This is a genomic window from Microbacterium sp. LWO12-1.2 (assembly GCF_040675875.1).
Lineage (GTDB): Bacteria > Actinomycetota > Actinomycetes > Actinomycetales > Microbacteriaceae > Microbacterium.
In genome coordinates, this window is sequence record NZ_JBEGII010000001.1 from 2029956 (window position 1) to 2139397 (window position 109442).

Here is a 109442-nt window from a genome sequence, read left to right on the forward strand (position 1 = left end):
CGGGGAACCACGAGTACTACCCCGGTCCCGAGCTGTCGAAGCACTGGGACGCGCAGTTCGAGTACCCGGCGAACGGTCCGGCGGGCGCAGACCTCGGCGAGACGGTGTACTCCGTCGACTACCAGGGCGTCCGCTTCATCACGCTCAACAGCACCCAGGCGTTCAACCCGGCCAGCCTGACGGCCCAGACGGAGTGGCTCGAGGCGCAGCTCGCCGAGAACCCGAACACCTGGACGGTCGTGGCCTTCCACCACCCGGTCTTCTCCGTGACCTCGGGGCGCGACAACGCGGTGCTGCGCGACGCGTGGATGCCGCTGTTCGAGAAGTACGGCGTCGACCTCGTGGTGCAGGGCCACGACCACGCGTACGGTCGCGGCAACCTGATCGCGAACGAGACCGGTCTCCCCGCCGGCGCCGACCCGAAGAAGAGCCACACCGGCCCCGTCTACCTGGTGTCCGTCGCGGGGCCGAAGATGTACGTGCCGGACCCCGCCGACGCCAACAACTGGACCGCGAACGACGCGAACCTCCGCGTGGTCGGCCGCGATGTGCAGCTGTTCCAGACGGTCGACGTCACCGACGACAAGTTCCACGTCGAAGCGCGAACGGTCGATGGCGCACTGTTCGACTCCTTCACGATCGCCAAGGCATCCGACGGCAGCAAGCTCGTGAGCGACGACAAGGCCTGGGCCACCGGCCCCGGATCCACACGATGGGGCTTCGACGACTCGGGCCCCGGCCCCGTGGACCCTGTGGACCCCGTCGATCCGGTCGACCCGGTGGACCCGGTGGACCCGGTCGACCCCGTGGATCCGACGGACGTTGCGATCACCCTCTCGACGGCGCAGGTCGCCCCCGGCGATGAGATCCAGCTGACCGCCACGGGTCTCGAGGCCGACGAGCGGGTGTCGATCGAGCTGCACTCGACACCCGTGCAGCTGGCCGTGACGTCGAGCGATGCCGATGGCGCCGTCGCGGCGACCGTGCGCATCCCCGCCGATACGGCACCGGGTGAGCACGAGATCGTCGTCACCGGACTCGGTTCCGACGCATCCGGCCGCATCGCGATCATCGTGACCCGCGTGACCGACGGCGGCTCGCTCGCCGCGACCGGCTGGGCAGGCGGCGGTATCGCCCTGTTCGGCATCCTCATCACCGCGGCCGGCATCGCCGTGATCCTCCGCTCTCGCACCCGCTCCCGCTCCGCCGCGTGACCGGCCCTCTCCTCGATTCTCGAAAGGCACTGATCTCGATGACCATCCCCTTCACGCGGCGCCGCACTCCCTGGCGGTTCACCGCCTGCGCCATCGCGGGAGCCGTGCTCCTCTCGGGGGGTGTCCTCGCCGCCCCTGCACCCGCAGCGCAGGCAGCCGAGGCAGCATCCTCCCGGTGGGAGCCCTCGGCGATCCCCGACCGGATCGTCCTGACGCCCGCCGCTGACGCTGCGACCCAGCAGACGGTGACCTGGCGCACGTCCGCGACGACCGACCGCGGACTCGTCCAGTACCGCACCATGACGGCCGCCCCCTATCCCGGGGGCGTGATGGAGGCCGAAGCCGCCCACACCGAGGTCACGACCGACATCGGCTATGCCCAGAACATGCACTCCGCGACCATCACGGGCCTCCAGCCCGGCGTCGAGTACATGTACCGGGTGGGCGACGGCACGAACTTCTCCGAATGGCAGGACTTCGCGACCGCGAGTGCGACCGACAAGACGACCTCGTTCATCTTCCTCGGCGACATCCAGAACGGCATCCTCAGTGACGGCTCGCGCGTGCTGCGCAACGCCTTCCGGGATCGCCCCAATGCGGACGTCGTGGTGCAGATCGGCGACCTGGTCAACGACGCGAACTCCGACGCGGAGTGGGGTGAGCTCTTCGACGCGTTCTCCTACTCGCTGGGTACGCAGAACCTGATCACGACGCCCGGCAATCACGAGTACGACGGCGGGCTGTCGCGCACCTGGCGCGCACAGCTCCCCTACCCGGCCAACGGCCCCACCGGTGAGGGAGAGGTGTACGACGAGCTCGCCGGCACCGTCTACTACACCGACCGTGAGGGCGTGCGGTTCGTCTCCCTCAACAGCAACATCTCCTCGGAGGAGGGCCTGCGGGTCCAGGCCGAATGGCTCGAGGGCGTGCTCGCCGAGAACACCAACGAGTGGACCGTGGTGCTGTTCCACCACCCCGTGTACTCGCTCGATGAGGGACGCAACAACCTCGGCATCCGCACCTACTGGGGTCCGATCCTCGAGAAGCACAACGTCGATCTCGTGCTGCAGGGCCACGACCATGCATACGGGCGTGGCAACACCTTCGCGGCGGAGCAGAACCTGCCAGCCGGTGCCGACCCTGAGAAGAGCGCGACCGGTCCCGTCTACGTGGGCTCGAGCGCGAGTGTGAAGCTGTACGAGTACGGTCCGCGCCTGTGGAGCGAGAACGGCGCGCACCTGCGCCGCCTCGACGGTGGCAAGCAGTTCTATCAGCTCGTCGACGTCACCGAGGGCACGCTCCGCTACGAGTCGCGTACGGCGGACGGCGAGTTCTTCGACGGCGTGACGATCACGAAGGACGAGAAGGGCAAGCTCGTCACCGACGGTGTCGAGCCGCAAGATATCCCGACCGGTCCCGTGCAGCCGTGCCTCGGCTGCGGCGGCAACCCCGACCCGGGTGAGGTCACCCCTGACGTCCCCACGGGCGAGGTCGACTACGAGGTCGTGAGCTCTCTGGCGTCGGTGGATCGTTCGAAGGCGAGCCTGCCGGCGGGTATGGCGTACTCGGAGTCGCGCGACGTGCTGTACCTGGGCGACCAGAACAGCCGGAAGATCTTCGAGATCGACCCCGACACCGACAAGGTGCTCGGCGAGATGACCCTGCCGGAGAACATCCGCGACATCGGCATCGACGACGAGAACAACCTCCTCTACGTCGGACAGCAGAACCGCAACTGGCTCGTCGTCTCGATCGCACCCGACACCTTCGGGCAGGTCGTACGCGGACCGTACCCGACGATCGAGTCCAACCGCTCGATCGACGTCGACCCCACCCTCGGACACGTGTACATCGCCGTCCCCTCCCGGGGCATCGAAGTACTCGACGCCGAAACCGGCGCCTCCCTCGGAGTCATCAACGGCACCGCAGACGCCTACTACGTCGCCGCCGACCCCACCACCGGCACCGTCGTCAGCACCAAGTTCCACGACCTCACCGACGTCGTGAACCTGGAGGCCTTCGACGCCAACAACGGGTTCAAGAAGCTGTGGGCCAAGGCGACACGTCCGAACCCTCGTCAGATCGACATCGACTCCACCAACGGTCTGCTCTACGTCGGCTACACCGGCACGAGCGCAGGATCGGGCGGATTCTCGGTGCACGACCTGAAGACCGGAAAGGCGCTCGGCGACTTCGACGATCCGTCCTACGGCAAGGACGGCTACGGCATCGCGGTCGATGAGGAGCACCAGCGGGTGTTCGTGTCGAACCGCGACTTCCGCCTCAACCCTCCAGGGCAGGAGCTCACCTCGGCGGCCGTCACGGTCAGCGAGCGCGTGCTTCCGGAGACGCTGACGTATGAGTCGGCAGGACACCTGGCGTCGGTGGATCGTTCGAAGGCGAATCTGCCGGCGGGTATGGCGTACTCGGAGTCGCGTGACGTGCTGTACCTGGGCGACCAGAACAGCCGGAAGATCTTCGAGATCGACCCCGACACCGACAAGGTCCTCGGCGAGATGACCCTGCCGGAGAACATCCGCGACATCGGCATCGACGACGAGAACAACCTCCTCTACGTCGGACAGCAGAACCGCAACTGGCTCGTCGTCTCGATCGCACCCGACACCTTCGGGCAGGTCGTACGCGGACCGTACCCGACGATCGAGTCCAACCGCTCGATCGACGTCGACCCCACCCTCGGACACGTCTACATCGCCGTCCCCTCCCGGGGCATCGAAGTACTCGACGCCGAAACCGGCGCCTCCCTCGGAGTCATCAACGGCACCGCAGACGCCTACTACGTCGCCGCCGACCCCACCACCGGCACCGTCATCAGCACCAAGTTCCACGACCTCACCGACGTGATCAACCTGGAAGCCTTCGACGCGACGGACGGGTTCACGAAGCTCTGGGAGCGCACGAGCAGGGCCAGCCCTCGTCAGGTCGACATCGACTCGACGAATGGCTTGCTCTACGTCGGCTATACGGGCACCACGCCCACGAGCGGCGGTTTCTCGGTGCACGACCTGGCCACAGGCGCGCTGCTCGGTGACTTCGCCGGTCCGAAGTACGGCAAGGACGGCTACGGCATCGCGGTCGATGAGGAGCACCAGCGGGTGTTCGTGTCGAACCGCGACTTCCGCCTCAACCCTCCAGGAGAGGAGCTCACCTCGGCGGCCGTCACCGTCAGCGTGCGTAAGACGACCGATCCGACCGACCCGACCGATCCCACGGACCCTACGGATCCGACGGACCCGACGGACCCGACCGATCCGACGGACCCGACGGACCCGGAGACCCCGGTGTTCACGGCGCGCTCGCTCACGGTGATCCCTTCGGCGACGGATGTCCCCGAATCGGACGACCGACCGGTCGGCTCGGTGGTGGACAGCCGCACCGGGAACCTCTTCGTCGGCAACGAGATGCGCCCCGCGCGCGTCTGGGAGATCGATCCGGCGACGGACACGCTCCTGCGCACGCTCGACGTGCCCGCGCCGACCGCAGCGGATGAGGGCGTACGCGATGTGGCGCTGGACGAGACGAAGGGCGAGCTGTACGTCGCCTACTCGAACCAGTGGCTCGTGATGGATGCCGCCAGCGGTGCCCTGAAGCGCGGTCCGTACGCGTTCACCGCGAACGTGCGCGGCATCGACATCGACCCCGAGGCGGGTCTGGTGTTCGGAGCCACGCGTGGCACGGGCGTCGAGATCATGGATGCGGAGACGGGAGCACCGGTCACGGTGACCCCGGCCGGTGCATCCGCCTGGCGCTCGCACGGCATCGCGTGGGACGGCGTGAACGACCGGCTCTACGTGGGCACGGCCGATGCCGACGGCTCGACCGACGGCGTGCGGGTCTTCGCCGGAGGCACGTGGGAGCTCGTCGGAACCATCCCGATGGCGAACGCCGACCTGCGCTCGCTCGCGGTCGACACCACCACTGGCAGGTTGATCGCGGGTCACCAGTCGACGACGTTCGACGCGAGCGGGGTGTCGGTGTACGCGACCGACGACCTCTCGCTGATCTCGCGACTGAGCGCTCATGCGTACGGCAACAAGGTCTACGGCGTCTCGGTGAACCCCACCGACGGCGAGATCTACGTGTCGGCGCGTGACCGCTACCCGTCGGGTCTGGTGGCGATCAGCTCACGCTGATCCTGTTCAGACACAGAGGGGGTGCGTCCATCGGGCGCACCCCCTCTGCGTGCGCAGGGGCCTGTCCGACCGGCCGGTCGTAGGCTGGGATCATGCCTGCACCACTCCTGCTGCCCCGCATCGCCTGGGGCTCTCCCTCGGCCTCTCGCCGTGCCCTTCTCGTGCACGGTCTCGGTTCTTCCGGTGCCCTGATGTGGCGTCTCGGCGATGCGCTGGCTGAGGCCGGATGGCACGCGACGGCCGTCGACCTGCGCGGACACGGTGACGCGCCCCGGTCGCTCGACTACTCGGTCGCGGCGTACGGGGCCGACCTGGCCGCGACCCGCCCGTCAGACGGCGGCAGCTGGGACGCGGTCATCGGACATTCGCTCGGCGGCGCGGCGAGCACGGTCGCCGCGGCATCCGATTCCGCCTGGACGCGCCGCCTCGTGCTCATCGATCCGGCCATCCACGTCGACGGGCGTGACGCCGGGATCGTGCGCCGGAGCCAAGAACGGGCGTTCGCCGACACTCGACTCGAAGTGGTGCAGGAGGAGCATCCGCACTGGCACCCGCAGGACCAGGAGCTGAAGGTGGATGCCGTGCTCCGCGCGAGCGCGTGGGCGGTGGAGCAGACCAGCGCCCAGAACCGGCCGTGGGATGTGCGCGCGGCCGCCGCGGCGCTGTCGGTTCCCACGCACGTGCTCGGCGCCGACCCCGCCGTCTACAGCATCTTCACCGGCGATCTCGCAGCAGAGGTGCTGTCGTCGAATCCGCTGATCACGATGTCGATCGTCGCAGGTGCAGGGCACTCCCTGCACCGCGACAAGCCGGAGGAATCCGTGCGACAGCTTCTGGAGGCCCTGAAGTGAGCGCTTTCGACCCCACCGTCTTCCTTCCCGACGAGCTGCTGGAGCGGATCCGCGAGCGTGCTCCCCTGCATGACCGCGAGAACACGTTCCCGCAGCAGGACCTCGACGAGCTGCGCGAGGCGGGGTACCTGTCGATCCTCGTGCCGACCGCGCGCGGCGGTGCCGGTCTGGGTCTCGCAGAGGCCGCCCTGCTGCAGCAGAGACTCGCGACGGCCGCCCCGGCCACGGCGTTGGCCATCAACATGCACCTGGTGTGGACGGGCGTCGCGAAGGTGTTCTCCGACCGCGGCGTGCCAGGGCTGGAGTTCGTGCAGGACGGTGCGGTCGCCGGCGAGGTCTTCGCGTTCGGGATCAGCGAGGGCGGCAACGACCTCGTGCTGTTCGGCAGCGACACGGATGCCTCGCCTCTCCCCGACGGCGGCTACTCCTTCACCGGTACCAAGATCTTCACCTCGCTGGCCCCGGTGTGGACGCGGCTCGGACTGCACGGGCTCGACACCACCAGTGCGGATGCGCCGAAGCTGGTCTTCGCCTTCATCGAGCGCACCGACGCGGTCACGACCTCCGAGGATTGGGACACGCTCGGCATGCGGGGCACGCAGAGCCGCACCACCCGTCTGAACGGCGCGACAGCGGATGCCGCGCACGTCGTCCGCCGCATCGACCCCGGTCCGAACCCCGACCCGATCGTGTTCGGGATCTTCAGCGTGTTCGAGATCCTGCTCGCCTCCGTCTACACCGGCATCGCGCGACGCGCGCTGGACCTGGCCGTGCAGACCGCGCACACCCGCCGCTCGAAGAAGACGGGTGCGGCCTACAGCCAGGATCCCGACATCCGCTGGCGCATCGCCGACATGGCCCTCGCCTACGACGCACTGCCTCCGCAGATCGCCGCACTCGCGCGCGACGTCGACGAGCGCGTCGACAACGGCGCGCGGTGGTTCAGCCTGCTCTCCGGGGTGAAGCACCGGGCGATCACGATGTCCAAGCACGTGGTCGATCAGGCGATGCTGGTCGCCGGCGGCGGCTCGTACTTCTCGTCGAACGAGCTCTCGCGCCTGTACCGCGATGTGCTGGCGGGGGCGTTCCACCCGTCAGACCCGGAGTCCGCGCACGCGACGGCGGCGAGCGCATGGCTGGGGCCGACCGAATCCTGACCCACTTCCTGCTGATTTGCACAGACACGGGCAAGTCAAAGCGCGAAATCGGTTGCTGATCGTCGTTGCGAGTGCGAAGATCGCAGCATGAGCCCCACGCGAAAGCACCCCACGCTGGATCAGGTCTCGAAGACGATCATCGAACTCCTCCAGGAGGACGGACGCCGCTCCTACTCCGACATCGGACGGGTCGTCGGCCTGAGCGAGGCGGCGGTGCGCCAGCGCGTGCAGCGGCTCACGGAGTCCGGCATCATGCAGATCGTCGCCGTGACCGATCCCATGCAGCTCGGCTTCCACCGCCAGGCCATGATCGGCATCCGCGTCTCCGGCGACGCACGCCGGGTCGCCGAGGCCGTCGCCGCGATCGAGGCGATCGACTACGTGGTCATCACGGTCGGCTCGTTCGACGTGCTCGCCGAGGTCGTCTGCGAGGACGACGAAGATCTCCTCGCGATGATCAACGATGTCATCCGCCCCATCGACGGGGTCCTCTCGACCGAAACCTTCATCTACGCCAAGCTGCAGAAGCAGCTCTACAACTGGGGGACCAGATGAGCACCACACGCAACGAAGCCGAACTCCAGGCGATGGCCAAAGACCATCTCTGGATGCATTTCACCCGACAGTCCACGATGGAGAAGTCCGGTGTGCCGATCATCGTCAAGGGTGACGGGCACCACATCTGGGACTCGAAGGGCAAGCAGTACTTCGATGGTCTCGCTGGTCTCTTCGTCGTCAACGCCGGACACGGTCGCCGTCGTCTCGCGGAGGCCGCGGCGAAGCAGGCGTCGGAGCTGGCCTTCTTCCCGCTGTGGTCGTATGCGCACCCCGCCGCGATCGAGCTCGCCGACCGCCTCGCCGATGAGGCACCGGGTGACCTGAACCGCGTCTTCTTCTCCACCGGAGGCGGCGAGGCCGTCGAGACCGCCTTCAAGCTCGCCAAGCACTACTGGAAGCTGATGGGCAAGCCCACCAAGCACAAGGTGATCTCGCGCTCGGTCGCCTATCACGGCACCCCGCAGGGCGCTCTCGCCATCACCGGCATCCCGGCGATGAAGTCGATGTTCGAGCCGGTCACCCCCGGCGGATTCCGCGTGCCGAACACCAACTTCTACCGCGCGGCGGAGATGGGTGGGCCGGCCGACGACCTCGAGGCCTTCGGCCGCTGGGCCGCCGATCGCATCGAGGAGATGATCCTCTTCGAAGGCGCCGACACGGTCGCCGCGGTCTTCCTCGAGCCGGTGCAGAACTCCGGCGGATGCTTCCCGCCCCCTCCCGGCTACTTCGCCCGCGTGCGCGAGATCTGCGACCGCCACGACGTGCTGTTGGTGTCCGACGAGGTCATCTGCGCGTTCGGCCGCCTCGGCCACACGTTCGCGTGCACGGGCCTCGGCTACGTGCCCGACATGATCACGTGCGCCAAGGGCATGACGAGCGGCTACTCCCCCATCGGGGCCACCATCGTCAGCGACCGCATCTACGAGCCCTTCTCGAAGGGCGACATGTCGTTCCCACACGGGTACACGTTCGGCGGCCACCCGGTTTCGGCGGCGGTCGCGCTCGAGAACCTCGCGATCTTCGACGAGGAGGGGCTGAACCAGCGCGTGCGCGAGAACTCGCCGCTGTTCCGCGCCGAGCTCGAGAAGCTGCTCGACATCCCGATCGTCGGCGACGTGCGCGGCGACGGCTACTTCTTCGGCATCGAGCTCGTGAAGGACAAGGCCACCAAGGAGACGTTCGACGACGCGGAGTCCGAGCGGCTGCTGCGCGGCTTCCTCTCCCCCGCCCTGTTCGAAGCGGGCCTCTACTGCCGAGCGGATGACCGGGGCGACCCCGTGATCCAGCTCGCGCCGCCGCTCACGGTCGGTCAGCCGGAGTTCCGCGAGATCGAACAGATCCTGCGCGACGTGCTCACCCGGGCTCAGTCGGTGCTCTGAGGCGCTCGCGCGCTACAGTCCCTCGTCCTCCGCCGCGGGGACGAGGGACTTCAGGATCGTCGCATGACGGACGAGGAACGCCCGTTCATCGAGCTTCTTGCGACGCAGCCACGACGTGACCTCGCTGTTGTTCTTGCTCGCGTTGCATGACGCGCACGCCGGCACCACGTTGTCCAGCGTGTACCGGCCGCCCCGAGAGACGGGCATGATGCAATCGCGCTGCAGGGCCGGCGCCGGGTTCTGGCAGTAGGCGCAGCCCTCCCACGCGTCCATCAGCGCCTGCCACTGGTCTGGGGTGAGATCGTTGTCCACCCGCGACAGTCGGTTCTGTCTGCGGCGGGCATAGCGCGTGCGGGCGGCAGGCGTGCGCGCGGAGGCGGGGACCTTGCGACGGGCGGGCATGCGCTTACGGTACCGCGGCGGTGGGGGGATCCTGTGGTGTGAATCGCCTCGACTCTGTTCTCTACCGGGCGCGGAGCGATGTCGTGCCGTCGCCGACGAATCCCCGCGCGCGCAGGCGTGGCATCACCTCATCGCACAGCAGCTCGACAGAGCGCCACGATCCCACCGGAAACGCGATGAAGCCGTCGATGGCCCGTGCTTCCGCGCGAGCGACGATGGACGCCACCGCATCCTCCGGGGTTCCTACGACCGACCAGTGGGGTCCCGCGCTTCGTCGTTGCCCGCTCGGCGGGTACGTCGCCCGCTCGATCGCGGCAGCCTCACCCCTCGTTCCGGCCAGCACCAGAGACAGTCCGGGGAGCAGCAAGGGCCGGTCGCGCCGCCCCGCGTCCTTCGCCGCGGCTCGGACGGCTGCGCGCTGCGACACCCCCGACTCGATTTCGATGGCCGAAGCGAACATCGCATCGGCGCGTCGTCCTGTCAGCGCGATCGTCGATTCCCCGCCTCCCGCGACCATGAGCGGGAGGGGCCGCGGCGTCGGCACCGGAAGCGGGAGCGGCCCGGCGACCCGGAAGTTCTCTCCCGCATGATTCGTGGGGCGCACCCGCTCGACGTCGACGAGCACACCGGAATCGCGGTCGACCTGCATCGCCGCCGCGGGGAATCCTGCACGCAGCGACTCGACGACGTCGATCAGCTCCTCGGCCCGCCGCCATCGTGCGACAGAGTCCGGAAGACGCTCGACCGAGAACTGCTCGTCGCCGGAACGCGACGTGACCACGTTCCACCCGATGCGCCCTGGTGCCAGATGCTCCAGGGACACGAGCTGCCTGGCGACCGGATACGGCTCAGAGAAGGTGGCCGACACCGTCACCACAAGCCCGATCCGTCGAGTGGCGCCGGCCAGCTGCGCCGCCTGCACGATCGGGTCCAGACCGAGGTGCGCGGGATCGCTCCCGATCGTGCCCAGGGGCAGCGTGAGCGCATCGGGACGGAAAGCCACGTCGAAGCCCGCACGCTCGGCGCGCACCACGGCATCGATGATCGGACCGCCCGACAGCAGCTCCTCCGCCCGTGAGTCCTCGCGCCGCCAGGCCTGGCCGCGCATCCAGGTCGGCGCGATCGAGAACCCCGCCACCAGCGTCATACGATCGCCTCGTCGTCTGCGGAGGAGAGAGGGGCGATGGGCACCACCATCGGCGTCCCCGTGACAGGATGCCGCTGCACCAGCGCCTCCAATCCGAACGCCTCGGCGACCAGACCGGCTGTCATCACCTGCTCCGGAGCGCCGGTCGCGAGCACACGCCCCTCCCGCATGACCACCAGATGGTCGGCGTAGCGGCATGCCTGGTCGAGGTCGTGCAGCACCAGCACCACCGTGCGTCCCTGCTCCCTGTTGAGCCGCCGGCAGAGCTCCAACACCTCGAGCTGGTGGGCGATGTCGAGGTATGTGGTCGGCTCGTCGAGCAGCATCACCGGAGTCTCCTGCGCCAGCAGCATCGCGATCCACGCGCGCTGCCGCTGCCCGCCGGAGAGCTCGTCCACCGGACGATCGCGCAGCACTGCCACCCCCGTCGAACGCATCGCCCGGTTCACGGCATCCGCATCCTCCGACGACCACTGCTGCAGCAGCCGCTGATGCGGATACCGTCCGCGCGCCACCAGCTCCGCCACCGTCACCCCTCCCGGGGCGGTCGCCGCCTGCGGCAGGAATCCCACCCGACGCGCGAGCGCTTTCGGCGCAAACGACCTGACGTCCTCACCACCGAGCATCACCCTGCCGGATGCGGGTGAGAGCAGCCGCGCGAGTCCCCGCAACAGTGTCGACTTCCCGCAGGCGTTCGCCCCGAGGATCACGGTGATCCTGCCTTCGGGGAGCGTCACGTCCAGATGGTCGACGATCGTCCGGTCGTCGTACCGCAGCGTCAGCCCCTCGGCCACCATCGAATCCGACATCAACGCCACCCCTTTCCCTCGGCCGCACCTCGGCTCGGCAACAGCAGCCACAACAGATACAGACCTCCCACGACACCGGTCATCCGGCCGACGGGCACCGCGAACGTCACCGGCAGCAGCTGGGTCACAAGGTCGGCGATCACGAGCAGCGCCGCTCCCATCGCCGCCGCGCCGATCACCGGCGGCGCATCCGCGCGCAGCAGCCGCCGCACCAGCTGCGGTGCGGCGAGCGCCACGAACGCGATCGGCCCGACCGCTGCTGTCGCCAGGGCGGCCAGCACCACGGCGCATCCCACCAGCACGAGTCGCGTGCGCTCCACCCTCACCCCCAGCTGCTCGGCGATGTCGTCGCCGAGCTCCATCAGACTCGCCCGCCGTGAGAGCAGCAGCACGACCGGGATCACGACAGCGACCCCGGCGAGCACGGGCAGCGTGTGGCTCCACTGACGAGCATCGGGCGAACCGGACAGCCACAGGTTCGCCTGGCTCGACGCATCGATGGTGCCGCGCACCAGGAGCAGACCGTTGACCGCTGCGGCGATCGCGCCCACGCCGATGCCGACGAGGATGAGCTGCCGCCCGGCGATGCCACCGCCGCGTCGTGCGAGCAGCATCACGATGCCGGCGGTGACCACACCGCCCGCGATGGTGCCGAGCGCGACCTGCGTGGGCTGCGCCCCGAACAGGACGATCTGCACCAGCGCCCCTGTCGCAGCGCCCGTGGTGAAGCCGATGACATCGGGGGATCCGAGCGCGTTGCGGGCAAGCGACTGGAAGATCGATCCCGACACCCCCAACGCCGCGCCGGCCCCGATCGCGGCGAGCACGCGAGGCAGTCGCACACCCTGCACCGCCCGGATCGTCGTCGGGTCGTCGGCGATGCCGAAGACGGCGCCTGGCACCGCGTGCAGAGGCACCGGCAGGCTTCCCACCGTCATCGCGATCGCCCCGGCGGCGAGCGCCACGATGGCGAGCACCGCCGTCACGATGATCGTCCGCGGTCGTACCAGCAGCGTGATCCGGCCGAACCGCAGCACACGACGGCCGCCAGGCGGCACCGTCGTGGTCAGCCCCGTCACAATGGAGCCAATCGTCGGCGACGCACCAGCGCCACGAAGAACGGTCCACCGAGGACCGCGACCATGATGCCGACGCCCACCTCGCCGGGGGGTGCGACCACGCGTCCCAGCACATCCGCGACGAGCACGAGCGCCGCGCCCAGTGCCATGGCAGTCGGCAGCATGCGGTGATGGTCGGAGCCGACCAGCATCCGCGCCACGTGCGGTGCGGTGAGGCCCACGAACGCGATGGGACCGGCCGCCGCGGTGGCGCCTCCCGCGAGCACGACGACGGCCAGCCCTGCGACCGTCCACACGACCGCGGGACGGGACCCCAGCGCGCGCGCTGCTTCGGGACCGAGTGAGGCCGCATCGAGCGCGCGCGACAGCATGAGGGCGAGCACGAGTCCGATCCCGATCAGCAGCGCGGCGGGTGGGAGCACGTCTCCGTCGCGCCCGGCGAGGGAACCGACCGCCCACGCGCGGTACCGGTCGAACACCATGTCGTCTCCGTTCACGATCACGATCTGTGCCAGCGCGCCGAGCACGACGGACAGGGCTGCGCCCGCGAGCACGAGACGCACCGGGTCCGAACCACGACGCACCCCGCCCAGCAGCATCACCAGAGCCCCGGCGGCGGCGGCGCCGACGAGAGCAGCTCCGAAGTACGCGATCGGGGCGATGGCTCCGGTGAGGGCGATGGCCAGCGCCACCGCCACCGCAGCACCCGCGTTCACGCCGAGGAGGCCGGGCTCCGCGATCGGGTTGCGCGTGAGCGACTGCATCACGACACCGGCTGCTCCCAGGGCCGCCCCCACGAGCAAGGCCAGAGCGGCGCGGGGCAGACGGCGGTTCATCAGCAACAGATGCGCGTCGTCGGAAGGGTCGAACGTCCACACCGCGTTCCACAGGTCGGCGGGTGCGAGCATCCGGGTCCCGACGATCGAGCTCAGCACGACGAGCGTGCCGATGAGGACGGTCGCGGTGACCAGTACGAGGACGAGACGACCGCGACTCACGCGTGGCGGAGCGGACGTCGCCTCTTCGGGCGGCAGGGCGGTGTCGATCATGGCGTTGCACGATCGACCGGCCGCTCTCCCGAGCGGCCGGTCGATCCATGTCAGGAGAACAGGTCCCTGACGTGCTCGACGATCTCGGTCGAGCTGTACAGATCCATGCGGAACGAGTTCAGGCCGAGGCCGTACACCTGACCGGCGGCCACCGACGGCACGTTCGCCAGCACGGGGTCGTCGGCGAAGCCCTTCGCCGACTCGTCGTCGGCCGACAGGATGAACGTCGTCTCGCTCGTCAGCTGCAGCAGGTTCTCGTAGGTCGCCCACACGAAATCGGCTCGCTCCTGCGCCTGGGTGTGCCAGGCCGGATCGGGATCCTCGACCGTGAAGCCGAGCGACTCGAGCAGGTCCGCGTGCGATCCGCCCGCACGGGCGATCGGGTTGTCCTGGCCGGGACCGTTGAAGGAGATGACATTGGCGGTGCCGTCCGGCACCGTGATGGTGTCGGCGGTCTCACTCACGAGGGCATCGAAGTCCGCAATCGTGTCCTCGGCCACGGCCTCCAGCCCCGTGGCCTCGCCCAGCTCGACCGCCAGGTCCTGCCAGGTCTGAGCGCCGTAATCGACCACGATCGTCGGCGCGATCGACTGCAGGTCGGCGACCTGGTCGGTCAGCGCATCGCGTCCGCTCGTGGCCACCACGATCAGATCCGGCTCGTTCGCCATCACCGCTTCGAGATCGAACTCGCCGACGCTCCACAGGTTGGCCACGTCGCGCTCGTCCGCGATGTCGGCCCACTGATCGAACCAGACGCCGCCCACCTGCGATCCGCTCGCCACGACGGGTGCGTCGATCGCGAGCAGCGTGCCGGTGACGGAGACGGCCGTCGACAGGATCCGCTCCGGCTGGGCCGGGATCTCGGTGGTGGTGCCGTCTGCATTCTCGAAGACGCGCGGCCACTCGGCGGCCGCAGCCGAGGTGTCCTCTTCGGAGGTCTGCTCCTCGGCGGTGGCGGCACAGCCGGCGAGGGCGAGTGCCCCCGCCAGCACGAGGCCGATCAGGGCCGCCGTGCGGCGGCGCGCGGATGCGTAGATGTTCATGATTCCTTCCCATGGCCCCCTGGCCGGAGGCCGGCGGGGCAGTCGTCCGCGGATGCGGGTGCGTACGTCGTCGTCGGCGTGGAGCTCGGGCGCTCCTTGATCGAGGTTAGGCTGGCCTTACTTCACCAGCTGCACCCGGATCGGCACAATCTTGTCCACACACCCCACCCCTGTCCTCCAGGCGATCCCTTCTGCCCCGACGCGCACGGCGATACGGCCGGGAGCACCCGCGCTGGTCTGGATCGCCGCGGGCTCCGCCGAAGCGACGCTCGAATCATCCCGGTGGTCGCTCGATGCCGGGCAGGCGCTCTGGGTACCCGCAGGCACCAAGGCAGTGGTGCGCGGGGCGGACGGTTGCTGCGTCGTGCCGATCCGCATCCGAGAGGCGGATCACCAGGCCGGTCCGCGCGCACCTTTCGTCGCCGCCGTCGCTCCGCACGCCGTGTCCGCGCTCCTGACCGCATTCACCCGCAGTCTCGGCGTGCTCCACGGCGGCGGCGTCCGCGCTGCCGACGTGCTCGGGTGGATCGGGCACCCGACCGCGGCGATCACGGCACCCGCCCTGCCGTCATCCCCGGATCTGCGTCGTATCGCCGGCGCGCTCCTCGCGGACCCGACGCGTTCCCCCGCGACCGTGGGCGCCGATCACGGGGTCGGTGCGAGCGTACTGGCCAGGCGGTTCCGCGCCGAGACCGGATGGACGCCGCTGCGCTGGCGCACCAGGCACGTGCTGGGACGCGCCGCCGAAGAGCTGCGACGCGGCCGTCGCGTGGCCCAGGTCGCCGCTGAGCACGGATACGGGAGCCCGCAGGCGTTCACTCGTGCGTTCCATCGGGAGTGGGGCGTCGCGCCCTCCGAGCTCGCCGAGCGGACCCGCGGAACCGTCGAGGCGCGACGGGGCGGCACCGAGCTCGGCCCGCAGTGCAACGGGTACCACATCGTGATCTGGGTCGCGGTCGGCAGCATCCAGCTGACCCTCGACGACCGCACAGCCCTCGTCCGCGCGGGCGACATCGCGTGCCTCCCCGCTGGCACGTCATGCGGCTTCCAGGCAGGCGCCGATGCCGCGGTCATCCCGCTCGGGTGGCTGCCCGGAGGCATCGACGTCGGCGCCGGACTCATCGCCCATACGGACGCGCACGCACCTCTCCTGCGTCTTGCCGCCTGGGCCTACGCGGGCGCCGAACCCGTCACGGGCGGCGACCCGAGGATCGTGCTGCAGACCCTCCTGCGTCTGGGCGAACCGAACGACATCCCGACGCCGATCGTCGATGCGACATACGCGCTCCTCGGACGCCTGGCGGAGCAGCCGGAAGACAGCCGGTCGGCCGCTGAGCTCGCCACACAGCTCGGCATGGCCCCCGCCCAGCTCCGCAACGCCGTCGAGGCCCTGACGGGCACGACGCTCGCGACGTGGCGCGCCCGCACGCGGATGTCGTGGGCGCGGCGGTTGCTGCGCGAGGGCCTGCATGCGTCGGAGGTCGCGGTCAGGGTCGGGTACGCCGATGCCGCCGCCTTCAGTCGCGCATTCCGTCGGGCGCACGGCTGCTCGCCCAGAGGATTCTCCACCGCGCACGCCCAGCGCTCTCACACATGACCAGGGTGTCCGCGAGGCCGAGACAGGATCCCGCTGTCATCCTCGCCCTCGACGGCCCTCCAGAAGAAGCGACGAAAGCCCCGGTGAGACCGGGGCTTTCGTGTTGTTCTGTGGACCTAAGGGGATTCGAACCCCTGACCTCCTCGATGCGAACGAGGCGCGCTACCAACTGCGCCATAGGCCCGTGAACACCTCTACGCTATCACGACGGAAGAGGGCTCTGCGTCACGCCGATCACCCGGCGGCACGTCGGGAGAGCAACTCCCTGACGTGGTCTTCGATCTCCGCGTCGTCCACGAAACCCATCCGGGCGTACGGAGATGAGGAGGCGGCCGGCAGGGTCACGGGGGCCTCCGGTGCCATCTCCTCGGCGCGCGCACGGAGCGCGGCGATGCGCGCGGCCTTGCGACGCTCTTCCTGCGCCTCGATCTCGGCCTGCGCGGCCTGAGCGCGCGATCCGGCGACCGACACCATGGGCTCGGGCAGCGGGCGCGGGGTCCAGGTGGCACGGCCCTGATCATGGAGCTCGGGGGCGACGCGCTCGGTCTTCGGCTGGGCGATCTGCTGCGGGCGTCGCGCAGATCGTGCGGCCACCGCTGCCATCCGTTGCAGCGCGAGACCGGCGACGAACACGAGCGCTCCACCGGCCCACAGCAGCAGCTGCGCCCCTGTCGCGACGAGCTGCCAGACGCCGAGGCCCGCGAGCGCGAGGCCGATGAGAACAGTCGTGGTGGCCGTCGCCCGCACGCGCCGGCGCGCTCGCGCCTGGCGCACCACCGGGTCAGCCCTGGTGGCGGCGAGTTCGTTGCGGAGTGCTTCCAGTGCGGCGGCCTCGCGCTCGGACTGCACGCGCTTGGCCAGCTTCTGCTGCGCCAGCGCGGTACGCGCATTCAACTCGAACCGCACCTCACCCGGGGTTTCGCTGGTCTCGGCGAGCACGCGGAGCGCCTGATTCAAGCGCACGGCGTTGCGTTCGGCAGCGTTGTACTGGAAGCGACCGCGCCAGGACGGCAGCAGGTAGAGCATCCAGAGGAGCACAGCGACGAGCACGATCACTCCCCCACTCAGCACCGGCCCGTCCATACCGATAAAGCTACGGGTTCAGCGGCCTTCCGAACGCGCAGTCGGCGCGTGTCGCGGCGAGTCGGCGTCGCATCAGAGCCTCAGACGGTCGGCGGGAGGCACCGTCGACACGTCGGGCGGCACCTGACCGTTCAACCATCGCGCCAGAACTCCCTGCGGAACGTCCTCCCGGGTCAGTGCGAAGGCGTAGTGGTCGCGCCAGTCTCCATCGATGTGGATGTACCGTCGCCGCAGCCCTTCGTACCGGAACCCGAGCTTCTGCACCACGCGCAGACTCGCCACGTTCTCGGGCCGGATGCAGATCTCCATCCGGTGCAATCCGTACTCGGTGAAGCAGGCATCGGTCGCGAGCGCGACAGCTGTCGGGGTGATCCCCCGTCCGGCGAACCGCTCGCTCACCCAGTAGCCGATGGTCGCCGAGCACAGCGACCCGCGGGCGACGCCCCAGACGTTCAGCTGACCGGCGACCTCGCCGTCGTACTCCATGACGAACGGATACCCGGCGCCGTCCTTGTACTGCTGAAGAAGCCTCCGGATGCTCAGCCGCATGTCGAACGACACACTGCCGTAGGGAACCGTCGCCTCCCACGGCTGCAGCCACGACCGGTTGGCCAGCAGCTCATGCTGCAGCGGACGTGCGTCCTTCGAGCGGACGAGCCGCAACTCGATCGCCCCGTGCCTGATCCCCGCCGTCAGATCCATCGCGTGCCCCGACGCCCGCAGAGTCGCCTAGAGGCGTTCCGCGAATTCCTTCAACCACGGCCGCAATTCGGGTCCGAGGTCGTCACGGTCGGAGGCGAGCTGCACGATCGCCTTGATGTAGTCCACGCGGTCGCCCGTGTCGTAGCGGCGCCCGCGGAAGATCACGCCGACGACACCGGGGCCGTCTGGGTCCGCCGCCATCTCCTGCAGCGCATCCGTGAGCTGGATCTCACCACCCTTGCCGGGCTCCGTGTGCTCGAGGATGTCGAACACCGAGGCGGGGAGGACGTAGCGTCCGATCACGGCCAGGTTGGAGGGAGCATCCTCCGGTGCCGGCTTCTCGACGAGTGCGGTCACACGCACCGACTCCGAGCCCTCGATCGGCTCGACGGCGGCGGCGCCGTACATGTGGATGTTGGCGGGATCGACCTCCATGAGGGCGATCACGGCCGCGCCGCTGCGCTCGTGCTCGGCGATCATGTGCGTCAGCAGCGGGTCCCGCTCGTCGATCAGATCGTCACCGAGCAGCACGGCGAAGGAGCTGTCGCCGACATGCGCTCGTGCACGCAGCACGGCGTGCCCGAGTCCCTTGGGCTCGCCCTGACGCACGAAGTGGATGTCGGCGATGTCGCTCGACTTCATCACCCGCTCCAGGCGACCCGTGTCGCCCTTCTCCATCAGCTTCACCTCGAGCTCGGGCACCGAGTCGAAGTGGTTGGAGATCGCGTTCTTGTTGCGGCCGATGATGACGAGGATGTCATCGATCCCCGCATCCGCCGCTTCTTCGACCACGTACTGGATGGCCGGCTTGTCGACGACCGGAAGCATCTCCTTCGGCATCGCCTTTGTAGCTGGCAGGAATCGTGTCCCCAGACCCGCGGCAGGAATGACGGCCTTCATCTTCTGCGTACCCATCTCCTCAGCCTAGTGGTGGGCACCCCCGTAGACTCGGAGGCATGTCGAATGACGTCGAGCATGCCAAACGCGCACTCCGCGCCGAACTGCGCGAACGCCGTGGACTGCTGTCGGAAGCACAGCGCGAATCGGCCGCGAAAGCGATCGGCGAACGTCTGGACGCCTTGATCGACGAACACGGCGCCCGTTCGATCTCCTGCTTCCTCTCCACCATCACCGAACCGGGCACGCGCGACTTCGTGACCAGGGCCGTGCGCCGCGGCATTCGCGTATTGCTTCCGATCACTCGCGCCGACGGCCTGCTGGACTGGGCCGTCGCGAGCGACGACGACGAGACGATCGAAGGTCTGCACGGCCTCCCCGAGCCCACCGGCGAAGTTCTGGGACCCATCGCCGTGAACGACGTCGACCTCATGATCGTGCCCGCGGCGGCCGTCGACCGTTCGGGTATGCGCATGGGCTGGGGTCGCGGATACTTCGACAAGACCATCGGTTCCATGGAGAAATGCCCTCCCGTCTACGCAGTCATCTATGATTCCGAGATACTCGACTCCCTGCCCCGGGAGGTGCACGACCAGCCGGTGAACGGCGTCGTCACCCCGTCGCAGACCCTGATCCTGTCGCCAACGCGACGCTGAACCTGAGGACGAAATGCCCACCTACGCCTATGCCTGCACATCATGCGGACACAAGTTCGACGCCGTGCAGAGCTTCTCAGACGATGCCCTCTCGGTCTGCCCCGAGTGCGGTGGCGCGCTGCGCAAGCAGTACGGCTCGATCGGAGTGACCTTCAACGGCTCTGGCTTCTATCGCACCGACTCGCGCGCCAAGAGTGGCGGATCGAAGGATGCTTCGGCATCATCGAAGTCGGAGTCGACGACGAGCGCCAAACCGGCGGCTGCATCGAGTTCCACCTCTTCCTGAGGTCCCGATCTGCAAGGGGTCCCCATGCTCAAAGGTTTCAAGGAGTTCATCCTCCGCGGCAATGTCATCGATCTGGCTGTCGCGGTCGTCATCGGCGGTGCGTTCACCACTATCGTGAACGCCGTCGTCGCCAGCATCATCAACCCGCTCGTCGCGGTGTTCTTCAAGGCGGATGCCGCGGGCAGTTTCGGGCCGCAGATCCCCACCCTCTACGGCGAAACGGTCACGTTCCCGATCGGCGATCTCGTCTCGGCCATCATCAGCTTCCTCGCGGTCGCCGTGGTCGTCTACTTCGTGTTCGTCGTGCCGATGAACCACTACAAGGCGCGCGTCGCCGCCAAGAAGGGCACTCCCGCTGAGGAGCCCGCAGCGGCCACCGAGGCCGAGCTCCTGCTCGAGATCCGCGACCTGCTCGCCAAGAACCAGCGCAGCTGACCACCACGTCTGCTCGCACGAGAAGCGCACGGCACCCCGATCGGGGCCGTGCGCTTCTTGCGTGTGCGGCAGGTCGCGCCTGCCGTCAGTAGTGCGGCGGGATGTCCTGGATCAGCTGATCGTCGTTGGGACCCTTCGGGCCGCGCACGACCCGGGCCTTCTTCTCCACGACTGCCGGACCCGACTCCGGATCCGGATCCGTGCCGGGCACGGGCGTCAGCCGGGCACGCCGGGAGCCGGGCACCCGCACGACGCGTTGCCGCGGCGTGTCAGGGCCGGCAGGCTGGTCAGCCATTCTCAGGGTCGACGATCTCGATCGGCTGCGTGTCGTTGTCGGCCCGCGGCGCCGAATCAGAGATGCCGAGCACCGCGGCGATCCGCGTGGCGACCGTCACCGGGTCGCTGTAGAGATCGAAGGCGTGCACGCGCACGTAGTGCCAGCCCAGGCGGCGGAGCACGTGCGGGCGCAGGCGCAGGGTCTCGCGCAACGACTCTCCGCGGGATTCGGGATCGGACTCGATCACCACGGCCTTGCCCTGATGCTGTGCGACCAGCGGAAGGCGCCCGCGGTAGTCGACGTCGACCGAGGCGCCCAGGCGCCGCAGTTCTCTCGCGAGGGCGAGGGTCAGCGGGTCGGCCAGATCTTCCAGGCGCGCGTCGCGGGCACGTGCGGCAAGTCCACCGAGGATCGACATCAACGTCGCGGCGCCGTGCTCGAGGCGCCCGTCGTCGAACGACGACGGGCGGATGGACGACACGATGACCATCGAGCGACGGGCCCTCGTCATCCCGACCGTGAGCAGACGCTCACCGTCGGGCGTGGAGAGATCGCCGAAGTCGCTCAGCACACGACCGTGCTTGGTGAGCCCGAAGCCGAGCGAGAAGATCACGCGGTCCCGGCTCTCCGCGACGGATTCCTCCAGAGTCAGCACGGAGAACGGCTCAGCGGTGTCACGGCCCACGAAGTCGGCGACGTCCGAACGACCGGCGAATGCCGACGTGACCGCGGCGCGCACGCGCTCGGCGTGCCGTGTGCTGGCGGTGACCACCATGAGCGATTCGGTCGGGCGGTGCACGGCGTGCTCGACCACGAGCGTGACCACGCGAGCGACCTCGGCATCCGGGCTCTCGACCGCGCCGGAGATCGGATCAGGTGCGCCGGTGCCACCCTCGACATAGTCGACCGTGAGGCTGCCCCGACCGAGATACGAACCTGCCCAGGGCAGCGAGACGATCTCGCCCCCGTAGAAGGCGTCGTTGATGAGCTCGGCGAGATCCTCGCCACCGGCGCGATAGCTGCGCGTGAGCGTCATCACCGGAAGCAGCTCGGAGAGCCGCTCGAAGACCGAGACGTCGTCGAAGGGAACCTCGGACTCCCAGGCATCGCCCGGATCGACGGCGATGTGGAACGGAGTCGGACGCTGCGTCACCGGATCGCCGAACGCGACGATCTGCCGCGCACGACGGATCGCCGGTGCGGCCTCGGCGAGGTTGATGGCTGCAGCGTCAACCAGGAGCACGGTGTCGAACTCGACCGAATCAGGGATCTCCGGCACGCGGTAGGGCGAGGAGATCCAGACGGGGGCGAGCACGTCGACCAGGCTCGGTGCGGCGCTGACGATCTCGGCCGTGCTGGTGCCGGGCTGCGTCAGCGCGCGACGAAGGTGCTGCGACTGCTGAGGCTCGTCGACGATCGCGATCTTCCACTGGCTCGCCAGCTGCCAGGCGAGCAGCGGTCCTGCCATCGCCGCGTGCGCTTCATCGACCAGACGGAAGTCCCGCTCGAGCCGGTCGACGACGGCGGTGTTCGCGCCCAGCAAGGCGCGGTTGTCCTGCAGCGCGCGCTCGAGGAGCGACTGCCACCAGGCGAACTCGAGCTCTTCGCCCACCTGCCCCTCGGACACGTGACGCACCGAGAGCTCGGCGAGCAGAGGCTCGAGGCCCCACAGCGCCAAGCGATCGCGCAGCTGCGCGCGCTCGACCAGGTTGTCGAAGACATCGGACTTCGCAGCGAGCCCCGCGAGCGTGCGCACCAGACGAGCGACCGGCAGCGACGCGAGCGGTTCGCGACGACCGAGCGCGGCATCCAGCTCCGCGAGTTCCGCGTGGGCACGCTGCCAGGCCGCGGACACGTCGGCGAGACCGAGCGGCACCTCGGGTGCCACTCCCGCCTCGACGAAGCGCTGCCACTGCGTGCGCTGCGCCTGGATGCGGAGCAGCGACTCGTGCATCTCGGTCACGTGCACGCCGGGCCGCACGTATTCCTTCGCCAGACGACGCAGACGGCGGCGGTTCGCTCCGGACATCCCCGGCGCATCGCGGCGCGAGCCGTGCGCTTGGATGAGCTCGCCGAGCGGTCGCTCGAACACCGTGGGGCTGAAGCGGTCGAGCGAATCGCGGATGCCCTGCAGCAGCCCGAGGTACTCGCCGAGTTCGTCGATCGTCGAGAAAGGACGCATGCGCGTCTGAGCGATCAACTCGTAGCCGCGCTCCAGGAGCGCAGGGATGCTGTTGGTGTGCAGTCGGGCGGCCAGCTCGTGCGCGGCTCGTGCCGCCTCCGTGCTCGAGAACGTGACGCCGTACCAGGGCGAGTCGTCCGGCCCGAACCGGAACTCGCCCAGTCGCGCGGCCTGTGCGAGCGCCGACGCGGCAGCAGACCTGTCGTCCGCCAGCCGGTGCAGCGCGTCGGTGCCGAGGCGCGCCGTCGTCGACGGCGGCACCGGCAGAGAGGCGAGACGGGTCAGGTGCCGGGTCGCGTCGAGAACAGAGGCGCCGGTGCCGCCGACAGGCGCGGTGAGGGCCTGCCGGTAGTCGCGCAGCACCGTGCGCAGGCGGACCAGCGCATCATCGACCTCGCCCACCTTGGGCGCGACCGCCTTCTCATTGCGTCCGATCGCACGTACGAGGTCGCGGCGCACGCTCGCTGGCGAGATCGCCAGGCTGTCCAGGCCGATCCCGGCGAGACGATGACGCACACCGTCAAGAGTGGATCGCCGCGCCGAGACGACGAGCACTCGTCGACCAGCGCGCACCAACTCCCCCAGAGCGTTGATCACGGTCTGCGTTCCGCCGGTACCCGGCAGCGTCGCGACGGTCAGCGAATGGCCGGCGGCGATGCGCGCGAGCACCGCTTCCTGCTCGGCGTCCGCATCCAGCAGGAGGTTGTCCGATGCGGGCGCGCGGTCATCGGGGCCCGTGTGGTGTGGCGTGGCGCGCGGCGCAGTGACCTGCTCCCGATCGCCGACGTGCCCGGCGAGCGCGTTCAGCACGACATGGTCGAGGTTCCGACCGTCGCGGACCATCGCCCCGCTGACATCGGCGAACGTGGAGACGACCAACCGAGGTTCGACCGAGAAGGTCTCGATCGAACGGGCGGTCGCACGCAGGCTGTCGATCACGGGCTGCGGCTTGAAGATGCCCCCGTCGTACGCGAGGGCGGCGAGGGCGGCGGCGTCGATCGAGATGCCGAAGTGCTCCCGGGCGATGCGCACGAGCTCCGGATTCACCTCGAAGGTGCCCTGCAGCTTGAGCTCGAAATCAGAGTGGTGCCGGCGGATGGCCAGCGGACGCAGCAGGACAGGGGCGGAGAACCCGACTCCGCCTATGCGCCAGTGCGCGACACCCACGGCGAGATGCACCGCCTCGATCCCGCGGACGGTGCGCAGCTCGGTGTTCTTGGCCGTGATGCGTTCGGCGGCGAGTCTGGCCGTGCGCAGGCCGACCTCGTCACGGAACAGGTTGGACAGCAGAGTCGATCGGCCGGTGATGAACTGCGGCAGACTGCCCGGATGCGCCTTGGAGATGTCGATCCCGGATTCGGGCCGGTCGCGGAAGTTGACCAGGGGCGATGCGCCACCCAGATCCGCTGCCTCCGCGCGCAATCTGGTGCGCTCCGCCTCGGCAGCGTGTGCGACATCGACGCCGGTCGCGGACTCGTGGAGCTCACCGAGAGTCACTGCGGCCTCCGCCACTGCGTCATCCGCAGACTTGTCATCACGTCGCCACACATTTCACACCCTAGGCGTGTCAGGGCCCGGCGTCCGGTATCCCTGGCGGGTTTCACCGTATTTATGCCCCTGAACGGGCCCGAGCACTCCTCCTGCACACCCTCGGAGCCTGATTGATTGTCCCCGAACAGCGACCCGTCGAGGGGACCGAGCGCTCGGGGTCGACGTGAGCGGACACTATGGAGGCATGACCTTCCGCTACGACTTCGCTCCGACACCGTTCGGCGATGCTCTCGCGGTGTTCTCCGACGAGGGCATCGTGAGGTTCGATCTCTCCGAATCCGAAGACCCCTCCGTACCGTGGCTGCTGGAGAGCGTCGCTCGCGAGCTCGGCGCCGTCCCCGAACCCGAACCGGGCGCCGCAGACGAACTGTCGCGGCTCCTCGGGGCCTACTTCGACGGCGAGCCCGTGCGCTTCGCGGATCATGTGGAGTTCGACTGGCGCCTCACCAACGGATTCTCGCTGACCGCACTGCAGACGATCAGCACGATCGAGTGGGGCGAGACGATGAGCTACGGCGAGGTCGCCGTGCTCGCGGGCCATCCGGGAGCCGCCCGTGCGGTCGGCACGGCATGCCGACTCACCCCTTTCTCGATCATCGTGCCCGTGCACCGAGTGGTTCGGTCTGACGGAACGCCCGGGCACTACGGCGCGCACCCCGAGCGGAAGCGCTTCCTGCTCGATCTCGAAGCGCGCTGAACTCGCGGCGCCGCGGTACGAGCGGGATCCCGACGTGTAGGCCGCCGGGGTCCCGCTGCCCTCCTCCCACCGGCGACGCGGCGATGCCCCGGTGGTAGGGTCGACGCTACGAAACGGGGCACGGCGTTGTCTCCCCGAGGTAGGAAATCATGAGCTCAACGGTGACGTGGGAATCCGAGACCGAGCTCGTCGCCAACGCGGTGAGCGAGCTGGCCAGGCGTACCCGCTTTCCCGTCGCGTTCGGCGGTCTGATCGAAGAGGGCGTCGTGAGCGTCACCAGCATCGTGGGCAACCGCACCCGCAGTCTCGACGGTCTGCGCGTCCGCCCGGAGCGAGGTCTCGGCGGCCGAGCGATGATGGAACTCCGGCCGAGGATGACGAGCGACTACGGCTCATCGCAGCAGATCACCCATGACTACGACATGTTCGTCCTCGGTGAAGGGCTTCGCACTCTCCTCGCCCTCCCCATCGTCGTACGTGGACGCTCCCGCGGTGTGCTGTACGCCGGCACCTGGGACGAGGAGCCGGTCGGCGGGATCACGACAGCACCGGCCATGCAGGTCGCGCAGTCCGTCGCCGACGAGTTGCGCATCCGTGACGAGGTCGAGCAGCGACTCCGGGCCCGGACGACGGACGAGGCCGTCGCGCCGCCCCAGCGCGAACAGTTGCGCGAGAGCTTCGCCGAACTCCGCAGCATCGCCGCCTCCATCGATGATGATTCGTTGCGGAGGCGGATCGCTCGAGTCGAACGACGGCTCGCTGTGATCGCCGGCGACGCGGTCCCCGTCGCGACAGGCCCGGTGCCCACCGTGCGACTTTCACCGCGCGAGATCGACGTGCTCGCATGCGCAGCGTTGGGGTCGACGAATGCGGAGATCGCCAGTCGTCTGGGACTGCGCGAGGGAACGGTGAAGGCGTACCTGGGCACGGCGATGTCAAAGCTCGACGCCTCCACTCGCCACTCCGCCGTGGCCAAGGCGCGGCGCGCGGGGCTGCTCCCCTGACCGTAGACTGCACAGGCCGTGCCCAGCGCGGTTGGTTATCATGGGGTTCAGCTGGCGAACACCGGCTCCGGACGAGGCAGACCAGTACCCGGTGAGCGAAAAGACTGGTCCGAAAGGACCATCATGTCGTGGATCGTTTTGATCGCATCCGGAATCCTCGAAGCCGTGTGGGCGACCGCACTGGGCAAATCCGACGGACTCACCAAGCTCTGGCCGAGCGTGACCTTCTTCGTCGCACTCGCGATCTCGATGTTCGGCCTCGCATTCGCGATGCGGGATATCTCCACCGGAACCGCGTACGCGGTATGGGTGGGAATCGGCGCATCACTCACAGTGATCTGGGCAATGATCACGGGAGACACCGAGATCTCCTGGCTGCGCATTCTGCTTCTGATGGGGCTCGTCGGCTGCATTGTGGGGCTCAAGCTCATCGACACCGGTCACGAATAATGTACTCGGTACGTAATTCTTGTTGTTGTGGTTATTCCACGCGAGTAGGGTGACTTCCATGGCGAGACGAATTGTGCACCAGCTGGTCGACGATATCGATGGCAGCGTCCTGGAGGTCGGCGAAGGCGAGACCGTTCATTTCTCTCTGAACGGCACCTCGTACGAGATCGACCTGAGCAGCGCTCACGCAGAGGAATTGCGTGCAGCGTTCGAACCGTACATCTCCGCAGGGCGTAGAGCAGGATCGGGTGGCGCTGTGCGCTCAGCCGCTCCTCGCAAGCGTCCGGGACGGAACCCTGAGGTCGCGGCCATCCGCACCTGGGCCAATGAGAACGGCTACACGCTTTCGGAGCGCGGACGCATTCCCGCGCCGATCGTCGACGCCTACAACGCAGCCCACTGACGAAGTTGAGGAATAGGCGCTTCTCCGGAAGCGCCTATTCCTCTTTTTCTTTCGCCCAGGCCTCATCGCGGAGAGTGATCTCGCTCGTCATATCCGTGAGGAATCCGATGACGACCTCGCGTTCCTCCGACGTCAGTCGAGCGGCCGAATAGAACCGCTTCGCCTGTTGTCTCCCCACCGTCTCCATAGCCGCGTGACGCGTCTCCGCCGAGATGGTGATCGCGAGAGCACGTCGATCCGTCGGGTGCGGAGCGCGATGAATATGCTTGCCCTTCTCCAGACGGTCGAGCAACTTGGTCGTCGCTGCCGTCGAAATGCCCAGATGCTGGGCGATACCACCCGGCGTGGCGATCGCATCGCGATTCGCACACACGATCAGATAATGCAGCGCGCGCATATCGGTCTCGTTCAACTTCATGTACCGACGCGAAGCCAGTGAAAGGCGCTGCTCCGCATCGCGCAGCTCGGCGATCGCCCCCATGAGGCGCGCGATCTGCCGCAGATCCTCTGGGGCTACGCCACTTCGGTCGATCAGGGCGCTGCGCGGGTCGCTCGCATCGACATCGTAGATGGCCGAATGACTCAGACCGTCCGGGCCTGGAACGTCCGCGCTCATCGCCGCGTCTCCCGACGCACCCGGAGCGAGGGTGGTGCGGGACTCGTTCTCCATGCGATCATGTTACACATCACGGGCTACATGCTAAGTTGATAACTCACTTAGTTAGCCAAATCGCCGAGAGGATGCCATGGACGATGTGACCCTCCTCGCCGAAGACGGGAGCGTGGTCGGCGTGCTCCCGAAGCGCGACGTGCACACGTCCGAGACTCCCCTGCATCTCGCGTTCTCGTGCCACATCCGTGACCACGACGGGCGCATCCTGGTGACCCGCCGCGCCCTGAGCAAGCAGACCTGGCCGGGCGTCTGGACCAACAGCTTCTGCGGCCACCCTCGCCCGGGCGAGGACATGGCGGCTGCCGTCACGCGCCGCGCCTTCGAAGAACTCGGCGTCACGCTCTCCGACATCCGCCTCGTCCTGCCGTCCTTCCGCTACCGCGCGGTCGATGCGAGCGGAATCGTCGAGAACGAGATCTGCCCCGTGCATGTCGCCGTCATCGACGGCGAACTGTCGGTGAACCCCGAAGAGGTCGCCGAATGGGCGTGGATCGAACCCGCCGACCTGGTGGAGGCCGTCGAAAGAGCACCGTTCGCCTTCAGCCCGTGGATCCGCGAGCAGCTGCCGCTGCTGCGCCAGATCGGCGAGGTCTGACGATGGGTGCGATGGCGACCGAGGAGGACCTCGGCACCCGCATCGAAGAGGCACTCCGCATCCGCTTCGCCGAGCGCAGCACGGCCGCGGAGGCGTACGGCCCCGAGTTCGCAGCCCTGTGGAAGGCAGCGGCGGAACACGCGCTGGGGGGCAAGTTGATCCGCCCTCGCCTCCTGCTCGATTTCCGCCTAGCGCTCTCAGCCGCGGGCCTCTCTCACGAAGAAGCCGCCTGCGCCGTGGACATCGCGGCGAACGTCGAGCTCCTCCACTACGCGTTCCTCCTGCATGACGATGTGATCGACGGCGACCTGATCCGACGACGACGCCCCAATCTGATCGGCTCCCTCGCTGAGCGGCGATCGGACGAACCCGACGACGCGGAACTCCACTGGGCACGGTCCAGCGCGATCCTGATGGGCGATCTGCTGCTGGCCTCCGCCGTACTGGGGTTCGCACGCGCCGATGTCTCGGCCGACACCCGAGACCGCCTGCTCGCCCTGATGGAGCAGACCATCCTCGAGACGGTCGCCGGGGAGCACACCGACATCGGCCTGAGCGACGGCATCATCCCGCCGGATCTGCGCACCATCCTCTCGATGAGCGCCTACAAGACCGCGACGTACTCCTTCGTCCTCCCCCTTCGCGCCGCCGCCGTGCTGGCCGGTGCCTCCCCGTCCGCCGAGGAGCAGCTCACGGCGATCGGCCGTCATCTCGGCCTCGCCTACCAGTTGCAGGACGACCTGCTGTCGGTGTTCGGCGAAGCGCAGGAGCACGGGAAGGATGCCTTCTCCGATCTTCGCGAGGGCAAGGAGACGGCCATCATCGCGTACGCCCGGATGACGGGCCACTGGCCGAGCATCGAGCTGTACTTCGGCGCGACGGATCTGAGCGCTCAGCAGTGTGCCGACATCCGCGACCGTCTGCGCGAATGCGGCGCAGAGGGCTTCGCGCGCAGCCTGGTCGAGGAGCAGCTCGGCGCCGTGTCCACCGTGCTCGCCGAGGCCGAGGCTGCCGGCACGATCTCCCCCGCCGCCGGACGCACCGTCCTCGCCCTCGCCTCACGCATCGAGAGCCGACGCGCATGACGGGGAGCCCTGCGAGTCCCGCCGGAGACGGCGCGCTCGACCGTTTCAGCCGCACCGCCGACATCGCGACGACGGACGTCATCCGCACCTACTCCACCTCGTTCGGGCTCGCCACGCGCCTGCTCGGACCTCGTCACCGTCAACACGTGCGCAACATCTACGCGATGGTGCGGATCGCCGACGAGATCGTCGACGGCGTCGCGGCCGAGGCCGGTCTCGATGCCGCGGCGCAGAGCGACGCCCTCGCGTCGTACGTCGCCGAGACGCACCGGTCGATGCGCACGGGGTACAGCAGCGACCTGATCCTGCACGCGTTCGCACGCACCGCGCGGGAGTGCGGCATCGGGGAGGATCTGACGCAGCCGTTCTTCGACTCGATGCGCGCCGACATCGCGAGTGACGCGGGTTTCACCGCATACGACGGCGATGCCCACGCCCGCTACGTGTACGGCTCGGCCGAGGTCGTCGGCCTCATGTGCACGCGCGTGTTCCTGCGCGGCGCCTCGCGCACTCCCGCCGAGGAGCAGACGATCGACCGCGGCGCCCGCCAGCTCGGCGCCGCCTTCCAGAACGTGAACTTCCTGCGCGACCTCGCCGACGACACGGACCGGCTGCATCGCGGTTACCTCGGCGGCGGCGAGCGTCTCACCGAGGCAGACCGTGATGCCTGGGTCGCGACGGTCATGCAGCAGCTCGACGACGCGCGCATCGCGATCCCCCTGCTGCCCAAGGACTCCCGCGCGGCCGTCCGCAGCGCGCACGCCCTGTTCTCGGCGTTGACACGGCGAGTGGCGAAGACCCCCGTCGACGTGCTGTACCGCAAGAGGGTGCGGGTTCCCGATCCGCTCAAGGCTCTCCTCGCCGCCCGCGCCGTGTTCGTCACTGCCCTGGAGCGGGACCGATGAGCCGCGTCGTGGTGATCGGCGCCGGCGTCGCCGGACTCGCCGTGGCCGGTCTCCTCGCCCGCGACGGGCACGATGTCACGATCCTCGAGAAGAACGACCGCGTCGGCGGACGCGCCGGCACCATCGAGCGCGACGGGTTCCGTTTCGACTCCGGCCCCTCCTGGTACCTGATGCCGGAGGTGTTCGACCACTTCTTCGCGATGATGGGCACGAGCGCCGAGGAGCAGCTCGACCTGACGCTGCTCGACCCCGGGTATCGGGTGTTCCGTCAGCCGCACACGACGACGGATGCAGCCGCATCCGTGACGGTGCCGGCCGGACACGAACGCGTGAGCCGGCTGTTCGACTCGCTCGAGCCGGGGTCCGCTCCCGCACTGGCGAAGTACCTGGACTCCGCGCACGACGCCAGCACGATGGCGGAGAAGTACTTCCTCTACAACCCGTTCACCCGCATCCGCTCTCTGCTCGCACCCGAGGTGCTGCGCGCGCTCCCCCGCCTGTTCACGCTGCTGGGCACGCGCCTGCAGGCATTCGCGGCTCGGCGGTTCCGCAACCCCGTGATCCGTCAGATCCTCGGCTACCCCGCGGTCTTCCTCGGTACCGACCCGCGCAGCGCTCCGGCGATGTACCACCTCATGAGCGCGCTGGACCTCGATCAGGGCGTCAGCTATCCCCAGGGCGGCTTCTGGCGGGTGGTGGAGCGCATCGAGGATCTCGCCCGAGGCGCGGGAGTGCGCATCGTCACGGATGCCGAGGTCACCGGCATCCGCACGCAGGACGGGCAGGACGGCACCCATGTCACCGGTGTCGGATGGCGCGATGGGACCGGCGCCGAGCACGTGGAGCGCGCCGACATCGTGGTCTCCGCCGCCGACCTGCATCACACCGAGACCGCGTTGCTGCCGGCCTCCCTGCAGAGCTATCCGGAATCCTGGTGGGCACGACGCACCAGCGGTCCCGGTGGGCTGCTCGTGATGCTCGGCGTGCGCGGCACCCTGCCCCAGCTCCCGCATCACTCGCTGTTCTTCACCGACGACTGGGATGCGAACTTCGATGCGATCTTCGGACGCGACCCCGAGATCCCGTCTCCCGCGTCGACGTACGTCTGCCGTCCGAGTGCGACAGACCCCGATGTCGCTCCCGCCGACCACGAGAACCTGTTCATCCTGGTGCCGATCCCCGCCGACGTCGACCTCGGTCATGGCGGATCGGACGGCAGCGGATCTCCGGCGATCGAACGTGCAGCCGACGCCGCCATCGACCTCGTCGCGCAGTGGGCCGATGTCCCCGATCTGCGCGAACGCATCGTCGTGAGGGAGACGAAGGGCCCGGCGGACTTCCGAGACGACTACCACTCGTGGCGCGGCGGGATGCTGGGGCCGGCGCACATCCTCTCGCAGAGCGCGATGTTCCGCGCGCAGAACGCCTCGAAGCGGGTGCGCGGCCTCTTCTACGCCGGCGGAACCACTGCTCCGGGCGTCGGCGTGCCGATGTGTCTGATCAGCGCGGAGATCGTGCTGAAGCGCATCCGTGGCGATCACTCCGGCGGTCCGCTCCCCGTACCGGTCCGCGACCCTTCTCGCACGGAGATCGACTGATGGGCGCGCTGTACCTGACTGCGCTGCTCGTGTCACTCGGATGCATGCTCCTGCTCGACTGGCGCTTCCGCCTGTTCTTCTGGCGCGACGCGGTCGCGGCGGCCACCGTGACCGTCATCGGCGTCGCGTTCTTCCTCGCCTGGGACGTCGCGGGAATCGCCGGAGGGATCTTCTTCCGCGGCGATGCGACGATCGCGACCGGGATCGTGTTCGCGCCGGAGCTGCCGATCGAGGAGCCCGTCTTCCTGCTGTTCCTCGTCGTGTGCACGATGGTCATCTACACCGGTGCCGTACGCGTCCTCACCGGCCTCCGCACCCGGCGTCGTGCCGAGGAGGTGCGGGGATGACCTACATCCAGCTCGCCGCATGGTTCCTCGCGGCAGCCGTCGCAGCCGCGCTGGTGCTGTCGCTGCTCGCGCGACGCCGCGGTGCCGCCCCTCACCTCGGAGCGATCGCGCTGACCGTGCTGGCGCTGTTCATCCTCACCGCCGTGTTCGACACGATCATGATCGGCACCGGACTGTTCCACTACTCGGGACAGCACCTCCTCGACATCCACATCGGCCTGGCTCCGATCGAGGACTTCGCCTACCCCCTCGCCGGCGCGCTGCTGTTGCCGAGCCTGTGGGCGGCGCTGAGGGCACGCCGCAGCGCCCGGAAACCCACCGCCGCGGATGAGTCGGAGGCAGACGCATGAGCGCCGTGACAGGGCGGCCGGCGCTCGGCCGCGACATCGCCCAGATCGTGCTCTCCTCCCGGCCGATCAGCTGGATCAACACCGCCTTCCCGTTCGCTGCCGCCTATCTGCTCAGCACGCGAGAGGTCGACGCGACGCTCGTCATCGGCACCCTGTACTTCCTCATCCCCTACAACCTCGCCATGTACGGGATCAACGACGTGTTCGACTACGCCTCCGACCTGGCGAACCCACGCAAGGGCGGGATCGAGGGCGCGCTGCTGGCACCCCGCATCCATCGGGCGACGCTCTGGGCTGCAGCCGTCACCAACGTCCCCTTCCTGGTCTATCTCGTGATCGTCGGCAACCCGGCATCCTGGATCTGGCTCGCCGTGAGCGTCTTCGCCGTGATCGCGTACTCGGCACCGGGCCTGCGCTTCAAGGAGCGCCCGTTCCTCGACTCGATCACCTCGAGCACGCACTTCGTCAGCCCCGCGATCGTCGGGCTCGCTCTGACCGGTGCTCCCGTGACGACCGGCACCGTGATCGTGCTCGTCGCCTTCTTCCTCTGGGGGATGGCGGCGCACGCGTTCGGCGCCGTGCAGGACGTCGGTCCGGACCGAGAGGCCGGGATCGGCTCCATCGCCACCGTCATCGGAGCCAGAGCGACCGTGCGGATGTCGGTCGTGCTCTGGACCGTGGCGGGAGCGAGCATGCTGCTGACGCCGTGGCCCGCCCCGCTCGCGGCCGTGCTCGCGGTCCCGTACATCGTCAACGCGCTGCCCTGGTGGAACGTGACGGACGAGGGCTCCGCGGCGACCAACCGCTCCTGGCGGCGCTTCATCGCTCTGAACTACATCGCGGGCTTCCTCGCGACCATGATCCTGATCCTCGCCTGGGTCTCCTGACCCCGCGCACCCTCCGGAAGGAACCCGATGTCCCGCCCCGCTCAGGCGCCCGCTCCGACGCCCCGCGAACGCACACGCCGCCACTCCTGGGCGCGCATCTTCATCCCCGTCGCGCTGATCCTCGTCTGGTTGGTGGGCGCTTCGCTGGGCGGACCGCTGTTCGGCAAGGTCGACGAGGTGTCGTCGAACGATCAGACCAGCTACCTTCCCTCGTCGTCCGACGCGACCCAGGTGCAGAAGATGCTCGGTGAGTTCAACGACAGCGAAGCCATCCCGGCGATCGCGCTGTTCACCTCAGAGCAGAAGCTGACGGACGCCGAGCTCGAGACGATCTCGGATGCCGTTGCCGATGCCCCCACGGTCGAGGGAGTCAGCGCGGATGTGTCCCCCGCCCTGCCCTCCGACGACGGCAAGGCCGTGCAGGCGTTCATCCCGATCGAGAGCGACGCCGAACTCGCCGATGCCACCGAGGCCCTCGGCACACAGCTGCGCGAGGCCGTGCCCGACGGCGTCTCCGTCTACATCACGGGACCTGCCGGCTTCAGCGCCGACCTCGTCGCGGGATTCGCGGGCATCGATGGGCTCCTGCTGGGCGTCGCCCTGCTGGCGGTGCTGGTGATCCTGGTGCTGGTCTATCGGTCGTTCCTGCTGCCGCTGGTGGTGCTGTCGACCAGCCTGTTCGCGCTGTGCGTGGCGCTGCTGGTGGTCTGGTGGCTCGCGAAGTTCGAGGTACTGCTGCTGAGCGGACAGACCCAGGGGATCCTGTTCATTCTCGTGATCGGTGCCGCCACCGACTACGCCCTGCTGTTCGTGGCGCGCTTCCGCGAAGAGCTGCGTGTGGCGCACGACAAGGGAACCGCGGTGCTCGCGGCATGGAAGGGCTCGTTCGAGCCGATCGTCGCATCGGGCGGCACCGTGATCGCCGGGCTCCTCTGCCTGCTTCTGAGCGACCTGAAGTCGAACAGCACGCTCGGGCCGGTCGCGGCGATCGGGATCGTGTTCGCGATGCTCGCTGCCCTCACACTGCTTCCCGCGCTGCTGCTGCTCTTCGGCCGTTCGGTGTTCTGGCCCCGTCGCCCGAAGTTCGAGCCCGAGGTCGTCGCGGCCGAGCACGGCATGCGCACGACCGGGCTGTGGGCGCGACTGGCCGGACTCATCAAGAAGCGGCCGCGCGTGATCTGGATCGTGACCACGCTCGTCCTGGTGGCGGGGGCCGCCGGCCTCACGCAGCTCAACGCGGTCGGAGTCCCGCAGTCCGAGCTGGTGCTCGGCGCCTCCGAGGCACGTGACGGGCAGGTCGCGCTGGGCGAGCACTTCCCCGGTGGCTCAGGAAGCCCTGTATACGTGATCGTCCCCGAGGATTCCCTGCAGGCGGCGGCCGACGTGCTGCTGGCGAACGAGGGGGTCGACGGGGTCGCGGTGACCGCATCCGACTCGCCGAGCGGCAGTGCCCCGGTCACGTCAGACGGCATCACCGCCGTGGGGGCGCCAGGCACGCCCGCCCCGGAGCCGACCGTTGTCGACGGCGACGTGCTGCTGCAGGGCACTCTGACGGATGCAGCCGATTCGGATGCCGCCGCGGCCACGGTGCGCGAGCTGCGCACCCAGCTCGATGATGTCGACGCGCTCGTCGGTGGCGTCACCGCGACGGCGATAGACACGAACGACGCATCGATCCACGACCGGAACCTGATCATCCCGCTGATCCTCGTCGTCATCATGTTCATCCTGATGCTGCTGCTGCGCTCGATCCTGGCGCCGGTGCTGCTGATCCTGACGACAGTGCTCTCGTTCGGCACCGCCCTGGGCGTCTCGGCGTTGGTGTTCAACGGCATCTTCGACTTCCCCGGAGCGGACCCCGCGGTGCCGCTCTACGGATTCGTCTTCCTGGTGGCGCTCGGCATCGACTACAACATCTTCCTGATGACGCGCGTGCGCGAGGAGTCCATCGAGCACGGCACCCGCGAGGGCGTGCTGCGAGGGCTCTCCATCACCGGCGGCGTGATCACCTCGGCCGGCCTCGTGCTCGCGGCGACTTTCGCCGCACTATCGGTCATCCCGATCCTGTTCCTCGTGCAGCTGGCCTTCATCGTGGCGTTCGGAGTGCTGCTCGACACGTTCGTCGTTCGGTCACTGCTGGTGCCGGCGCTCACCTACGACATCGGCAAGGCCATCTGGTGGCCGTCGAAGCTGTGGCGGCGCGGGCAGGACTGAGGCTCAGGCAGGGGCCAGCCCGGCGCGGCGACGGAGGGTAGGCGATGGCGCGGGCGTAGGCCGATCCGGCCAGAATCCGCCGACGCTCGCTGGTCCGCCTACGCTCGCGGTGGCCGAGGACCTCGAACGGTGCCGGAAATCGGATGCGTCTGCGCTCACACCAGGGCCGTCTTGAGCGCACCCAGGTGGTCGCGGCTCTCCGCGGCGGCCAGAGCCGGCTCACGGTCGATCACGGTCTGGGCCAGGCGCTCATGCCTGGCATGGTCTTCGGGCCCGCCATGGTCGGTGCGGATGCGCAGCATCTCGACCATCGCCTGACGCAAGCGCGGGGTCAGGGCATCGAACAGATCGAGCAGGATGCTGTTGTGCGACGCCACCACGATCGAACGGTGGAACGCGGTGTCGGCGTCGACGTGTTCCTCGATCCCCGGACCGGTCTGGGCGCGCGCGTCGAGGGCGCGACGGATCGCCCGCACATCGACGGCCGTACGACGACCCGCTGCGAGCGATGCCGCCTCGGATTCGATCGCGATCCTGGCCTCGATCACGCTCACGATGTCGGCGCGCCGGAGAACCGCATCCCAGTCCTCTGGCACGTCGAGCGCAGCCACGAACACGCCAGACCCCTGGCGGGTGGTGAGCACGCCGCGACCGGCGAGCTGCCGGATCGCCTCGCGCACCGTGGATCGTCCGACACCGAGCTGCGGGGCCAGTGTCGACTCTCCCGGCAGCTTCTGTCCGAGCGTCCACTCGCCCGCGCGGATGCGGTCGAGCAGGATCTCGGCAGCCTGATCGGCGAGCGGGGTTCGTTGGATCTGCGCCATGTGATGAGTCTAACTTGTCAACTTGTCTGAGGAGTTGCTAGATTGTGCTCGTGCGCATCGAACGACTTCTCCTTCTCCGCCACGACGGGGCCTGATCAGACCGGCTCCCCGTCGTGGGCAGTCTGCATGCCGGTCGGATCCCGCCGACCACTCGGAGAAGACCATGAACACGACGACGCCAGCCCCTTCGACCTTCCGCACCTTGTCCACACCGCGCGGCCCCGTACCGGCCGACGCCCCCGCCTGGAATCGCCAGCGCGCATCCCAGATGCCCTCGCACCGCTACGCCCCTGTGCGCGATCGCGTCGCTGTTCCGCTCACCGAGCGCAGCTGGCCCACCCGAGAGCTCACCATCGCCCCGCTGTGGGTGCCGGTCGATCTGCGCGACGGCAATCAGGCGCTCGCCGAGCCGATGGATCCTGCGCGCAAGCGGCGGTTCTTCGAGCTGATGGTCGCGATGGGATACAAGGAGATCGAGGTGGGCTACCCCTCGGCTTCGCAGACCGATTTCGACTTCGTGCGTCTGATCGCCGAGTCCGGACTCGCCCCCGACGACGTGACGATCGTCGTGTTCACGGCCGCGCGCCGCGACCTGATCGAGCGGACCGTCGACTCGGTCCGCGGCATCCGGAATCCGGTCGTGATCCACGTGTACACCGCGACGGCTCCGACCTGGCGCGAGCTCGTCCTCGGACGCGACCGCGCCGACCTCAAGGAGCTCATCCTGTCAGCAGGGCGTGACGTGCTCGATCTCACCGCAGACCTCCCGAACGTGCGGTTCCAGTTCTCTCCCGAGGTGTTCAACCTGACGGAGCCCGACTACGTACTCGACATCTGCGACAGCATCACGACCCTGTGGGACGCGTCGCCCGAGCGTCCCGTCATCCTGAACCTTCCCGCGACCGTCGAGATCGCCACACCGAACGTGTACGCGGACCAGATCGAGTACATGCATCGCAATCTCGCCCGTCGCGACGGCGTGATCCTCTCGGTGCACCCGCACAACGATCGCGGCACCGGAATCGCCTGCGCCGAGCTCGCCGTCCTCGCTGGCGCGCAGCGTGTCGAGGGCTGCATCTTCGGCAACGGGGAGCGCACCGGCAACGTCGACATCGCGACGCTCGCGCTGAACCTGCACGCACAGGGCGTGGACCCGATGATCGACTTCTCCGACATCGACGAGATCCGCCGCACGGTCGAATACTGCAACCGCATCGAGGTGCACCCCCGGCATCCGTACGTCGGCGACCTGGTGCACACCGCATTCAGCGGGACGCATCAGGATGCGATCCGGAAGGGTCTCGCGGCCCACAGGGCGAAGGCGCTGGCCACCGGCGTCGACGCCGGGAAGCTGGACTGGCGCGTGCCGTACCTGCCGATCGACCCTGCAGACATCGGCCGCGGCTACGACGCCGTGATCCGAGTGAACTCGCAGTCCGGCAAGGGTGGGATCGCCCATCTGCTCGAGACCGAGTTCGGCATCGAACTGCCCCGCCGGCTGCAGATCGACTTCGCACGGCACGTGCAGCAGCAGGCGGATGCGAGCGGAGACGAGCTCTCGGCGCACGCATTGTGGGAGCTGTTCACTGCGCGCTACCTTCCCGAGAACTCCGGCCAGGTCGCGCTCACCGACTATCGGGTGGACCGCGGATCCACCGAGGTGCGACTGGTCATCTCCGGGGCGACCTCCTCCTCGGTGCATACGGGGATCGGTCCCGTGGAAGCTCTGACACAGGCGCTCCTGGCGGCCGGCATCCGCATCGAGATCCTGGCATTGCATCAGACCAGTGCGGACGCGGGGAATGCCAGCGACGCGATCACACTGCTCGAGTACCGTGACGAGTCCGGCGTGCGCTGGACCGCTGGTCGTGCCGCGTCCGTGATCGACGCGAGCTTCGACGCGGTGATCCGGGCCGCAGACCTAGCGATCGCTGCCAGGGACTCCGCTGCGACCCACGCCGTCGCTTAGACTGGATCGCACGCCCCCGTAGCTCAGCAGGATAGAGCAGCCCTCTCCTAAAGGGCAGGTCGCAGGTTCGAATCCTGTCGAGGGCACATCCGGACCGCTACCGCCCGCCCTAGGCCGCCAGCTCCAGGTACGGTTCCCATCGCGGATCGCTACGCTCGGTTCCTCGCACGGTCCATGCCGTGCCGTGCGGCGGCCGGGGTGTGAAGCGCAGCTCCCACCGCATCTCCTGCGGAGTCCTGTCGCTCTTCACGTTGTTGCAGCGCAGGCAGCACGCCACCAGGTTCTCCCAGGAGTCGGCCCCTCCTCGCGAGCGCGGAAGCACATGATCGATCGTCGACGCAGCTTTGCCGCAGTACCCGCAGCGGTGGTTGTCTCGTCTGAGCACGCCCCGCCGCGTCACAGGAACGCGTCTGCTGTTCGGAACACGCACATACCGCGCCAGGATGATGACCGCCGGCCGGTCGTAGACTCCGTGGCTCCCCCAGACGGGGTCGTCTTCCACGCGCTCGATCACCGTCGCCTTGTCGTTCATCACGAGCACGAGGGCTCTCTTGAACGACACGATCGCAAGCGGCTCGTATCCGGCATTCAGGACTAATGTGCGCATTCGGAATCCTCTCGATCCGCCGGGACGGCTTCCCGGCACTCTCGAATCACGAGGTCGCGCAGATGGCAGAGCGTTCGCAGGAACCAGAAAAGGCGCCGTCTAAAGACAGCGCCTTTCGTACACGGCAGTACCGTGCAGTCCCTGCGGGCGATGCAGAAGGACGTGACGACCGAGTCCATCCATGGTTCGGATGTTCGGTATTCGCGCCATCAGCCTCTCCCGTCTGTGCGACAACGGGATCAGGCTAACCCATTCCCCTGAGAGCGGGGCGAAACTTCAGATGAACGATCGGGGCGTGTCCACATCCGGCTCTGCCGGCACGAGCCACCCGGCTCAGCCGGCGTTGGCGGCGAGCCAGGAGTACGGCTCGACGAGCCCGCCGTTGATCCAGACCTCGAAGTGGAGGTGGTTCGCGGTGGAACGACCGGTGCTGCCGACGAAACCGATCAACTGGCCGGCGGCGACCGTCTGCCCCGCCTGCACCTGACGCGTGCCGTAGGTCATGTGACCGTAAGTGGTCTGCACGCGCTGGCCGCCCACGACGCTGTCGATCATGACGCACACGCCGTATCCGCCGATGCTCTCCGCGGAAGCACGGACGACACCGGCAGCCGCAGCGTAGATCGGGGTCATCGCCGGTGCGAGCATGTCCGCACCGTTGTGTCCGCCGCCGATGGTGCGTCCCTGGTTGTACGAGCCGCCGGGAAGTGGATAGCGCACCTCGCCCGAACCGGGAGAGACGAGCGCGTAACCGGCGGTGCTGAAGTTCGAGGCCGCGGCCGAGGACTTCGCTGCCGCAGCGGCACGAGCGGCCGCTGCCTCCTCGGCTTTCTTCTTCTCGATCTCCTCCGGCGTCGTCGCCGTGAACGTTCCACGGGCGAGCGGAGCGGCGGTCGCCTGAGAGGCGACGACGAGGGACTGCGCATCGACCGCGGCGAGCTGCTGCACGGTGGTGGCGGCCTCGGCCGGCTTGGAGTACGCGTACGCCGGCAACGCGATACCGGCCACCAGCGCACCGACGGCGCCGAAGATGGCGACAGAACGGAGCGGCTTCACGGACTTTCGAGCGCTGACTCGCGCGCCGGTTCGGCGTGCGGGTACTCGATCTTCAGATGCCTTCGCGGGCGGTTCGATGTCTGCGACCAAAACTTAGTCCTCCTGCGCCTGTGCGCTTTCGGGTAGCGCTGGCTCGTCGGCACTCTGCTTCTCGGGGCACGAATGTATCTCGGGTACTTTGTGCATTCATACCGTGAAGATGACGAGCCGAAAGGCGATCTTCGCGGTTTCGCCGTCAGCGGGCTTCTTCGCTGACGACCTGACCGAGGCTACCGGAAGATAACGATCGTGTCACCCTGTGAACCTGGCAATCCTCGGGGAGGGGGTGTAAAACCCCGGAATATCAGGCCGGTTCGCCCACGAGGAAGATGTGGGACGCAAGCTCGACAGGCAGCTCCAGCCCGTCTTCCTTGCCGTCCATCTGGATGAGGACGTAGCCCTCGCTGAAGCGGAAGTCGCCGTGTGCACCGGGAACGACGCCCGCGTCACGCAGCTGCTCGAGGAGTTCGGGGTCGACCTGCGCGGGCTCGGCCAGACGACGCACGGTGCCGTCGATCGGCTCGCCGGCGGCGTTCAGCTTCTGCACGAGGCCGATGACGCCCTCGTCGAAGGTGCGTGCCGGCAGATCGCCGAGCTGGTCGAGACCGGGGATCGGGTTGCCGTACGGCGATTCCGTGGGGTGACCGAGCAACTCGACGAGCCGTCGTTCGACCTGCTCGCTCATGACGTGCTCCCAGCGGCAGGCCTCTTCATGGACGAACGCCCAGTCGAGTCCGATGACGTCGGACAGCAGACGCTCGGCGAGCCGATGCTTGCGCATCACGTTGACGGCCTTATTACGGCCGGAGTCCGTGAGTTCGAGAGTGCGGTCCTCGGAGACGACGACGAGTCCGTCGCGCTCCATACGGCCGACGGTCTGCGAGACGGTCGGCCCCGAGTGACCGAGGCGCTCGGAGATGCGCGCACGCAGCGGCACGATGTTCTCCTCCTCGAGCTCGAGGATGGTGCGGAGGTACATCTCCGTGGTGTCGATCAGATCCGTCATGTGCAGGCCCTCCGAGGTTCTTAGGCAAGCCTACATTCCCGCGGGGACATCGGCCTCGCCCCGGTGATCGAGTCACGTCCGCGCCCCCTAGAATCGACCCATGGCGATCGAGATTCCCCGAGACCTCCTACCCGTCGACGGCCGTTTCGGCTGTGGTCCGTCGAAGGTGCGCCCTGCGCAGCTCGACGCACTGCTCGCTTCGGGGGCCACGATCCTGGGGACCTCGCACCGCCAGGCCCCGGTGAAGAACCTCGTGGGCAGCGTGCGCGAGCAGCTCGCCTCGCTGTTCCGCATCCCCGAGGGCTACGAGATCCTCGTCGGCAACGGCGGATCGACCGCATTCTGGGATGCTGCCGCGTTCGGGCTCATCGAGCGCCGGAGCCAGAACCTGGTGTTCGGGGAGTTCGGCGGGAAGTTCGCAGGAGCTGCAGCCGCCCCGTGGCTCGAGGCACCGGACGTACGCAAGGCGGAGCCCGGATCCCGCACCACTGCCGAGATCGTGGAGGGCGTCGACGTGTACGCCTGGCCGCACAACGAGACCTCCACCGGCGTCGCGGCGCCGGTCGAGCGCATCGCGGCCGAGGGCGCCCTGACGGTGATCGACGCGACCAGCGCCGCCGGCGGCATCGACTTCGACGCGTCCCAGGCCGACGTCTACTACTTCGCGCCGCAGAAGAACCTCGGCTCGGACGGCGGCCTGTGGTTCGCCGTCGCGTCCCCCGCCGCGATCGAGCGCATCGAGCGCATCGCCGCCTCCGACCGCTACATCCCCGAGTTTCTGAGCCTGAAGAACGCCGTGGACAATTCACGGCTCAACCAGACCTTGAACACCCCCGCACTGACCACCCTGCACCTGCTCGACAGCCAGCTGCGCTGGATCCTCGACAACGGGGGCCTGGGCTGGGCCGGTGCGCGCACCGCGGAGTCCTCCTCCGTGCTGTACGACTGGGCAGAGGCCTCAGCGGTCGCCACCCCGTTCGTCGCGGATGCGGCTCACCGCTCCCCCGTGGTCGTCACGATCGACTTCGACGAGAGCATCGACGCGGCCGCGATCGCGAAGACGCTGCGCGCCAACGGCATCGTCGACACCGAGCCCTACCGCAAGCTCGGACGCAACCAGCTCCGCGTCGCCACCTTCGTCTCGATCGAACCGGATGACGTGCGCCAGCTCACGCGGGCACTCGACTACGTGCTGGAGAACCTCGGCGCCTGAGCGCCGGGGGTCACTCCTCCTCGTCGACCTCGTCGGCGTCGACATCCTCGTCGGCGTCGACGTCTTCGTCTTCGTCTTCGTCGTCTTCGATCACGTCGTCGCCGGTCGCTTCATCGAGCTCGTCGATGTCGACACCGTCGAGGTCACCCGCGTGCAGGATGTCGGCCTCGTGGTCGTCGTCCTCATCCAGCTCGTCGTCCTCGTCGAGGTCATCCTCGTCGAGCTCGGAGTCGGCATCGATGTCGCCGGAGGCGTCCTCCGCAGCCGCCGCCGCCTGCTCGGCGAGCTCGGCCTGGTGCGAGCGGTACTCGGCGAGGCGTTCGACCCACGGCACCCACTCCGGCGCGAGAAGCGCGCCGTCTCCGGGGAGGAGCTCGACCTCGAGCACGGTCGGATCCTCATCCTCGACGCGCGCGACGGTCACCGTCCAATACCAGCCGGGGTAGCCGGGGAGCCTGTTCTCGAAGCGCAACGACACGGAGCCGTCGTCTTCGACCAGGTACCCGGCAGCGGGGCCGATGGTCGCCGCAGGAGTGATCTCGCGCAGCGCCTGCAGCGCGAGATCGTGAGCGTCGAGGAGACGCGCGTCGGCGTCAGGCTTCGAGGTCATCGGCGACCTTGCGCAGGACGGCCGCGATCTTGCGGCCGTGGCTCGATGACGGGTAGCGGCCACGCCGCAGGTCCCCGCCGATGCTGTCGAGGAGCTTCACGAGATCCTCGACGATGATCGCCATGTCGTCGGCGGACTTGCGCTTCGCCTTCGCGAGGCTCGGCGGCGCTTCGAGAACGCGGACCGAGAGCGCCTGAAGACCGCGCTTGCCGTCGGCCACACCGAACTCGACGCGAGCGCCCGCCTTCATCGCCGTGCCTGCCGGCATGGCGGAAGCGTGCAGGAAGACATCCTGGCCGTCATCGCTGGCGATGAAGCCGAAGCCTTTGTCTTCGTCGTAGAACCTGACCTTGCCGGTGGGCATGGGAGAACCTCGCTGAGTCGGTGTGTAAAAGAAGGCGCGCTCACACGCGTCCACCTCCAGTCTACCGGTCGGAGACAGGGGAACTCGAAGGTCCCGGTGAGAGTAGGGTGAGAGGGATGAGTGCACAGAATTCCGAACCGGAGATCTCCATCCGGCGCCTGGATCGCTTCCTGGCATTCGGCGCGCTCGGAATCGCCGCCGCATCCGTGATCTGCTTCTTCGCGATCATCATCGGCACGGCAGTGGGCATGGACCAGGCCGCTTTCGGTGAGGGTGTCTGGCCGCTCGTCGCCGCCATCCCCTTCTGGGGGCTGCCGGTGGCATTCGTCATGATCATCGTCCTCCTGGTGATGAGCTTCATCCGAAAAGGGCGCGCGGCATCGCGGCCCTGAGGTCTTCGGCATGACCGCGCACGCACGCCCACTGGCCGACTGGCTGGCTGCGGCGAGCGATGCGGAACTTCTGCATCTCTTCACAGAACGCCGCGTTCGTGCCGACGTCGGCTGGCACGACTTCTTCGATGCCGCCGAAGCACTGCTCGACCCGGCTTCACTGGCGAAGGTGCTCCCGGCACTCACGGGCCCCGAGGCGTCCGCCCTGTTGCGCGCGGCAGCCGGCGAGGACGCCGGAGCAGAACGCCCCGCTCTGACCGCGCTCGCGCTGCTCCGCCCGGACGGGACTCCCCCGGCACCGGTGATCGCCGCGCTCAATGGCCGCACTGCACCGCCAGAGACGACCTCGACCTCCGCACCGACAGCACCTGACGACCTGGCCGCGCATGCCGCAGAGCGCGCCTTCACGACAGTGTCGATCCTGGCCGACCTGCTGCTCGTCGCACGGGACTCCCCGTTCGCCCTGCTCGCCGGGGGCAGCGTCAGCGCCGGTGAGAAACGCCAGCTGAGCGAGACCGGGCTGCCGATCGATGTCATCGACGCACTGCTCGCGATCGCCGTCGATGCCCGTCTGGCCGTCATCGACGGACGGCGCCTGCGCACCAGCACCTCGGCGGAGGACTGGCTCCGCTCGTCAGCCCCTGAACGGTGGAGCGTCCTCGCGACGGCCTTCCGCGATGCACTGCCCCGCGGCGTCCGATCGGCAGACGGCGGATGGATCGCCCCTGCGGACTGGCCGCACGCGCATCCCTGGGACCCCACGTGGCCGGAACGCAGTCGCATGCTGCTCCAGGCAGCCACGCTGCTCGGAGTCATCGCCGAGGGCGGCACCGAGCCCGTCTGGTCGGTCCCCCTGCGGAACGGACGCGCCGCCGACGCGACCGAACTCGCTCGGCTCCTGCCGGCCGAAGTCGACAAGATCTTCCTCCAGAACGACCTCACCGCGATCGCGCCTGGTCCCCTCGCGCCCCCGCTCGACGTGCGGCTCCGCACGATCGCGACCCGCGAGTCGGCCGCGCAGGCCTCGTCGTACCGGTTCACGACCGAGTCGATCGCCCGCGCGTTCGGTTCGGGGGAGAGCGCGCAGTCGATCCTGGACTTCCTTGCCGAGATCTCCCTCACCGGCATTCCGCAGCCCCTGAGCTACCTGGTGGCTCAGACGGCGCAGCGGCACGGACTGGTGCGGGTGTCGACCGACGACGAGACCGGACGCACCCGGATCGAGAGCACCGACCCGCACCTGATCGAGGCGATGGCGATCGATCAGAGCCTCCGCCCACTGGCACTGACGAAGCACGTCGACTCCTTGACGACGCGCGTGGGGCGCGACACCGTCTACTGGGCACTCACGGACGCTCGCTATCCGGCGACTCTCGTCGGTGCGGACGGCGCGGCGCTCGTCCGCGAACGGCATCCGGCTGCTCCGACCGAGGCCCCCGCGACGTCGTCGAGCGACCTGCTCCCGCTGATCCTCCGCCTGCGCTCTCAGCAGGGCCCCGACGCGGATGCCGCATGGCTCGACCGCGAACTCGAGGCCGCCGTGCGCGCCAGAGCGGTGCTGCGCGTCACCGTCGGCATGCCCGACGGCTCGACCAGGGAACTGCTGCTCGAAGCGACCGGGCTCGGCGGAGGACGCCTGCGCGGACGCGATCGTGCGGCCGACGTCGAGCGCACTCTGCCCGTGTCGAGCATCCGCGCGGCCAGCGTCGTCGCCTCATAGGGCCCTGGCCTCCCGGCACCCGGTAAACTGGACAGCTATGTCTGATGGCCCCCTGATCGTCCAGAGCGATCGCACCGTACTGCTCGAGGTCGCGCACGCCGATGCGGAGAGCGCTCGTCACGAGCTGGCGATCTTCGCCGAGCTGGAACGCGCGCCCGAGCACATCCACACCTACCGGATCACCCGCCTGGGACTGTGGAACGCCCGCGCCGCCGGCCACACCGCCGAGGACATGCTCGAGACCCTCGACCGCTGGTCCCGCTTCCCCGTTCCCCCGTCGGTCGCCGTCGACCTGCGCGAGACCGTCAACCGTTACGGCCGTCTGGTGATCGAGCGCGACGACGAGGGCACCCTGATCCTGCGCTCCTCCGACCCCGCGGTCCTGACCCAGGTCGCGAACAACAAGCGCATCCAGCCGCTGCTGATCGGCCACCCGTCGCCGACGACCTTCGTGGTCGATGCGTGGGCGCGCGGACAGATCAAGCAGGAGCTGCTCAAGATCGGTTGGCCGGCGGAGGATCTCGCCGGCTACACCCCCGGCACCCCGCACGAGATCGATCTGGCCGAGGACGGTTGGCAGATCCGCCCCTATCAGCAGGATGCCGTCGATGCCTTCTCGAAGGACGGTTCCGGTGTGGTGGTGCTCCCCTGCGGCGCCGGCAAGACCATCGTCGGCGCCGGTGCGATGGCCGCCACGAAGACGACCACGCTGATCCTGGTGACCAACACCGTGTCGGCGCGCCAGTGGCGTGACGAGCTCCTCAAGCGCACGAGCCTGACACCCGAGGAGATCGGCGAGTACTCCGGGCAGGCCAAGGAGGTCAAGCCGGTCACGATCGCGACCTATCAGATCCTCACGGCGAAGCGGAAGGGCGAGTACGCCCACCTCGCCCTACTCGATGCACTCGATTGGGGCCTGATCGTGTACGACGAGGTCCACCTGCTCCCGGCACCCGTGTTCAAGCTCACGGCCGACCTCCAGGCGCGCCGCCGCATCGGTCTGACCGCCACCCTGGTGCGGGAGGACGGACGTGAGGGTGATGTGTTCAGCCTGATCGGCCCCAAGAGGTTCGACGCCCCGTGGAAGCAGATCGAAGCGCAGGGCTTCATCTCTCCCGCCGCCTGCTACGAAGTGCGCGTCGACCTCCCGCCGGACGACCGGCTGGAGTACGCCGCCGCGACCGACGACGAGCGGTACCGCCTCGCGGCGTCCGCGCCGGCGAAGATCGACACCGTGAAGGAACTCATCGCGAAGCATCCGGATGAGCGGATCCTCGTGATCGGGCAATACCTCGACCAGCTCGAGACGCTGTCACAGGCGCTGAACGCGCCCCAGATCACCGGAGCAACCCCTGTGGATGAGCGCGAGGAGCTCTACCGCCAGTTCCGCGAGGGAGAGATCTCCCTGCTCGTGGTGTCGAAGGTCGCGAACTTCTCGATCGATCTGCCGGAAGCATCCGTGGCGATCCAGGTGTCCGGCTCGTTCGGTTCCCGGCAGGAGGAGGCGCAGCGCCTCGGCCGCCTGCTGCGCCCGAAGCAGTCGGGGCACACCGCGAGCTTCTACACGCTGATCGCCCGCGACACCATCGACCAGGACTACGCGCAGAACCGTCAGCGCTTCCTCGCCGAGCAGGGATACAGCTACACGATCCTCGACGCCGACGCACTCGCCGCCTGAACGCGCCGATGCCGCGGACTCAGCCCCGCAGCACTGGTTCCAGGTGATGTGTTCCGCTGGGGGGAGGTGCGGCGGCGAGGGTGCGAGCGGTGCGGGTGCGAACGACGCCGATCCGACGCGCCCACCGGTCGGCCAGCAGCGCGAAGACGACCATCGCCACGGCCGAGGCGATCAGATCCACCGGCGTGCCCGACGTGGCGTTCGCGTCGACGACCGCAACGGACCCCAGAAGGAAGATCAGCACGTTGTTGACGATGTGCAGCGAGATCGCGGCTTCGAGTCCCCCCGTGCGCCACGTGAGCCAGGCAGCCACGACAGCGAACACCCCTACACTCGCCGCGCCCCACACGTCGTAGCCGTGCCCCAGAATGAACAACGGCACCGGCAGCAGGATGGCGAACGCCGGGTGACGCAACCAGCTCCCCACCAGCTGCATCAGATAGCCCCGGAAGACGTACTCCTCAGCAGCCGCCTGGAGCGGGATCAGCAGCAGCACGAGTGCGACCATCGCCCAGAGGCCCGGAGAGGTGAAGTCCGGCGACACGGCCTCCCCTATCGCCGCGGACCATCCCAGCATCACGGCGAAATACACGACGAACACCGCGAGCGCGAGCACGAGGCTCCTGCCCAGCCACCCCAGACGCAACCGTCCGACCACCGACGAGAGGAGTCCGACGCCGCGCCCCTGCACGATACGTGAGGCGGCGAACAGCGCAGGGATCATCAGGATCAACGGGAGCACCAGGGCGACCAGCAACCAGGGCCGCTCCAGATCGAAGTACTGCACCGTCGTGAACAGCGCGTCCAGCTCGGCGCCCCACGCGGGCACGATCATTGCGGCGATCGCGAGCGGCACGACGAACAGCAGGATGATGATCAGGTAGAAGGCGATGCCCAGGACTCCGGTCAACAGCAGCGACCACCAGCGATACCTCTGGCGCTCGCGCGCGAGACGGTGGAACGGGATCTGCGCGGGGTCGGGGGCCGCGTCACGCGCGATGCCGGATGCGGGGGCAGGGACGGCGTCCTCGGGCGAACTCATGAATCGATCCTCTCGGATCAGGCCAGTGCATCCGTTATCCGCGGCGCGATCCCCCATAACTAGCCCCGATCCCGGGCTCGTTGCATGGTCAACACCGCGCCATTCCGAGCGATGATCAGCATCATCATCGACGAAGTCACCATAATGGGGTCATGACTGCTGCGCGCATCCTGGTCGTCGACGACGAACCCAACATCCGTGACCTGCTCTCGACCGGTCTCAGCTTCGCCGGGTTCCAGGTGAAGACGGTCGCCAACGGCGCCGCGACCATCTCCGCCGTCCTGGAGGAGGAGCCCGACCTCATCATCCTCGACGTGATGCTGCCCGACATGAACGGGTTCAGCGTCACCAAGCGCCTCCGCGGTGCAGGTTTCACCGCCCCGATCCTCTTCCTCACGGCGAAGGACGGCACGGAGGACAAGATCGAGGGCCTGAACGCCGGCGGCGACGACTACGTCACCAAGCCGTTCAGCCTCGACGAGATCGTCGCCAGAGCCCAGGCGATCCTCCGCCGCACGATGCAGGCCGACGAGGAGTCGATCATCCGCGCCGGTGAACTGGCGATGGATCAGGACACGCACGACGTGCATGTCGGCAAGGAGCCGATCGAGCTGAGCCCGACCGAGTTCAAGCTGCTGCGCTACCTGATGCTCAACCCGAACCGGGTGCTGTCGAAGGCGCAGATCCTCGACCACGTGTGGGAGTACGACTTCAACGGCGACGCGGGCATCGTCGAGAGCTACATCTCCTACCTGCGACGCAAGATCGACCCGCACACCGAGGAATCGCTCATCCAGACCAAGCGCGGCTTCGGCTACATGCTGAAGGTCGGCAAGTCGGCCTGACCGCCGCCTGCACCGCACGACGCCGAACCGGGAGGACCGCATGGCGCACAAGCCGGATGCGGTCACCAGCTGGTGGCGACGCATCAGCCTTCGCGCGAAGGTCACGGGAGTCACGGTCGGCGTGCTCGCGCTGGGGCTGCTGATCGCGGGCCTCGGCACCGTCCCGATCCTCCGCACCGCGCTGGTCGCGAACATCGAGTCGCAGCTGCCGGCGCTCGTGTCGAGCGACCTCGTCAACCGCTACTTCGACACGACCCCGGTCGACGGGGAACCCGTCTACACGCGCAAGGACGAGCAGCCGCGCGACCTCTTCGTCGCGATCTACGATGCGGAAGGCGTGCTGCAGGCGACCGCGGGAAACACCTCCGCAGAGGCACCGCAGTTCCGCCAATCTTTCCCGCTGGCCGAGGCGAAGAGCAGCGAGGACACCGTGATGCCTCTGGTGGGCGAAGACGGCGCGCTGTTCAGCTCGTCGGTCGCCGTGCTGCCGTCGGAGGGCGGCTCGCTGCGCACCCAGGTCGTGGCGGTCCCACTCGCGCCGGCTGACCGGATCATCGGGCAGTACTTCAGCATCTACATCACGATCGCCTTCATCACGATCTTCATCGCCGCCCTCCTCACGCGCTTCCTGGTGACGCTGACCTTCCGTCGCCTGGGCCAGGTGGAGTCGACTGCGATGTCCATCGCTGCCGGCGACTTCAGCCAGCGCCTGACGGACCTCGAGCCCACGACCGAGGTCGGCCGCCTGAACTCCGCCATCAACACCATGCTCGACCGCGTCGACGGCTCGCTCGCGCAGCGTGATCGCACTGTGCAGCACATGCGACGCTTCATCGGCGACGCCAGCCACGAGCTGCGCACTCCCCTGGTCAGCGTGCGCGGCTACGCCGAGCTCTATCGCATGGGCGCGATCACGGGCGAGGAGGACACCGCCAGGGCCATGGAGCGCATCGAGAAGGAAGCGATCCGGATGGGCGTGCTCGTCGAGGACCTGCTCGCCCTCGCCCGGCTGGACGAGGAGCGCGAGCCGGAGATCGTCGCACTCGACCTGCGCCCGATCGCCCGCGATGCCGCCCTCGACGTGCGCGCCGCAGCGCCCGGTCGCACCGTGACGATGATCGATCTCACGATCGAGAGCGTCACCGCACCCACCCGCAGCATCCCGAAGCAGGAACCGGAGCAGCCGGCGCCGCGCGGTCTCTCACGCGCCGCACTCTCCCGTCTGCGGCGCCGCCCCCGTGTCACCGCGGAGGAGTCGACGCCCGCGTTCGACTTCTCCGAAGCCCCGGACACCCCGGTGCGCACCCCTCCGATCGTGCTCGGCGAGGAGAACAAGGTCCGCCAGGTGGTGACGAACCTGCTCGGCAACGCACGACGGTTCTCGTCCGAAGACAGTCCCATCGAGATCGTGGTCGACTCCGACCGCGTGCGCGGCACCGGCAGCATCGCGATCGTCGACCATGGTGAAGGCATCCCTCCGCAGATCCGCGAGCAGATCTTCGAGCGGTTCTGGCGGGCCGACACATCCCGCGCACGAGAGACCGGCGGATCGGGACTCGGCCTGGCGATCGTGTCGTCGATCCTCAAGGCCCTGCACGGCTCGGTCGCCGTCTCCGAGACACCCGGCGGTGGCGCGACGTTCACCGTCACACTCCCCTTGGCGCCGTCACGAGCGACTCCTGCGCACCTGCTCGAGGAGACGCAGCCACTCGAGCCTCTCGACCTCTGAGGAGCATCCCTGCACCGCGCACCGGTTCGTCCCCTTCTGCACACGCGTCGGGACCGGGAGCGTTGCCGCACTCGGCCCGCGCCCGAGCCCTCCTAGCCTCGGAACTCCACCAACGAAGGAGTTCCCATGTCCGTCTTCACCGTCGACACCGAAGCCGTCCACGCCGCTCACGGGGCGGCCCGCGCCACCATGGAGAGGCTGCAGAGCGAGTCCGCGGCACTCACCGCGCAACTGACGCAGCTGCAGTCCTCCTGGGTCGGTACCGCATCGAGCGCCTTCCAGAGCTGCGCCGAACAGTGGCGCGGCGCGCAGCTGCACGTCGAACAGGCGCTCGAATCGATCGGCACGGCCCTCGGCTCGGCCGCCACCCAGTACGCGGATGCCGATCAGTACTCGGCGAGCCTGTTCCGCTGAGTTGCCGCTCAGCTCCCCGTAACACGGAAACGCCCCGGCCGAAGCCGGGGCGTTTCTGTTCAGCGTGTGGTGTGGATCAGAAGTCCATGCCACCAGACGGGTCACCCATCGGAGCCGAAGCCTTCTCAGGCTTGTCGGCGACGACGACCTCGGTCGTGAGGAAGAGAGCCGCGATCGAAGCTGCATTCTGCAGCGCCGACCGGGTCACCTTGGCCGGGTCGATGATGCCGGCCGCGAACATGTCGACGTACTCGCCCGTGGCTGCGTTCAGGCCCTGGCCCGAAGGAAGCTCGGAGACCTTGTTCGCGACGACACCCGGCTCGAGACCGGCGTTCAGCGCGATCTGCTTGAGCGGAGCCTCGATAGCGACGCGGACGATGTTCGCTCCGGTCGCCTCGTCACCCGTCAGGTTGAGGGCGTCGAGAGCCTTCGTGCCCGACTGGATCAGCGCGACGCCACCACCGGGGACGATGCCCTCCTCGACGGCTGCCTTCGCGTTGCGGACGGCGTCCTCGATGCGGTGCTTGCGCTCCTTGAGCTCGACCTCGGTCGCGGCGCCCGCCTTGATGACGGCGACGCCACCGGCCAGCTTGGCCAGGCGCTCCTGCAGCTTCTCGCGGTCGTAGTCGCTGTCGGTGTTCTCGATCTCGCGACGGATCTGGGTCACGCGACCGTCGATCTGGTCTGCCTCGCCGGCACCCTCGACGATCGTGGTCTCGTCCTTGGTGACGATGACCTTGCGGGCACGACCCAGCAGGTCGAGCGTGGCGTTCTCCAGCTTGAGACCGACCTCTTCGGTGATGACCTGACCACCGGTGAGGATCGCGATGTCCTGCAGCTGCGCCTTGCGGCGGTCGCCGAAGCCGGGAGCCTTGACGGCGACCGACTTGAAGATGCCCTTGAGCTTGTTGAGCACGAGCGTCGCGAGAGCTTCGCCCTCGACGTCCTCGGCGATGATGACGAGCTCCTTGCCGTCCTGGATCACCTTGTCGACGATGGGCAGAAGGTCCTTGATGTTGGAGATCTTCTGGTTCGCGATCAGGATGTAGGCGTCCTCGAAGACGGCTTCCTGGCGGTCGGGGTCCGTGACGAAGTACGGGTTCAGGTAGCCCTTGTCGAAGCGCATGCCCTCGGTGAGCTCGAGCTCGGTGCCGAAGGTCTGGGACTCCTCGACGGTGACCACACCCTCCTTGCCGACCTTGTCGATCGCCTCGGCGATGAGCTCGCCGATCGCGGGGTCAGCGGCCGAGATGGAAGCGGTCGCGGCGATCTGCTCCTTGGAGTCGATCTCCTTGGCGCTGGCGAGCAGCTCCTCGGTGATAGCCGCGACGGCCTTCTCGATGCCGCGCTTCAGCGAGATCGGGTCAGCGCCGGCTGCGACGTTGCGCAGGCCCTCGCGGACGAGCGCCTGAGCCAGGACCGTGGCGGTCGTGGTGCCGTCACCGGCGACGTCGTCAGTCTTCTTGGCGACCTCCTTGACGAGCTCCGCACCGATCTTCTCGTACGGGTCGTCGAGCTCGATCTCCTTGGCGATGGAGACACCGTCGTTCGTGATCGTGGGGGCGCCCCACTTCTTCTCGAGAACGACGTTGCGGCCGCGCGGGCCGAGGGTCACCTTGACCGCGTCGGCGAGGATGTTGAGGCCGCGCTCGAGGCCGCGGCGGGCCTCCTCATCGAAAGCAATGATCTTTGCCATGAGTTTTTTCGTCCCTCCTGGACGTAGACGTTGGGTTTAGCACTCAGAGTGTGAGAGTGCTAACGCCATTCTGGCACTCGACCCCTCCGAGTGCAAGCCGCCGGAGCCCGGTGCCGGTCGGGCGTCAGGAGGCGGGATCTCCGGTGGGTGTCGCCGGAGCCGTGGTGGAGCGATCAAGGCCGATCACGACGGTGAGCTGCTCCCCGTCCGTGCGGTTGAGGCCGGCGTAGACATCGCTCTGCTGCACGTCGGCACCACCGATCAGGTTCGCCAGGCCGATGGCCGCGAGCTCATCGTCGTCCTCGACGTAGTAGACGGTCGTCGTCGCGAAGTCCGTGCTGTCGCTGTCGCTCGCGTAGACCGTGTCAGCCGCCCAGCCCTCGTTGATCAGGAGGGTGCGCACCTGCTCGTCGAGACCCTCCTCCGGCGTCGCGTTGAGGATCATCACCGAGAAGGCCGTGTCGACCACGCCGGTCTCCTCCGGCGTCGGCACGGCGCTCGGCGCCGCTTCGGGGAACAGGTCGATGCGCCCCATGACCACGAGCGATCCGAAGATGCCGGCGATGATCAGCACGAGCGCGGCGACGAAGGACCACAGCAGCACCACCCAGCCGTTCATCCCGGGGGCTTCTGCGCGGTGCGCCCCGACGCGGCCGGAGGTGCGAGGGACATCATCGAAGCGATCGCGGGTGGGCTTTGACACCCCTCGATGCTAGCGGCACGCGCCTGGCAATCCGCATCCGCATCCGCAGATGAGTGGAACGGGTGCGCTCTCAGCCCACGAAACCGGGCGTGCGCATGGCGCGATGTGAGGCACGTGAGTCCCGGAGCCGGCGCAGGCGCCGCACCAGCATGGGATCGTATTCGAGTGCCGCCTCTGACTCGACCAGGCGTCCGAGCACCTGGTAGTACCGAGCGGCGCTCATCCCGAGCTGGGCACGGATGATCTCTTCCTTCGCCCCACTGTGACGCGGCCAGGCCGCCTCCAGATGGAGGACAGCGCGATCGCGCTCCGTGAGGTCTCCGAGCATGGCTCCAGGTTAGGACTCCTGCGTCGCAGAAGCGGTGCGCCACTCCCACCAACGCCCGAGCGGATCCGCCGCTGCACGTACCCGCCCGTCAAGCGCGACGACGAATCCCGGCCAGGCCGCCGGGTCGATCGGAGGCGTCCAGACATCGAGCAGGCCGGGAGGATCGATCGTGATCCATCGGGCGGACATCTGGCTGATCCGTTCGATCAACGCCAGGCGATGCGCACGCGGGATATGCACGAGCACCCCCGGCGTGGTGACGACGAGCGTCGCGTCTCGGGGCGCTCGGGCGGCGAGCGCATCCAGCTGCGCCAACGCATCACCGGCGATGAGGAGCGGCGGGTCGGCTGCGGCGATGGTCGCGGCGGCCTCGATGCGTTCCTCGCGTCCGGCCTCCCCCGGCCAGACGAGTCCGCGCAGCCAGCGCCGGTCACGCTCCTCCGCGACGTCCAGGGGCGCGAGGTCGATACCAGCGCGCCAGACCACCTCCGGCATCCGCAACGACGGAAGGGGCCCGGTCACCCGGCTCGTCAGGACGACCGGAGACTCCCCTGACGACGGATCGAGCGCCGCTCTTACGCGCCCGTCGTCCCCGACGAATCGATAGGAGTACCGATCGGGGTACAGACACAGCCCGGCCGCCGCACCGAGTTCGAGCAGCGCGACAGGGCCGTCGATCTCCGACAGCACCGCCAGCAGGGCCGCGAGTCGCAGCGGCTCATTGGTCTGGAGCGAGCGGACCGTGCACTCGGCGACGATGTCGTCCGCGTGGCGGAGCACGAAGTCACGCCAGCGCGGGTATCCCCCGAGCGGCGCACCGAGCAGGCGGGTCACGGCGAACACCAACGGAGGCTGGCGGCGGTTCTCCGGGATGCGTGAAAGGACCGCCTGGACGGCAGCGTCTCCGGCGACACCGCGCGCCCACTCCTCGTACAGGGCGCTGCGGCCGGGGGCCTCCTCTGCGGCGAAGCGGGCGTAGCGCAGCTGTACGGCATCCGTCATACGCCCATTGTCGCCCGGCGCAGCCGTCCGCCCGTCGGAGGAGGGAGAATGGAGAAGACCCAGGAGGACGCATGGCCTACAGCGTGGACAAGACCGAAGACGAATGGCGCGAGGAACTCGGCGCGGAGCAATACGCCGTGCTGCGCCAGGCGGCGACCGAGCGCGCCTGGACCGGCGAGCTGCTCGACGAGGGCCGTGCGGGCCTCTACACCTGCGGTGCCTGCGGGGCGGAGCTGTTCCAGAGCGGCACCAAGTTCGACTCCGGATGCGGATGGCCGAGCTTCTACGAGTCGATCCGTCCCGAAGCCGTGCAGCTCATCGAGGACACGACCCTGGGCATGGTGCGCACCGAGGTGCGCTGCGCGAACTGCGGTTCGCACCTCGGCCATGTCTTCCCCGACGGCTTCGGCACGCCGACCGGCGACCGGTACTGCATGAACTCGATCGCGCTGAACTTCACCCCCGAAGCGTCGTGACCGCGCTCGACGCCGTCCGCGCTCGTCAGTCCTGGTCGAAGGTCGACGACACCGCACCCTCGCACGATGAGCTGCTGACGCTCGTCGCCGCGGCGGGAAGAGTCGCCGACCATTCGTCGTTGCGTCCGTGGCGTCTGATCGAGCTGCGCGGATCCGACCGCCAGCTCCTCGGCGCCGCGATCTCGAAGGCCCAGGGAGACAAGTCGCCGTCGACCAAGCCGTTGCGGGCCCCGCTGCTGATCGCCGTGGTCGCCAGCTACCGCAAGAGCGACAAGGTGCCCCGGTGGGAGCAGGAGGCCGTCGCCTCGGGCGTCGCGCACATGCTCAGTCTGCTGCTCGATGACGCCGGGTGGGGAGTGCTCTGGCGCACAGGGCACTACACGCGGGCGAAGGCCGTGGCCAAGGCGCATGGGCTGGACAAGAACGAGGAGCTCCTCGGCTGGCTCTACGTCGGCGGCAAGCCCGCCGGCAAGAAGCCGGGACGCCGCAAGGCCGTCGATGCCCGCAAGCTCGTCAGCCGGATGCCGAAGGCGAAGAAGAAGTAGTCGTTCAGTCCCTGCGACGGCGGCGCGGTAGAGCCACGGCGACGGACGCCGCAGCCACGACCACCATTCCGATGATCTGCCAGGGGGCGGGACCGGACACCGGGGGCCACAGCAGATCGATCACGACTGAGGTCGTGAGCTGTCCCAGCACGGAGCCGAGCCCCATCAGCAGCACGCCGGTCTGGCCGACGATGAATGCGCCCAGCAGGATGTAGGCGAAGCCGAGGAAGCCGCCGAGATACAGCCAGGGTTCACTCGGGAGGGCGTCCGGGGCACCGCGCAGGGCGATACTCACCCCGGCTGCGAGCAGCAGCACGATCGTCCCGGCGATGAAGCTCATGAGTGTGGCGATGATCGGGGATTGCACCCGCTGCGCGAGACGACCGTTGGTCGCGGCCTGCCAGGCGATTCCGACTCCCGCCGCGAACGGTAGCAGCAGCATCCACAGCGGCGCCGTCGCCAGCACGTCTCCACTGAGCGAGATGGCGACCGCGGCGAGCGCGAGCAGCCCGCCGAGCACACGTCCAGGCGTGACCGCGACCACTCCGGCCGGACCGAAGCCGATCCGATCGAGCACCAGCCCGTGCAGCGTCTGCCCCGCGACCACCCCGACCGTGAAGAGCGAGACGCCCAGTATCCCGGCGGTGAGGCCCTGGGTCGAGACGGTGAGTGCGCCACAGGCCCCACCCAGCAGCATCCACAGCGGGATCGTGCGAGCGCGCACGCCCCGCCACAGCCGCCCGACTCCTCGGCGGCCGGAAGGAAGCGCGGCGACCACGACCACGAGAGCGAGCAACCCGACGCTGAAAGACACGAAGCCCGCGGCGATGCCGTCATCGAGACGGACTCCGAGGACGCCGTTGATGCGCGCCTGGACGGCTGTCATCACACCGATCGCGACCGCTCCCCCGAGCGCGACCGGGGCGGGGAGCACACGGGTCTGGGTCACCTGTCGAGCCTACCCGCGCGGAGGGCGCGACCCGCGTCTGCCCGGATGTCGGCGACCGCGGCTACGCTGACGGCATGTGCGCGAGCTATGGACTCGATCCCCGTTTCTCCGATGCGGAGCTCCTCGCCGCGGCCGATGAGTCCGTGCTCGAGGGGCTTCGTCTGTGGGCGCAGGAGAATGCGGGCGAGACCGTGCGTCCCACCGGCAAGAACCTGCGCAATCTGAACCCGATCGTGGTGCAGCCCGACGACGCGCCGACGCTCGAGCCGGCCTGGTGGGGGTTCCTGGTCGGAGGGGAACCGGCGAAGTTCCCCTCGATCAACACCCGTTCCGAGCGTCTGCAGGAGCGACCGGGCAGTCTGCGCTCCCGCGCTCTCGTTCCCGCCACCAGCTGGTACGAGATGCAGAAGCCGTCTCGCCAGTGGCACCAGTTCCTCGTCGACGACGGAGCACTGTTCGGCATGGCGGCCATCACGCAGCGCGGCAAGACCAGCGACGGCACCTGGTTCACCTGCTATTCGATCGTCATGCGACCCGCGCCCGCGCATCTCGCCGGTGTCCACGACCGCATGCCGGTGCTCATCCCCACCGCATTCGCCCAGGAGTGGCTGACCGCTGAGGGAACCCGCGACGTGATCGACGACGCCCTCCTCGCCGCCGCGAGCCTCGATGATCGCGTCGCCGCGGTACCCCGGGGCGACGACAAGAACGCGGATCGGCTGTTCTGACGCATGAACTCGAAAGAACTGACCTCGGCGGCGGCGGCGCGCGCCGAGGAGCTGCCAGGCTCCGAACGTGAGAACCCGTTCGGCCCGGAGTGGGACGTCTACAAGGTGCGCGGTCGCGTGTTCCTGCTGCTGCCGATCGACGGCACCGGTCGCGTCACGCTCAAGTCGCACCCCGACGACGCGGTCGCGCTGCGCGAGACGTTCGCCGACATCGTCCCCGGCTATCACATGAACAAGAAGCACTGGATCACGCTCACCCCCGGCCCCTCACTCGAAGAGGGCCTGGTCACCGAGCTCGTCACCGAGTCGTACCTGCTGGTGGTCGAGAAGCTCCCGCGGGCCCAGCGCCCCGTCGATCCCGCGCTGTTCGGTCAGCGGGAGGACTGAGCCCGGCATCGGACAGGCGACGAGCGACGTCTGCCGACCGCTCAGATCCAGCCCTTGTCCCGCGCCGCTCGCGCCGCCTGCGCACGGTTCTCGGTCGCGGTCTTGCCGATCGCCGACGACAGATGGTTGCGCACCGTCCCCGCCGACAGGAAGACCTCCGCCGCGATCCGGGAGATCGAGCGCCCGTCGGCTGACAGCCGGAGCACCTGCTGCTCCCGCTCGCTCAAGGGATTCGCACCTTCGAAGAGCGACGCCTCGGCGAGTGCAGGATCGACCACGCGCAGCCCCTGGTGCACACGGCGCACGGCATGCGCGAGATCGGTGGCGGGGGTGTCCTTGGCGATGAAGCCGCTCGCGCCCGCATCCAAGGCCTGCCGCAGGTATCCCGGCCGGGCGAACGTCGTCACGACGAGCACCCGGGTCTCGGGGCTCACCTCGCGCACGAGACGCGTCGCGGCGATCCCGTCGACTCCGGGCATCTGGATGTCCATGAGACAGACATCGGGGCGCTCCTCGCGTGCGCGTTCCGCGGCCTGCGCACCGTCACCGGCCTCGGCGACGACCGTGAGATCGCGCTCGAGTTCGAGCAGCGCGCCCATGGCACCGCGCACCAGCGCCTGATCATCGACGAGCAGCAGCCGGATCGGATCCGTCACCAGGTCACACTGACTCTCGTGCCGCCATTCGACGTATCCTCCACGACCAGAACGGCACCCGCCGCGGCTGCCCGCTCCGACATCCCTCGGAGGCCGCTGCCTGCCGGCCCCCGCACACCGCGCCCGTCGTCTTCGATCGCGACCTCGCCCGGCACCATCGTGATGCGCACATGCTGAGCGCTGGCATGCCGCAGGATGTTCGTGGTCGACTCCCGCACGATCCACCCGGCAGGTAGCGACTGTGCAGGCGACAGCGCCGTCGGGTCGCCCTCGATCCTCACCCGGAGACCGGCCGATTCCAGGGCGACGGTGCTCGCCTGGATCTGCTCCGACAGCGCGGCTGCTCGGATGCCGGTCACGGTGCTGCGCACTCCGGCGATCGCCTCGCCCGTGAGGTGCACGATCTGTGCGAGCTCGGCCTTCGCTCGCTCCGGGTCGTCATCGACCAGTCGCTCGGCGAGTTCCGCCTTCAGCTTCACAGCGGTGAGCGTGTGCCCGAGCAGGTCGTGGACATCGCGGGCGATCGACGCGCGCTCGTCGCTGGTGGCGAGTTCCATGCGCACCTTGTCCGCGTCGACCGAACGACTGATGAGCCACGTGTTCACCGTGTTGACGACGGCGATCAGCACCACCACGATCAACAGTTGGAGATGCCCCTCCAGGCGCCCGCTGAACAGGGCGACGCCGGCGGCCAGCGCGATGCCGCTGATGGTGGTCACCCAATGCCACATCCCGCGCAGCCCGTAGCTGGCGTATGACATCAGGTACGGAAGGAAGCTGAGCGCCTGCGTCTCGATCGCCGGGATCGTCGCGATGGCGCACGCGATCTGCACCCAGAACAGCGTGCGGACCAGAGGGGGCGGCTTCCCCCAGGACGAACGCATCCCGACCACGAACCCGATGACGTAGACGACCGCGAACGAGATCAGAGCCGTCCAGCCGAGCACTACCCACCCGAGCGCGGCATCCGACCGCAGCAGCGACAGCACCGGGTACACCAGGAAGACCATCCACACGACGGCCATCAGCCATCCCCAGCGCTCCCAGGGGCCCGTGTGCTCGTCGGCCTCCGGCCGCTCGGTCGTCATCCGTTCAGCCTAACGACGCCGACGTGAGCGCATCACGCCGAGGCGGACGAGAGCGGCGAACAGGATCGCCCAGACGACGACGTTCAAGAGCACGGCCCAGAGCGGATCCGCACCGCCGGCGACGAGCGTCCCGTCCGTGGCCGGCCATCGCACGAGGGCGACGTAGCCGTACATCGGAGTCCACTTCGCGATGTCGAGCATCACGCCGTCGAGCGGGATGAAGACGTTGCCGAAGAATCCGAAGAACGTGATCGAGATCGACGCGAGCGCGGCAGCGGAATCCGAGTTGAAGGCCAGCCCGACGCCGAGGCCGAACAGGCCGAAGACGAGGCCGAGCCCGAGCGTGATACCGGCGGCGGCGAACCAGCGCCAGGCGTCCTCCGCCTCGGCACCGGTGGCGATCCCCGCCACGTAGACGAACACCACGGCGAGCGCAGCGAACGACACCGCCGCGAGCACCTTGGTCACCGCATACCCCAGGGTCGTGAGCGGCGTGAGGGCGAGCTGCCTCCCCCATCCCTGGCCGACCTCGGACGCGGCGAGAGAGCAGAGCGAGCTCATCGCGGTCGCGGTGCCGAACGCCCCCATCGAGACCATGACGTAGAACGAGACGTTCGCGTGACCGACGCTCTGCGTCGCGTACGACATGCTCGCCCCGAACAGCAGGTACATGGCCACCGGCATCGCGAGAGTGAACGCGAGCGTGTAGGGGTTGCGGATCTGGCGCACGAGCTCCGTACGGTACAGCGCCGGGGCGACGAGCGTAGTCATGACTGGTCCTCCGTGAGTGAGGTGAAAGCGGATTCGAGGGTCGGAGCGACGATCTCCAGATCGGTCGCGCCGAGAGACAGGAGCCGTCCGGCGAGCACATCGGAGGCCGCGGTGCGCACCGTGAGCCGGTCGGCATCTGCCGATACCTCTCCGACCGCAGGATCCGCGCGGAGTTCGCCGATGAGCACGGCGATGTCCGCGGGAGGCATCGTCGCCGACACGGTGCGTCCGCCGAGCGAGGCGCGCAGACGAGCGGTGGCACCATCGGCCACCACTCGCCCGTGGTTCATCACGACCGTGCGCCTGGCGAACTGCTCCGCCTCCTCGAGGTAATGCGTGGCGAAGAGGATCGTGCGACCGGCGTCGGCATCTGCGCGCATCGCCTCCCAGAATCGGCGGCGTGCCGTGACGTCCATCCCCGCCGTCGGCTCATCGAGCACGAGCACGTCGGGGTCCGGCAGCAGGGCGAGCGCGAACTTCACGCGCTGCTTCTCGCCGCCCGAGCACTTCCCGACCCGGCGGCGAGCGATCGCACCGAGGTCGGCGCGCTCGATCACCTCGGCGATCCGACCGCTCGCACCGTGCAGCCCCGCCACGACCGACACGGTCTCGCGCACCGTGAGGTCGGAGAGCAGACCGCCCGTCTGGAGCACGGCGGCCAGTCGCCCGGCGGCGACCGCATGACGCGGATCCGTTCCCAGCACCCGTGCGGTTCCCTCATCGGGTTCGGAGAGGCCGAGCAGCACGTCGATCGTGGTCGTCTTTCCCGCGCCGTTCGGGCCGAGCAGCGCGACGACCTCTCCCCGATCGATACGCAGGTCGACCCGGTCGACGGCGACGACGCGATTACCGCCATGCCCGAACCTGCGGACGATGCCGGTCAGTTCGACGGCGGGGGCTCCGGTCTGTGGACGGTCGTTGGCGACGACGGCGGGTTGACTCATGCGTCCAGCCAACCCTGAGCTCACGACCGGCGCCGGAGGCGGATGTCACACCCTCGGGATGACATCCGTCATGTCCCCCGCCGCGGTCGTCGTGGTCCGTCGGCAGGATGACGTCGCGGCCAACGGAACGGTACCTCAGGAGGACGCGGAGAAACCACCCTGCTCCGTAGCGTGGTTCACATGATCACAGCAGAGGGCCTCACGAAGAGGTTTGGAGACAAGACAGCCGTCCAGGACGTGTCGTTCACGATCCAGCCGGGAACCGTCACCGGATTCCTCGGACCGAACGGCGCCGGGAAGTCCACCACGATGCGGATGATCGTCGGGCTCGACCGGCCGACGTCGGGCCGCGCGACCATCGCTGGCCAGGAGTACCGCAAGCTGCGCGCGCCGCTCAGCGAGGTCGGCGTGCTGCTCGACGCCAAGGCCGTGCACACCGGTCGCACCGCCCGCAACCACCTGCGCGCCATGGCAGCGACCCACGGCATCCCGGCGTCCCGCGTCGACGAGGTCATCGATCTCGCAGGGATCAGCTCGGTGGCACGCAAACGCGCGGGCAAGTTCTCGCTCGGCATGGGCCAGCGCCTCGGGATCGCCTCGGCACTGCTCGGCGACCCGCACACGCTGATCCTCGACGAGCCGGTCAACGGCCTCGACCCTGAGGGCGTGCGCTGGGTGCGCCAGTTCGTGCGCCACGCCGCCTCGGAGGGTCGCACGGTGCTGCTCTCCAGCCATCTCATGAGCGAGATGGCGCAGACCGCCGATCACGTGATCGTGATGGGCCGCGGCCAGGTGCTGGCGGATGCCCCTCTCGACGAACTCGTGCGGGCGTGGACCCGAAACACCGTGCGGGTGCGCACTCCCCGCGCTGCCGACCTCGCTGCGGCCGTCGGAGGCCCCGAGGTCGAGATCGTGAGCGCCGCCCCCGATCTCCTCGACATCGTGGGCCTGCCGGCCGCTCGCATCGGTGACCTCGCCGCCGACCGCGGCATCCCGCTGCACGAACTCACCCCGACCACCGGTTCCCTCGAAGACGCGTATCTCGCGCTCACGGGCGACTCCGTCGAGTACCGGACCAAGGAGATCTCATGACCACCCAGGCCCCGCCTCTCACGCGCGCCCGCGTCGACTCTTCGCAGCGCCTCACGTTCATCCGCGCCGTGCGCAGCGAGTGGATCAAGCTCGCCACCGTCCGTTCCACCTGGTGGTCGATCGGCATCACCGCTCTGCTGACGATCGGCATCGCGGTGCTCATCGCCCAGGCGGTCGACATGCCCGGGTTCGAGCCGATCCAGGCGGTCGTCTCCCCGATCCAGTTCACGATGCTCCTCGCCGGCATCCTCGGCGCGATCGCCGTCACCGGTGAGTACTCGACCGGCATGATCCGTTCCACGCTCGCCGCCGACCCGGTGCGCGGTTCCGTTCTCACAGCCAAGGCGCTCGTGCTGGCCGTGTTCATGTTCGTCTCGTCTCTGGTGATCTTCTTCAGTGCCGCACTCGCGGTGTCGCTGGTGGTCGCCGGGCGCGATCAGAGCATCGACTGGTCCGATCCCGCCGCTTCCTTCCTCCCGATCATCGTGGCGTCGTTCACGATGGCCGTCTTCGCCATCATCGGCGTCGCATTCGGTTTCATCCTGCGCTCCGGCGCGGGAGCGATCGCGGCGACAGTCGGCCTGTTGTTCGTGCTGCCGATCATGACCAACTTCTTCTCCTTCGCCGGGGAGAGCTGGAAGTGGGTCGTCGAAATGGCCTCCTACCTGCCGTCCTCCGCCGCGCAGAGCATCATCCTGCCCAGCGATGGCGGGGTCATCGATGGGCCCACCGGTTACCTCACGCTCGGATGCTGGGCTGTGGGCACCCTGCTCGCGGCGTGGGCCGTGCTGCGCACGCGCGACGCGTAAAGTCAGCCAGGTGAGCAGAACGCGAAGCCGCAGCACCTCGGTCCGTGAGGACGAGGAGCTGCGGCTTCCGCGTCCCCCCGGGGTGCTACGACGCTTCTGGGCACGGCATCCACGCGTCGCGGACGTGCTGATCGCACTCTTGTGCCTGCTGCTGTCGCTCACTCCCGCGATGCGGATCAACCCTGGGCTTCCCGCAGCGTTCTCTATGCTCATGGCCGTGCTGCTGCCCGCCGCCGTGGTCGGCGCGTGCGTGACGCTGTTCTGGCGGCGGCGCGCACCGCTCGTTCCCTTCGTGGCCTCCTTCGCGGTCGAGGCCGCGTTCCTCTTCATCGACATGCCGGTCGGCACGCCGCTCGTCCTCGCCACCTGCTACGCCCTCGCCGTATACCGATCGACCGCGTTCGCGTGGAAGGGCTTCGCGATCGCGCTGGCCGCGCTGACCGTGTTCGCCGGGCTCCTCACCCTGACCGGCGTCATCAGCCTGCAGATCGCCGCCAACTCGGTTGTCAGCTCGCTCGCGCTGGGCCTGATCGGCACCCTGATCGGCGTCAACATCGGCGGGCGTAAACGGTACCTGGCCGCTGTGATCGACCGCTCCCGACAGTTGCTGGTCGAGCGGGACCAGCAGGCGCAGCTCGCGGCAGCCGCCGAGCGCGCACGCATCGCCAGGGAGATGCACGACATAGTGTCGCACTCCCTCACGGTGATCGTCGCCCTGTCCGAAGGCGCCGCCGCCACCTCCGACCCGGCGCAAGCGCGCGCCGCATCGACCGCGGCCGCCGAGACCGCGCGCAGTGCCCTCACGGAGATGCGATCCATGCTCGGCGTGCTCCGCGCCGACGACGACTCGCTCCCGCTCACCCCTCTGGAGGCGCCATCGCCTCACGAGACCGTCGCGACCGCGCAGCGTGCGGGCTACCCGGTATCGCTCACGGTGACGGGGACCGCGGATCTCCCGCTGGCCGTCACCCATGCCGTCTCGAGGATCGTGCAGGAGGGTGTGACGAACGCGATGCGCCATGCGCCCGCGCTCACCACCATCGTCGTCCGGCTCGTCTATGACACCGGCGGCGTGACCGTGGAAGTGACCAACGACGGGGCGTCCGCGACGACGGAGACCCCCGGGTTCGGTCTGCGCGGACTCTCGGAGCGCGTCGCGCACGTGAACGGGAGGATCACCTCCGGGCCGTCCGAGGGCGGACACTGGGTGCTCCATGCCGAGATCCCGACCGAAGAGAAGATGGACAGATGATGACGACCGAACCGATACGAGTACTCCTCGTGGACGACCAACAGCTCATCCGCCTGGGCTTCCGCATGGTCCTCGAAGCGGAGGACGACATCGTCGTGATCGGCGAGGCGTCGGACGGCCGTGAGGCCATCGCCCAAGCCGCAGCTCTACACCCCGACCTGGTGCTGATGGACATCCGGATGCCGGGGCTGGACGGCATCGCCGCCACCGAGTCGATCGTGCGCGAGCATCCGCAGACCCGCGTGCTGGTCCTGACGACCTTCGACCTGGACGAGTACGCCTTCGGAGCGATCCGCGCCGGAGCCAGCGGCTTCCTGTTGAAAGACGTGCAGCGCCACGAGATGATCTCCGCACTGCGCGCCGTGCATCGGGGCGACGCGGCGCTGTCGCCTCGGATCACGCGCATGCTGCTGGAGCATGTGACACCGTCGCTGCCATCCTCGGAACCACCCGCTCACCCCGATCTCGCGGCGGAGCTGACCGATCGCGAACGCGACGTGTTCCTGGCGATCGGTCGAGGCCTCACGAACTCCGAGATCGCGCAGAGCCTGTTCGTGAGCGAGTCGACCGTGAAGACCCACGTGGGCAGGGTGCTCGCGAAGCTCGGCGCACGCGACCGCATCCACGCCGTGATCCTCGCGCACCGCCTGGGCTACACCTCCGATGGGGAGCCGTTGCCGTCGGAGGCCTAGTCGGTCACCGAAGTCCTCGACCCGCGGTCATCCGTTCGCGCCCGCGCGCCGCCGTCGATTAGCCTGCATCAGCACGCTGCAATGACCGGAGGGGGCCACAGTGACGAGCCAGGACCAGGAGAACCGTGACGCCGCGGTGGGAGATTCGGCAGCGGACGGAACGGCGAAGAGATGAGCTACCAGCGACCGGGTACTGCGCAGGGAACGAGCGGTCTGTCCATCGCGTCCCTCTTCCTGGCGGTGCTGATACCGCTGGTGGGCTTCGTGCTCGGACTCGTGGCGCGGGCGCAGGCGAAGCGCGCCGGCAGTCCGACGGCGATCGCCACCGTCGCCGTGGTCGTCGGTGCCATCCTCAGCGTGATCTGGTCGATCTGCATCGCACTGATCGTGTGGGGAGGCGTGACGCTCTTCACTCAGGAGGCTCCCTCCGGCGAGGCTGTCGAGATTCCCGTGCCGGACTCCGCGAAGTCCGTCGTGCTGGAGGTGACCGCCGAGGACGACCTGGACGCCGAGACCCTCGCCGCGGCGCGGACACTGGTGGAACGCCATGCGACGCAGGCGGGCATGAACGTCCTGGCGGTCACCGAGTCGGACGGGAACTCGCTCCTCGTCTCGTTCGATGAGGACACCGCGGACGCGCTCATCACACAGTTCGGGCAGTCCCTCTCGTCGCCACCCGCGAACGGGTTCTCGCAGGTCTTCGCGGTCGTGCCCGCAAGCGGCGGACAGGTCGACGGTTCCGAGGAGTCGTCACCGACCTGCGCGGATCTGCCGTTCGGCAGCACCCAGTGGAACGACCTCACAGTGGTGTGCGATGACGCCGACACGGCGCAGTACCTCTTCGACGAGGGACCGCGGGTGCCGGGCTCCGCCATCGCCGAGATCACGGTCTCGGGCGACATCGTGGCTGTCACCCTCAGCCCGGATGCGGCGGCGGAGTTCGAGGAGTGGACGGGGCAGCTCGCCGCAGAAGCGGATGGGGGCCGGATCGCCATCGTGGACGCGAACGGTGTGCTGAGCGCACCGGTCGTGCAGGCCGCCATCGCCGGGGGCGAGTTCCAGATCTCCGGAGGAGGTCCGGATTTCGATGTCCAGGAGACCGCAGACCGACTCCGGGTGCTCAGCGCCGGTGTGACATTCAGCGTGGCGGGCGCGAAGGTGGGCTGAGCCCCGCCGCCAAGGGAAACGGGCTGAGCCCGGCGTGATGCCGCAGCCCAACCCGCTCGTGCTCAGTCCTGAGCGGGGGTCCACTCCGAGACGCGGTTCAGCACCTGCACCTCTTCGGCCGTCAGCTCGAGCCGTGCGCCGGCGAGCAGATCCGGCACCTGCTCCACGGTGCGCGCGCTCGCGATCGGTGCGGCGACGGTGGGCTGCGCGCGAAGCCAGGCCAGCGACGTCGCGGCGATCGAGGCGCCGTGGGCCTCTCCGATCTCCTCCAGCGTGTCGATGATGCGGAGTCCGGCGTCCGTCGCGTACTTCGCGGCGCCCTGCGCGCGGGGCGAAGACTGCCCCTCGGCGTCCGTGGAGCGGTACTTGCCCGTCAGGAAGCCGCTCGCCAACGAGTAGTAAGGAACGAGCCCGAGACCGAACTCCTCCGCGACGGGGATGATCGTCTCCTCGACCTCGTTGCGGTGCACGAGGTTGTAGTGCGGCTGCACGGCGATCGGCAGCGCCACCCCGGTCCGCCGTGCGATCTCGATCCACTCGCGGATGCGCGCGGCCGAATAGTTCGACACGGCGACGTGGCGCACGAGCCCGTCGGCAACGAGCTGTCCGAACGCCGCGACGGTCTCTTCGAGCGGAACCGCCTCGTCGTCGAAGTGCGCGTAGTACAGGTCGATCGCGTCGACGCCCAGGCGTCCGAGCGAGGCCTCCGCAGCCTTGCGCACGTTCGCGCCGGCGAGCCCGCGGAACTCCGGGTGCTGGCTCACCTTGGTCGCGACGACGACGTTCTGGGGCTTGCGCGAGGCCAGCCACTCCCCGATGATCGTCTCGCTCTCGCCACCGGAGTTCCCCGGCACCCACGCACTGTACGAGTCGGCGGTGTCGACGAAATCGCCTCCTCCTGCCACGAAGGCGTCGAGGACGGCGAAGGAGGTGTCGCGGTCGGCCGTCCAACCGAACACGTTGCCGCCGAGCGAGAGCGGGAAGACGTCAAGATCACTGGTTCCGATACGAGTCATGATCGTGACAACGGGGAGCCGCGAGGCAGCATTCCCCGATGACCGCATGTTGCAGGAGATCCCTAGAGCTTCCAGAGCGAGAGCATCTGCCAACCCTCAGGCACCTTGGCCTCGAGCGCGGCCATGTCGTCGGCCTGGATCTCGGTGACCCCGTCGCGCCGCGCGAACTTGCCCTCGACGATGCGGATGCCGCCGGGCTTCATCTCGACGTGGGCGGAGACCATGTCCCACCCCTCGGGGACCTGGGCCATGAGCTCGGCGCGGAGTTCCGGGATCTCGATCCCCTCGACGGTCGCCGTTCGAGATTCAACAGGACGGATCAGAGCAGCGAGCATGACCCCAGCCTAGGAGGGTTCTTCCGCTGACGGGGCCACTGACGGGTGAGCCTGTCATGGCGGTGACGTGAGTGCCGACTACAGGACTCGAACCTGCAACCCCCGTATTACAAGTACGGTGCGCTACCAATTGCGCCAAGTCGGCGGGTGCCACCAGCTTAGCGATGGTGGCGGGACTGCTCGAATCCCCTACTTCGCGGGAGTCTCGGTCGGCGTGGCTGTGGGCGCAGGGGTCGGCGTGGCCGTCTCCTGGTAGTACGCGTCGCTGGCGACCGTGAGCACGAACTGCGAGAACTCGGACGGGTCGTCGAGCGCTCCGACGTAGGCCTCACCGTTCGCGACGATCATCGGCGCAGACGTGAGAACGAGGTCGTCGGAACCGGCGAGCGGTCCATCGAGTGCACGGGTCGTGGCTTCCTTGGCCCAGGTCACGAAGTCCGCATCCTCGATGCAGGAACGCACGGCCTTGGTGTTGTCCACACCGACGGCTCCGGCGACATCCGCCAGCTCGACGTCCGAGAGGCCGTCGCTGCCGACCTTGGGCTGGTCGTCGAGGAGGTCGTGGTTGAACGCGTAGAACTGGTCCGGCGAGTGGGTCGCGACGCACGCGGCGGCAGCGGCGGCCCGCAGGGAGTACTTGGTGCCGTTGGAGCTGGCGGTGAGCAGCGCGACCGGGTGGTAGCTGACGGTCACGGCGCCCTCGGTGATCCAGTTCGCGAGCTGGCGCGCGTTCGCACGCTCGAATTCGCCGGCATCCGGTGACAGGTAGTCCACGTAGATGTGGATGTCGACGCGCTCGGAGGCGGTGGGCTCCGGCGACGGGGTCTCTTCCGCACCGGCGTCCGTGGGATCCGGAGTCGGCGTCGCGAGCGTGTCGCCCGTCGCGGCGCTGGGAACGAGGTTGGTGACGATCACGCCGTCGCCGTCCATGCCGGTGGGCGAGAGCTGGGGCTTGGACACCTGGGCCGAGACCGCGAGGGTCACAGCCGTGCCGATGGCGCCCACGGCGACCACAGCGATCGCCCCGATGATGATCCGTCGCATGAGACGCGCCCTCGACTGCTGGGCGTGCACCTGCTGTGCCTTCTCCCGCACGGCCTCGCGCGAATTGCGAGGCGTGGGGACGTTCGGCGTTTCGTCGCTCGACATCGTTCCTCTTGAGTCTCAGGGGGGCAGGGTGGCCCCGACCATCGCTGCGACGACGATCGCCGCATCAAGCGGCCGTGTTCGATGTTAACCAGTGAGGCTGAGAAATACCCAGGTGCCGCTGTTCGTGTCATACTGATTCCGACCCAGAGTCGGGTCACGGCGGGTCAATCCGCCGCTTCCATCACAACGGATCGTCCGGCACGTACCTGCCGGTGAAGGAGAAACACCATGGCATCTGTCACTTTCGATGACGCCACTCGTCTGTACCCCGGCGGAACCCGCCCGGCCGTCGACAAGCTGAACCTCGAGGTCGGAGATGGCGAGTTCCTCGTCCTCGTCGGTCCCTCCGGTTGCGGTAAGTCCACGTCGCTCCGCATGCTCGCCGGTCTCGAAGAGGTCAACGCCGGACGCATCCTCATCGGTGATCGCGACGTCACCGACGTTCCCCCGAAGGATCGCGACATCGCGATGGTCTTCCAGAACTACGCGCTCTACCCGCACATGACCGTCGCCGAGAACATGGGCTTCGCACTCAAGATCGCCGGTGTCGGCAAGGAGGAGCGCGCCGCTCGCGTTCTCGAGGCAGCAAAGCTCCTCGACCTCGAGCCCTACCTGACCCGCAAGCCGAAGGCCCTCTCGGGTGGTCAGCGTCAGCGTGTCGCCATGGGCCGCGCGATCGTGCGTCAGCCGCAGGTGTTCCTCATGGACGAGCCGCTGTCGAACCTCGACGCCAAGCTCCGCGTCCAGACCCGTACGCAGATCGCATCGCTGCAGCGTCGTCTCGGCGTCACCACGGTCTACGTGACCCACGACCAGACCGAGGCTCTGACCATGGGTGACCGCATCGCGGTGCTCAAGGACGGTCTGCTCCAGCAGGTCGGCTCCCCGCGCGACCTGTACGAGAAGCCGAACAACGTGTTCGTCGCCGGCTTCATCGGTTCGCCCGCCATGAACCTGTTCCCCGCTGACCTCACCGATGGCGGCGTGCAGTTCGGCACCGAGGTCGTCCCGCTCGACCGCGACACGGTCGGCCGCGCCAACGGCAGCCAGGTCACGGTCGGCGTGCGCCCCGAGGACATCACGGTCGGACCGGCCGACGGCAAGGGCCTCGCGGTCGTCGTCGACCTCGTCGAGGAGCTCGGCGCCGACGGTTACCTCTACGGTCACACCGAGGTCAACGGCAAGCGCAGCGACATCGTCGCCCGCGTCGACGGCCGCAGCCACCCGAACGCCGGCGAGACGGTCACGCTCGCCGCGAACCCGGGCCACGTGCACGCGTTCGACATCGAGTCCGGTGCGCGCCTGAACGACAAGCCGGTCGTCTCCGCCTGATCGGCACCACAGACGCGGCGCAGGCTGACTTCGGTCACCTGCGCCGCGTCTCTTTTTCGCCCACTCACTCTCCGGGAGCACCATGCAGGATTCGCTGCGGATCACCGCCAGCAAGATCGACCCCGGGCTGCTCTCCCTCCCCTGGTCAACGACGCTCGCGAAGTGGCCTTCCGAGCACATCGTGTCGCTCCCCAAGGGTCTCTCCCGCCATCTCGTGCGGTTCGCCGATCTCTCCGGTCGCGTGATCGCCGTGAAGGAGACCACCGCCGAGATGGCTCAGCGCGAGTACGACATGCTCGGAAACCTCGCCCGCCTCGACGTGCCCTGTGTGGACCGGGTCGCGGTGATCGCCGGACGCACGGACGCCGATGGCGAAGCCCTCCCCGCTGCTCTGGTCACGGCGCACCTGCGCTTCTCGATGCCCTACCGCGCCCTGTTCACCCGCGTGCTGCGCCCCGACACCGCCAACCGGCTCGTCGACGCCCTCGCCCTGCTGCTGGTGCGGCTGCACAACGTCGGCTTCTACTGGGGCGACGTGTCGCTGTCGAACACGCTGTTCCGTCGTGATGCGGGCGCTTTCGCCGCCTACCTGGTGGACGCCGAGACCGGGGAACTGCACGAGGAGGGGCTGACCGACGGCCAGCGCGCCTACGATCTCGACCTCGCCCGCACGAACATCGCCGGAGAGATCATGGACCTCGCCGCGGGTGGACGACTGGAGCATGGTGTCGACGCGATCGCGATCGCCGACGGCATCGTCTCGTCGTACCGCTCCCTGTGGGCAGAGCTCACCGCCCAGGAGTCGTTCTCGTCGGCCGAGACCTGGCGGATCACCGAGCGAGTGGAGCGGCTCAACGCCCTCGGTTTCGACATCGACGAGATGTCGATGTCGACCACCGCAGACGGCACGGTCGTCGAGATCCAGCCCAAGGTCGTGGACGCCGGACATCACCAGCGACGCCTCATCCGCCTGACGGGACTGGATGTCGAGGAGAACCAGGCACGGCGGCTGCTGAACGATCTCGACGAGTTCCGCGCGCGCTCCACCAAGCAGTGGGCCGACGAGGAGATGTACGCCCACGAGTGGCTGACGCGCGTGTTCGAGCCGGTCGTCCGCGCCATCCCCTACGAGCTGCGCGCGAAGCTGGAGCCGGCCGAGGTGTTCCACCAGGTGCTGGAGCACCGCTGGTACCTGTCACAGGCCCACGGGCGCTCCGTGCCGCTCGCAGAAGTGCTCACGAGCTACATCAACGAGGTCCTGCGCCACCGCCGCGATGAAGCGACCATCATGGGACCGCCGACCGAGACCATGAGCCTTCCCGTGATCACCGGGGCGACGCCGGTCGCCGACGACGACGAAGAGATCGACTGGCGCGACCTCGTCTGAGCCCTTCGACAGGCCCAGAAACCCCGCGGGTCAGTAGCCGACGGTGAAACGCTCGCGGTGGTGGTTGCCCTGCTCGATCTCGTCGACGACCGCGACCGCGAAGTCCGCGCCCGAGATGTACGACTTGCCCTCGTCGTCACGCACGAGCACGTCGCCTCCGTCGCGATAGTGCCCTGTGCGCTCTCCCTCGGCCCACGGACCGAACACCTCGGCCGGGTGCACGAAGAACCAGTCGAGACCGGTATCCGTGCCCTCGAGCAGAGCGAGCGAGTCGATTCCGACCTGCGCCTCGTGCTTGTACTCCTCGGGGAAGTTCTGATCGAACAGCCGAGGGCCGCCCGGGGCGACGAGACTGCCGCCGGCGCCGCCGATCACGCCGAGGCGCGTCTCGGTGCCGGTGAGCCGGGCAGCGAGGTTGCCCAGCGCCTCCAGCACGCTGTTCTCCATGTCACCACGGGGCGACATCGCGGAGACGACAGCATCCGCACCCTCGAACGCCGGCGCGAGGGAGTCGAGATCCAGCGCCGAGCCCTGCAGATAGGCGGCCCCGGCGACCGGATCCTTCGGTTCGGAGCGAGAGAGGGCGATCACCCCATGGCCACGCGACACCGCCTCGGAGACGATGTGACGACCGGCGTAGCCGGTTCCTCCGAGGACGACGATGCGAGCCATGCGGTTCTCCCCTGTTCAGACGTGCAGTAGTTCAGACGTGTGCGCGTTACTTCGCGGCGCGGAGCGTCGCGACCTGGTACAACGCGACGGAGGTCGCGATACCGGCGTTGAGCGACTCGGTGGCCGCGGAGATCGGGATCGAGACGATCTGGTCGCAGGTCTCAGCGACCAGACGGGACAGTCCCTTGCCCTCAGAGCCCACCACGATCACGACCGGTCGATCGGCCAGCTGGAGCGCGGGCAGCGAGACATCGCCGTCGCCGTCGAGGCCGAGCACGAAGACACCTTGCTTCTTGAACTCCTTGAGCTGCGTGGTGAGGTTGGTCGCGAGGGCCACGGGCGTGCGCGCGACGGCTCCGGCGCTGGTCTTCCACGCGGCGGAGTTCACTCCGGCCGAACGACGCTGCGGCAGGATGATGCCGTGCCCGCCGAACGCCGCGGTGGAGCGGATGATCGCGCCGAGGTTGCGAGGGTCGGTGATGCCGTCGAGTGCCACGAACAGCGGCACCTGGCCGCGGTCGATGACCTGCTCGAGCAGGTCCTGCGGGTGCGCGTACTCGTACGGCGGCACCTTGATCGCGACACCCTGGTGCACGCCGTCGAATCCGGCCATGCGGTCGAGTTCCGGACGAGTGACCTCCATCACGGGGATACCGCGATGCGTGGCGATCGAGAGCATCTCCTTCACGCGGTCATCCATCTCGACGCGCTGCGCGATGTAGAACGCCGTCGCCGGGATCTTCGCGCGCAGGGCTTCGAGCACCGAGTTACGACCGGTGACGTTCTCGGTGTCATCTCCCGCCTTGGCCTTCGGAGCACGGTTCCCGCCGCCGCCGGAGCCCGGCCTGCTGCCACCGGGGCGGCCTTTGCCGCCCGTCGCGGCGGCATAGCGCTCGGCCGCAGCCTTGCGCTTGCCTGCAGGGTGCCAGGCGCGGTCCTCCGCCTTCGGGGTCGGGCCGCGGCCTTCGAGCGCCTTGCGTCCGAGTCCGCCGGTGCCCTTGGTAGGGCCCTTCTTCTTGCCGTTGCTTGCGCCGGGGCGCCCTGGCTTAACCATCAATACTCCAATGAGTTCCGTCTGCGGTGTCTTCGAGGACGATGCCGGCCGCCGCGATGGCATCGCGGATCCGATCGGCGGTCGTCCAGTCCTTGTCGGCTCGCGCTTGCGCGCGCTGGCCGATCATCGTCTGGACGAGAGCGTCCAGGGTCCTGTGTTCGGCGAGATCTCCGCCGCTGCTCATGAGCGCATCGAGGCCGAGAACACGCACCATCGCGTCCACCTCGACGAACGCGGCCCATGCCTGTTCCTGATCACCGGCGTCGATCGCCGAGTTGCCACGACGCACGGTCTCGTGCACGACGGCGAGCGCCTGCGGCACGCCGAGATCGTCATCCATCGCGGTGGCGAAGGCCTCAGGGACCACGCCGATCCCCTGCTCCTCCGGCGCGCCGGGAAGGGATCGGCGCACGCGCGCGATGAACGTGCCGATGCGGCCGAGTGCGGCATCCGCCTCGTCCCACGACGACGCGGTCAGGTCGAGGCTGGAGCGGTAGTGCGCGGCCGCGAGGGCGTAGCGGACCACGAGGGGGTCGCGCTCGGAGAGCACGTCGGCGGCGAGGGTGAAGTTGCCGAGCGACTTCGACATCTTCTGCCCGTCCACCGTCACGAGGCCGTTGTGCACCCAGTACTGGGCGAATCCGTCGCCGGCGGCGGTCGACTGTGCGAGTTCGTTCTCATGGTGCGGGAAGCGCAGATCGAGCCCTCCCCCGTGGATGTCGAACTCGTTGCCGAGGTAGCGCTTCGCCATCGCCGAGCACTCGATGTGCCAGCCGGGGCGACCGGCGCCCCACGGAGACGACCAGGTGGCGTCGGCCGGCTCGTCGGCCTTCGCGCCCTTCCAGAGGGCGAAGTCCTGCGGGTTCCGCTTGCCTCGAGGATCCGCGTCTTCTGCCGCTTCCATGGCGTCGACCGACTGGTGCGTGAGCGCGCCGTACTCGCTCCACGAGCGGACGTCGAAGTAGACGTCGCCCGATCCGTCGGCGGCGGGATACGCGTGGCCGCGCTCGATGAGTGCGCCGATCAGCTCCTGCATCTGCGGGATCGATGCCGTCGCACGGGGTTCGTAGGTCGGCGAGAGGATCCCGATGGCGGCATACGCCGCGGTGAACTCCTGCTCGATCCGGTACGCCAGCGCCCACCACGGCTCGGTCGCGGTGGCGTTCGCGAGCACCTTGTCATCGATGTCGGTCACGTTGCGCACGAAGGTGACGCGACCGTAGCGATACTCGAGCCAGCGGCGCAGCAGATCGAAGCTCAACGCCGCCCTGACATGTCCGATGTGCGGACCCGACTGCACGGTCGGACCGCAGACGTACATGGTGACGTTCTCGGGGTCGAGCGGCACGAAGTCGCGCAGTTGCTGCGCGCGGGTGTCGTGGAGGCGGAGTGTCACCGCTCAAGCTTACTGGGGGACGGCTGAGCAGCAGCCGTCAGGCGACGAATCACGGACCGTGTGACGTTTCACGGACCGATCGGGGGAAAAGTTCCGCGATTCGTCACACTCTCCGCGATCTGTCCGGCACCACCATGGCGATCGCCGTGACGGAGATCCCCTCGCCGCGTCCGGGGAAGCCGAGGCCGTCGGTGGTGGTGGCCGTCAGCGAGACCGGAGCTCCGCCGAGCGCCGCGGACAGCACCCGTTCCGCCTCGGCCCGTCGCGCGCTGAACCGCGGACGATTGCCCTGGAACTGCGCCGACACGTTGCCGATCACGAAGCCCGCCTCCGAGAGCAGCTGCCGGGTGCGCGCGAGGAACACCTCGGCGTGGGCTCCTGCGTACTCCGGATGTGCGGTGCCGAAGTGCTGGCCGATGTCGCCGAGTCCTGCAGCGCCCAGCAGAGCATCGACGATCGCGTGCGCGACGGCATCGCCGTCGGAGTGTCCGGAGAGCGGCGGCTCCCCCGGCCATTCGAGGCCGGCCAGCCAGAGGTTCCCCTCACCGCCGAACGCATGCACGTCGGTGCCGATACCGACCCGCGGCAGTCCGACGCGCGCGTGATGGGTTGGAGCGGAGTGCACCTCGCCTGCCTCCGCCAGCAGGTGGCGGGCACGCTCGAGGTCGGAGGGGGTCGTGATCTTGAACGCGCGAGCAGAGCCCTCGATGTGACGTACGACGTGACCGGCGGCAGCGAACAGGGCCGCATCATCGGTGTACTCGACGCCGGATGCCAGGGCCGACGCGTACGCGGATTCGAGGAGCGCCCGTGGGAACCCCTGCGGAGTCTGCGCCGCAGCGAGCTCGGACCGATCGACGGCACCGGCCACGGCGCCGCCCTCGACCCGCTTCAGCGTGTCGACCACGGGGAGCACGGGGATGACGCCGACTGCGGCGGCGACAGCCTCGGCGACCGCGTCGATCTGCGACGGTGGTGTGAGTGCGCGTGCCGCATCGTGCACGAGGACCGTGGTGACGTCTCCCCACAGCGCGGCGAGTCCCGCCGAGACGGACTGCTGACGAGTCGCTCCGCCGGTCACGACGCGCACGAGGTCGCTGCGATCGCCGGCGGCCTCGCGTGCTTCCGTCTCGGCATCGCCTTCGAAGCCGGCGGGGGCGACGACGATCACCTGGGCCGGAGCAGCGGCGAAGACGCCGTCGAGGGCGTGCCGCAGTATCGAACGGCTGTCGATGCCGACGAGGGCCTTGGGTGCACCGGCATCCAGGCGGGTGCCGGAGCCTGCGGCGACGACGATGATCGCGGTGTCCGGGACGGGGAGCATGGTCACAGACTCACGCTACCGTCTCGCAGACACGACGAAGGGGCGGATGCGAGCTGCATCCGCCCCTTCGTCACGACCCGTCATTCATCACGACATGAGGCCGAAAACAGATTCAGGACGCGAGAACCTCGTCGAGCAGAGCGCCCGCCTTGTCCTCGTCGGTCTTCTCAGCGAGCGCGAGCTCGGAGATCAGGATCTGGCGCGCCTTGGCCAGCATCCGCTTCTCACCTGCAGAAAGACCGCGGTCCTGATCACGACGCCACAGGTCGCGGACGACCTCGCTGACCTTGATGACATCGCCGGAGGCGAGCTTCTCAAGGTTCGCCTTGTAACGACGAGACCAGTTGGTGGGCTCCTCCGTGAACGGCGCGCGCAGCACCTCGAACACGTGGTCGAGGCCCTCCTTGCCGATCACGTCGCGAACGCCGACCAGGTCGACATTCTCAGCAGGGACCTCGATGATCAGATCACCCTGGGTGACGTTGAGCTTCAGGTACTTCTTCGCCTCACCCTTGATGATGCGCTCCTTGACCTCAATGATGGTCGCGGCGCCATGGTGCGGATAGACGACTGTTTCGCCAACCTCAAAAAGCATAAAAACGTGTCCTTTCGGCAACCTCAAGGATACCACAGGCAAGATGCGCTAAGGTTCGCGCCCCCACGTCTCCGATGCGTCACGCGCATACCCGTAGAATGGATGCCGATACCCCGTCGGACCTCAGGAGGACCCGTGAAATCGCGCCTTGTTGCGTCTGCCGCCATCAGCGCCCTCGTTCTTCTCGGCGCGACCGGTTGCACCTTCATCACGCCGCAGTCGACCAAGGTCGAGTACTCCGGATCGGACGGCGTCAACATCTCGGATGAGAACGGCCCCCTCGCGGTGCGCAACGCGTTCATCGTCGCGAACGAGGACGGTTCGGTCGGCAACTTCATCGGCGCTGTCGTCAACCCCACCCAGGAGAAGGCGACCTTGACCATCGCCGTCGAGGGGAACGACTTCACCGTCACCGTCCCTGCAGGCGACCGTGTGAGCTTCGGCGCAGACGCCGAACCCCTGCGCATCGTCGACCTGAACGCGAAGCCCGGCGCCACGGTCGAGATGCACTTCCAGTCGGGCGACTCCCTCGGGGTCAAGACTCAGGTGCCCGTGCTCGACGGCGCACTGCCCTACTACGCCGATCTGGTCCCCTCCGGAGACTGATCCGCACCACGACGAACGGCTGAGGCCGGGCATCCCCTCGGGTGCCCGGCCTCAGCCGTTCGTGTCACAGAGTTCAGCCCTCGAACCGGTATCCCAGCCCGCGCACGGTCACGAGCATCACCGGCTCTCCCGGGTTCTCCTCGATCCGCGAGCGGATGCGCTTGATGTGCACGTCGAGCGTCTTGGTGTCACCGAAGTAGTCACTGCCCCAGACCCGGTCGATCAGCTGACCGCGTGTCAGCACACGGCCCGAGTTACGCATCAGCACCTCGAGGAGCTCGAATTCCTTCAGCGGCATGTTGATCACCGATCCGGCGACCGAGACCGTGTGGCGATCGATGTCGAGCGACACTCGTCCGCCGTCCAGCACCCGCTCGTCGAGCTCGCTGTCGGCCTGCACGACCCGTCGTAGCACAGCCCGCATCCGGGCGAGCAGCTCACGTGACGAGTAGGGCTTGGTGATGTAGTCGTCGGCGCCCAGCTCGAGCCCCACGACGATGTCGACCTCGGAGTCCTTGGCCGTGAGCATGATGATCGGCACGGCGGAGGTCGAGCGGATCTGCCGGCACACCTCGGTACCGGGCATCCCCGGCAGCATCAGGTCGAGGAGCACGATGTCGGCTCCGCGCTCGCGGAACGCCGTGAGCGCCCCCGGCCCGTCCTCGGCGATCTCCACCTCGTACCCCTCACGGCGCAGCAGATACGCCAGCGGGTCGGCGAGATCGGGCTCGTCTTCGACGAGAAGGATGCGGGTCATGCTTTTTCTCCGTTTCGCACGCGCGCACCAGCGGACTTCTCCGCCTTGCGCGCGCGTTTCTTCTTTCGCTTCTTGCCCGTGTCTTCGATCAACGGGGCATCGATCTGCGGGAGGCGGACCGTGAAGGTGGATCCGCGGCCGGGCCGCGACCAGAGCCGCACCTCGCCGCCGTGGCGCTGGGTGGCGTGCTTGACGATCGAGAGGCCGAGCCCGGTACCACCCGTGCGACGCGATCGCGCCTCATCGGCCCGGTAGAACCGCTCGAAGATGCGCTCGCGATCGGACTCGGAGATCCCGATGCCCTGATCGGAGACCGCGATCTCGACCACACCGCCGTCCACTCTCACGCCGACGCCGACACGCGAGCCGCGCGGAGAGTAGACGATCGCGTTCGCGATGAGGTTGCCGATGGCTTCGATCAGGATCTGCGCGTCGCCGCGCACCCAGGCTCCGCGGTCCCCGCCGCGCGTCAGGTCGACGCCGGCCGAGTCGGCCTGCACGACGTGAGCCTCGATGGATGCCGCGATGACCTCGTCGATCGACACGGGATCGACGTCCGTCAGCCCGTCGTCGGCCTGGAGTCGCGACAGGCTCATGATGCGTCCGGTGAGCTGGCCGAGGCGCCCGGCCTCCGCAGAGATACGGGCAGCGAAGATCCGCACCTGGGCAGGATCGTCGGCGGCGGATTCGATGGCCTCAGCGAGGAGGCTCACCGCGCCGACCGGCGTCTTGAGCTCGTGGCTCGTGTTCGCGACGAAGTCACGGCGCATCTGATCGAGGCGCTCCTGCTCGGTGATGTCGCGGATGATGACGAGCGCCATCCGCGCACCGATCACGCTCGCGCGCGCCGAGACCAGGCGGGGATCGAGGCTGAGCCCGCCCCTTGTGATGCGCAGCGTCTCGGTCTTCGTGCCGCCCACCGCTCTGACGCTGCGCACCAGCTGACGAAGTTCGGGGTTGTCGAGCGTCGCCCCGACCTCGATGCCGAAACGCGTCGCCGCGTGCGATCCGGCCAGCACGAGCCCGGAGGAATCCACGACACAGGCGGCATCGTCCATGCTGTCCAGCACGTCGGTCATACCGCCGGGGACGACCGTCGACGTCTCCAGTTCGACCTTCGCCCGTGCACGGTAGGCCCAGACGATCAGCAGCGAGAGCCCCACCCCGATCAGCACGCCGATGGCGAGTGCGATCAGCGCGATCTGCGGCAGGGTCATGAGTCCAGCGTAGAGTGCGTTCACCCGCGCTCCGGCGGGTTTCCCCGTCACCGCGGCCAGGAGAGAAGTACTATTCACGTGCTGGGCACCGTTCGTTAACCTTCGGAGCACACAATCGCATCGGGCCTGTGCGGGAGTACAGACCTGCTCTCGTGCGGACGACCCGCCGTCTCGCGCTGACACACAGTCGAGATTCGAATGAAAGGTTGCGCCCCAACATGCGCGAAGTCTTCCACCAGTCCCTCGAGGACCTGCAGAACCGTCTCGTGGAGATCGCCGACCTCGTCACGGTCTCGATCGACAAGGCCACCCGCGCCTTCGCCACGAGCGATGTCGCGCTGGCCGAAGAGGTGATCGCCGACGACGCGAAGATCGACGAGTTGGCTGTCGCACTCGACGAGCAGGCCATCGAGATCCTCGCCCGCCAGCAGCCGGTCGCCCGTGATCTGCGCATCGTCGTCAGCGCGCTGCGTGTGAGCGCGTCGCTCGAGCGCATGGGCGACATGTCCGAGCACATCGCGCAGCTCGCACGTCTCCGCTTCCCCGAGCGCGCCATCCCCAAGGGCCTCAAGAGCACCTTCAAGCGCATGGGCGAGCTGGACGTCGAGATCGCCCGCACGCTCAGCGAACTGCTGCGCACACAGGATCTGCGCCTTGCGGACGCCATCCGCAACTCCGATGACGACGTCGACGAGCTGCACGTGAACGTCTTCGACAAGGTGCTCAGCGACAACTGGAAGGGCGAGGCGACCGCAACCGTCGACGCGACCCTCGCCAGCCGCTACCACGAGCGGTTCGCCGACCACGCAGTCGCCGTCGCCAAGAAGGTCGTGTACCTCGCGACCGGCGACTGGCAGGTCGACGAGGAGGACATCGCCCTCGCCGTCGAGCAGCAGCAGGAGCTCGGGCACGCCTGACCGCTCCTCCGCTCACGCCGAGGCCCCCTCTGCGCAACGAAGCCCCTCCTGATCCGCGCGGATCAGGAGGGGCTTCGACGATGAGCGGGGGCGTCGGCGCTGGTTACTTCTTGCCCTGTGCGGCGACCGCAGCGGCGCCGGCAGCGGCGGCCTCGGGGTCGAGGTAGCGGCCGGGACCGGTGGGCACGTTGTTCTCGTCCAGCTCGTAGACGAGCGGGATGCCGGTGGGGATGTTCAGCTCGGCGATGTCGTCATCGCTGATGCCCTCGAGGTGCTTCACGAGGCCACGCAGCGAGTTGCCGTGAGCGGTGACGAGTACGGTCTTGCCGGCCTCGAGGTCGGGCACGATCGCGCTGTCCCAGTACGGAAGGAGACGGTCGATGACCAGCTTGAGGGACTCGGTGCGCGGCACCTCGCCGTCGATGTCGGCGTAGCGGACGTCGCCGACCTGGCTGAACTCGCTGTCGTCGTCGAGCAGGGGCGGCGGCACGTCGAACGAGCGGCGCCACAGCTGGAACTGCTCCGGGCCGAACTCCTCGAGCGTCTGTGCCTTGTCCTTGCCCTGCAGGGCGCCGTAGTGGCGCTCGTTCAGGCGCCACGAGCGCGTCACGGGGATCCACAGCCGGTCCGCCGCGTCGAGCGCGATGTTCGCGGTCTGGATCGCACGGCTGAGCAGCGAGGTGTGCAGCACGTCGGGCAGGATGCCGGCCTCGGCCAGCAGCTCGCCGCCACGACGGGCCTCGTCCCTGCCCTGCTCGTTGAGGCGGACATCCACCCAGCCGGTGAAGAGGTTCAGTTCGTTCCACTCGCTCCGGCCGTGGCGGAGCAGGATGAGGGTGCGCGTCGCAGTCATGCCGCCAGTTTATCCGGGGCGGTCCCCCGCTCGCTCGCGTGCTGGAAGGATTGACGCATGGCGTCATCTCCCCTGGGTCGTCCCACACGCGGCACGACCGGGACCAACCGGCTGCGGCGCAACGATCGGTGGATCGCCGCGAGCGAGGCATTCCGACGCGCCACCGACCCGTTGGTGATCGATCTCGGCTATGGCGCCAGCGGTGTCACCGCGTTCGAACTGGCCACCAGACTGCGCGCCGTCCGGCCCGATGCCGAGGTGCGTGGGCTCGAGATCGACCCGGCCCGCGTCGCCACGGCAACTGCACAGTTGGAGGAGGTGCGCGCCGGCCGCACGCCGTTCGCCCCCGACCTGCCCGTCTCGTTCGCACGCGGCGGGTTCGAGGTCCCGCTGCCGGCCGGTCGTCAGGCGGCCGTCATCCGCGCAATGAACGTGCTGCGCCAGTACGACGAAGCGGATGTGGCCGGCGCCTGGCGGACGGTCGCGGCACGTCTGGCACCGAGCGGCCTGCTCATCGAAGGCACCTGCGACGAGATCGGCCGGGTCTCGAGCTGGGTCGATGTGCGACCGGACGGCAGCCCTGTGCGCTTCACGCTGTCCCTGCGTCTCGCCGAGCTCGAACAGCCGAGCATCGTCGCCGAACGCCTGCCCAAGGCGCTGATCCATCGCAACGTCGCCGGAGAGCGCGTCCACGCACTGCTCGTCGACCTCGACCGCGAATGGGACCGCGCGGCGTCACTGTCGACGTTCGGAGCGACGCAGCGGTTCCTCGCCACGGTGACAGCGCTGCGCGCACAGGGATGGCCGATCCTCGGTGGCCGCACACGATGGCGCCTGGGCGAGCTCACGCTGCCCTGGGACGCGGTGGCCCCTCTCCCCTGACGGAGCGGAACCGCTCAGCGGCCGCCGCTCGTGCTGCGAGGGTCGGGCGCAGCGGGGCGCCGCGAGAGCCGGGTGAGCCGCGGGATGTCGGCGGTGGCGCCGGCGTCGGCGGGCACGATGACCTGTTGAGCCGCCGCGATGTCGATGCCGTCCGCCCGCACGGTCAGGTCACCCACCGGTGTGCGGCGCGACAGGATCGCCAGCGCGATCGGACCGTCTTCGTGGTGACGCGCCGCTGACGTGATGTGTCCGACCTCGTCATCGCCCGCGAACACCGGCGATCCGGCCGGCGGCAGCACCGCGTCGCTGCCGTCGAGCTGCAGAGCGGCGAGTCGGCGAGGAGGATGGCCGAGGTTGTGCACCTTGGCGACCGTCTCCTGCCCCCGGTAGCAGCCCTTGTTCAGGTGCACCGCACTGCGGAGCCAGTCGGATTCGTGCGGCAACGACCGCTCATCGACCTCGGCGGCCCACCGTGGACGCCAGGCCGCGATGCGCAGCGCTTCGGCGGCGAGCAGCCCGGCCGCTGCATCTGGTTCGAGCGAGTCCGCGAGCGCGGCTGCGGCGTCGTCCGTGAGGATGCCGACGCGCCAGGCGAGTGCGGCTCCCGGATGTTCGGAGATCTCGGCGTACTGATGGCCGCCGGCTGTGACGTGCTGCCACGGATCGGCCCAGATGAGCGGCACGCCGTTCGATGCGAGCGCGGCCGCCACGACGGTCGCCGCCGCCGACGCTCCGTCGACGAACCCGATCAGTGCGAGATCGGTGCGCCGTTCGACCGTCGCCTGCGTGCGGAACTTCATGCGCGTCAACCAGGCGGCCAGTGCGTCGGCGTCCCCGGCGTCGGCGATCAACCAGGTCGATGATCCGTCGTCCACCACTCCGGCGGCATGCTCCACCCGGCCCTGGGGATCGAGAACGAGAAGCTCAGTGCTCTCACCTGGGGTGAGGCGGCCCACCGATTGCGAGGTGATGGAGTCGAGCCAGCTCAACCGCTCCGGGCCGGCGACCTCGATCACCGCGCGGTCGTCGAGCGGCGCGATCGCCGTGCCGGCGGCGAGGCGGCGCTGCTCGCGGAACGGATCTCCGAAGTGCGAGATGCCCGCGTCGTCCGAGACAGCGCCGGGAATGCCGGAGAAGACGCTCATGTCAGACCTTGGCCAGGCGTGCCGACGCGTGCGAGCGCAGAGGGGTTCCCAGTGCGGCGATGTCCCACGCCCACAAAAGATGACCGTCGACGAGACCGTAGAGCCGGGTGGCGGCGCCGTAGTCCTTCCCGCCGGCACCGCGCACGATCGCATCGGAGGCCATGTCGATGCGCGGCCCCTTGATCTCACCCAGGTACAGCTCCAGCATCCCGTCGGAATGCGCGAGCGAGACCTCGATGGGGAAGGCGCCGTTGTCGCCACGCAGTTCCTCGACATCGTCGACCGTGCGAGGAGCCGCGACGGCCTGCGGTGGAAGCAATGCGGGCCCCGCGTCGCTGTCGTCCGCGGGACGAGAGAGACGCCAGAACCCGATCTCGGAGACCAGAGGCAGCGACTGCTCGCCGTCATCGCGGAGGAGCGTGGCGGTGCTGGAGTAGTTCAGGAAAGGACCACCGTCATGGCTGAAGCTCACGCGATGTGCGAACTCACCCTGCAACCGCTCGTCGCCGACGGGGAAGTCGATGACGCCGGTTCCCTCCCACACGCCGATCAGCCACGAGAGCGGGGCGAGGTCCGCGGGGAGGTCGGTCGGCAGCTCGAGCACGATGCGATCAGCGCTGGCCGCGGAAGAGGTTGCGCAGAACCACGGCTGAGACGAAGACGATCGCGAGGCTCGCCAGGCCCAACAGGCCGATGAAGAAGAATTCGAGCGCGATGAGGTCCATGACCTCCACATTACCGCTCTCCGGCGATGATGTCAGCGGAGCGGCGATGTCAGGCGGGGATCAGCGCCGCGATACCGAAACCGACCGAGATCAGGCCCATCAGGACGAGTGCCCCGATGACGCTGCCCGCCACCCGGAAGATGAACCCCTGCGTGCGTCCGTACCAGAGCTGCACGGCGAAGGAGACGAGCACGACTCCACCGAATGCGACCAGCATCCAGGGGACGCGCCACTCCTCCGAGACGAAGATCCCGACCGCGACGGCCGCGAGGAAGGCCGCGATCCACACCCCGACCACGCCGATGAGCGCATTGCGCGGTGCGAGTGCTGGTTCCGACATGACTCCATTGTTGCGCATCCGCTCCCGGTATCATGGCGGCACGGCGTCAACCCGGTGCCGGTGAGGAGTGCGCGTGGCCCAGGTCCTGGTTCTGACGAACGCTCCCGTATCAGAGCAGGTTCTCCCTGCGCTCGAGCTGCTCAGCCACCGCGTGCGCCAGATCCCCGCCGAGCCGTCGCAGCTGGTGAGCGCCCCGGAGTACGACCTCGTGATCGTCGACGGTCGACACGATCTGGTCGGCGCGAAGTCGCTCTGCCGCCTGCTGCGCGTCGCCGGGCAGGATGCTCCGCTGCTCCTCGTGGTCACGGAGGGCGGCATGAGCGCCCTCTCCGGGGACTGGGAGATCGACGACGTCCTGCTGTCCACCGCGGGGCCGGCCGAGACCGACGCCCGCGTCCGTCTCGCTCTCGCGCGGCGCGACGAGGTCGCAGAGCCGACCCGCGTGCAGGCCTCCGGGGTGACGATCGACGAACAGTCCTACTCCGCGAAGCTGCGCGGCAAGCCGCTCGATCTGACCTACAAGGAATTCCAGCTGCTGCACTTCCTCGCCACGCACCCTTCGCGCGTCTTCACCCGCGAGCAGCTGCTCAGCGAGGTGTGGGGCTACGACTACTTCGGCGGTACCAGGACGGTGGACGTGCACGTGCGGCGCCTGCGGGCGAAGCTCGGCGATCAGGAGCAGATCATCGGCACCGTGCGCAACGTGGGCTACCGCTTCAACGTCTACGACGAGGATTCGATCGTCGCCGCGGGGTAACGGAACGGCTCCGTTCACACGCGCGTCACTTCGCGGTGATTAGATGTACCCCATGATCGATCCCGCACTCGCCGACGCTGGACTCGGCGACGCCGAAGACGACGACTTCGACGCGAATGAGTCGCCCGACGCCCTGCTGCCCGACCACCGCTACTTCGATCGGGAGCTGAGCTGGCTGGCGTTCAACCAGCGTGTGCTCGAACTCGCGGAAGATCCGTCGCTGCCCGAGCTGGAACGTGCGAACTTCCTGGCGATCTTCGCGAGCAACCTCGACGAGTTCTTCATGGTGCGCGTTGCCGGCCTCAAGCGCCGCATCGTGACGGGTCTCGCCGTGCCGACGAACATCGGCCGCTCCCCCGTCGACGCGCTCGCGGACATCTCGCGCGAAGCGCACGCACTGCAGCTGCGCCACGCCGCGGCGTGGACTTCGCAGGTGCGCCCCGCACTCGCCGACGCCGGGATCGAGATGAGCACCTGGTCGGAGCTCACCGACTCCGAGCGATCGGCGCTGTCGGAGTACTTCCAGCTCCAGGTCTTCCCCGTCCTGATGCCGCTGGCCGTCGACCCCGCCCACCCGTTCCCGTACATCTCGGGCCTCTCGCTGAACCTCGCGATCCGCATCCGCAACGCCCGCACCGGTCGCCAGGAGTTCGCGCGCCTCAAGGTGCCGCCGATGCTCCCCCGCTTCGTCGAAGTGCCGGGCGCCAGCGAGATCACGCGGTACCTGAGCCTGGAAGAGCTGATCGCGAACCACCTCGGCGACCTCTTCCCCGGCATGGAGGTGCTCGACCACCACGCGTTCCGCCTGACCCGCAACGAAGACGTCGCGATCGAGGAGGATGAGAGCGAGAACCTCATCCAGGCACTCGAGGCCGAGCTGCTGCGCCGACGGTTCGGCCCGCCGATCCGTCTCGAGATCACGGATGACATGGACGCGGTGACGCTGGAGCTGCTCGTGAAGGAGCTCGACATCACCGACCAGGAGGTCTACCGCCTCCCCAGCCCGCTCGATCTGCGGGGCCTGTTCGGACTGTCGCGCATCGATCGACCCGATCTGCGCTACCCGCCGCATCTGCCGACCACCGCCGTGGCGTTCCAGCCCGGCGACAGCAACACCCGCGCCGACATGTTCAAGGCCATCCGCAAGTCCGACGTGCTCGTGCACCATCCGTACGAGTCGTTCACGACGAGCGTGCAGGCATTCCTCGAACAGGCCGCCCGCGACCCTCACGTGCTGGCGATCAAGCAGACGCTCTACCGCACCTCGGGTGACAGCCCGATCGTGCAGGCCCTGATCGATGCGGCCGAGGCGGGCAAGCAGGTGCTCGCACTGGTCGAGGTCAAGGCACGCTTCGACGAGGCCAACAACATCGTCTGGGCACGCAAGCTCGAGAAGGCGGGCGTACACGTGGTCTACGGCCTGGTCGGCCTCAAGACGCACTGCAAGCTGGCACTCGTCATCCGTGAGGAAGAGGGCACGCTGCGCCACTACTCCCACGTGGGCACCGGCAACTACAACCCCAAGACCAGCCGCATCTACGAGGACTTCGGCCTGTTCACCGCCGACGCCCAGGTCGGCAAGGACCTGACCCGCCTGTTCAACGAACTCAGCGGCTACGCGATCGAGAAGAAGTTCAAGCGCCTGCTCGTCGCGCCTCTGCACCTGCGCAAGGGCCTGGTGCGACAGATCGACGGGGAACGCAAGAACGCGGAAGCGGGGAAGCCGGCGAGCATCCGCATCAAGGTGAACTCGCTCGTCGACGAGGAGATCATCGACTCCCTCTACCGTGCCAGCGTCGCGGGAGTGAAGATCGAGGTCTGGGTGCGCGGCATCTGCAGCCTGCGCACCGATCTCGACGGCATCAGCGACAACATCACCGTGCGCAGCATCCTCGGCCGCTACCTGGAGCACTCGCGCATCTTCGCGTTCGAGAACGACGGAGACCCGCAGGTGTACATCGGCAGCGCCGACATGATGCACCGCAACCTCGACCGCCGCGTGGAGGCGCTGGTGCGAGTCACCGAGCCTGCGCACCTCAAGGAGCTGCTCGCGTTCTTCGACCTCGCGATGGATCCGGGCACGACCTCCTGGCACCTCGGTGCGGGGGGCGTCTGGCAGCGCCACGCCGTGGATGCCGACGGCAAGCCCTTGATCGACCTGCAGGATAAGACCATGGGGTTGATCCAGCGGCGCCGTCGCGCCCGGTCGGTGCGATGACACTTCGACAGACGCAGGAAGCGCCCAGCGCGAAGTGGACCGACAAGGCGGTCTACGCCGCCGGCGCCGTGGTCTGGCGCCTGGTCGACGGCAAACTGCGCATCCTGTTGATCCATCGCACCAAGTACCGCGACGTCACCCTGCCCAAGGGCAAGGTCGACCCCGGCGAGATGCTCGCCGAGACCGCGGTGCGCGAAGTGCATGAAGAGACGGGCATCAGAGTGTCGCTCGGCGTCCCCGTCGGCGTGAGCCGCTACGTGATGGCCTCACGCAAGCAGAAGGTCGTGCACTACTGGGCAGCCGAGGCGACGGAGGATGCGATCCGGGCCTCGGCCTTCGTGCCCAACCGCGAGATCGCCGCGCTCGAATGGGTGAGCGTCAAGAAGGCCAGGACACGGCTCAGCTACCCGGTCGACCTCGAGATCCTCGACTTCTTCGCCACCCTCATCGACGACGGGGTGCTGCGCACCTTCCCCGTGATCGCGCTGCGACACGCGAAAGCACTCCCACGGTCGGAGTGGGACGGCACGGACGCCTCCCGCCCGCTGACCGAGCGCGGCCGCACCCAGGCGAAGTCCATCGTCGGGCCGCTCCGCGCGTTCGGCGTGCGCAAGATCATCACCAGCGACGCCGAGCGGTGCGTGCGCACCGTGGCGCCTCTCGCCAAGGCGCTGGGTCGCAAGCCCGTGCAGACGGAGAAGATCAGTCAGGATGCCTGGGAGGAGGGCACCGACGACCTCCGCTCGGTGGTCGGACGTCGTGTGCGCGCGGGCAAGCCCGCCGTGCTGTGCAGCCACGGGCCGGTTCTCCCCGGACTCCTCTCCGAGATCTCGCTGGCGACCGGGACCATCCAGGGCTCCTATCTCAGCAGCGCGTCGGATCTCGAACCGGCCGCGTTCTCGGTCGTGCACCTCTCGGCGACCAACCCCGGCTCCGGCATCATCGCTATCGAGACGCACATCCCGAAAGTCTGACCGCTCGCGTCAGAGGATGACCTGTCGGCGCCTGGGCGCCTGGCGGTTCCGGCGACCCTACGGGCGACAAGGCGGCACCCCAGAGAGTCGCCCGTCGTTCACCTGCTGTTCACCTGTGCGGGAGAGTCTCGTTAACCGCCACACATAGCGTCACTGTGTGCCCTGCACCGGGCCTCAACCCAACCACGATCGAACGGATCCACAGTGAAGATCTCCCGAATCGCTCGCATCGGCGCCATCGGCGCCGTCGCCGCCCTCGCTCTCGCCGGCTGTGCCGCGAACGAAGGCACCACCGGCGGCTCGTCCGAAGCACCCTCCGCCTCGACGCTCGAAGGCACGCTCAAGGCCACCGGGTCTTCGGCACAGACCGCCGCCCAGGAAGCCTGGGTCGCCGCATTCCAGACGGCCAACTCCGGCGTCACCGTCAACTACGAGCCCACCGGGTCAGGAACGGGACGCGAGAACTTCCTCGCCGGCGCCAGCGACTTCATCGGCTCCGACCGCGCCTTCGACGACGAGGAGGAGGCCGCCGGCGGATTCGGCACCTGCGCGTCTGACGCCATCGTCGAGGTGCCCCTCTACATCGCACCCGTCGCTGTCGCGTTCAACCTCGACGGCATCGACACCCTGAACCTCGATGCCGCGAGCATCGCGGGCATCTTCGCCGGCACGATCACCAACTGGAACGACGCCGCCATCGCCGACCAGAACGAGGGCGTCAAGCTTCCCGATCTGGCGATCTCGCCGGTGCACCGCTCGGACGACTCCGGTACGACGGAGACCTTCACGCACTACCTCTCCGCCACGGCGCCTGACGTGTGGACGTTCGAGGCCGACGGCGAATGGCCGATCCAGGGCGGCGAAGCGGCACAGGGAACCTCGGGAGTCGTCCAGGCGATCACCGCGGGCAACGGCACCATCGGCTACGCGGATGCCTCGCAGACGACGAAGCTCGGACAGGTCCACGTCGGCGTCGCCGGCGAGTACGTGGCGTTCTCCGCCGAGGCTTCCGCCGCACTCGTGGAGAGCTCTCCGCTCGTCGAAGGCCGCGGCCCCGGCGACCTCGTCTTCGACATCGACCCGGCAGCAGCACCCGCCGGCGCCTACCCGATCGCGCTCGTGAGCTACCTGATCGCGTGCGAGGAGTACGAGGACAAGAACACGGCTTCCCTCGTCAAGGCGTACTTCGAGTACATCGCGAGCGCTGAAGGCCAGGACGCCGCTGCAGAGAACGCCGGCAGCGCACCGATCTCGGACGGTCTGCGCGAGAAGGTGCTCGCCGCCATCGACACGATCAAGGTCGACTGACACATCGACTGACTCCGATACCCTCGCGTCTGCTCGGCGCGAGGGTATCGGACAGTCCGCCACCACACGCCCACTCCAGCCCGAAAACAGGAGACCATGAGCACGACGACTTCGCAGGCGCCGTCCGTCCCGCCTGCCCCGATCAAGGCCAAACAACGGCTCGGCGATCGCGTCTTCTCCGGCACGGCGCTGGGCGCGGGGATCATCATCCTCGTCGTGCTCGCGGCTGTGGCCACGTTCCTCATCATCCAGAGTGTCCCCGCGTTCGAGCCGGACACGAGCGGCAACCACATCCTCAAGGGAAGATCGTTCTGGGAGTACGTCGGCCCCCTGGTCTTCGGTACCCTGTGGGCCGCGTTCATGGCGCTGGTCATCGCCGCGCCGATCTCCATCGGCATCGCGCTCTTCATCTCGCACTACGCCCACCGCCGGCTGGCCGCATTTCTCGGCTACGTCATCGACCTCCTGGCCGCCGTGCCGTCGGTCGTCTTCGGTCTCTGGGGCGGCCTGGTGCTCGCGCCGCTCCTTCAGCCCATCTACGTCTGGTTGAACACGAATGCTTCGTGGGTGCCGTTCTTCGGCGGCCAGGTGTCGGCGACGGGAAAGACGATCCTCACCGCAGCGCTCGTTCTCGCGGTGATGTGCATCCCGATCATGACCGCGATCTGCCGCGAGGTGTTCCTGCAGACTCCGAAGCTGCACGAAGAAGCAGCCCTCGCTCTGGGCTCCACCCGCTGGGAGATGGTGCGTATGGCGGTTCTCCCGTTCGCCCGCGGCGGCATGGTCTCGGCGGCGATGCTCGCACTCGGGCGTGCACTCGGCGAGACGATGGCCGTGACCATGGTCCTCTCGCCCTCCGCGGTCGTGAGCTTCCTCGTGCTCACCGCTACCAACCCTACGCCGATCCCCGCGAACATCGCCCTGGCCTTCCCTGAGGCGCACGACACGGGTGTGAACACGCTCATCGCGACCGGCCTCATCCTCTTCGTCGTGACCTTCGCGGTCAATGCGCTGGCGCGATGGATCGTCGCCCGCCGCGCCGAGTTTTCGGGAGCGAACTGACATGACCACCCTCACCGCCTCTCCCGCTGTCGCCACCTCGTCATCCCTCACGTCCGGAAAGCTTCCGAAGTGGGCGCCATGGGCGCTGCTCGGGGTGTCCCTCCTGATCTCCTTCGCTGTCTTCGCGGTCGCCGGCCTCGGCGGGGACCTCGCGGACTTCAACATCGCCGGTGCGTCGGTCCTCGGCCTCGTCCTGTACATGGTCATCATCACGGTGATCTCCTCGATCGTGGAGAGCCGCCGGAAGGCAACCGATCGGCTGATGACGGCGCTGGTCGCCACGGCGTTCCTGATCGCCCTGCTTCCGCTGATCTCCCTGCTCTGGACCGTCGTCGCCAACGGTCTCGAACGGTTCGATGCGGAGTTCTTCAGTTCGTCGATGCGCAACGTCGTCGGCGATGGCGGCGGCATCGCGCACGCGATCTGGGGCACCGTGCTGATCACGCTCACCGCGACGGTCATCGCGGTCCCGGTAGGACTCATGACATCGATCTACCTCGTCGAGTACGGTCGCGGGAAGATCGCGAAAGCGATCACGTTCTTGGTCGATGTGATGACAGGGATCCCGTCGATCGTCGCGGGTCTGTTCATCTACGCGGTGTTCGCTCTGCTGATCGGCCCCGGCATCTCGATGGGCTTCATGGGCGCGCTTGCGCTCGCGGTGCTGATGACTCCGGTCGTCGTCCGCGGCAGCGAGGAGTTGCTGAAGATCGTTCCGAACGAGCTCCGCGAAGCGTCCTACGCGCTCGGGGTCCCGAAGTGGCTGACGATCCTCAAGGTGGTGCTGCCGACCTCCATCGCCGGCATCACGACCTCGATCATGCTGGCCATCTCACGAGTCATCGGCGAGACAGCACCGCTGCTCCTGACGGCCGGCTTCACGCAGAGCCTCAACACGAACCTCTTCAGCGGTCAGATGATGACCCTGCCGGTGTTCGCCTACAACCAGTACATGAACCAGGGCACCAACCCCGACGCGGCCGTGGCACGCGCCTGGGCCGCAGCCTTGACACTCATCCTCATCGTCATGGTGCTGAATCTGCTTGCGCGACTGATCGCGAAGTGGTTCTCCCCGAAGACCTCCGGCCGCTGAGCGCCCGACCACTCAGAACAGGAACCCACGTGTCCAAGAGCATCGAAGTCAACGACCTCAACGTCTACTACAGCAGCTTCCTCGCCGTCGAAGGTGTCTCTCTCGAGATCCAGCCGCGCAGTGTGACGGCGTTCATCGGCCCCTCCGGCTGCGGCAAATCGACCTTCCTGCGCACGCTCAACCGCATGCACGAGGTGATCCCCGGCGCCCGCGTCGAGGGAGAGGTGCTGCTCGACGGCAGCGACCTCTACGGGCCCGGCGTCGACCCGGTGCTCGTGCGCCGCGAGGTGGGCATGGTGTTCCAGCGCCCGAACCCCTTCCCCACGATGTCCATCAAGGAGAACGTGCTCGCCGGCGTCAAGCTCAACAACAACCGCATGTCGAAGAGCGACCAGGAAGCGCTGGTCGAGAAGTCGCTGACGGGTGCGAACCTGTGGAACGAGGTCAAGGATCGCCTCGACCGTCCGGGCTCCGGTCTCTCCGGCGGTCAGCAGCAGCGTCTCTGCATCGCCCGCGCGATCGCCGTCTCCCCGCAGGTGCTGCTGATGGACGAGCCCTGCTCGGCCCTCGACCCGATCTCCACCTACGCGATCGAGGAGCTGATCGGTGAGCTCAAGAACGAGTTCACCATCGTCATCGTGACGCACAACATGCAGCAGGCGAGCCGCGTCTCCGACAAGACCGCGTTCTTCAACATCGCCGGTACCGGCAAGCCCGGCAAGCTGATCGAGTACGACGACACGACGTCGATCTTCACCTCCCCGTCTGTGCAGGCGACCGAGGACTACGTCTCCGGCCGCTTCGGATGATCGCGGGCTCGTGATCGCACGGGGCTCAGGTGCTGCGGCATCCGAGCCCCTTCTGTGTCGCCGTGACAAAACCCAGAGCATCTGTTTCACTCACGGTGCGGCGGCGGACGACTCGCCACCCCGAGGTGTGATGGTCTGGTTTTCGTGGCGCGCGACTATTCCTGCACCGCTGTCGGACGAGGTGCGCTCTCCACAGTCCACGGCTGCGCGGATGAAGTGCTGATCAGGCTTCGTTCATGCTCTACGCATGTCCTTCATCCGCGCCGACGCCGCACTGCGCGGGATCGGTCGAATGGCACGAACGGCGGAGCTTCAGAGACGAGGTGTCAGCACGCGAGAGTTGTCGCGGGCGGTTCGCGACGGCGAGGTACTGAGACCGCGTCAGGGTGTGTACGCACTTCCCGACACGCCTCCACGGATGCAGCATGCGGCGTCCCGTGGAGGCACGATCGCCTGCGCGGAAGCCGCCGCCGCCTGGGGCTTGTGGGTTCTCGAGCTTCCCTCACGCCATCACATCTGGATGGGCACCGCGGGCACTCCGCGATCGGCGTGTCCGGAGTGCGTCGTGCATTGGGATGCCGGACACGTCATCCTCGGCCAACCGCCGCCGGTGGCCAACGTCCTTCTGCAGATGGCGACGTGCTGCGGCGAGGATGCGTTCTTCGCGGCCCTGGAATCAGCGCTGCGTCACGCTCTGCTCTCCCCTGCCGGTACGCGGTGGCTGCAGCGGCATCTGCCCGTCTCGCTCCGTTGGCTCGTGTCGTTCGCCCGTGCAGACGCAGACAGCGGTCTGGAGTCGTTGATCCGACTTCGTCTCCACCGCATCGGCATCACGGTCCGCTCACAGGTATCCGTCAACGGCGTCGGCGAAGTCGATTTCGTCATCGGTACCCGACTGATCATCGAGGCGGACGGTCGTGCGAACCACGAGCGCGAACGGGAGAGGCAGAAGGACCTCCGACGGGATGCGATCGCCGCGGCCGCGGGCTTCACCACCTTGCGATTCGCATACTCGCTCATCGTCAACGAGTGGCCACTCGTGCAGAGCGCTATCGTCAGCATGATCCACCGCAAGGCACACCTCGCAGAGTCCGACCCAGGTCACAAAACGGAGAGGATGTGATCGTGGCGCGGCGCGCCGAGGCACGACTCTCCGTCTCCACGACGGAAGGTCTCTGTTTCGGCACTCCCCAGCCCGGATCAGTCGCGGGGCGACAGCAGGTACTCGTTCAGCTCGGCCGTGAGCGCGTGATCGACCGCGACATCCGCACCGTCGATCGCGGTGATCGGGGCCGCGAGGCGCACGCTCGAGACCAGCCAGGCGGCATCAGCTCGTGCGAGATCGGATGCCGGGATGCGATCGTATCCGACCTCGAAGCCCCGCGCGGCCAGGTGGTCGTACATGCTGAGCTGGGTGGTGCCGTGCAGGATGCCGCCGTTCGGGGCCGGCGTGACGAACCGGTCGCCGAAGCGCAGGATGAGCGAGGCCGTGGGCGCCTCCAACACGAAGCCGTCGCTCGACAGGAAGATCGCGTCATCCGCCCCGCGCCGGTGTGCCTCCCGCAACGCTGCCATGTTCACCGCGTACGACAGGGTCTTTGCGCCGAGCAGCAGCCAGGGCGCCCGTTCCGCCGCACCCAGATCGTAGCCGCGGTCCAGCGTCACCACGCGGATGCCGTCCTCGCGCACGGCACGGAAATCCGCGGCGGGCGCGGCTGTGACCCACGCGGTCGGTGTCGGGCCGTGCTCGACGCCGCGGCTGAGGATGAGCTTGATGACCGCCTCGCCCTCTCCGCACTGCGATGCCGCCTGATCGATCGCCTGGTGCCACTGGTCTGCGTTCGGCACCGGCAGGTCGCAGAGTCGGGCGGAGTGCGCCAGCCGCTCCAGGTGCGGCACCACCTCCTGGGCGTGCCCGTCGACCACGCCGATGGACTCGAAGACGCCGTCGCCGCGCTGTGTGCTCAGCTCGCCCACGCTGAGCGCTGGGGCCGCGGCATCCACCGTGGTGAAGGTATCTGCGTAGTCGTCTCGGACCTCATCCGCGACGACGGGATCGATCATCAATGCGAAGCGCCGGTTCATGATCTGAGCCTAGAGGTCGGGAATAGCCATCGTGCGTCCGCGTTACAATGGAGTGGCCGGGCCGCATAACCCCGGGCTCCATTTTTTGCCGCTACGAGCGGCCTTCCGCCGAGAGGCGTTTTTGCGGCCCGGTCTTTTCATGCCGGCGGCGATGTGGACGCGCGGTCTCAGCTCAGGGTTCCCGAACGCCACAGCGTCGATGCCGCGGAAAGATCCTGCGCGTAACTGCTCAGACGGAACGCCCTGGTGGTCAGATCGCTGGCCCGTCCGGGCTCCGTCGACTCGTAGTCGTCTGCCAGGTGGGTGGCTCCGGAGGCCTGGACGCGGCAGAACGCCGCCGCCCGTTCGAGCGCGACGGCGAAGTCTCCGCGGAACGCTCCGCGGAGGATCGTGTCGATGAGCGCGACGAGCTCGTCTGGGTTCGCCGGCACAGGAGCTCCGGCGATCGCCGCATCGACCGAGGGCAGCTCGACGCGCCCGCGCTCGTACAGCAGCGCCGACGTCTCCGAGTCGGAGTGGATCGCCAACTGCAGCAGGTACAGGCGCCACAGCGCCCCCGGCAGTGTGCGCGGCGCGGCCTTCGACCACAGCTCCGCGATCTCGTCGATGCCGTGCTCGGAGGTGAACGCCACCAGGCGGTCGGCGCTCATGCCGCTCTCGTCCGCACGCACCCTGGTGAGGAGAGCGGATGCCGTGGCATGTGCGACGCGTGTCTCCTCGGCAGGGTCGTGGGTGCCGACGATGTTGTCGAAGGCGCTGGACGGTCGCCGCACGGGGCGGTGGTGCTGCTCGGGCATCGAACCAGGCTACCCGCGTTCGCTGCGCCTCAGGCCGTGGGGATCACGATGAACGGGTCGGAGGTCGGCTTGCCCGTCGGGGATCCGCCGGCCTGCTCGACCGTGACGGCGATGATGTCGCCGTCGTGCATCTCTCCGGAGAGCGCGGCCGTTGCGGTGCCGCCTTCGACGTCGAACACTCCCGCCGAGATCGGGGTCTCTCCGCGCACGAACCAGAGTTCGTAGCTCTCGCCCTCCGCCGCGGCGGGGATGCCGTCGGTGACGAGCACGGCGGCTCCTGCGGATGCCGACCAGTGCGCGGTGGCTGTTCCACCGTCGTCGAGCTTCACCGTGGCCTGCTGCGCATCGCTCGACGACTGGATCTGCTCCAGCGCGACGACCGCTGCGGGGCGGTTCAGGTAGCCATTCAGCGCCGCGGCGCCGAACCCGACACCCACGACGAGTGCGAGGCATGCGGCGAGCGCGAAGATCGATCGCGTCCACCGACGCGGCCTGGCCGCCCGCTCCTGAGACTCCGTTGCCGGGGCAGCGGATGACTCGGCGGTGGAGTCGGATGACATCGCGGGGTGCGCGACCGTGTCGTCATCTCCACCGTTCTGCGGCGTCGACGCGATCTGGGCGAGCAGCGTGGCCCGCAGATCCAGCGGCGGGAACTCCGGGGGCGCGGCGGCCTCGAGCGACGCGACGGTCTCGACATCGTCGTCGACGAGAGCGGCCCATTCCGGATGCACCGCGAGGGTCTCGTGGAACAGACGCTCATCCTCAGGCGACAGCGCATGTAGGGCGGCACCTGCCGCGAGTTCTGCGAAGTCCTTCTCGTTCATGCCGTCACCCCCATAGCTGCGCGGAGACGGGTGAGCCCGTCTCGCATCCGTGTCTTGATAGTCCCCAGCGGCGCTCCCACGAGCGCCGAGATTTCGTTCTGACTGTAACCGCCGTAGTACGCGAGCACGATCGCCTCACGCTGTACGTCGGGAAGGGTGGAAAGAGCTCCGACGACCTTCTCGCCCTCGATGCCCAGTTCCACCTGCTCGGCGACACTGTCGTGCGCCACGCCGATGTCTCTCAGCCCTGCCCGTACATCACGGTCCGTGCTCGACTGCGATGCACGCACCCGATCCACGGCCCGACGATGTGCAATCGTCATCACCCATGTTCGTCCTTGACCTCTGTTCGGAGCGAACCGGGAAGCGGATTGCCAGATCTCGAGGAAGACCTCCTGCAAGACCTCTTCGCTCTGCGAGCGGTTGACCAGGACGCGGAGGATGAGGCCGAACGCGCGCGCGGAGAGCATGTCGTAGAGCGCTGCGAAGGCAGCCTGGTCGCCGGCGGCGATACGCAGGAGAAGCTCGGCTGCGGCGTCGCTCGCCGCCCCGTCCTCCGGTACGTCCATGCCATCGATGACCATCTCTACAAGCATGCCGCATCTCCCCTCTGTTCCCGTGCAGCGCACCACCCGCAAGTGACGGAGGAGATGCGCGCGCAGGGTGCTTTCTCGCTAACGTCTCTTCTTCGCGCCCGCGCGAGGATCGGATTGGATGCGCGTCAGAGACCGCGGAATCATGCGGATTTCGAACAATCTTGAGATTTCTCCCATCCGATCGCCGCGGGGCTCCGAACACAACTCGACGCCACGGAGAGGCCGTGGCTCAGTTTGAAGGAGCTCGAGATGTTCAGCACCAAGAAGAAGGTCACCGCAGCCCTCACCCTCACGCTGGCGAGCGCATTCCTGCTCTCCGCATGTTCGATGGGCAGCACCACCACGGACGAGTCCGCAGAGCCGATGGCCCCCGAGACCTCGGCAAGCACGCCTGACACGATGGACCCGGCCGCGAACCTCGTCGGCCCCGGCTGCGCGGCTTACGCCGAGGCAGTGCCGGACGGCGCAGGATCCGTCGCCGGCATGGCAGCTGACCCGGTTGCGGTCGCCGCCTCCAACAACCCGCTCCTGACGACGCTCGTCGCAGCGGTCAGCGGTCAGCTCAACCCCGACGTCGACCTCGTCGACACGCTCAACGGCAGCGAGTTCACCGTCTTCGCACCGGTCGACGACGCCTTCGCCAAGATCGACCCCGCCACCATCGAAGCGCTCAAGACCGACAGCGCGACGCTGAGCTCGATCCTGACGTACCACGTGGTCCCCGGCCAGATCGCTCCGGACGACATCGTGGGCACGCACGCCACCGTGCAGGGTGCTGACCTCGAGGTCACCGGCAGCGGAGACGAGCTGATGGTCAACGACGCCAACGTCATCTGCGGTGGAGTCCAGACCGCCAACGCGACCGTGTACCTGATCGACACGGTTCTGATGCCCCCGGCTGAGTAAGCCGGACTGCCGGGAAGGGACCCCGGCAAATCTCGCCCTCTCCCAGTCGGGGAGGTCTGCGAGAGGGCGAGAAGGGGCGTCGGTGACACTGTCACCGACGCCCCTTCTGTGCACCTTAGACTGGAAGACGCGGGCCTCTAGCTCAGTTGGCAGAGCATCGGACTTTTAATCCGCGGGTCGTGGGTTCGAGCCCCACGGGGCCCACCGCATTTCATCTGTGTACGGCGCCTCGTAGCATCCCGCGTCGGCGTCGCCAACCCCCTTCACTTCGCAGACACCCTGCACGAGAGTCGAGACGTTCCCGAACAGGGAGCGGCATTCTCACGGAAGGACGGAAGATGACGACTCTGCGCAGCCGCGTGGCATTCCTCGCGACAGACGGATTCGAGGACAGCGAACTCACCAGCCCGTGGGAGGCGGTGACCGCCGCCGGCGCCAGCGCCACGCTCATCGCCCCTGACGGTGCGGAGATCACCGGCAAGAACGGGCATGTGCAGTCCGTCGATCTGCGATCAGCGGATGCGACGGCCGAGAACTTCGAGGCCCTCGTACTTCCGGGCGGGGTCGTCAACGCAGATCACCTGCGCATGGATCAGCCGTCGATCGACCTGGCCCGCGCGTTCTTCGCGCAGCACAAGCCGGTCGGGGTGATCTGCCACGGGGCTTGGATCCTGATCGAAGCCGGCGTCGTGGACGGACGCACGCTCACGAGCTACCCCAGCCTGAAGACCGATCTCCGCAACGCCGGTGCCACGTGGGTCGACGAGGAGGTCGTGGTCGATCAGGGCCTCGTCTCCAGCCGTACACCCGACGATCTGCCGGCGTTCAACGCGAAGGTCATCGAGGAGATCGCGGAGGGCGAGCACGCGGGGCAGACCGCCTGACCAGACCCCGCGACAGCGAGTCCGCCAGGCGCCAGACCTCACCGGTCACTTCCAGAGCGGGTCACTTCCAGCGCAGTCGCTCGCAGAGTCGGAGAAGCCGCAATCTGGTGATGCGCGGCCCGCCCGCTCAGTACGCTCGGTCCATGACGAAAGCTGACGAAACTGCCGACAAGAACATCGGCACTCGCCGCAGCAGACGGGGCAAGTCCAATCATTGGCTCACCGGGATCTCGATCGCGCTCTCGGTGCTTGCGTTGGTCGTTTCGAGTGTCGCGGCGGTAGGGACATGGGCGCAGGTGCAAGTCATGCAGCAATCGTCATCTGAGAAGCTCGTGGTGATGGCGATGACGGCCGGAGTTCTCGATGCCGACTATCCCGACGCTATGGGCGAGCCGGATGATCATGGCGTTCAGGACATCGATACCGGCGACACCCTCTCCGTGTGGATGGATGTGGCCAACAACGGTCGTGCAGCTGGATCCATTACGGAGATGTCCTATCTCGCCATCGGCGAACAGGCCATTCCGATCACGTCAGTGATGTGCGGCACGCGGGATGACGGCGCGGCGAATCAATGTTCGCTGCCGCTGGCAATGGAGCAGGGTGAGCAGCTCCGCATCCGAGTGGATTTCGACGAAGATGCGCGCAGGATGCTGAACTGCCCCGACAGAATCAGCCACCTCTTCCTAACTCTGACGGATTCCTCAGGGATAGATGTCAATGTCGGCGTCGAGTACGAAGAACCAGCGTGGGACTGCTCCAGGTGAGGGCACGTCTGCACGGCACGGAGGCGTTCCAGGGGGACAGACTGACTCAGGCCCCGCGCGCCCGGTGACGCCGCACCGCCGCGCGGTTGGCGCAGCGCACCGAGCAGAAGCGCTGACGCCCGTTGCGCGTCACATCGGCCACCACGTTCGTGCACGGCGACGCCTCGCAGCGGCCTAGCCGGCTCATCCCCCGCGTCACGAGATGCAGCGACGTGCCCAGGTTGATGACGGCCCGCAGCACGAACGGCAGCGACTGCACGTCGTCGCGGTAGTGCAGGTGCCAGCCCTCGCCGTCGTGATTGGTGAGCCGCGGGTAGGCCGCAGCCTCGGCGAGCTGCGCGTTCAACAGCACGGCGCGCGCGTCATGATCGGGCTCGTCGACGATCGTGAGCCAGTCGTCGATCACCGCGCGGATCCGCTCATGATCGTCGGGCGCCGGCGGAAAGATCATCGTCATGCCCATGTCGAGCGTGCGCTGCTCGATCGCTGCACGATCCTCAGGCCAGTCGTTGGCGAGGGACGCCGCCAGCAACACGGCGTATTCGCCGTAAGGGTTGAGATGCATAAGGCCATTACATCACGCTGGATACATGACCACGTTGCACACTCTCCCGATCCCCCGAATCCCTTTGCCTGCGACGACGCACGAGCACGCCTGGCTCGTCGATTCGCGACACCGTACGAGCGAGGGAACCCTGCTCTACGTGCGCTGCGCCGACTGCGGCAGCCACCGCCTGGACGTGCAGGTGCATCCGCAGCAGCCGCCCGCTGCGCTCACCCGGGAGATCGGCAAGACCTCGGGTTCGACGCGCTAGGCGGTCAGTTCGGCGAGGGTGCGCACGGTGCGCAGGTTCCGTGCCGTCCCCGCCACCCCGAGCGCCCGGTCGAGCACGGCCTTGGTGAGCCGGGTGGAGTGCACTCCGCCCTCGCCGTAGTTGATCCAGAGGTCTTCACCCACGAGAGCGATCTCCTCCCCCGGCACCAGCCGCTCACGCAGGGCATCGACCGCGCCTGCGGCCGGGGTCGCTTCGAGGAACATCGCGTGCAGCAGCTTCTCGACCGGGTCGGTGAAGGGATGGGCCGCGAGCGTTGCCATCAGCGCGTCGTGCGTGCGGAGGATCACCGGGGTGTCCACCCCGAACTCGGCGGAGATCAGCTTCCGCACGCGGTCGCACGCCGCCGTCGGATCGTCCGGATGGGCGCAGATGATGTTCCCACTCGCGATGTAGGTCGACACCTCCTCGACCACATGCGCCGCCGTCAGCGCCTCCCGCAGCTCCACCATCGGCACGCGGTTGCGCCCGCTGACGTTCACGGCACGCAACAGCAGGACGCTGCGACTCACGCCTGCGTGCTCTCGATCAGCTCCGCGCCCGCATGCGCGAGCTCGGCGAGTGCCGCTTCACTCGACTCGGCACCGACTCCCGCGATCAGATCGGTGAGGATCCGCACCCGCACCCCGTGCGCCACGGCGTCCAGCGCAGTCGCCCGCACGCAGTGATCCGTTGCGATTCCCACGACGTCGACATCCAGCACGCCCGACGCCGTCAGCACGGCGCCCACCGTCTCGTTCGCATCGGTGATGCCCTCGAACATCGAGTACGCGGGCTTCCCCTGCCCCTTGCGCACGTGATGGGTCACAGCGCCGGTCTCGAGCAGTGGGTCATATTCCGCTCCGTCGGTGCCTGCCACGCAGTGGGTGGGCCAGGTGTCGACGAAATCGGGGTCATCGGCGAAGTGGCCGCCGTTGTCACTCTCGGAGTCGTGCCAGTCGCGCGAGGCGATGATCACTCCGTAGTCACCGGCGTGCGCGGAGAGATACACGGAGACCGCGGAGGCCACGGCATCGCCGCCAGCGACCGCGAGCGCACCGCCTTCGGTGAAGTCATTCTGGATGTCGACGATGAGAAGTGCTCTGCTCATGATTCGAGCGTACGCCGTGGGGAACGGGAAAGGCCCCGTGATGTTCTTCGCATCACGGGGCCTGTCGGAGCCGCTTGTCAGAATCGAACTGACGACCTTTTCATTACGAGTGAAATGCTCTGCCGACTGAGCTAAAGCGGCGTGCGACGGACGAACCGGCGCGATCACCGATATTACCCTGTCTCGCGCCCACTCGCGAATCGAGGCCGAGTCACTCGCAGCGCAGCCCGTCTTCGGGCACCACGTCGTCGAGCAGGAAGGCCTCCACGGCGTCATCGACACAGGCGTTGCCCTTGTTGTAGCCGGTGTGGCCCTCGCCGACGCGCGTGATGAGCACACCCTGCTCGAGCTGGTTCGCGAGCGACTCCGACCACTCGTACGGAGTCGCCGGATCGTTCGTGGTTCCGACGACCAGGATCGGTCCCGCGCCCTCGGCAGCGATCTCGCCGCGCGTGCCGGTGGGCGGGTACGGCCACACCTCGCAGGAGTCCGGGCCTTCCCAGTACGGGGCGATGGTCGGCGCACCCGCGGCTATCTTGGCCCGTATCGCTGCCTCGGCCTCGGGGTCGTCCTCGACCGGATAGTCCATGCAGTTGTACGCACGGAACGCCTCGGACGAGTTGTCGACGTAGGTCCCGCCCTCTCGCCCGTTGTAGAAGTCGGCCAGCAGGAACATGGTGGCCGGGTCGCCCTGCAGCGCCTCTTCGAGACCCTGGGTGAGGAAGCTCCAGCTGTCCTGCGAGTAGAGCGCGGCGATGATGCCGGTCATCATGGAGTCCGCCCCCATCAGACGACCGTCGCCGTTCTTCAGCGGTGCGCGGTCGGCGCTCGCGAGCAGCGCGCCGAGGTCTGCCATCGCCTGATCGACGGTGCCGGTGAACGGGCATTCGCCGGAATCGAGGCAGTCCTGCATGTAGGCACGCAGTGCCGACTCGAAACCGAGAGCCTGCGTCGCGCCGACCTCGAGACCCGGGACCGCGGGGTCGATGGCACCGTCGAGGACCAGTCGACCAGCCTTCTCGGGGTACAGCTGGGCGTACGTCGCGCCGAGGAACGTGCCGTAGGAGTAGCCCAGGTAGTTGAGCTGCTTGTCGCCCAGCACCGCGCGGATGAGATCCATATCGCGCGCCGCGTTGATCGTGGTGATGAAGGGCAGGATGCCGTCACTGTTGGCTTCGCACGCGTCTGCGAACGCTTTGTGCCTGTCGAGCAGTTCGGCCTCCCACTCAGCCGTCCCTCGCGCCGCGGCCGGGATGCCGTAGAGATAGTCGTCCATCTCGGCGGCGTCGAAGCAGGTCACGGCCGTCGAGGAGCCGACACCACGCGGATCGAAACCGATCACGTCGTAGTTCTCGATCAGGTCGGCGCCGACAGCGTAGTCGAGGCTGTCGAGGATGAGGTCGACGCCGCTGGCACCAGGGCCGCCCGGATTGGTCAGCAGCGATCCGATCGCCGTGCCCTCTGCCTGGTGACGGACCACCGAGAGCGTGATCTCCCCCGCCCCCGGGTTCTCCCAGTCGAGCGGTGCCGTGACATCGGTGCAGTCGAACCCGGTGCCGCACTCGGTCCAGGTCAACGTCTGCGAGTAATACGGCAGCAGATCCTCTGCGACGCCTTCGGTGTCAGGAGCGTTGGTCGCCGAGGGCTTCGGCTCCGTCTGCTCGGGGATCATGGCGTACAGGCACCCGGAGAGGGCGACGGATGCCGCGGCGAGCCCTGCGATGATCGCGGCGGCGCGGCGGAAGCGGGAAGTCGGTCTGTTGTTCACGGTGTCCTCCCGCTCGTGATGGTCACGAGCAAGCTCTCCAGGGCCAGCAGCGGGGCGACGTTGCGCTCCAGCGACTGCCGCGTCTCGGCAAGGTGGTCAAGTACGACAAGAGTACGGGTCTCGGGCCAGGCTGCCGCGAGGGCGCTCAGCTCCGGCAACAGCTCGCGGTTGATCAGCTCATCGCTCTGACCGAACTGCAGCATCACGACGTCGCGGAACATCGACTGCAGGTCGGTGAGCACGCGGTCGATGCCGTCGCGCAGGCTGCGTGTCGCGCGCTTCTTCTGATCGTCTTCCAGCGCCGAGAGCTGCGAGCGCAGTGCCGGAGGGACCGCTTGTCCCTCGGCGATGCCGACCATGCGCAGCAGAGAGGCGCGCTCCTGCGCGTCGCGCTCCGCTGTCAACGACTTCGCGTCTTCGGTGGCGGCCTGGATGATACGTCCGGCCACCTCTACGGCGTCTCCGACACCGCGGACGCCGATCACGGAGCGCAGCGTCTCATCTCGTCGTCGACGGGCACCCTCATCGGTGGCGAGGCGCTGGGCCATGCCGATGTGCCGCTGCGCATGCCGTGCTGCCTGCTCTGCAACGGCCTCGTCGACCCCCGTGCGCAGGGTGATCAGCCGAGCGACATCAGCGACATCGGGCTCGCGCAGCCGCAGCGAACGCACGCGCGAGCGAATGGTGGGCAGCAGATCGGCCTCGCTCGGCGCGCACAGGATCCAGACGGTGTTCTCGGGCGGCTCCTCGAGAGCCTTCAGCAGCACGTTGGACGTGCGCTCGACCATACGATCGGCGTCTTCCACGACGATCACGCGGTAGCGGCCGGCCGAGGGCGCGAAGTAGGAGCGTTCGACGAGCGCACGGGCCTCGGCGATCGTGATGATGACCTTGTCGGTGCGCAACGCGGTGACGTCGGGATGCGTACCGGCGAGCACCTGGCGCATCGCGGCCTCGTCGTCGGGACGATCAGCCACCAGCGCGGCGGCGAAGGCATAGGCGAGGGTCGAGCGGCCGGAGCCGGGAGGGCCCGTGATCAACCAGGCGTGCGAGAGCGCCGAAGGATCGGATGCCGCTCCGCGCAGCGTCTCGACAGCCGCATCCTGTCCCCAGACATCGCCCCATGGAAACGGAAGCGCGACGGTGTGGGGCATGCACTCAGCCTAGACGGGAGCACCGACGCTCGCGGCGCGGAGCAGGGGATTCTGTGCAGACGCAGCACTCAGCGCGATGCGAGCAGAGCCGCGACTCTGTCCCGCACGAGTGCGGCGATCTCTTCCGTGGATACGGCGGCATCGAGCACCAGGAACCGTTCGGGTTCTGCGGCCGCGAGCGCGAGATAGGCGTCGCGGACGCGTCCGTGGAACTCCGCCTTCTCGGCCTCCAAGCGGTCGAACGGCTTGTCGGCCGAGTCCAGGCGCGTACGGGCCGTCTCCGGGTCCAGGTCGAGGAGCACCGTGAGATCGGGCAGCGCACCCTCGGCGGCCCAGAGCGACAGGTCGCGGATCTCGGTGGCGTCGAGCACTCGTCCGGCCCCCTGATACGCGACCGAGGAGTCGAGATAGCGGTCCTGCAGCACGACTTCGCCGCGCGCCAACGCCGGACGCACGACCGTGGCGACGTGATGCGCACGGTCCGCCGCGTACAGCAGAGCCTCGGCACGGGGGGCGATATCACCGCGGTGGTGCAGCACGATGTCGCGGATCAGCTGACCGACCTCGGAACCGCCGGGTTCGCGCGTGCGAACGACCGTGTGTCCCTCTTCCGTCAACCATCCGGCCAGCAGGTTCGACTGCGTGGTCTTGCCGGAGCCGTCGCCGCCCTCGAGCGTGATCCACGCACCGGGACCTGAGGTCACGAGTCCGCCTTCGCACCCGCGGTCTCGGCTTCGCGCTTGGCCGCGTTGGCCGCCCGCGTCGCTGCTGCCTTCTTCGCCGCGGCCGACCGCGCAGCCGACTTCGCCGCATCCGCCGGAGCCTTCGCCGCCGTCTTCGTGGCCGGAGCCTTCTTGGCCGGAGCCTTCTTGGCGGGAGCCTTCTTGGCCGCAGGCTTCTTCGCGGGAGCCTTCTTCGCGGGAGCCTTCTTGGCTGCCCCACGCTTGGGTGCCGGCCCCTTGGCGCGCTTGTCGGCGAGCATCTGCACGGCGATCTCGAACGTGATGTCCTCGACCTTCTGCCCGCGCGGGATGGTCACGTTCGTCTCGCTGTCGGTGACGTACGCACCGAAGCGACCGTCGCGGATGCGGATCGGCTTGCCGCTGACGGGATCCGCATCGAACTCGGCGAGCGCGCTCGATGCACGACGGGCGCCGTACTTCGGCTGCGCGTAGATCTCGAGCGCCTGCTCGAGGGTCACGTCGAAGATCTGAGATTCGCTCTCGAGCGAACGCGAGTCCGTGCCCTTCTTCAGGTACGGACCGAAGCGGCCGTTCTGCGCCGTGATCTCCTCGCCAGACTCAGGATCGGTTCCGACGACGCGGGGAAGGCTCAGCAGCTGCAGCGCGGTGTCGAGTTCGAGCGTATCGACCGACATCGAGCGGAACAGCGACGCCGTGCGCGGCTTGGGAGCCGTCTCCTTCTTCGCGCCGCGCTTCGGCTTGGGTGCCTCGACGACCTCGCCCGTGCTCTCGTCGACCGCGGCATCTTCGGACACCGGGTCGTTCTCCTGCACGTACGGGCCGAATCGGCCGTCCTTCACGACGACGATCTTGCCGTTCTCGGGGTTCTCCCCCAGTACGCGATCCCCGGCGACCGGCGCATCGATGAGCTCCTGCGCCTTCTCCGAGGTGAGCTCGTCGGGCGCCAGGTCCTCCGGCACGTTGACGATGCGCGGCTTGGCTTCCGGGTTCTCGGGGTCCACGACCTCGAGGTAGGGACCGTACTTGCCGAAACGCAGAGTCGCGGTGTCGGTGATGGGCGTGGAGTTGAGGGCGCGCGCATCGATCTCGCCGAGGTTGTCGACCACCTGGCGCAGACCGACATGCGAGTCCGAACCGAAGTAGAACGACTTCAGCCATTCGACGCGGTTCTGCTCTCCGCGGGCGATGGTGTCGAGGTCGTCTTCCAGGGCAGCGGTGAAGTCGTAGTCCACGAGGTCGGCGAAGTGCTCTTCGAGCAGACGCACCACGCTGAACGCGAGCCAGGTCGGCACCAGCGCCTGACCGCGCTTGACCGCGTAGCCGCGATCGAGGATCGTCTCGGGGATCGAGGCGAACGTCGAGGGGCGTCCGATGCCCTTCTCCTCGAGCACCTTCACGAGTGACGCCTCGGTGTAGCGCGGCTTCGGCGTCGTGCGGTGCCCCTTGGCCTCGGCATCCTTGACGGCGAGCTCATCGCCCACCGCGACGGCGGGAAGAGACTGGTTCTCCGCCGCGTCGGCGTCGCCGCGCTTCTCGTCGCGGCCCTCCTCATACGCCTCCAGGAAGCCCTTGAAGGTGTAGACCGTTCCTGAGGCCGTGAACTCGGCCTTCTGGCCCGCGGCATCCACGGCGATCGTGACCGTGGTGGTCTCGTATTTCGCGTCGGACATCTGGCTGGCGACCGTGCGCTTCCAGATGAGGTCGTACAGACGCTGCTCGTCGCGGTCCAGCTCGGACGAGAGCGATGCGGGCGTGCGGAAGTTGTCGCCGGAGGGACGGATCGCCTCGTGGGCCTCCTGCGCGTTCTTGCTCTTCGACTTGTAGACACGCGGCTTGAGCGGCACGGCGCTGTCGCCGTAGAGCGCCACCGCCTGGCTCCGCGCCGCCTGCACCGCCTGGGTGCTCAGCGACGTCGAGTCGGTACGCATATAGGTGATGTAACCCTTTTCGTACAGACGCTGGGCGACACCCATCGCCTGCTTGGCGCCCATCGAGAGCTTGCGACCGGCCTCCTGCTGCAGCGTCGAGGTCGTGAAAGGCGCATAGGGGCTGCGGGTACCCGGCTTGGCCTCGACTTTCGTGACGGTGCCGGCGCCGACGGCGTCGACGGCCTGCGCGAGCGCGGTGGCCTTGGCCTCATCGAGGATGACGACGGCCTTCTTGAGCTTTCCGCTGTCGTCGAAGTCGGTGCCACGGGCGAGCTGGCCGCCGTCGACTCGGACGAGGCGGATCTTGAACGAGGTGCCGGTCGCCGCGGCGGCGGCGTCGACATCCCAGTACTCGGCGGAGGTGAACGCCATGCGCTCTCGCTCCCGGTCGACGATGAGCCGGGTCGCCGCGGACTGCACGCGTCCGGCCGAGATGCCGGTCTTGACCTTGTACCAGAGGACCGGCGACACGTCCCAGCCGTAGAGACGGTCGAGGATACGGCGTGTCTCCTGCGCGTCGACCAGGTCGTGGTCGAGCTCACGGGTGTTGCCGATGGCCGCTTGGATCGCGTCCTTGGTGATCTCGTGGAAGACCATGCGCTTGACAGGGACCTTCGGCTTCAGCGTCTCGAGCAGGTGCCAGGCGATCGCCTCGCCTTCGCGGTCCTCATCAGTGGCGAGCAGGAGCTCGTCTGCGGTCTTGAGCGCACGCTTGAGCTCGGCGACGGTCTTCGTCTTGCGATCGGACACGACGTAGTACGGGTCGAAGCCGTTGTCGATGTCGATCGAGTACTTCCCGTATGCCTGCTTGTCGGCAGCCGGGATGTCCTTCTTATCGGCGAGGTCGCGGATGTGGCCGACCGAGCTGAGCACCTCATAGCCGTCGCCGAGGTATCCCTGAATAGACCGCATCTTCGTCGGGGACTCGACGATGACGAGCTTCTTGCCTTCAGCCAAGGGTGCGTCCTTTCTTCGAAGCACACCATACACACCACTGTGTGGGGTTGTTCACAGTCAGCGCCTGCTTGTTCGCGGGATCGGTGCTTCGTGCAGCCGTCAGTTCCCCTCGGGTGGCCCAGCGCGGGCTCGGGAGACGGCAGCGAGTCCAGCGTACGCCGCCTGCACCTCTACAGTCGCCACGAAGCCCGTGATCGCGCACTGCGTCAACGTCGCACCGGCGGCCGACGCCACCCGCGCGGCGAGCACGCACGGCTCGTCGTCGACCAGCACCGCACCAGTGGCCGCATCGGCGGCAGCGAGCGCCGCGGCGTCGGCTGCACCGGCCGCGCGCTGAGCGGTGACCGCCGCACCGCCCACGACGGCGAGGCCGAGAGCGAGGGCGGCGACCACTCCGAGCGCACCGGCAGCGATCGCCGAACCCGCCATCAGCCTCCTCCGTCGAGTGCGCAACTCCGGGCTCTCAGCGACAGCCGGATCAGTCCAGCGACCTCCGCATCGACTTTCGTCGTCACACAGACCAGATCATCATCACGCGACGAGGACAGCCCCGCGCCAGGCACAGCTCCGCTGACGATCCGCGCCGCCGCTTCGTCAGTCTCACCGCGACCGAGCACCCGCGCAGCGTCGGCCGCAGCATCCTGCAAGGCGACCTGCCTCGCCGCGGCTCCGAGAGCTCCGACGCCGAGCGCGATGGTGAGCACGACAGCGGGGAGTGCCACGGCGAGTTCTGCGGCGACAGACCCGTGTTCAGTCGTCTCCCTCGACGTCGTGTCCGCCCGTCTTCGACGCGGGCGACGCATCCGGCCGGTCACGAGACGGTGAGGGCCCGGCGGATGAGATCGGTGAGGATCCCCCGCACCTCGTCCGACCGCATGATCACCACCAGCAGGCCGGCGAAGGCGACGGCGGCCATGGTCGTGATGGCGTACTCGGCCGTGGCCGCGCCGGTGTCGTCGCTGAACAGGGTGGCAGCACGTCGACGGTCCAATCTCGGAAGTGCGGTCATGATGTTCCTTCTTTCTCTGAGGATGCGTGTGCATCGGGTGATGGGTCACAGCGGAAGCGGTGTCGAGCCGAGGACGCTGAGCAGCAACGGGGCGACGCCGAGCAGGAGGAAGGCCGGCAGCGTGCATACGCCGAGCGGGAGGAGCAATCGGGTGGAGAGCCGGGCCGCCCGCAGCCGCCCCTGCACCCGTGCGGCATGACGCTCTTGCGCCGCCGAGGCACGGAGCAGCTCCGCGGCGGGAACACCTGCGGCACGCGAGAGATCGAGGACTGTTCTTATCCGGTGTTCCGGCTCCTCCCCGGAGACGGAAGTCGTCGCGACCAGGTGCAGGGCCCGTTCGACCGAGGCGCCGCCGGAGACGGCGATCGCCACGAGCTCGGCGCGCATTCCCGGTGTGCCGGGCCGCGGGCGGGCCCGCCTCAGCAGCCGACTCGTCCACATGCGTGCGACACCGACCAGACCGAGACCGACCAGCACGCACGTCGCCGCCAGCGGATTGCGCACGACGACGCCCACCGTGTCGAAACCGAGCGCGAATCCCAGGAGCAGTCCGGCCAGCGGCATCCACAGGAGCAGGCGCGCCGTCCCCGCGGGTTCGGCGAGCGCGATACGCACGTCATCCGCAGCGGACGCCGCATCCCTCAGAGTCTCCGCGATCATGCGCAGCACTTCAGCGAGAGGTGCGCCGACGGTCGTGGCGATCTCCCA

113 protein-coding genes, 5 tRNA genes and 1 riboswitch (2 of these 119 cut by a window edge) are annotated in these 109442 nt (G+C 68.2%); of the genes, 58 read left to right on the top strand and 60 right to left on the bottom strand.

Going from position 1 to position 109442, the window contains the following annotated elements:
* The 6 genes from MRBLWO12_RS09680 to MRBLWO12_RS09705 form a co-directional block, all read left to right on the top strand.
* Window positions 1–1214: the 3' portion of a metallophosphoesterase family protein gene (locus MRBLWO12_RS09680; protein ID WP_363554932.1), read on the top strand. The gene continues 820 nt to the left of window position 1, outside the view; only the last 1214 of its 2034 coding nucleotides appear in the window; its start codon lies off the left edge, out of view; it ends in the stop codon at window positions 1212–1214.
* A 38-nt stretch (window positions 1215–1252) separates the two neighbouring features.
* Window positions 1253–5368 (top strand): metallophosphoesterase, encoded by a 4116-nt coding sequence (locus tag MRBLWO12_RS09685; protein ID WP_363554934.1) that lies wholly within the window; start codon window positions 1253–1255, stop codon window positions 5366–5368.
* A 92-nt stretch (window positions 5369–5460) separates the two neighbouring features.
* Entirely contained in the window at window positions 5461–6219 is a 759-nt protein-coding gene (locus MRBLWO12_RS09690) for an alpha/beta fold hydrolase (RefSeq protein WP_363554936.1), read from the top strand.
* Complete coding sequence (locus MRBLWO12_RS09695; protein ID WP_363554938.1) at window positions 6216–7376, top strand: acyl-CoA dehydrogenase family protein; 1161 nt, start codon at window positions 6216–6218, stop codon at window positions 7374–7376. The genes MRBLWO12_RS09690 and MRBLWO12_RS09695 overlap by 4 nt, the downstream gene beginning before the upstream one ends.
* Window positions 7377–7463: 87 nt before the next feature.
* A complete protein-coding gene (locus MRBLWO12_RS09700; protein ID WP_363554940.1) occupies window positions 7464–7931 on the top strand; it encodes an Lrp/AsnC family transcriptional regulator in 468 nt (155 codons plus the stop codon).
* Window positions 7928–9313 carry an aspartate aminotransferase family protein gene (locus MRBLWO12_RS09705; RefSeq protein WP_363554942.1) on the top strand — a complete coding sequence of 462 codons (1386 nt, stop codon included), beginning with the start codon at window positions 7928–7930 and terminating at the stop codon, window positions 9311–9313. Before MRBLWO12_RS09700 ends, MRBLWO12_RS09705 begins: the two co-directional genes overlap by 4 nt.
* A gap of 12 nt (window positions 9314–9325) precedes the next feature.
* Here MRBLWO12_RS09705 and MRBLWO12_RS09710 read toward each other — a convergent pair whose 3' ends face one another.
* From MRBLWO12_RS09710 to fepB, 6 genes are all read right to left on the bottom strand, one after another.
* A complete protein-coding gene (locus tag MRBLWO12_RS09710; RefSeq protein ID WP_363554944.1) occupies window positions 9326–9715 on the bottom strand; it encodes an HNH endonuclease in 390 nt (129 codons plus the stop codon).
* A 61-nt stretch (window positions 9716–9776) separates the two neighbouring features.
* Complete coding sequence (locus tag MRBLWO12_RS09715) at window positions 9777–10862, bottom strand: LLM class flavin-dependent oxidoreductase (RefSeq protein WP_363554946.1); 1086 nt, start codon at window positions 10860–10862, stop codon at window positions 9777–9779.
* A complete protein-coding gene (locus MRBLWO12_RS09720) occupies window positions 10859–11671 on the bottom strand; it encodes an ABC transporter ATP-binding protein (protein WP_363554948.1) in 813 nt (270 codons plus the stop codon). The genes MRBLWO12_RS09715 and MRBLWO12_RS09720 overlap by 4 nt, the downstream gene beginning before the upstream one ends.
* Window positions 11671–12750 carry a FecCD family ABC transporter permease gene (locus tag MRBLWO12_RS09725; RefSeq protein ID WP_363554950.1) on the bottom strand — a complete coding sequence of 360 codons (1080 nt, stop codon included), beginning with the start codon at window positions 12748–12750 and terminating at the stop codon, window positions 11671–11673. The genes MRBLWO12_RS09720 and MRBLWO12_RS09725 overlap by 1 nt, the downstream gene beginning before the upstream one ends.
* Entirely contained in the window at window positions 12747–13799 is a 1053-nt protein-coding gene (locus tag MRBLWO12_RS09730) for a FecCD family ABC transporter permease (RefSeq protein ID WP_363554952.1), read from the bottom strand. The genes MRBLWO12_RS09725 and MRBLWO12_RS09730 overlap by 4 nt, the downstream gene beginning before the upstream one ends.
* A gap of 50 nt (window positions 13800–13849) precedes the next feature.
* Entirely contained in the window at window positions 13850–14842 is a 993-nt protein-coding gene (gene fepB / locus MRBLWO12_RS09735; RefSeq protein WP_363554954.1) for a Fe2+-enterobactin ABC transporter substrate-binding protein, read from the bottom strand.
* Window positions 14843–14993: 151 nt separating this feature from the next.
* On the opposite strand from fepB, the gene MRBLWO12_RS09740 reads away from it, so the two are divergent.
* The gene (locus tag MRBLWO12_RS09740) at window positions 14994–16439 is read left to right on the top strand and encodes an AraC family transcriptional regulator (RefSeq protein ID WP_363554956.1); all 1446 of its coding nucleotides are present in this window, start codon (window positions 14994–14996) and stop codon (window positions 16437–16439) included.
* A 111-nt stretch (window positions 16440–16550) separates the two neighbouring features.
* Here MRBLWO12_RS09740 and MRBLWO12_RS09745 read toward each other — a convergent pair.
* The 4 genes from MRBLWO12_RS09745 to galU all read right to left on the bottom strand — a co-directional run bounded on the left by MRBLWO12_RS09745 (window position 16551) and on the right by galU (window position 19139).
* Window positions 16551–16623 (bottom strand) — tRNA-Ala (locus tag MRBLWO12_RS09745).
* Window positions 16624–16673: 50 nt separating this feature from the next.
* The gene (locus tag MRBLWO12_RS09750) at window positions 16674–17522 is read right to left on the bottom strand and encodes a hypothetical protein (protein ID WP_363554958.1); all 849 of its coding nucleotides are present in this window, start codon (window positions 17520–17522) and stop codon (window positions 16674–16676) included.
* 72 nt (window positions 17523–17594) lie between these two features.
* Window positions 17595–18224: a GNAT family N-acetyltransferase gene (locus MRBLWO12_RS09755; protein ID WP_363554960.1), complete on the bottom strand. Its 630-nt coding sequence runs from the start codon at window positions 18222–18224 to the stop codon at window positions 17595–17597.
* Between the two features lie 27 nt (window positions 18225–18251).
* Entirely contained in the window at window positions 18252–19139 is an 888-nt protein-coding gene (gene galU, locus MRBLWO12_RS09760; RefSeq protein WP_363554962.1) for a UTP--glucose-1-phosphate uridylyltransferase GalU, read from the bottom strand.
* 41 nt (window positions 19140–19180) lie between these two features.
* Here galU and MRBLWO12_RS09765 point away from each other — a divergent pair, with 41 nt between their 5' ends.
* Genes MRBLWO12_RS09765 through mscL form a run of 3 tightly spaced genes read left to right on the top strand, consistent with a single transcriptional unit; the run spans window position 19181 to window position 20498 of the window.
* Window positions 19181–19777, top strand: a complete 597-nt coding sequence (locus MRBLWO12_RS09765; protein WP_363554964.1) for a 5-formyltetrahydrofolate cyclo-ligase — start codon at window positions 19181–19183, stop codon at window positions 19775–19777.
* A gap of 13 nt (window positions 19778–19790) precedes the next feature.
* Window positions 19791–20063, top strand: coding sequence for an FmdB family zinc ribbon protein (locus MRBLWO12_RS09770; protein ID WP_363554966.1), 273 nt, complete (start codon window positions 19791–19793; stop codon window positions 20061–20063).
* A gap of 24 nt (window positions 20064–20087) precedes the next feature.
* A complete protein-coding gene (gene mscL, locus MRBLWO12_RS09775) occupies window positions 20088–20498 on the top strand; it encodes a large conductance mechanosensitive channel protein MscL (RefSeq protein WP_363554968.1) in 411 nt (136 codons plus the stop codon).
* Window positions 20499–20583: 85 nt separating this feature from the next.
* Here mscL and MRBLWO12_RS09780 read toward each other — a convergent pair whose 3' ends face one another.
* Both MRBLWO12_RS09780 and MRBLWO12_RS09785 read right to left on the bottom strand, forming a co-directional pair.
* A complete protein-coding gene (locus MRBLWO12_RS09780) occupies window positions 20584–20793 on the bottom strand; it encodes a hypothetical protein (protein WP_363554970.1) in 210 nt (69 codons plus the stop codon).
* A complete protein-coding gene (locus MRBLWO12_RS09785) occupies window positions 20786–24505 on the bottom strand; it encodes an AAA family ATPase (RefSeq protein WP_363554972.1) in 3720 nt (1239 codons plus the stop codon). Before MRBLWO12_RS09785 ends, MRBLWO12_RS09780 begins: the two co-directional genes overlap by 8 nt.
* Before the next feature lie 187 nt (window positions 24506–24692).
* Here MRBLWO12_RS09785 and MRBLWO12_RS09790 point away from each other — a divergent pair, with 187 nt between their 5' ends.
* From MRBLWO12_RS09790 to MRBLWO12_RS09805, 4 genes are all read left to right on the top strand, one after another.
* Window positions 24693–25205, top strand: a complete 513-nt coding sequence (locus MRBLWO12_RS09790; RefSeq protein ID WP_363554974.1) for a methylated-DNA--[protein]-cysteine S-methyltransferase — start codon at window positions 24693–24695, stop codon at window positions 25203–25205.
* A gap of 149 nt (window positions 25206–25354) precedes the next feature.
* Window positions 25355–26209, top strand: a complete 855-nt coding sequence (locus MRBLWO12_RS09795) for a LuxR C-terminal-related transcriptional regulator (RefSeq protein WP_363554976.1) — start codon at window positions 25355–25357, stop codon at window positions 26207–26209.
* A gap of 45 nt (window positions 26210–26254) precedes the next feature.
* Window positions 26255–26322, top strand: a riboswitch (guanidine-III (ykkC-III) riboswitch).
* Between the two features lie 10 nt (window positions 26323–26332).
* A complete protein-coding gene (locus tag MRBLWO12_RS09800; protein ID WP_363554978.1) occupies window positions 26333–26659 on the top strand; it encodes a DMT family transporter in 327 nt (108 codons plus the stop codon).
* Between the two features lie 58 nt (window positions 26660–26717).
* Window positions 26718–27062 (top strand): histone-like nucleoid-structuring protein Lsr2, encoded by a 345-nt coding sequence (locus MRBLWO12_RS09805; RefSeq protein WP_363554980.1) that lies wholly within the window; start codon window positions 26718–26720, stop codon window positions 27060–27062.
* Between the two features lie 34 nt (window positions 27063–27096).
* Here the strand turns inward: MRBLWO12_RS09805 and MRBLWO12_RS09810 are convergent, their stop codons facing one another.
* Window positions 27097–27732: a MarR family winged helix-turn-helix transcriptional regulator gene (locus tag MRBLWO12_RS09810; protein WP_414685469.1), complete on the bottom strand. Its 636-nt coding sequence runs from the start codon at window positions 27730–27732 to the stop codon at window positions 27097–27099.
* A 76-nt stretch (window positions 27733–27808) separates the two neighbouring features.
* On the opposite strand from MRBLWO12_RS09810, the gene idi reads away from it, so the two are divergent.
* The 8 genes from idi to MRBLWO12_RS09850 are packed head-to-tail and all read left to right on the top strand — an operon-like array spanning window position 27809 to window position 35716.
* On the top strand, window positions 27809–28330 hold the full coding sequence (gene idi, locus MRBLWO12_RS09815; RefSeq protein ID WP_363554982.1) for an isopentenyl-diphosphate Delta-isomerase: 522 nt from the start codon (window positions 27809–27811) through the stop codon (window positions 28328–28330).
* An 11-nt stretch (window positions 28331–28341) separates the two neighbouring features.
* A complete protein-coding gene (locus MRBLWO12_RS09820) occupies window positions 28342–29415 on the top strand; it encodes a polyprenyl synthetase family protein (protein ID WP_363554984.1) in 1074 nt (357 codons plus the stop codon).
* Entirely contained in the window at window positions 29412–30320 is a 909-nt protein-coding gene (locus MRBLWO12_RS09825) for a phytoene/squalene synthase family protein (protein ID WP_363554986.1), read from the top strand. Before MRBLWO12_RS09820 ends, MRBLWO12_RS09825 begins: the two co-directional genes overlap by 4 nt.
* Window positions 30317–31918 carry a phytoene desaturase family protein gene (gene crtI / locus MRBLWO12_RS09830; RefSeq protein ID WP_363554988.1) on the top strand — a complete coding sequence of 534 codons (1602 nt, stop codon included), beginning with the start codon at window positions 30317–30319 and terminating at the stop codon, window positions 31916–31918. The genes MRBLWO12_RS09825 and crtI overlap by 4 nt, the downstream gene beginning before the upstream one ends.
* Window positions 31918–32265, top strand: coding sequence for a lycopene cyclase domain-containing protein (locus tag MRBLWO12_RS09835; protein WP_363554990.1), 348 nt, complete (start codon window positions 31918–31920; stop codon window positions 32263–32265). The genes crtI and MRBLWO12_RS09835 overlap by 1 nt, the downstream gene beginning before the upstream one ends.
* Window positions 32262–32615, top strand: a complete 354-nt coding sequence (locus MRBLWO12_RS09840; RefSeq protein ID WP_363554992.1) for a lycopene cyclase domain-containing protein — start codon at window positions 32262–32264, stop codon at window positions 32613–32615. Before MRBLWO12_RS09835 ends, MRBLWO12_RS09840 begins: the two co-directional genes overlap by 4 nt.
* Window positions 32612–33502, top strand: coding sequence for a prenyltransferase (locus MRBLWO12_RS09845; protein WP_363554994.1), 891 nt, complete (start codon window positions 32612–32614; stop codon window positions 33500–33502). The genes MRBLWO12_RS09840 and MRBLWO12_RS09845 overlap by 4 nt, the downstream gene beginning before the upstream one ends.
* A gap of 27 nt (window positions 33503–33529) precedes the next feature.
* Entirely contained in the window at window positions 33530–35716 is a 2187-nt protein-coding gene (locus MRBLWO12_RS09850; RefSeq protein WP_363554996.1) for an MMPL family transporter, read from the top strand.
* 155 nt (window positions 35717–35871) lie between these two features.
* Here the strand turns inward: MRBLWO12_RS09850 and MRBLWO12_RS09855 are convergent, their stop codons facing one another.
* Window positions 35872–36540, bottom strand: coding sequence for a FadR/GntR family transcriptional regulator (locus MRBLWO12_RS09855; RefSeq protein ID WP_363554998.1), 669 nt, complete (start codon window positions 36538–36540; stop codon window positions 35872–35874).
* A 163-nt stretch (window positions 36541–36703) separates the two neighbouring features.
* Between MRBLWO12_RS09855 and MRBLWO12_RS09860 the strand changes: the two genes are divergently transcribed.
* Together MRBLWO12_RS09860 and MRBLWO12_RS09865 are read left to right on the top strand one after the other, a co-directional pair.
* Complete coding sequence (locus MRBLWO12_RS09860; RefSeq protein WP_414685470.1) at window positions 36704–38509, top strand: 2-isopropylmalate synthase; 1806 nt, start codon at window positions 36704–36706, stop codon at window positions 38507–38509.
* 12 nt (window positions 38510–38521) lie between these two features.
* A tRNA-Arg gene (locus MRBLWO12_RS09865) sits at window positions 38522–38595 on the top strand.
* A 23-nt stretch (window positions 38596–38618) separates the two neighbouring features.
* Here the strand turns inward: MRBLWO12_RS09865 and MRBLWO12_RS09870 are convergent.
* The 3 genes from MRBLWO12_RS09870 to MRBLWO12_RS09880 form a co-directional block, all read right to left on the bottom strand.
* Window positions 38619–39116: an HNH endonuclease gene (locus MRBLWO12_RS09870; protein ID WP_141871132.1), complete on the bottom strand. Its 498-nt coding sequence runs from the start codon at window positions 39114–39116 to the stop codon at window positions 38619–38621.
* Between the two features lie 333 nt (window positions 39117–39449).
* Window positions 39450–40172 (bottom strand): M23 family metallopeptidase, encoded by a 723-nt coding sequence (locus tag MRBLWO12_RS09875; RefSeq protein WP_363555000.1) that lies wholly within the window; start codon window positions 40170–40172, stop codon window positions 39450–39452.
* Between the two features lie 343 nt (window positions 40173–40515).
* The gene (locus MRBLWO12_RS09880; RefSeq protein ID WP_363555002.1) at window positions 40516–41217 is read right to left on the bottom strand and encodes a metal-dependent transcriptional regulator; all 702 of its coding nucleotides are present in this window, start codon (window positions 41215–41217) and stop codon (window positions 40516–40518) included.
* 100 nt (window positions 41218–41317) lie between these two features.
* On the opposite strand from MRBLWO12_RS09880, the gene serC reads away from it, so the two are divergent.
* A complete protein-coding gene (gene serC / locus MRBLWO12_RS09885; protein WP_363555004.1) occupies window positions 41318–42430 on the top strand; it encodes a phosphoserine transaminase in 1113 nt (370 codons plus the stop codon).
* 10 nt (window positions 42431–42440) lie between these two features.
* Here serC and MRBLWO12_RS09890 read toward each other — a convergent pair whose 3' ends face one another.
* Both MRBLWO12_RS09890 and MRBLWO12_RS09895 read right to left on the bottom strand, forming a co-directional pair.
* The gene (locus MRBLWO12_RS09890; protein WP_363555006.1) at window positions 42441–43040 is read right to left on the bottom strand and encodes a DUF3027 domain-containing protein; all 600 of its coding nucleotides are present in this window, start codon (window positions 43038–43040) and stop codon (window positions 42441–42443) included.
* Window positions 43024–43404, bottom strand: coding sequence for a cold-shock protein (locus tag MRBLWO12_RS09895; RefSeq protein WP_363555008.1), 381 nt, complete (start codon window positions 43402–43404; stop codon window positions 43024–43026). The genes MRBLWO12_RS09890 and MRBLWO12_RS09895 overlap by 17 nt, the downstream gene beginning before the upstream one ends.
* A gap of 116 nt (window positions 43405–43520) precedes the next feature.
* On the opposite strand from MRBLWO12_RS09895, the gene MRBLWO12_RS09900 reads away from it, so the two are divergent.
* The 3 genes from MRBLWO12_RS09900 to MRBLWO12_RS09910 are packed head-to-tail and all read left to right on the top strand — an operon-like array spanning window position 43521 to window position 47194.
* Window positions 43521–43796, top strand: coding sequence for a multidrug ABC transporter ATPase (locus MRBLWO12_RS09900; RefSeq protein ID WP_363555010.1), 276 nt, complete (start codon window positions 43521–43523; stop codon window positions 43794–43796).
* 10 nt (window positions 43797–43806) lie between these two features.
* Window positions 43807–45516: a helicase-associated domain-containing protein gene (locus MRBLWO12_RS09905; protein WP_363555012.1), complete on the top strand. Its 1710-nt coding sequence runs from the start codon at window positions 43807–43809 to the stop codon at window positions 45514–45516.
* 37 nt (window positions 45517–45553) lie between these two features.
* The gene (locus MRBLWO12_RS09910; RefSeq protein ID WP_363555014.1) at window positions 45554–47194 is read left to right on the top strand and encodes a DNA repair helicase XPB; all 1641 of its coding nucleotides are present in this window, start codon (window positions 45554–45556) and stop codon (window positions 47192–47194) included.
* Window positions 47195–47213: 19 nt separating this feature from the next.
* On the opposite strand, the gene MRBLWO12_RS09915 is transcribed toward MRBLWO12_RS09910, so the two are convergent.
* Window positions 47214–48236: a CPBP family intramembrane glutamic endopeptidase gene (locus MRBLWO12_RS09915; RefSeq protein WP_363555016.1), complete on the bottom strand. Its 1023-nt coding sequence runs from the start codon at window positions 48234–48236 to the stop codon at window positions 47214–47216.
* A 152-nt stretch (window positions 48237–48388) separates the two neighbouring features.
* Between MRBLWO12_RS09915 and MRBLWO12_RS09920 the strand changes: the two genes are divergently transcribed.
* The 3 genes from MRBLWO12_RS09920 to MRBLWO12_RS09930 all read left to right on the top strand — a co-directional run bounded on the left by MRBLWO12_RS09920 (window position 48389) and on the right by MRBLWO12_RS09930 (window position 51224).
* Window positions 48389–49081, top strand: a complete 693-nt coding sequence (locus MRBLWO12_RS09920; RefSeq protein ID WP_141871123.1) for a response regulator transcription factor — start codon at window positions 48389–48391, stop codon at window positions 49079–49081.
* A gap of 40 nt (window positions 49082–49121) precedes the next feature.
* The gene (locus MRBLWO12_RS09925) at window positions 49122–50810 is read left to right on the top strand and encodes a sensor histidine kinase (protein WP_363555018.1); all 1689 of its coding nucleotides are present in this window, start codon (window positions 49122–49124) and stop codon (window positions 50808–50810) included.
* A gap of 126 nt (window positions 50811–50936) precedes the next feature.
* Entirely contained in the window at window positions 50937–51224 is a 288-nt protein-coding gene (locus MRBLWO12_RS09930) for a WXG100 family type VII secretion target (RefSeq protein WP_363555020.1), read from the top strand.
* A 76-nt stretch (window positions 51225–51300) separates the two neighbouring features.
* Here MRBLWO12_RS09930 and groL read toward each other — a convergent pair whose 3' ends face one another.
* The 4 genes from groL to MRBLWO12_RS09950 form a co-directional block, all read right to left on the bottom strand.
* Window positions 51301–52920, bottom strand: coding sequence for a chaperonin GroEL (groL, locus tag MRBLWO12_RS09935; RefSeq protein WP_363555022.1), 1620 nt, complete (start codon window positions 52918–52920; stop codon window positions 51301–51303).
* A 124-nt stretch (window positions 52921–53044) separates the two neighbouring features.
* A complete protein-coding gene (locus tag MRBLWO12_RS09940; protein WP_363555024.1) occupies window positions 53045–53623 on the bottom strand; it encodes a LytR C-terminal domain-containing protein in 579 nt (192 codons plus the stop codon).
* Between the two features lie 70 nt (window positions 53624–53693).
* Complete coding sequence (locus MRBLWO12_RS09945) at window positions 53694–53951, bottom strand: DUF3263 domain-containing protein (protein WP_141871119.1); 258 nt, start codon at window positions 53949–53951, stop codon at window positions 53694–53696.
* 9 nt (window positions 53952–53960) lie between these two features.
* Window positions 53961–54953, bottom strand: a complete 993-nt coding sequence (locus MRBLWO12_RS09950; RefSeq protein ID WP_363555027.1) for a DUF2332 domain-containing protein — start codon at window positions 54951–54953, stop codon at window positions 53961–53963.
* A 71-nt stretch (window positions 54954–55024) separates the two neighbouring features.
* Between MRBLWO12_RS09950 and msrB the strand changes: the two genes are divergently transcribed.
* Together msrB and MRBLWO12_RS09960 are read left to right on the top strand one after the other, a co-directional pair.
* Window positions 55025–55429 carry a peptide-methionine (R)-S-oxide reductase MsrB gene (gene msrB, locus MRBLWO12_RS09955; protein WP_141871117.1) on the top strand — a complete coding sequence of 135 codons (405 nt, stop codon included), beginning with the start codon at window positions 55025–55027 and terminating at the stop codon, window positions 55427–55429.
* Complete coding sequence (locus tag MRBLWO12_RS09960) at window positions 55426–55974, top strand: nitroreductase family protein (protein ID WP_363555029.1); 549 nt, start codon at window positions 55426–55428, stop codon at window positions 55972–55974. Before msrB ends, MRBLWO12_RS09960 begins: the two co-directional genes overlap by 4 nt.
* Before the next feature lie 4 nt (window positions 55975–55978).
* Here MRBLWO12_RS09960 and MRBLWO12_RS09965 read toward each other — a convergent pair whose 3' ends face one another.
* A complete protein-coding gene (locus MRBLWO12_RS09965; RefSeq protein ID WP_363555031.1) occupies window positions 55979–56923 on the bottom strand; it encodes a DMT family transporter in 945 nt (314 codons plus the stop codon).
* Between the two features lie 74 nt (window positions 56924–56997).
* Here MRBLWO12_RS09965 and MRBLWO12_RS09970 point away from each other — a divergent pair, with 74 nt between their 5' ends.
* Together MRBLWO12_RS09970 and MRBLWO12_RS09975 are read left to right on the top strand one after the other, a co-directional pair.
* Window positions 56998–57651: an SOS response-associated peptidase family protein gene (locus MRBLWO12_RS09970; RefSeq protein ID WP_363555033.1), complete on the top strand. Its 654-nt coding sequence runs from the start codon at window positions 56998–57000 to the stop codon at window positions 57649–57651.
* 3 nt (window positions 57652–57654) lie between these two features.
* On the top strand, window positions 57655–58038 hold the full coding sequence (locus tag MRBLWO12_RS09975; protein WP_363555035.1) for an MmcQ/YjbR family DNA-binding protein: 384 nt from the start codon (window positions 57655–57657) through the stop codon (window positions 58036–58038).
* A gap of 41 nt (window positions 58039–58079) precedes the next feature.
* Here MRBLWO12_RS09975 and MRBLWO12_RS09980 read toward each other — a convergent pair whose 3' ends face one another.
* From MRBLWO12_RS09980 to MRBLWO12_RS09995, 4 genes are read right to left on the bottom strand one after another with little or no spacing between them, the layout of a single operon-like run.
* Entirely contained in the window at window positions 58080–58694 is a 615-nt protein-coding gene (locus MRBLWO12_RS09980) for a response regulator transcription factor (protein WP_363555037.1), read from the bottom strand.
* A complete protein-coding gene (locus MRBLWO12_RS09985) occupies window positions 58691–59782 on the bottom strand; it encodes a sensor histidine kinase (protein WP_363555039.1) in 1092 nt (363 codons plus the stop codon). The genes MRBLWO12_RS09980 and MRBLWO12_RS09985 overlap by 4 nt, the downstream gene beginning before the upstream one ends.
* Before the next feature lie 9 nt (window positions 59783–59791).
* Window positions 59792–60553: an ABC transporter permease gene (locus MRBLWO12_RS09990; RefSeq protein ID WP_363555041.1), complete on the bottom strand. Its 762-nt coding sequence runs from the start codon at window positions 60551–60553 to the stop codon at window positions 59792–59794.
* Complete coding sequence (locus MRBLWO12_RS09995; protein WP_363555043.1) at window positions 60550–61497, bottom strand: ABC transporter ATP-binding protein; 948 nt, start codon at window positions 61495–61497, stop codon at window positions 60550–60552. Before MRBLWO12_RS09995 ends, MRBLWO12_RS09990 begins: the two co-directional genes overlap by 4 nt.
* A 180-nt stretch (window positions 61498–61677) precedes the next feature.
* Between MRBLWO12_RS09995 and MRBLWO12_RS10000 the strand changes: the two genes are divergently transcribed.
* From MRBLWO12_RS10000 to MRBLWO12_RS10020, 5 genes are all read left to right on the top strand, one after another.
* Window positions 61678–62589, top strand: a complete 912-nt coding sequence (locus tag MRBLWO12_RS10000) for an ABC transporter ATP-binding protein (protein WP_363555045.1) — start codon at window positions 61678–61680, stop codon at window positions 62587–62589.
* Window positions 62586–63398 carry an ABC transporter permease subunit gene (locus MRBLWO12_RS10005; protein ID WP_363555047.1) on the top strand — a complete coding sequence of 271 codons (813 nt, stop codon included), beginning with the start codon at window positions 62586–62588 and terminating at the stop codon, window positions 63396–63398. Before MRBLWO12_RS10000 ends, MRBLWO12_RS10005 begins: the two co-directional genes overlap by 4 nt.
* Before the next feature lie 10 nt (window positions 63399–63408).
* Window positions 63409–64650, top strand: coding sequence for a histidine kinase (locus MRBLWO12_RS10010; protein ID WP_363555049.1), 1242 nt, complete (start codon window positions 63409–63411; stop codon window positions 64648–64650).
* Window positions 64650–65342 (top strand): response regulator transcription factor, encoded by a 693-nt coding sequence (locus MRBLWO12_RS10015; RefSeq protein WP_363558585.1) that lies wholly within the window; start codon window positions 64650–64652, stop codon window positions 65340–65342. The genes MRBLWO12_RS10010 and MRBLWO12_RS10015 overlap by 1 nt, the downstream gene beginning before the upstream one ends.
* Before the next feature lie 171 nt (window positions 65343–65513).
* On the top strand, window positions 65514–66509 hold the full coding sequence (locus MRBLWO12_RS10020) for a SecDF P1 head subdomain-containing protein (protein ID WP_363555051.1): 996 nt from the start codon (window positions 65514–65516) through the stop codon (window positions 66507–66509).
* Window positions 66510–66571: 62 nt separating this feature from the next.
* Here the strand turns inward: MRBLWO12_RS10020 and MRBLWO12_RS10025 are convergent, their stop codons facing one another.
* From MRBLWO12_RS10025 to MRBLWO12_RS10040, 4 genes are all read right to left on the bottom strand, one after another.
* The gene (locus tag MRBLWO12_RS10025; protein ID WP_363555053.1) at window positions 66572–67525 is read right to left on the bottom strand and encodes an aldo/keto reductase; all 954 of its coding nucleotides are present in this window, start codon (window positions 67523–67525) and stop codon (window positions 66572–66574) included.
* Window positions 67526–67587: 62 nt separating this feature from the next.
* Complete coding sequence (locus tag MRBLWO12_RS10030; protein ID WP_363555055.1) at window positions 67588–67860, bottom strand: hypothetical protein; 273 nt, start codon at window positions 67858–67860, stop codon at window positions 67588–67590.
* Window positions 67861–67932: 72 nt separating this feature from the next.
* Window positions 67933–68005, bottom strand: a tRNA-Thr gene (locus tag MRBLWO12_RS10035).
* Window positions 68006–68049: 44 nt separating this feature from the next.
* Window positions 68050–69009, bottom strand: a complete 960-nt coding sequence (locus MRBLWO12_RS10040) for a DsbA family protein (RefSeq protein WP_363555057.1) — start codon at window positions 69007–69009, stop codon at window positions 68050–68052.
* Between the two features lie 228 nt (window positions 69010–69237).
* Here MRBLWO12_RS10040 and MRBLWO12_RS10045 point away from each other — a divergent pair, with 228 nt between their 5' ends.
* Together MRBLWO12_RS10045 and MRBLWO12_RS10050 are read left to right on the top strand one after the other, a co-directional pair.
* Window positions 69238–70341 (top strand): ABC transporter ATP-binding protein, encoded by a 1104-nt coding sequence (locus MRBLWO12_RS10045; RefSeq protein WP_363555059.1) that lies wholly within the window; start codon window positions 69238–69240, stop codon window positions 70339–70341.
* 82 nt (window positions 70342–70423) lie between these two features.
* Window positions 70424–71728 (top strand): DUF4032 domain-containing protein, encoded by a 1305-nt coding sequence (locus MRBLWO12_RS10050; protein WP_363555061.1) that lies wholly within the window; start codon window positions 70424–70426, stop codon window positions 71726–71728.
* Between the two features lie 30 nt (window positions 71729–71758).
* Here the strand turns inward: MRBLWO12_RS10050 and MRBLWO12_RS10055 are convergent, their stop codons facing one another.
* From MRBLWO12_RS10055 to MRBLWO12_RS10075, 5 genes are all read right to left on the bottom strand, one after another.
* A complete protein-coding gene (locus MRBLWO12_RS10055; RefSeq protein ID WP_363555063.1) occupies window positions 71759–72400 on the bottom strand; it encodes an NAD(P)-dependent oxidoreductase in 642 nt (213 codons plus the stop codon).
* A 46-nt stretch (window positions 72401–72446) separates the two neighbouring features.
* The gene (gene rlmB, locus MRBLWO12_RS10060) at window positions 72447–73454 is read right to left on the bottom strand and encodes a 23S rRNA (guanosine(2251)-2'-O)-methyltransferase RlmB (RefSeq protein ID WP_363555065.1); all 1008 of its coding nucleotides are present in this window, start codon (window positions 73452–73454) and stop codon (window positions 72447–72449) included.
* Window positions 73447–74850 (bottom strand): cysteine--tRNA ligase, encoded by a 1404-nt coding sequence (gene cysS, locus MRBLWO12_RS10065; RefSeq protein ID WP_363555067.1) that lies wholly within the window; start codon window positions 74848–74850, stop codon window positions 73447–73449. Before cysS ends, rlmB begins: the two co-directional genes overlap by 8 nt.
* 103 nt (window positions 74851–74953) lie before the next feature.
* Window positions 74954–76174, bottom strand: coding sequence for a 2-C-methyl-D-erythritol 4-phosphate cytidylyltransferase (gene ispD / locus MRBLWO12_RS10070; RefSeq protein WP_414685515.1), 1221 nt, complete (start codon window positions 76172–76174; stop codon window positions 74954–74956).
* Window positions 76175–76286: 112 nt separating this feature from the next.
* Window positions 76287–76769: a CarD family transcriptional regulator gene (locus MRBLWO12_RS10075; protein ID WP_017201416.1), complete on the bottom strand. Its 483-nt coding sequence runs from the start codon at window positions 76767–76769 to the stop codon at window positions 76287–76289.
* Between the two features lie 135 nt (window positions 76770–76904).
* Here MRBLWO12_RS10075 and MRBLWO12_RS10080 point away from each other — a divergent pair, with 135 nt between their 5' ends.
* Entirely contained in the window at window positions 76905–77375 is a 471-nt protein-coding gene (locus MRBLWO12_RS10080; protein WP_363555072.1) for a DNA modification methylase, read from the top strand.
* 73 nt (window positions 77376–77448) lie between these two features.
* Here MRBLWO12_RS10080 and MRBLWO12_RS10085 read toward each other — a convergent pair whose 3' ends face one another.
* Together MRBLWO12_RS10085 and MRBLWO12_RS10090 are read right to left on the bottom strand one after the other, a co-directional pair.
* A complete protein-coding gene (locus tag MRBLWO12_RS10085) occupies window positions 77449–78132 on the bottom strand; it encodes a response regulator transcription factor (protein ID WP_363555074.1) in 684 nt (227 codons plus the stop codon).
* The gene (locus tag MRBLWO12_RS10090; RefSeq protein WP_363555076.1) at window positions 78129–79349 is read right to left on the bottom strand and encodes a sensor histidine kinase; all 1221 of its coding nucleotides are present in this window, start codon (window positions 79347–79349) and stop codon (window positions 78129–78131) included. Before MRBLWO12_RS10090 ends, MRBLWO12_RS10085 begins: the two co-directional genes overlap by 4 nt.
* Before the next feature lie 218 nt (window positions 79350–79567).
* Between MRBLWO12_RS10090 and phoU the strand changes: the two genes are divergently transcribed.
* Complete coding sequence (gene phoU, locus MRBLWO12_RS10095; protein WP_247630956.1) at window positions 79568–80266, top strand: phosphate signaling complex protein PhoU; 699 nt, start codon at window positions 79568–79570, stop codon at window positions 80264–80266.
* A 103-nt stretch (window positions 80267–80369) separates the two neighbouring features.
* Here phoU and MRBLWO12_RS10100 read toward each other — a convergent pair whose 3' ends face one another.
* Complete coding sequence (locus MRBLWO12_RS10100; protein WP_363555079.1) at window positions 80370–81119, bottom strand: phosphoglyceromutase; 750 nt, start codon at window positions 81117–81119, stop codon at window positions 80370–80372.
* 57 nt (window positions 81120–81176) lie between these two features.
* Here MRBLWO12_RS10100 and MRBLWO12_RS10105 point away from each other — a divergent pair, with 57 nt between their 5' ends.
* Window positions 81177–82001, top strand: coding sequence for a class I SAM-dependent methyltransferase (locus tag MRBLWO12_RS10105; RefSeq protein ID WP_363555081.1), 825 nt, complete (start codon window positions 81177–81179; stop codon window positions 81999–82001).
* Window positions 82002–82015: 14 nt separating this feature from the next.
* Here the strand turns inward: MRBLWO12_RS10105 and MRBLWO12_RS10110 are convergent, their stop codons facing one another.
* From MRBLWO12_RS10110 to MRBLWO12_RS10120, 3 genes are all read right to left on the bottom strand, one after another.
* A complete protein-coding gene (locus tag MRBLWO12_RS10110) occupies window positions 82016–83146 on the bottom strand; it encodes a YgfZ/GcvT domain-containing protein (RefSeq protein ID WP_363555083.1) in 1131 nt (376 codons plus the stop codon).
* 1 nt (window position 83147) lies between these two features.
* The gene (locus MRBLWO12_RS10115) at window positions 83148–83750 is read right to left on the bottom strand and encodes an FABP family protein (RefSeq protein ID WP_363555085.1); all 603 of its coding nucleotides are present in this window, start codon (window positions 83748–83750) and stop codon (window positions 83148–83150) included.
* 170 nt (window positions 83751–83920) lie between these two features.
* Entirely contained in the window at window positions 83921–84211 is a 291-nt protein-coding gene (locus MRBLWO12_RS10120) for a hypothetical protein (RefSeq protein ID WP_363555087.1), read from the bottom strand.
* 73 nt (window positions 84212–84284) lie between these two features.
* On the opposite strand from MRBLWO12_RS10120, the gene MRBLWO12_RS10125 reads away from it, so the two are divergent.
* From MRBLWO12_RS10125 to MRBLWO12_RS10160, 8 genes are all read left to right on the top strand, one after another.
* Window positions 84285–84968, top strand: a complete 684-nt coding sequence (locus MRBLWO12_RS10125) for a winged helix-turn-helix transcriptional regulator (protein WP_363555089.1) — start codon at window positions 84285–84287, stop codon at window positions 84966–84968.
* Window positions 84969–85020: 52 nt separating this feature from the next.
* Window positions 85021–87186 carry an RNA degradosome polyphosphate kinase gene (locus MRBLWO12_RS10130; protein ID WP_363555091.1) on the top strand — a complete coding sequence of 722 codons (2166 nt, stop codon included), beginning with the start codon at window positions 85021–85023 and terminating at the stop codon, window positions 87184–87186.
* A complete protein-coding gene (locus MRBLWO12_RS10135) occupies window positions 87183–88160 on the top strand; it encodes an NUDIX hydrolase (protein ID WP_363555093.1) in 978 nt (325 codons plus the stop codon). Before MRBLWO12_RS10130 ends, MRBLWO12_RS10135 begins: the two co-directional genes overlap by 4 nt.
* A gap of 204 nt (window positions 88161–88364) precedes the next feature.
* Window positions 88365–89468 (top strand): phosphate ABC transporter substrate-binding protein PstS, encoded by a 1104-nt coding sequence (locus MRBLWO12_RS10140; protein ID WP_363555095.1) that lies wholly within the window; start codon window positions 88365–88367, stop codon window positions 89466–89468.
* A gap of 96 nt (window positions 89469–89564) precedes the next feature.
* Entirely contained in the window at window positions 89565–90530 is a 966-nt protein-coding gene (gene pstC, locus MRBLWO12_RS10145; RefSeq protein WP_363555097.1) for a phosphate ABC transporter permease subunit PstC, read from the top strand.
* Window position 90531: 1 nt separating this feature from the next.
* Window positions 90532–91623 (top strand): phosphate ABC transporter permease PstA, encoded by a 1092-nt coding sequence (gene pstA, locus MRBLWO12_RS10150; RefSeq protein WP_363555099.1) that lies wholly within the window; start codon window positions 90532–90534, stop codon window positions 91621–91623.
* 29 nt (window positions 91624–91652) lie between these two features.
* Window positions 91653–92432, top strand: a complete 780-nt coding sequence (pstB, locus tag MRBLWO12_RS10155; protein ID WP_363555101.1) for a phosphate ABC transporter ATP-binding protein PstB — start codon at window positions 91653–91655, stop codon at window positions 92430–92432.
* Between the two features lie 247 nt (window positions 92433–92679).
* Window positions 92680–93555 carry a type IV toxin-antitoxin system AbiEi family antitoxin domain-containing protein gene (locus MRBLWO12_RS10160; RefSeq protein WP_363555103.1) on the top strand — a complete coding sequence of 292 codons (876 nt, stop codon included), beginning with the start codon at window positions 92680–92682 and terminating at the stop codon, window positions 93553–93555.
* A 77-nt stretch (window positions 93556–93632) separates the two neighbouring features.
* Here MRBLWO12_RS10160 and MRBLWO12_RS10165 read toward each other — a convergent pair whose 3' ends face one another.
* The 4 genes from MRBLWO12_RS10165 to sigK all read right to left on the bottom strand — a co-directional run bounded on the left by MRBLWO12_RS10165 (window position 93633) and on the right by sigK (window position 96734).
* Window positions 93633–94517 (bottom strand): aminodeoxychorismate lyase, encoded by an 885-nt coding sequence (locus MRBLWO12_RS10165; protein WP_363555105.1) that lies wholly within the window; start codon window positions 94515–94517, stop codon window positions 93633–93635.
* Window positions 94518–94684: 167 nt separating this feature from the next.
* On the bottom strand, window positions 94685–95314 hold the full coding sequence (locus MRBLWO12_RS10170; protein ID WP_363555107.1) for a DNA-directed RNA polymerase subunit beta: 630 nt from the start codon (window positions 95312–95314) through the stop codon (window positions 94685–94687).
* A gap of 29 nt (window positions 95315–95343) precedes the next feature.
* Window positions 95344–96138: an anti-sigma factor gene (locus MRBLWO12_RS10175; protein ID WP_363555109.1), complete on the bottom strand. Its 795-nt coding sequence runs from the start codon at window positions 96136–96138 to the stop codon at window positions 95344–95346.
* Entirely contained in the window at window positions 96135–96734 is a 600-nt protein-coding gene (gene sigK / locus MRBLWO12_RS10180; protein WP_363555111.1) for an ECF RNA polymerase sigma factor SigK, read from the bottom strand. Before sigK ends, MRBLWO12_RS10175 begins: the two co-directional genes overlap by 4 nt.
* Before the next feature lie 249 nt (window positions 96735–96983).
* On the opposite strand from sigK, the gene MRBLWO12_RS10185 reads away from it, so the two are divergent.
* The 4 genes from MRBLWO12_RS10185 (at window position 96984) to MRBLWO12_RS10200 (ending at window position 99291) form a co-directional block, all read left to right on the top strand.
* Window positions 96984–97640 (top strand): fasciclin domain-containing protein, encoded by a 657-nt coding sequence (locus MRBLWO12_RS10185; RefSeq protein ID WP_363555113.1) that lies wholly within the window; start codon window positions 96984–96986, stop codon window positions 97638–97640.
* 131 nt (window positions 97641–97771) lie between these two features.
* A tRNA-Lys gene (locus tag MRBLWO12_RS10190) sits at window positions 97772–97844 on the top strand.
* 134 nt (window positions 97845–97978) lie between these two features.
* Complete coding sequence (locus MRBLWO12_RS10195; protein ID WP_363555115.1) at window positions 97979–98524, top strand: type 1 glutamine amidotransferase domain-containing protein; 546 nt, start codon at window positions 97979–97981, stop codon at window positions 98522–98524.
* Between the two features lie 143 nt (window positions 98525–98667).
* On the top strand, window positions 98668–99291 hold the full coding sequence (locus MRBLWO12_RS10200; RefSeq protein ID WP_363555117.1) for a hypothetical protein: 624 nt from the start codon (window positions 98668–98670) through the stop codon (window positions 99289–99291).
* Window positions 99292–99337: 46 nt separating this feature from the next.
* On the opposite strand, the gene MRBLWO12_RS10205 is transcribed toward MRBLWO12_RS10200, so the two are convergent.
* Window positions 99338–99856 (bottom strand): CGNR zinc finger domain-containing protein, encoded by a 519-nt coding sequence (locus MRBLWO12_RS10205; RefSeq protein WP_363555119.1) that lies wholly within the window; start codon window positions 99854–99856, stop codon window positions 99338–99340.
* 25 nt (window positions 99857–99881) lie between these two features.
* Between MRBLWO12_RS10205 and MRBLWO12_RS10210 the strand changes: the two genes are divergently transcribed.
* A complete protein-coding gene (locus tag MRBLWO12_RS10210; RefSeq protein ID WP_363555121.1) occupies window positions 99882–100106 on the top strand; it encodes a hypothetical protein in 225 nt (74 codons plus the stop codon).
* Here MRBLWO12_RS10210 and MRBLWO12_RS10215 read toward each other — a convergent pair.
* From MRBLWO12_RS10215 to MRBLWO12_RS10265, 11 genes are all read right to left on the bottom strand, one after another.
* On the bottom strand, window positions 100103–100636 hold the full coding sequence (locus MRBLWO12_RS10215; RefSeq protein WP_363555123.1) for a DUF1697 domain-containing protein: 534 nt from the start codon (window positions 100634–100636) through the stop codon (window positions 100103–100105). The two genes, MRBLWO12_RS10210 and MRBLWO12_RS10215, sit on opposite strands and share 4 nt — an antisense overlap.
* Complete coding sequence (locus tag MRBLWO12_RS10220; RefSeq protein ID WP_363555125.1) at window positions 100633–101214, bottom strand: isochorismatase family protein; 582 nt, start codon at window positions 101212–101214, stop codon at window positions 100633–100635. The genes MRBLWO12_RS10215 and MRBLWO12_RS10220 overlap by 4 nt, the downstream gene beginning before the upstream one ends.
* A 68-nt stretch (window positions 101215–101282) precedes the next feature.
* A tRNA-Thr gene (locus MRBLWO12_RS10225) sits at window positions 101283–101355 on the bottom strand.
* A 70-nt stretch (window positions 101356–101425) separates the two neighbouring features.
* Window positions 101426–102982 (bottom strand): alpha/beta hydrolase, encoded by a 1557-nt coding sequence (locus MRBLWO12_RS10230; RefSeq protein WP_363555127.1) that lies wholly within the window; start codon window positions 102980–102982, stop codon window positions 101426–101428.
* Window positions 102979–104136, bottom strand: coding sequence for a DNA polymerase III subunit delta' (locus MRBLWO12_RS10235; protein ID WP_363555129.1), 1158 nt, complete (start codon window positions 104134–104136; stop codon window positions 102979–102981). Before MRBLWO12_RS10235 ends, MRBLWO12_RS10230 begins: the two co-directional genes overlap by 4 nt.
* 68 nt (window positions 104137–104204) lie before the next feature.
* Entirely contained in the window at window positions 104205–104840 is a 636-nt protein-coding gene (gene tmk / locus MRBLWO12_RS10240) for a dTMP kinase (protein WP_363555131.1), read from the bottom strand.
* On the bottom strand, window positions 104837–107725 hold the full coding sequence (topA, locus tag MRBLWO12_RS10245; RefSeq protein ID WP_363555133.1) for a type I DNA topoisomerase: 2889 nt from the start codon (window positions 107723–107725) through the stop codon (window positions 104837–104839). Before topA ends, tmk begins: the two co-directional genes overlap by 4 nt.
* Window positions 107726–107824: 99 nt before the next feature.
* On the bottom strand, window positions 107825–108154 hold the full coding sequence (locus MRBLWO12_RS10250; RefSeq protein ID WP_363555135.1) for a helicase: 330 nt from the start codon (window positions 108152–108154) through the stop codon (window positions 107825–107827).
* On the bottom strand, window positions 108154–108447 hold the full coding sequence (locus MRBLWO12_RS10255) for a TadE family type IV pilus minor pilin (protein ID WP_363555137.1): 294 nt from the start codon (window positions 108445–108447) through the stop codon (window positions 108154–108156). Before MRBLWO12_RS10255 ends, MRBLWO12_RS10250 begins: the two co-directional genes overlap by 1 nt.
* A gap of 89 nt (window positions 108448–108536) precedes the next feature.
* Window positions 108537–108734 (bottom strand): DUF4244 domain-containing protein, encoded by a 198-nt coding sequence (locus tag MRBLWO12_RS10260; protein ID WP_363555139.1) that lies wholly within the window; start codon window positions 108732–108734, stop codon window positions 108537–108539.
* Between the two features lie 45 nt (window positions 108735–108779).
* Window positions 108780–109442, bottom strand: partial view of a type II secretion system F family protein gene (locus tag MRBLWO12_RS10265; protein WP_363555141.1) — the 3' portion only. Its footprint extends 249 nt past the window's final position; only the last 663 of its 912 coding nucleotides appear in the window; its start codon lies beyond the right edge, outside the window; the stop codon is at window positions 108780–108782.

Coding starts and splice junctions, on each gene's coding strand:
- MRBLWO12_RS09685 (WP_363554934.1), top strand. CDS start 1,253: ATGACCATCCCCTTCACGCGGCGCCGCACTCCCTGGCGGTTCACCGCC.
- MRBLWO12_RS09690 (WP_363554936.1), top strand. CDS start 5,461: ATGCCTGCACCACTCCTGCTGCCCCGCATCGCCTGGGGCTCTCCCTCG.
- MRBLWO12_RS09700 (WP_363554940.1), top strand. CDS start 7,464: ATGAGCCCCACGCGAAAGCACCCCACGCTGGATCAGGTCTCGAAGACG.
- MRBLWO12_RS09705 (WP_363554942.1), top strand. CDS start 7,928: ATGAGCACCACACGCAACGAAGCCGAACTCCAGGCGATGGCCAAAGAC.
- MRBLWO12_RS09710 (WP_363554944.1), bottom strand. CDS start 9,715: ATGCCCGCCCGTCGCAAGGTCCCCGCCTCCGCGCGCACGCCTGCCGCC.
- MRBLWO12_RS09715 (WP_363554946.1), bottom strand. CDS start 10,862: ATGACGCTGGTGGCGGGGTTCTCGATCGCGCCGACCTGGATGCGCGGC.
- MRBLWO12_RS09720 (WP_363554948.1), bottom strand. CDS start 11,671: ATGTCGGATTCGATGGTGGCCGAGGGGCTGACGCTGCGGTACGACGAC.
- MRBLWO12_RS09730 (WP_363554952.1), bottom strand. CDS start 13,799: ATGATCGACACCGCCCTGCCGCCCGAAGAGGCGACGTCCGCTCCGCCA.
- fepB (WP_363554954.1), bottom strand. CDS start 14,842: ATGAACATCTACGCATCCGCGCGCCGCCGCACGGCGGCCCTGATCGGC.
- MRBLWO12_RS09750 (WP_363554958.1), bottom strand. CDS start 17,522: ATGGACGGGCCGGTGCTGAGTGGGGGAGTGATCGTGCTCGTCGCTGTG.
- MRBLWO12_RS09755 (WP_363554960.1), bottom strand. CDS start 18,224: ATGGATCTGACGGCGGGGATCAGGCACGGGGCGATCGAGTTGCGGCTC.
- galU (WP_363554962.1), bottom strand. CDS start 19,139: ATGGGTACGCAGAAGATGAAGGCCGTCATTCCTGCCGCGGGTCTGGGG.
- MRBLWO12_RS09765 (WP_363554964.1), top strand. CDS start 19,181: ATGTCGAATGACGTCGAGCATGCCAAACGCGCACTCCGCGCCGAACTG.
- MRBLWO12_RS09770 (WP_363554966.1), top strand. CDS start 19,791: ATGCCCACCTACGCCTATGCCTGCACATCATGCGGACACAAGTTCGAC.
- mscL (WP_363554968.1), top strand. CDS start 20,088: ATGCTCAAAGGTTTCAAGGAGTTCATCCTCCGCGGCAATGTCATCGAT.
- MRBLWO12_RS09780 (WP_363554970.1), bottom strand. CDS start 20,793: ATGGCTGACCAGCCTGCCGGCCCTGACACGCCGCGGCAACGCGTCGTG.
- MRBLWO12_RS09790 (WP_363554974.1), top strand. CDS start 24,693: ATGACCTTCCGCTACGACTTCGCTCCGACACCGTTCGGCGATGCTCTC.
- MRBLWO12_RS09795 (WP_363554976.1), top strand. CDS start 25,355: ATGAGCTCAACGGTGACGTGGGAATCCGAGACCGAGCTCGTCGCCAAC.
- MRBLWO12_RS09800 (WP_363554978.1), top strand. CDS start 26,333: ATGTCGTGGATCGTTTTGATCGCATCCGGAATCCTCGAAGCCGTGTGG.
- MRBLWO12_RS09805 (WP_363554980.1), top strand. CDS start 26,718: ATGGCGAGACGAATTGTGCACCAGCTGGTCGACGATATCGATGGCAGC.
- MRBLWO12_RS09810 (WP_414685469.1), bottom strand. CDS start 27,732: ATGGAGAACGAGTCCCGCACCACCCTCGCTCCGGGTGCGTCGGGAGAC.
- idi (WP_363554982.1), top strand. CDS start 27,809: ATGGACGATGTGACCCTCCTCGCCGAAGACGGGAGCGTGGTCGGCGTG.
- MRBLWO12_RS09820 (WP_363554984.1), top strand. CDS start 28,342: ATGGCGACCGAGGAGGACCTCGGCACCCGCATCGAAGAGGCACTCCGC.
- MRBLWO12_RS09825 (WP_363554986.1), top strand. CDS start 29,412: ATGACGGGGAGCCCTGCGAGTCCCGCCGGAGACGGCGCGCTCGACCGT.
- crtI (WP_363554988.1), top strand. CDS start 30,317: ATGAGCCGCGTCGTGGTGATCGGCGCCGGCGTCGCCGGACTCGCCGTG.
- MRBLWO12_RS09835 (WP_363554990.1), top strand. CDS start 31,918: ATGGGCGCGCTGTACCTGACTGCGCTGCTCGTGTCACTCGGATGCATG.
- MRBLWO12_RS09840 (WP_363554992.1), top strand. CDS start 32,262: ATGACCTACATCCAGCTCGCCGCATGGTTCCTCGCGGCAGCCGTCGCA.
- MRBLWO12_RS09845 (WP_363554994.1), top strand. CDS start 32,612: ATGAGCGCCGTGACAGGGCGGCCGGCGCTCGGCCGCGACATCGCCCAG.
- MRBLWO12_RS09850 (WP_363554996.1), top strand. CDS start 33,530: ATGTCCCGCCCCGCTCAGGCGCCCGCTCCGACGCCCCGCGAACGCACA.
- MRBLWO12_RS09855 (WP_363554998.1), bottom strand. CDS start 36,540: ATGGCGCAGATCCAACGAACCCCGCTCGCCGATCAGGCTGCCGAGATC.
- MRBLWO12_RS09860 (WP_414685470.1), top strand. CDS start 36,704: ATGAACACGACGACGCCAGCCCCTTCGACCTTCCGCACCTTGTCCACA.
- MRBLWO12_RS09870 (WP_141871132.1), bottom strand. CDS start 39,116: ATGCGCACATTAGTCCTGAATGCCGGATACGAGCCGCTTGCGATCGTG.
- MRBLWO12_RS09880 (WP_363555002.1), bottom strand. CDS start 41,217: ATGACGGATCTGATCGACACCACGGAGATGTACCTCCGCACCATCCTC.
- serC (WP_363555004.1), top strand. CDS start 41,318: ATGGCGATCGAGATTCCCCGAGACCTCCTACCCGTCGACGGCCGTTTC.
- MRBLWO12_RS09890 (WP_363555006.1), bottom strand. CDS start 43,040: ATGACCTCGAAGCCTGACGCCGACGCGCGTCTCCTCGACGCTCACGAT.
- MRBLWO12_RS09895 (WP_363555008.1), bottom strand. CDS start 43,404: ATGCCCACCGGCAAGGTCAGGTTCTACGACGAAGACAAAGGCTTCGGC.
- MRBLWO12_RS09900 (WP_363555010.1), top strand. CDS start 43,521: ATGAGTGCACAGAATTCCGAACCGGAGATCTCCATCCGGCGCCTGGAT.
- MRBLWO12_RS09905 (WP_363555012.1), top strand. CDS start 43,807: ATGACCGCGCACGCACGCCCACTGGCCGACTGGCTGGCTGCGGCGAGC.
- MRBLWO12_RS09910 (WP_363555014.1), top strand. CDS start 45,554: ATGTCTGATGGCCCCCTGATCGTCCAGAGCGATCGCACCGTACTGCTC.
- MRBLWO12_RS09915 (WP_363555016.1), bottom strand. CDS start 48,236: ATGAGTTCGCCCGAGGACGCCGTCCCTGCCCCCGCATCCGGCATCGCG.
- MRBLWO12_RS09920 (WP_141871123.1), top strand. CDS start 48,389: ATGACTGCTGCGCGCATCCTGGTCGTCGACGACGAACCCAACATCCGT.
- MRBLWO12_RS09925 (WP_363555018.1), top strand. CDS start 49,122: ATGGCGCACAAGCCGGATGCGGTCACCAGCTGGTGGCGACGCATCAGC.
- MRBLWO12_RS09930 (WP_363555020.1), top strand. CDS start 50,937: ATGTCCGTCTTCACCGTCGACACCGAAGCCGTCCACGCCGCTCACGGG.
- groL (WP_363555022.1), bottom strand. CDS start 52,920: ATGGCAAAGATCATTGCTTTCGATGAGGAGGCCCGCCGCGGCCTCGAG.
- MRBLWO12_RS09945 (WP_141871119.1), bottom strand. CDS start 53,951: ATGCTCGGAGACCTCACGGAGCGCGATCGCGCTGTCCTCCATCTGGAG.
- MRBLWO12_RS09950 (WP_363555027.1), bottom strand. CDS start 54,953: ATGACGGATGCCGTACAGCTGCGCTACGCCCGCTTCGCCGCAGAGGAG.
- msrB (WP_141871117.1), top strand. CDS start 55,025: ATGGCCTACAGCGTGGACAAGACCGAAGACGAATGGCGCGAGGAACTC.
- MRBLWO12_RS09970 (WP_363555033.1), top strand. CDS start 56,998: ATGTGCGCGAGCTATGGACTCGATCCCCGTTTCTCCGATGCGGAGCTC.
- MRBLWO12_RS09975 (WP_363555035.1), top strand. CDS start 57,655: ATGAACTCGAAAGAACTGACCTCGGCGGCGGCGGCGCGCGCCGAGGAG.
- MRBLWO12_RS09985 (WP_363555039.1), bottom strand. CDS start 59,782: ATGACGACCGAGCGGCCGGAGGCCGACGAGCACACGGGCCCCTGGGAG.
- MRBLWO12_RS09990 (WP_363555041.1), bottom strand. CDS start 60,553: ATGACTACGCTCGTCGCCCCGGCGCTGTACCGTACGGAGCTCGTGCGC.
- MRBLWO12_RS09995 (WP_363555043.1), bottom strand. CDS start 61,497: ATGAGTCAACCCGCCGTCGTCGCCAACGACCGTCCACAGACCGGAGCC.
- MRBLWO12_RS10000 (WP_363555045.1), top strand. CDS start 61,678: ATGATCACAGCAGAGGGCCTCACGAAGAGGTTTGGAGACAAGACAGCC.
- MRBLWO12_RS10005 (WP_363555047.1), top strand. CDS start 62,586: ATGACCACCCAGGCCCCGCCTCTCACGCGCGCCCGCGTCGACTCTTCG.
- MRBLWO12_RS10015 (WP_363558585.1), top strand. CDS start 64,650: ATGACGACCGAACCGATACGAGTACTCCTCGTGGACGACCAACAGCTC.
- MRBLWO12_RS10020 (WP_363555051.1), top strand. CDS start 65,514: ATGAGCTACCAGCGACCGGGTACTGCGCAGGGAACGAGCGGTCTGTCC.
- MRBLWO12_RS10025 (WP_363555053.1), bottom strand. CDS start 67,525: ATGACTCGTATCGGAACCAGTGATCTTGACGTCTTCCCGCTCTCGCTC.
- MRBLWO12_RS10030 (WP_363555055.1), bottom strand. CDS start 67,860: ATGCTCGCTGCTCTGATCCGTCCTGTTGAATCTCGAACGGCGACCGTC.
- MRBLWO12_RS10040 (WP_363555057.1), bottom strand. CDS start 69,009: ATGTCGAGCGACGAAACGCCGAACGTCCCCACGCCTCGCAATTCGCGC.
- MRBLWO12_RS10045 (WP_363555059.1), top strand. CDS start 69,238: ATGGCATCTGTCACTTTCGATGACGCCACTCGTCTGTACCCCGGCGGA.
- MRBLWO12_RS10050 (WP_363555061.1), top strand. CDS start 70,424: ATGCAGGATTCGCTGCGGATCACCGCCAGCAAGATCGACCCCGGGCTG.
- MRBLWO12_RS10055 (WP_363555063.1), bottom strand. CDS start 72,400: ATGGCTCGCATCGTCGTCCTCGGAGGAACCGGCTACGCCGGTCGTCAC.
- rlmB (WP_363555065.1), bottom strand. CDS start 73,454: ATGGTTAAGCCAGGGCGCCCCGGCGCAAGCAACGGCAAGAAGAAGGGC.
- ispD (WP_414685515.1), bottom strand. CDS start 76,174: ATGCTCCCCGTCCCGGACACCGCGATCATCGTCGTCGCCGCAGGCTCC.
- MRBLWO12_RS10075 (WP_017201416.1), bottom strand. CDS start 76,769: ATGCTTTTTGAGGTTGGCGAAACAGTCGTCTATCCGCACCATGGCGCC.
- MRBLWO12_RS10085 (WP_363555074.1), bottom strand. CDS start 78,132: ATGACCCGCATCCTTCTCGTCGAAGACGAGCCCGATCTCGCCGACCCG.
- MRBLWO12_RS10090 (WP_363555076.1), bottom strand. CDS start 79,349: ATGACCCTGCCGCAGATCGCGCTGATCGCACTCGCCATCGGCGTGCTG.
- phoU (WP_247630956.1), top strand. CDS start 79,568: ATGCGCGAAGTCTTCCACCAGTCCCTCGAGGACCTGCAGAACCGTCTC.
- MRBLWO12_RS10100 (WP_363555079.1), bottom strand. CDS start 81,119: ATGACTGCGACGCGCACCCTCATCCTGCTCCGCCACGGCCGGAGCGAG.
- MRBLWO12_RS10105 (WP_363555081.1), top strand. CDS start 81,177: ATGGCGTCATCTCCCCTGGGTCGTCCCACACGCGGCACGACCGGGACC.
- MRBLWO12_RS10110 (WP_363555083.1), bottom strand. CDS start 83,146: ATGAGCGTCTTCTCCGGCATTCCCGGCGCTGTCTCGGACGACGCGGGC.
- MRBLWO12_RS10120 (WP_363555087.1), bottom strand. CDS start 84,211: ATGTCGGAACCAGCACTCGCACCGCGCAATGCGCTCATCGGCGTGGTC.
- MRBLWO12_RS10130 (WP_363555091.1), top strand. CDS start 85,021: ATGATCGATCCCGCACTCGCCGACGCTGGACTCGGCGACGCCGAAGAC.
- MRBLWO12_RS10135 (WP_363555093.1), top strand. CDS start 87,183: ATGACACTTCGACAGACGCAGGAAGCGCCCAGCGCGAAGTGGACCGAC.
- pstC (WP_363555097.1), top strand. CDS start 89,565: ATGAGCACGACGACTTCGCAGGCGCCGTCCGTCCCGCCTGCCCCGATC.
- pstA (WP_363555099.1), top strand. CDS start 90,532: ATGACCACCCTCACCGCCTCTCCCGCTGTCGCCACCTCGTCATCCCTC.
- MRBLWO12_RS10160 (WP_363555103.1), top strand. CDS start 92,680: ATGTCCTTCATCCGCGCCGACGCCGCACTGCGCGGGATCGGTCGAATG.
- MRBLWO12_RS10165 (WP_363555105.1), bottom strand. CDS start 94,517: ATGAACCGGCGCTTCGCATTGATGATCGATCCCGTCGTCGCGGATGAG.
- MRBLWO12_RS10170 (WP_363555107.1), bottom strand. CDS start 95,314: ATGCCCGAGCAGCACCACCGCCCCGTGCGGCGACCGTCCAGCGCCTTC.
- MRBLWO12_RS10175 (WP_363555109.1), bottom strand. CDS start 96,138: ATGAACGAGAAGGACTTCGCAGAACTCGCGGCAGGTGCCGCCCTACAT.
- sigK (WP_363555111.1), bottom strand. CDS start 96,734: ATGCTTGTAGAGATGGTCATCGATGGCATGGACGTACCGGAGGACGGG.
- MRBLWO12_RS10185 (WP_363555113.1), top strand. CDS start 96,984: ATGTTCAGCACCAAGAAGAAGGTCACCGCAGCCCTCACCCTCACGCTG.
- MRBLWO12_RS10195 (WP_363555115.1), top strand. CDS start 97,979: ATGACGACTCTGCGCAGCCGCGTGGCATTCCTCGCGACAGACGGATTC.
- MRBLWO12_RS10200 (WP_363555117.1), top strand. CDS start 98,668: ATGACGAAAGCTGACGAAACTGCCGACAAGAACATCGGCACTCGCCGC.
- MRBLWO12_RS10205 (WP_363555119.1), bottom strand. CDS start 99,856: ATGCATCTCAACCCTTACGGCGAATACGCCGTGTTGCTGGCGGCGTCC.
- MRBLWO12_RS10210 (WP_363555121.1), top strand. CDS start 99,882: ATGACCACGTTGCACACTCTCCCGATCCCCCGAATCCCTTTGCCTGCG.
- MRBLWO12_RS10220 (WP_363555125.1), bottom strand. CDS start 101,214: ATGAGCAGAGCACTTCTCATCGTCGACATCCAGAATGACTTCACCGAA.
- MRBLWO12_RS10235 (WP_363555129.1), bottom strand. CDS start 104,136: ATGCCCCACACCGTCGCGCTTCCGTTTCCATGGGGCGATGTCTGGGGA.
- MRBLWO12_RS10250 (WP_363555135.1), bottom strand. CDS start 108,154: ATGGCGGGTTCGGCGATCGCTGCCGGTGCGCTCGGAGTGGTCGCCGCC.
- MRBLWO12_RS10260 (WP_363555139.1), bottom strand. CDS start 108,734: ATGACCGCACTTCCGAGATTGGACCGTCGACGTGCTGCCACCCTGTTC.